The 115,343-nt window shown below is 72.4% G+C and carries 96 protein-coding genes, 1 tRNA gene and 2 pseudogenes (2 of these 99 running past the window's edge); 60 read left to right on the top strand and 39 right to left on the bottom strand.

What is annotated here, in order from left to right; genetic code table 11:
- Positions 1-18, top strand: partial view of a bacterial proteasome activator family protein gene (locus HPT28_RS04800; protein WP_219089561.1) — the end only. The gene continues 528 nt to the left of window position 1, outside the view; only the last 18 of its 546 coding nucleotides appear in the window; its start codon lies beyond the left edge, outside the window; the stop codon is at positions 16-18.
- Positions 19-207: 189 nt separating this feature from the next.
- On the opposite strand, the gene HPT28_RS04795 is transcribed toward HPT28_RS04800, so the two are convergent.
- From HPT28_RS04795 to pdhA, 3 genes are read right to left on the bottom strand one after another with little or no spacing between them, the layout of a single operon-like run.
- A complete protein-coding gene (locus tag HPT28_RS04795; RefSeq protein WP_219089559.1) occupies positions 208-1,671 on the bottom strand; it encodes a dihydrolipoamide acetyltransferase family protein in 1,464 nt (487 codons plus the stop codon).
- Positions 1,672-1,695: 24 nt separating this feature from the next.
- Positions 1,696-2,685, bottom strand: a complete 990-nt coding sequence (locus HPT28_RS04790; RefSeq protein WP_219089557.1) for an alpha-ketoacid dehydrogenase subunit beta — start codon at positions 2,683-2,685, stop codon at positions 1,696-1,698.
- 1 nt (position 2,686) lies between these two features.
- Positions 2,687-3,907, bottom strand: a complete 1,221-nt coding sequence (pdhA, locus tag HPT28_RS04785; RefSeq protein WP_219089555.1) for a pyruvate dehydrogenase (acetyl-transferring) E1 component subunit alpha — start codon at positions 3,905-3,907, stop codon at positions 2,687-2,689.
- Between the two features lie 407 nt (positions 3,908-4,314).
- On the opposite strand from pdhA, the gene HPT28_RS04780 reads away from it, so the two are divergent.
- Positions 4,315-4,971: a response regulator transcription factor gene (locus tag HPT28_RS04780; RefSeq protein WP_308119079.1), complete on the top strand. Its 657-nt coding sequence runs from the start codon at positions 4,315-4,317 to the stop codon at positions 4,969-4,971.
- 40 nt (positions 4,972-5,011) lie between these two features.
- Here HPT28_RS04780 and HPT28_RS04775 read toward each other — a convergent pair whose 3' ends face one another.
- A complete protein-coding gene (locus tag HPT28_RS04775; protein WP_219089553.1) occupies positions 5,012-6,781 on the bottom strand; it encodes a protein kinase in 1,770 nt (589 codons plus the stop codon).
- Positions 6,782-7,086: 305 nt separating this feature from the next.
- On the opposite strand from HPT28_RS04775, the gene HPT28_RS04770 reads away from it, so the two are divergent.
- The 3 genes from HPT28_RS04770 to HPT28_RS04760 all read left to right on the top strand — a co-directional run bounded on the left by HPT28_RS04770 (position 7,087) and on the right by HPT28_RS04760 (position 10,970).
- On the top strand, positions 7,087-8,787 hold the full coding sequence (locus tag HPT28_RS04770; protein WP_219089551.1) for a protein kinase: 1,701 nt from the start codon (positions 7,087-7,089) through the stop codon (positions 8,785-8,787).
- Positions 8,788-8,928: 141 nt separating this feature from the next.
- Positions 8,929-9,651, top strand: a complete 723-nt coding sequence (locus HPT28_RS04765) for a GntR family transcriptional regulator (RefSeq protein WP_219089550.1) — start codon at positions 8,929-8,931, stop codon at positions 9,649-9,651.
- Positions 9,648-10,970 (top strand): nitrate/nitrite transporter, encoded by a 1,323-nt coding sequence (locus tag HPT28_RS04760; protein WP_219089548.1) that lies wholly within the window; start codon positions 9,648-9,650, stop codon positions 10,968-10,970. The genes HPT28_RS04765 and HPT28_RS04760 overlap by 4 nt, the downstream gene beginning before the upstream one ends.
- A gap of 80 nt (positions 10,971-11,050) precedes the next feature.
- Here the strand turns inward: HPT28_RS04760 and HPT28_RS04755 are convergent, their stop codons facing one another.
- A complete protein-coding gene (locus HPT28_RS04755; RefSeq protein WP_219089546.1) occupies positions 11,051-11,875 on the bottom strand; it encodes a maleylpyruvate isomerase family mycothiol-dependent enzyme in 825 nt (274 codons plus the stop codon).
- Positions 11,876-12,037: 162 nt separating this feature from the next.
- Here HPT28_RS04755 and HPT28_RS04750 point away from each other — a divergent pair, with 162 nt between their 5' ends.
- The 6 genes from HPT28_RS04750 (at position 12,038) to HPT28_RS04725 (ending at position 21,379) form a co-directional block, all read left to right on the top strand.
- On the top strand, positions 12,038-12,817 hold the full coding sequence (locus HPT28_RS04750; RefSeq protein ID WP_219089545.1) for a carbon-nitrogen family hydrolase: 780 nt from the start codon (positions 12,038-12,040) through the stop codon (positions 12,815-12,817).
- 79 nt (positions 12,818-12,896) lie between these two features.
- A complete protein-coding gene (locus tag HPT28_RS04745) occupies positions 12,897-13,394 on the top strand; it encodes a hypothetical protein (protein WP_219089543.1) in 498 nt (165 codons plus the stop codon).
- Between the two features lie 15 nt (positions 13,395-13,409).
- The gene (locus HPT28_RS04740) at positions 13,410-15,671 is read left to right on the top strand and encodes a DUF6571 family protein (RefSeq protein ID WP_219089541.1); all 2,262 of its coding nucleotides are present in this window, start codon (positions 13,410-13,412) and stop codon (positions 15,669-15,671) included.
- Positions 15,672-15,748: 77 nt separating this feature from the next.
- A complete protein-coding gene (locus HPT28_RS04735) occupies positions 15,749-16,771 on the top strand; it encodes a hypothetical protein (RefSeq protein WP_219089539.1) in 1,023 nt (340 codons plus the stop codon).
- Positions 16,772-16,817: 46 nt separating this feature from the next.
- Positions 16,818-18,662: an NHL domain-containing thioredoxin family protein gene (locus HPT28_RS04730; protein ID WP_219089537.1), complete on the top strand. Its 1,845-nt coding sequence runs from the start codon at positions 16,818-16,820 to the stop codon at positions 18,660-18,662.
- Between the two features lie 269 nt (positions 18,663-18,931).
- Positions 18,932-21,379, top strand: a complete 2,448-nt coding sequence (locus tag HPT28_RS04725) for a SpoIIE family protein phosphatase (RefSeq protein ID WP_219089535.1) — start codon at positions 18,932-18,934, stop codon at positions 21,377-21,379.
- Between the two features lie 87 nt (positions 21,380-21,466).
- Here HPT28_RS04725 and HPT28_RS04720 read toward each other — a convergent pair whose 3' ends face one another.
- Both HPT28_RS04720 and HPT28_RS04715 read right to left on the bottom strand, forming a co-directional pair.
- Complete coding sequence (locus HPT28_RS04720; RefSeq protein WP_219089533.1) at positions 21,467-22,756, bottom strand: M18 family aminopeptidase; 1,290 nt, start codon at positions 22,754-22,756, stop codon at positions 21,467-21,469.
- 222 nt (positions 22,757-22,978) lie between these two features.
- Positions 22,979-24,805, bottom strand: a complete 1,827-nt coding sequence (locus HPT28_RS04715; protein ID WP_219089531.1) for an acyl-CoA dehydrogenase — start codon at positions 24,803-24,805, stop codon at positions 22,979-22,981.
- 133 nt (positions 24,806-24,938) lie between these two features.
- On the opposite strand from HPT28_RS04715, the gene HPT28_RS04710 reads away from it, so the two are divergent.
- On the top strand, positions 24,939-25,478 hold the full coding sequence (locus HPT28_RS04710) for an SseB family protein (RefSeq protein WP_219089529.1): 540 nt from the start codon (positions 24,939-24,941) through the stop codon (positions 25,476-25,478).
- 650 nt (positions 25,479-26,128) lie between these two features.
- Complete coding sequence (locus HPT28_RS04705) at positions 26,129-27,085, top strand: pirin family protein (protein WP_219089527.1); 957 nt, start codon at positions 26,129-26,131, stop codon at positions 27,083-27,085.
- Between the two features lie 70 nt (positions 27,086-27,155).
- On the opposite strand, the gene HPT28_RS04700 is transcribed toward HPT28_RS04705, so the two are convergent.
- From HPT28_RS04700 to HPT28_RS04690, 3 genes are all read right to left on the bottom strand, one after another.
- Positions 27,156-27,542, bottom strand: coding sequence for a hypothetical protein (locus HPT28_RS04700; protein WP_219089525.1), 387 nt, complete (start codon positions 27,540-27,542; stop codon positions 27,156-27,158).
- A gap of 136 nt (positions 27,543-27,678) precedes the next feature.
- Entirely contained in the window at positions 27,679-27,960 is a 282-nt protein-coding gene (locus tag HPT28_RS04695; protein ID WP_219089523.1) for a hypothetical protein, read from the bottom strand.
- A complete protein-coding gene (locus HPT28_RS04690) occupies positions 27,957-28,109 on the bottom strand; it encodes a hypothetical protein (protein WP_219089522.1) in 153 nt (50 codons plus the stop codon). The genes HPT28_RS04695 and HPT28_RS04690 overlap by 4 nt, the downstream gene beginning before the upstream one ends.
- A 246-nt stretch (positions 28,110-28,355) precedes the next feature.
- On the opposite strand from HPT28_RS04690, the gene HPT28_RS04685 reads away from it, so the two are divergent.
- Both HPT28_RS04685 and HPT28_RS04680 read left to right on the top strand, forming a co-directional pair.
- Positions 28,356-29,186 carry a helix-turn-helix transcriptional regulator gene (locus tag HPT28_RS04685; protein ID WP_219089521.1) on the top strand — a complete coding sequence of 277 codons (831 nt, stop codon included), beginning with the start codon at positions 28,356-28,358 and terminating at the stop codon, positions 29,184-29,186.
- A complete protein-coding gene (locus tag HPT28_RS04680) occupies positions 29,183-29,401 on the top strand; it encodes a DUF397 domain-containing protein (RefSeq protein ID WP_219089519.1) in 219 nt (72 codons plus the stop codon). The genes HPT28_RS04685 and HPT28_RS04680 overlap by 4 nt, the downstream gene beginning before the upstream one ends.
- A 90-nt stretch (positions 29,402-29,491) precedes the next feature.
- On the opposite strand, the gene HPT28_RS04675 is transcribed toward HPT28_RS04680, so the two are convergent.
- Positions 29,492-29,911, bottom strand: coding sequence for an arsenate reductase ArsC (locus HPT28_RS04675; RefSeq protein WP_219089517.1), 420 nt, complete (start codon positions 29,909-29,911; stop codon positions 29,492-29,494).
- Positions 29,912-30,011: 100 nt separating this feature from the next.
- Here HPT28_RS04675 and HPT28_RS04670 point away from each other — a divergent pair, with 100 nt between their 5' ends.
- From HPT28_RS04670 to HPT28_RS04660, 3 genes are all read left to right on the top strand, one after another.
- Positions 30,012-30,326 carry a helix-turn-helix transcriptional regulator gene (locus HPT28_RS04670; protein ID WP_219089515.1) on the top strand — a complete coding sequence of 105 codons (315 nt, stop codon included), beginning with the start codon at positions 30,012-30,014 and terminating at the stop codon, positions 30,324-30,326.
- Between the two features lie 78 nt (positions 30,327-30,404).
- Positions 30,405-31,133 (top strand): MIP/aquaporin family protein, encoded by a 729-nt coding sequence (locus tag HPT28_RS04665; RefSeq protein WP_219089698.1) that lies wholly within the window; start codon positions 30,405-30,407, stop codon positions 31,131-31,133.
- A gap of 312 nt (positions 31,134-31,445) precedes the next feature.
- Positions 31,446-32,831 carry an FAD-dependent oxidoreductase gene (locus HPT28_RS04660; RefSeq protein ID WP_219089513.1) on the top strand — a complete coding sequence of 462 codons (1,386 nt, stop codon included), beginning with the start codon at positions 31,446-31,448 and terminating at the stop codon, positions 32,829-32,831.
- A 288-nt stretch (positions 32,832-33,119) separates the two neighbouring features.
- Here HPT28_RS04660 and HPT28_RS04655 read toward each other — a convergent pair whose 3' ends face one another.
- From HPT28_RS04655 to tnpA, 4 genes and pseudogenes are all read right to left on the bottom strand, one after another.
- Positions 33,120-34,523 carry an MFS transporter gene (locus HPT28_RS04655; protein ID WP_219089511.1) on the bottom strand — a complete coding sequence of 468 codons (1,404 nt, stop codon included), beginning with the start codon at positions 34,521-34,523 and terminating at the stop codon, positions 33,120-33,122.
- The gene (locus HPT28_RS04650) at positions 34,520-35,161 is read right to left on the bottom strand and encodes a transcriptional regulator (RefSeq protein WP_219089509.1); all 642 of its coding nucleotides are present in this window, start codon (positions 35,159-35,161) and stop codon (positions 34,520-34,522) included. The genes HPT28_RS04655 and HPT28_RS04650 overlap by 4 nt, the downstream gene beginning before the upstream one ends.
- Positions 35,162-35,225: 64 nt before the next feature.
- A complete protein-coding gene (locus HPT28_RS04645) occupies positions 35,226-35,744 on the bottom strand; it encodes an NADAR family protein (protein ID WP_219089507.1) in 519 nt (172 codons plus the stop codon).
- A gap of 32 nt (positions 35,745-35,776) precedes the next feature.
- A pseudogene (gene tnpA / locus HPT28_RS04640) lies at positions 35,777-36,141 on the bottom strand (IS200/IS605 family transposase); the annotation flags it as partial.
- Between the two features lie 66 nt (positions 36,142-36,207).
- Between tnpA and HPT28_RS04635 the strand changes: the two are divergent.
- Positions 36,208-37,431: a transposase gene (locus HPT28_RS04635; protein WP_257578055.1), complete on the top strand. Its 1,224-nt coding sequence runs from the start codon at positions 36,208-36,210 to the stop codon at positions 37,429-37,431.
- A 174-nt stretch (positions 37,432-37,605) separates the two neighbouring features.
- Here HPT28_RS04635 and HPT28_RS26615 read toward each other — a convergent pair whose 3' ends face one another.
- Complete coding sequence (locus HPT28_RS26615; RefSeq protein ID WP_257578034.1) at positions 37,606-37,764, bottom strand: hypothetical protein; 159 nt, start codon at positions 37,762-37,764, stop codon at positions 37,606-37,608.
- 78 nt (positions 37,765-37,842) lie between these two features.
- The gene (locus HPT28_RS04625) at positions 37,843-40,095 is read right to left on the bottom strand and encodes a SpoIIE family protein phosphatase (protein ID WP_219089505.1); all 2,253 of its coding nucleotides are present in this window, start codon (positions 40,093-40,095) and stop codon (positions 37,843-37,845) included.
- Positions 40,096-40,380: 285 nt separating this feature from the next.
- Here HPT28_RS04625 and aspS point away from each other — a divergent pair, with 285 nt between their 5' ends.
- Both aspS and sigJ read left to right on the top strand, forming a co-directional pair.
- Positions 40,381-42,144, top strand: coding sequence for an aspartate--tRNA ligase (gene aspS / locus HPT28_RS04620; protein ID WP_219089503.1), 1,764 nt, complete (start codon positions 40,381-40,383; stop codon positions 42,142-42,144).
- Between the two features lie 170 nt (positions 42,145-42,314).
- The gene (sigJ, locus tag HPT28_RS04615; RefSeq protein ID WP_219089501.1) at positions 42,315-43,190 is read left to right on the top strand and encodes an RNA polymerase sigma factor SigJ; all 876 of its coding nucleotides are present in this window, start codon (positions 42,315-42,317) and stop codon (positions 43,188-43,190) included.
- A gap of 151 nt (positions 43,191-43,341) precedes the next feature.
- Here the strand turns inward: sigJ and metG are convergent, their stop codons facing one another.
- Entirely contained in the window at positions 43,342-44,946 is a 1,605-nt protein-coding gene (metG, locus tag HPT28_RS04610) for a methionine--tRNA ligase (protein ID WP_219089499.1), read from the bottom strand.
- Positions 44,947-45,417: 471 nt separating this feature from the next.
- Here metG and HPT28_RS04605 point away from each other — a divergent pair, with 471 nt between their 5' ends.
- The 6 genes from HPT28_RS04605 (at position 45,418) to HPT28_RS04580 (ending at position 52,435) form a co-directional block, all read left to right on the top strand.
- Positions 45,418-47,505, top strand: coding sequence for a PhoX family phosphatase (locus HPT28_RS04605; protein WP_219089498.1), 2,088 nt, complete (start codon positions 45,418-45,420; stop codon positions 47,503-47,505).
- Between the two features lie 80 nt (positions 47,506-47,585).
- Entirely contained in the window at positions 47,586-48,623 is a 1,038-nt protein-coding gene (locus HPT28_RS04600; protein WP_219089496.1) for an ABC transporter permease, read from the top strand.
- Positions 48,624-49,340: 717 nt separating this feature from the next.
- Entirely contained in the window at positions 49,341-49,679 is a 339-nt protein-coding gene (locus HPT28_RS04595; protein ID WP_219089494.1) for a hypothetical protein, read from the top strand.
- A complete protein-coding gene (locus HPT28_RS04590; protein ID WP_219089492.1) occupies positions 49,676-50,317 on the top strand; it encodes a DUF5819 family protein in 642 nt (213 codons plus the stop codon). The genes HPT28_RS04595 and HPT28_RS04590 overlap by 4 nt, the downstream gene beginning before the upstream one ends.
- A complete protein-coding gene (locus HPT28_RS04585; protein WP_219089490.1) occupies positions 50,314-51,342 on the top strand; it encodes an HTTM domain-containing protein in 1,029 nt (342 codons plus the stop codon). The genes HPT28_RS04590 and HPT28_RS04585 overlap by 4 nt, the downstream gene beginning before the upstream one ends.
- Before the next feature lie 244 nt (positions 51,343-51,586).
- Complete coding sequence (locus HPT28_RS04580) at positions 51,587-52,435, top strand: serine hydrolase (protein ID WP_219089488.1); 849 nt, start codon at positions 51,587-51,589, stop codon at positions 52,433-52,435.
- A 102-nt stretch (positions 52,436-52,537) separates the two neighbouring features.
- Here HPT28_RS04580 and HPT28_RS26610 read toward each other — a convergent pair whose 3' ends face one another.
- Entirely contained in the window at positions 52,538-52,660 is a 123-nt protein-coding gene (locus HPT28_RS26610) for a DUF397 domain-containing protein (RefSeq protein ID WP_374226916.1), read from the bottom strand.
- Positions 52,661-52,760: 100 nt separating this feature from the next.
- Between HPT28_RS26610 and HPT28_RS27360 the strand changes: the two genes are divergently transcribed.
- Positions 52,761-54,821 (top strand): DUF4328 domain-containing protein, encoded by a 2,061-nt coding sequence (locus tag HPT28_RS27360; protein ID WP_308119078.1) that lies wholly within the window; start codon positions 52,761-52,763, stop codon positions 54,819-54,821.
- Between the two features lie 28 nt (positions 54,822-54,849).
- Here HPT28_RS27360 and HPT28_RS04565 read toward each other — a convergent pair whose 3' ends face one another.
- The 3 genes from HPT28_RS04565 to HPT28_RS04555 form a co-directional block, all read right to left on the bottom strand.
- The gene (locus HPT28_RS04565; RefSeq protein WP_219089482.1) at positions 54,850-55,908 is read right to left on the bottom strand and encodes an ion channel; all 1,059 of its coding nucleotides are present in this window, start codon (positions 55,906-55,908) and stop codon (positions 54,850-54,852) included.
- Between the two features lie 171 nt (positions 55,909-56,079).
- Positions 56,080-56,445 (bottom strand): helix-turn-helix transcriptional regulator, encoded by a 366-nt coding sequence (locus HPT28_RS04560; RefSeq protein WP_219089480.1) that lies wholly within the window; start codon positions 56,443-56,445, stop codon positions 56,080-56,082.
- Positions 56,446-56,489: 44 nt separating this feature from the next.
- Positions 56,490-56,903: a metalloregulator ArsR/SmtB family transcription factor gene (locus HPT28_RS04555; protein WP_219089478.1), complete on the bottom strand. Its 414-nt coding sequence runs from the start codon at positions 56,901-56,903 to the stop codon at positions 56,490-56,492.
- 100 nt (positions 56,904-57,003) lie between these two features.
- On the opposite strand from HPT28_RS04555, the gene HPT28_RS04550 reads away from it, so the two are divergent.
- Complete coding sequence (locus HPT28_RS04550) at positions 57,004-58,989, top strand: heavy metal translocating P-type ATPase (RefSeq protein ID WP_219089476.1); 1,986 nt, start codon at positions 57,004-57,006, stop codon at positions 58,987-58,989.
- Between the two features lie 57 nt (positions 58,990-59,046).
- Here HPT28_RS04550 and HPT28_RS04545 read toward each other — a convergent pair whose 3' ends face one another.
- Positions 59,047-61,338: a cation-translocating P-type ATPase gene (locus tag HPT28_RS04545; RefSeq protein ID WP_219089473.1), complete on the bottom strand. Its 2,292-nt coding sequence runs from the start codon at positions 61,336-61,338 to the stop codon at positions 59,047-59,049.
- Between the two features lie 298 nt (positions 61,339-61,636).
- Here HPT28_RS04545 and HPT28_RS04540 point away from each other — a divergent pair, with 298 nt between their 5' ends.
- The 3 genes from HPT28_RS04540 to HPT28_RS04530 all read left to right on the top strand — a co-directional run bounded on the left by HPT28_RS04540 (position 61,637) and on the right by HPT28_RS04530 (position 64,637).
- The gene (locus HPT28_RS04540; RefSeq protein WP_219089472.1) at positions 61,637-62,422 is read left to right on the top strand and encodes a DUF899 family protein; all 786 of its coding nucleotides are present in this window, start codon (positions 61,637-61,639) and stop codon (positions 62,420-62,422) included.
- 228 nt (positions 62,423-62,650) lie between these two features.
- Positions 62,651-63,955: a TrkH family potassium uptake protein gene (locus HPT28_RS04535; RefSeq protein ID WP_374226919.1), complete on the top strand. Its 1,305-nt coding sequence runs from the start codon at positions 62,651-62,653 to the stop codon at positions 63,953-63,955.
- Positions 63,948-64,637 (top strand): TrkA family potassium uptake protein, encoded by a 690-nt coding sequence (locus HPT28_RS04530; RefSeq protein WP_219089470.1) that lies wholly within the window; start codon positions 63,948-63,950, stop codon positions 64,635-64,637. Before HPT28_RS04535 ends, HPT28_RS04530 begins: the two co-directional genes overlap by 8 nt.
- Positions 64,638-64,688: 51 nt before the next feature.
- Here HPT28_RS04530 and HPT28_RS04525 read toward each other — a convergent pair whose 3' ends face one another.
- The 3 genes from HPT28_RS04525 to HPT28_RS04515 form a co-directional block, all read right to left on the bottom strand.
- On the bottom strand, positions 64,689-65,402 hold the full coding sequence (locus HPT28_RS04525; protein ID WP_219089469.1) for a hypothetical protein: 714 nt from the start codon (positions 65,400-65,402) through the stop codon (positions 64,689-64,691).
- A gap of 97 nt (positions 65,403-65,499) precedes the next feature.
- The gene (locus tag HPT28_RS04520) at positions 65,500-65,889 is read right to left on the bottom strand and encodes a hypothetical protein (protein WP_219089467.1); all 390 of its coding nucleotides are present in this window, start codon (positions 65,887-65,889) and stop codon (positions 65,500-65,502) included.
- A gap of 98 nt (positions 65,890-65,987) precedes the next feature.
- Entirely contained in the window at positions 65,988-66,722 is a 735-nt protein-coding gene (locus HPT28_RS04515) for a (2Fe-2S)-binding protein (RefSeq protein ID WP_219089466.1), read from the bottom strand.
- 311 nt (positions 66,723-67,033) lie between these two features.
- Between HPT28_RS04515 and HPT28_RS26595 the strand changes: the two genes are divergently transcribed.
- From HPT28_RS26595 to HPT28_RS04495, 4 genes are all read left to right on the top strand, one after another.
- Positions 67,034-69,067, top strand: coding sequence for a S8 family serine peptidase (locus HPT28_RS26595; RefSeq protein ID WP_308119076.1), 2,034 nt, complete (start codon positions 67,034-67,036; stop codon positions 69,065-69,067).
- Positions 69,068-69,256: 189 nt separating this feature from the next.
- A complete protein-coding gene (locus tag HPT28_RS04505) occupies positions 69,257-72,172 on the top strand; it encodes a LuxR family transcriptional regulator (protein ID WP_306824576.1) in 2,916 nt (971 codons plus the stop codon).
- A gap of 246 nt (positions 72,173-72,418) precedes the next feature.
- Positions 72,419-73,330, top strand: a complete 912-nt coding sequence (htpX, locus tag HPT28_RS04500) for a zinc metalloprotease HtpX (protein WP_219089462.1) — start codon at positions 72,419-72,421, stop codon at positions 73,328-73,330.
- 9 nt (positions 73,331-73,339) lie between these two features.
- A complete protein-coding gene (locus tag HPT28_RS04495) occupies positions 73,340-73,918 on the top strand; it encodes a hypothetical protein (RefSeq protein WP_219089460.1) in 579 nt (192 codons plus the stop codon).
- Positions 73,919-74,072: 154 nt separating this feature from the next.
- Here HPT28_RS04495 and HPT28_RS04490 read toward each other — a convergent pair whose 3' ends face one another.
- Positions 74,073-75,437, bottom strand: a complete 1,365-nt coding sequence (locus HPT28_RS04490; RefSeq protein WP_219089458.1) for an FAD-dependent oxidoreductase — start codon at positions 75,435-75,437, stop codon at positions 74,073-74,075.
- 151 nt (positions 75,438-75,588) lie between these two features.
- On the opposite strand from HPT28_RS04490, the gene HPT28_RS04485 reads away from it, so the two are divergent.
- On the top strand, positions 75,589-76,182 hold the full coding sequence (locus HPT28_RS04485; protein WP_219089456.1) for a Type-2Aa cytolytic delta-endotoxin: 594 nt from the start codon (positions 75,589-75,591) through the stop codon (positions 76,180-76,182).
- A 66-nt stretch (positions 76,183-76,248) separates the two neighbouring features.
- Here HPT28_RS04485 and HPT28_RS04480 read toward each other — a convergent pair whose 3' ends face one another.
- On the bottom strand, positions 76,249-77,628 hold the full coding sequence (locus HPT28_RS04480) for a glutamate decarboxylase (RefSeq protein ID WP_219089455.1): 1,380 nt from the start codon (positions 77,626-77,628) through the stop codon (positions 76,249-76,251).
- A 245-nt stretch (positions 77,629-77,873) separates the two neighbouring features.
- On the opposite strand from HPT28_RS04480, the gene HPT28_RS04475 reads away from it, so the two are divergent.
- Both HPT28_RS04475 and HPT28_RS04470 read left to right on the top strand, forming a co-directional pair.
- On the top strand, positions 77,874-78,599 hold the full coding sequence (locus HPT28_RS04475; RefSeq protein ID WP_219089453.1) for a spermidine synthase: 726 nt from the start codon (positions 77,874-77,876) through the stop codon (positions 78,597-78,599).
- Between the two features lie 187 nt (positions 78,600-78,786).
- Positions 78,787-80,385, top strand: a complete 1,599-nt coding sequence (locus HPT28_RS04470; protein WP_219089451.1) for a peptide chain release factor 3 — start codon at positions 78,787-78,789, stop codon at positions 80,383-80,385.
- Positions 80,386-80,458: 73 nt separating this feature from the next.
- Here the strand turns inward: HPT28_RS04470 and HPT28_RS04465 are convergent, their stop codons facing one another.
- Complete coding sequence (locus HPT28_RS04465) at positions 80,459-80,869, bottom strand: MerR family transcriptional regulator (RefSeq protein ID WP_219089449.1); 411 nt, start codon at positions 80,867-80,869, stop codon at positions 80,459-80,461.
- A gap of 367 nt (positions 80,870-81,236) precedes the next feature.
- Between HPT28_RS04465 and HPT28_RS04460 the strand changes: the two genes are divergently transcribed.
- The 5 genes from HPT28_RS04460 (at position 81,237) to HPT28_RS04440 (ending at position 86,442) form a co-directional block, all read left to right on the top strand.
- Positions 81,237-82,739, top strand: a complete 1,503-nt coding sequence (locus tag HPT28_RS04460; RefSeq protein WP_219089447.1) for a SulP family inorganic anion transporter — start codon at positions 81,237-81,239, stop codon at positions 82,737-82,739.
- A gap of 240 nt (positions 82,740-82,979) precedes the next feature.
- Positions 82,980-83,507, top strand: a complete 528-nt coding sequence (locus HPT28_RS04455) for a hypothetical protein (RefSeq protein ID WP_219089445.1) — start codon at positions 82,980-82,982, stop codon at positions 83,505-83,507.
- Positions 83,508-83,710: 203 nt separating this feature from the next.
- Positions 83,711-84,553, top strand: coding sequence for a DUF4097 family beta strand repeat-containing protein (locus HPT28_RS04450; RefSeq protein WP_219089444.1), 843 nt, complete (start codon positions 83,711-83,713; stop codon positions 84,551-84,553).
- Between the two features lie 96 nt (positions 84,554-84,649).
- Positions 84,650-85,642, top strand: a complete 993-nt coding sequence (locus HPT28_RS04445; protein WP_374226918.1) for an ATP-binding cassette domain-containing protein — start codon at positions 84,650-84,652, stop codon at positions 85,640-85,642.
- Entirely contained in the window at positions 85,639-86,442 is an 804-nt protein-coding gene (locus HPT28_RS04440; RefSeq protein WP_219089440.1) for an ABC transporter permease, read from the top strand. The genes HPT28_RS04445 and HPT28_RS04440 overlap by 4 nt, the downstream gene beginning before the upstream one ends.
- Before the next feature lie 79 nt (positions 86,443-86,521).
- On the opposite strand, the gene HPT28_RS04435 is transcribed toward HPT28_RS04440, so the two are convergent.
- The 3 genes from HPT28_RS04435 to HPT28_RS04425 form a co-directional block, all read right to left on the bottom strand.
- Complete coding sequence (locus tag HPT28_RS04435) at positions 86,522-87,235, bottom strand: cation transporter (protein WP_219089438.1); 714 nt, start codon at positions 87,233-87,235, stop codon at positions 86,522-86,524.
- On the bottom strand, positions 87,235-87,570 hold the full coding sequence (locus HPT28_RS04430; RefSeq protein WP_219089437.1) for a helix-turn-helix transcriptional regulator: 336 nt from the start codon (positions 87,568-87,570) through the stop codon (positions 87,235-87,237). Before HPT28_RS04430 ends, HPT28_RS04435 begins: the two co-directional genes overlap by 1 nt.
- A 73-nt stretch (positions 87,571-87,643) precedes the next feature.
- Positions 87,644-89,836: a hypothetical protein gene (locus HPT28_RS04425; RefSeq protein ID WP_219089435.1), complete on the bottom strand. Its 2,193-nt coding sequence runs from the start codon at positions 89,834-89,836 to the stop codon at positions 87,644-87,646.
- Between the two features lie 456 nt (positions 89,837-90,292).
- On the opposite strand from HPT28_RS04425, the gene HPT28_RS04420 reads away from it, so the two are divergent.
- The 6 genes from HPT28_RS04420 to HPT28_RS27345 all read left to right on the top strand — a co-directional run bounded on the left by HPT28_RS04420 (position 90,293) and on the right by HPT28_RS27345 (position 96,699).
- The gene (locus HPT28_RS04420; RefSeq protein ID WP_219089433.1) at positions 90,293-91,339 is read left to right on the top strand and encodes an FAD-binding oxidoreductase; all 1,047 of its coding nucleotides are present in this window, start codon (positions 90,293-90,295) and stop codon (positions 91,337-91,339) included.
- 22 nt (positions 91,340-91,361) lie between these two features.
- Positions 91,362-93,176, top strand: coding sequence for a carbamoyltransferase C-terminal domain-containing protein (locus HPT28_RS27580; protein ID WP_219089432.1), 1,815 nt, complete (start codon positions 91,362-91,364; stop codon positions 93,174-93,176).
- Positions 93,177-93,296: 120 nt separating this feature from the next.
- On the top strand, positions 93,297-93,776 hold the full coding sequence (locus tag HPT28_RS26590; RefSeq protein WP_308119075.1) for an SRPBCC family protein: 480 nt from the start codon (positions 93,297-93,299) through the stop codon (positions 93,774-93,776).
- A complete protein-coding gene (locus HPT28_RS04410) occupies positions 93,773-94,429 on the top strand; it encodes a histidine phosphatase family protein (protein WP_374226915.1) in 657 nt (218 codons plus the stop codon). Before HPT28_RS26590 ends, HPT28_RS04410 begins: the two co-directional genes overlap by 4 nt.
- 804 nt (positions 94,430-95,233) lie before the next feature.
- Positions 95,234-96,007 carry a hypothetical protein gene (locus tag HPT28_RS04405; RefSeq protein ID WP_219089428.1) on the top strand — a complete coding sequence of 258 codons (774 nt, stop codon included), beginning with the start codon at positions 95,234-95,236 and terminating at the stop codon, positions 96,005-96,007.
- A gap of 14 nt (positions 96,008-96,021) precedes the next feature.
- Positions 96,022-96,699 carry a sortase domain-bontaining protein gene (locus HPT28_RS27345; protein WP_219089426.1) on the top strand — a complete coding sequence of 226 codons (678 nt, stop codon included), beginning with the start codon at positions 96,022-96,024 and terminating at the stop codon, positions 96,697-96,699.
- Between the two features lie 187 nt (positions 96,700-96,886).
- On the opposite strand, the gene HPT28_RS04395 is transcribed toward HPT28_RS27345, so the two are convergent.
- Complete coding sequence (locus tag HPT28_RS04395) at positions 96,887-97,513, bottom strand: helix-turn-helix domain-containing protein (protein ID WP_308119074.1); 627 nt, start codon at positions 97,511-97,513, stop codon at positions 96,887-96,889.
- Between the two features lie 61 nt (positions 97,514-97,574).
- On the opposite strand from HPT28_RS04395, the gene HPT28_RS04390 reads away from it, so the two are divergent.
- The 4 genes from HPT28_RS04390 (at position 97,575) to HPT28_RS27575 (ending at position 101,353) form a co-directional block, all read left to right on the top strand.
- Positions 97,575-98,636, top strand: a complete 1,062-nt coding sequence (locus tag HPT28_RS04390; RefSeq protein ID WP_257578032.1) for a saccharopine dehydrogenase NADP-binding domain-containing protein — start codon at positions 97,575-97,577, stop codon at positions 98,634-98,636.
- Positions 98,637-98,766: 130 nt separating this feature from the next.
- On the top strand, positions 98,767-99,702 hold the full coding sequence (locus tag HPT28_RS04385; protein WP_219089424.1) for a LysR substrate-binding domain-containing protein: 936 nt from the start codon (positions 98,767-98,769) through the stop codon (positions 99,700-99,702).
- A gap of 59 nt (positions 99,703-99,761) precedes the next feature.
- Positions 99,762-100,481: an SDR family oxidoreductase gene (locus HPT28_RS04380; RefSeq protein ID WP_219089422.1), complete on the top strand. Its 720-nt coding sequence runs from the start codon at positions 99,762-99,764 to the stop codon at positions 100,479-100,481.
- Positions 100,478-101,353 (top strand): NAD(P)-dependent oxidoreductase, encoded by an 876-nt coding sequence (locus HPT28_RS27575; RefSeq protein WP_219089420.1) that lies wholly within the window; start codon positions 100,478-100,480, stop codon positions 101,351-101,353. The genes HPT28_RS04380 and HPT28_RS27575 overlap by 4 nt, the downstream gene beginning before the upstream one ends.
- 380 nt (positions 101,354-101,733) lie before the next feature.
- Here HPT28_RS27575 and HPT28_RS04370 read toward each other — a convergent pair whose 3' ends face one another.
- Positions 101,734-103,428 (bottom strand): acetolactate synthase large subunit, encoded by a 1,695-nt coding sequence (locus HPT28_RS04370; RefSeq protein WP_219089417.1) that lies wholly within the window; start codon positions 103,426-103,428, stop codon positions 101,734-101,736.
- A 600-nt stretch (positions 103,429-104,028) separates the two neighbouring features.
- Positions 104,029-104,985, bottom strand: a complete 957-nt coding sequence (locus HPT28_RS04365) for a GlxA family transcriptional regulator (protein ID WP_219089415.1) — start codon at positions 104,983-104,985, stop codon at positions 104,029-104,031.
- 88 nt (positions 104,986-105,073) lie between these two features.
- On the opposite strand from HPT28_RS04365, the gene HPT28_RS04360 reads away from it, so the two are divergent.
- Positions 105,074-106,027, top strand: coding sequence for an NADP-dependent oxidoreductase (locus tag HPT28_RS04360; protein ID WP_219089690.1), 954 nt, complete (start codon positions 105,074-105,076; stop codon positions 106,025-106,027).
- Positions 106,028-106,333: 306 nt separating this feature from the next.
- On the opposite strand, the gene HPT28_RS04355 is transcribed toward HPT28_RS04360, so the two are convergent.
- A tRNA-Gly gene (locus HPT28_RS04355) sits at positions 106,334-106,404 on the bottom strand.
- A 239-nt stretch (positions 106,405-106,643) separates the two neighbouring features.
- On the opposite strand from HPT28_RS04355, the gene HPT28_RS04350 reads away from it, so the two are divergent.
- From HPT28_RS04350 to HPT28_RS04330, 5 genes are all read left to right on the top strand, one after another.
- On the top strand, positions 106,644-106,811 hold the full coding sequence (locus HPT28_RS04350) for a hypothetical protein (protein WP_219089413.1): 168 nt from the start codon (positions 106,644-106,646) through the stop codon (positions 106,809-106,811).
- 95 nt (positions 106,812-106,906) lie between these two features.
- Positions 106,907-107,482, top strand: coding sequence for a dCTP deaminase (dcd, locus tag HPT28_RS04345; protein ID WP_219089411.1), 576 nt, complete (start codon positions 106,907-106,909; stop codon positions 107,480-107,482).
- Between the two features lie 133 nt (positions 107,483-107,615).
- Entirely contained in the window at positions 107,616-109,889 is a 2,274-nt protein-coding gene (locus HPT28_RS04340) for a terpene synthase family protein (protein ID WP_219089409.1), read from the top strand.
- Positions 109,890-109,944: 55 nt separating this feature from the next.
- Entirely contained in the window at positions 109,945-110,535 is a 591-nt protein-coding gene (locus HPT28_RS04335; RefSeq protein WP_219089407.1) for a GNAT family N-acetyltransferase, read from the top strand.
- A gap of 101 nt (positions 110,536-110,636) precedes the next feature.
- Positions 110,637-112,166 (top strand): ricin-type beta-trefoil lectin domain protein, encoded by a 1,530-nt coding sequence (locus HPT28_RS04330; protein WP_219089386.1) that lies wholly within the window; start codon positions 110,637-110,639, stop codon positions 112,164-112,166.
- An 88-nt stretch (positions 112,167-112,254) separates the two neighbouring features.
- Here HPT28_RS04330 and HPT28_RS04325 read toward each other — a convergent pair whose 3' ends face one another.
- From HPT28_RS04325 to HPT28_RS04315, 3 genes and pseudogenes are all read right to left on the bottom strand, one after another.
- Positions 112,255-113,289: a Yip1 family protein gene (locus HPT28_RS04325; protein WP_219089384.1), complete on the bottom strand. Its 1,035-nt coding sequence runs from the start codon at positions 113,287-113,289 to the stop codon at positions 112,255-112,257.
- Positions 113,290-113,323: 34 nt separating this feature from the next.
- The gene (locus HPT28_RS04320; protein ID WP_219089382.1) at positions 113,324-113,794 is read right to left on the bottom strand and encodes an ATP-binding protein; all 471 of its coding nucleotides are present in this window, start codon (positions 113,792-113,794) and stop codon (positions 113,324-113,326) included.
- Between the two features lie 119 nt (positions 113,795-113,913).
- A pseudogene (locus HPT28_RS04315) lies at positions 113,914-115,343 on the bottom strand ((Fe-S)-binding protein); it runs 757 nt beyond the window's last position.

Genomic DNA, 115,343 nt, shown 5'->3' with positions numbered 1-115,343 from the left:
TCGGGCCCCTACCTGTAACCGCCCAGCCCTGCGCTGGGGAGGTCTGCGCCGAAAGCGCGGGGCCGGCAGGCGCAGCCCCCGCCCCCGGGCGCCGGTACCCACCGGCGATACGGCCGACCGCGGCGGCCCCGGAAACGCGAGCGGGCCGTGGCCGGACGGAGATCCGGACACGGCCCGCCGAGCGTGGCCAGGAGCGGGCGGAGCCGCTCAGCTCCAGGTGATGAGGCGCTTGGGGCGCTCCAGAACCGCCGCCGTGTCCGCCAGCACCTTCGAGCCCAGCTCGCCGTCGACCAGACGGTGGTCGAACGACAGGGCCAGCGTGGTGACGTGACGCGGCTTCACCTTGCCCTTGTGGACCCAGGGCTGCTCCTTGATCGCGCCGACGGCGAGGATCGCGGACTCTCCCGGGTTCAGGATCGGGGTGCCGGTGTCGACGCCGAACACGCCGACGTTGGTGATCGTCACCGTGCCGCCCTGCATGTCCGCGGGCGACGTCTTGCCCTCGCGGGCCGTGGCGACCAGCTCGCCCAGGGCCTGGGACAGCTCCGGCAGGGTCTTGGCGTGCGCGTCCTTGATGTTCGGCACGATCAGACCGCGCGGGGTGGCCGCCGCGATGCCCAGGTTGACGTAGTCCTTGTAGACGATCTCCTGGTTCTCCTCGTCCCAGGACGCGTTGACGTCCGGGTTGCGGCGGATCGCCGTGAGGAGCGCCTTGGCCACGAGCAGCAGCGGGTTGACCCGCAGACCCGCCATGTCCCGGTCCTGCTTGAGCTCCTCGACGAGCCGCATCGTGCGCGTCACGTCGACGGTGACGAACTCCGTCACGTGCGGGGCCGTGAAGGCGCTGGAGACCATCGCCGCGGCCGTCGCCTTGCGGACGCCCTTGACCGGCACCCGGCGCTCGCGGATGGCCGCCATGGACTGCGGCTCGACGGCGGTGACCGAGGGGGCGGCGGGCTCCGCCGTTGCCGGGGCTTCCCCCAGACTCCGTCCGGGGGGACCCCCAGCGGGGGCGGCGGCCGGGGCGGCGGCCGCGTGGACGTCCTCGCGGGTGATGATCCCGTCCGGGCCGGTCGGGGTGACCCGGGCCAGATCCACACCGAGGTCCTTGGCCAGCTTGCGCACCGGCGGCTTGGCCAGCGGCCGGGTGGCGGCCTCCCCGGTCGGCGCGGCCGGGGCCGGGGCGCCGGGGACGGTGCCGTTCATCTCGGCCTGGAGCGCCTCGGCGGCACCGCGCTCGGGCATCGGGGCCGCCTGCTTGCGGGGCCGCCGCTTGGTGGAGGTGGCGGACACGCCGTAGCCGACGAGCACCGGCTGCCGCTTGCCCTCCTCCGGGGCCTCCGGCTCGGGCTCGGCCGCCGGGGCGGCCTCGGCGGCGGGCTCCGGGGCCGCGGGCTCGGCGCCGCCCTCGCCGGGGGCGGTGTCGACGGTGATGATCGCCGTACCGACGTCCACCGTCGTGCCCTCGTCGAAGTGGAGCTCGCTGACCGTCCCGGTGAAGGGGATCGGCAGCTCGACGGCGGCCTTGGCCGTCTCGACCTCGCACACGATCTGGCCGTCGGTCACCGAGTCACCCGGCTTGACGTGCCAGGACAGGATCTCCGCTTCGGTGAGACCCTCGCCCACGTCGGGCATCTTGAACTCGCGGAAGCGCTGCGCGTTCGCAGTCATCGTCACGACTCTCCTCGTCCCTGCTCAGTACGCCAGGGCGCGGTCGACGGCGTCGAGCACCCGGTCCAGACCCGGCAGGTACTCCTCTTCCAGGCGGGCGGGCGGGTACGGCGCGTGGAAGCCGCCGACGCGCAGCACCGGCGCCTCCAGGTGGTAGAAGCAGCGCTCGGTGATCCGGGCGGCGACCTCCGCACCGGAACCGTAGAACACCGGCGCCTCGTGGACGACCACGAGGCGGCCCGTCTTCTCGACCGACTGCTGGATGGTGTCGAAGTCGATCGGCGACATCGAGCGCAGGTCCACGACCTCGACCGAGCGGCCCTCCTCCTCGGCGGCCGCGGCGGACTCCAGACACGTCTTCACCATGGGGCCGTAGGCCGCCAGGGTGATGTCGGTGCCGGTGCGGACCACCTGGGCCCTGTGCAGCGGGGCGGGGATCGAGGAGCTGTCGACGACGCCCTTGTCCCAGTAGCGCCGCTTCGGCTCGAAGAAGATCACCGGGTCGTCGGACTCGATGGCCTGGCGCATCATCCAGTAGGCGTCGTTCGCGTTCGACGGCGAGACGCACTTGAGGCCCGCGACGTGCGCGAACAGCGCCTCGGGCGACTCGCTGTGGTGCTCGACGGCGCCGATGCCGCCGCCGTAGGGGATGCGGATGACGACCGGCAGCTTCACCTTGCCGAGCGCACGGGCGTGCATCTTGGCCAGCTGGGTGACGATCTGGTCGTAGGCGGGGAAGACGAACCCGTCGAACTGGATCTCGCAGACCGGGCGGTAGCCGCGCAGGGCCAGACCGATCGCGGTGCCGATGATGCCCGACTCGGCCAGCGGGGTGTCGATGACCCGGTCCTCGCCGAAGTCCTTCTGCAGGCCGTCGGTGACGCGGAAGACGCCGCCGAGCTTGCCGACGTCCTCTCCCATGATCAGAACCTTGGGGTCGGCCTCCAGCGAGGCGCGCAGCGACTCGTTGATCGCCTTGGCGACGGGCAGCTGGCCCGAACTCTTGGCAGCCATGTCAGTGGCCCTTTCCGGCGGTCTCGTCGGCGTCCGCGAAGGACGCGAGGTACTCGGAGAACTGGGCGCGCTCCTCGTCGATCAGCGCGTGCCCGTCGGCGTAGACGTTCTCGAAGATCGCCATGGTGTCCGGGTCGGGCATGGTGCGGATCTTCTCGCGCACGCTGACACCCAGCTCCTCGCTCTCCTTCTCGAGCTTGGCGAAGAACGCCTCGTCGGCCAGGCCCTCCTTCTCCAGGTAGGTGCGCAGCCGCAGGATCGGGTCCTTGGCCTCCCAGGCCGCCCGCTCGTCGTCCGTGCGGTAGCGGGTCGGGTCGTCGGAGGTGGTGTGGGCGCCCATGCGGTAGGTGAACGCCTCGACCAGCGTCGGGCCCTGCCCGGAGCGGGCGTGCTCCAGCGCGGCCCGCGTCACGGCCAGGACGGCCAGCACGTCGTTGCCGTCCACCCGCACGCCGGGGAAGCCGAAGCCGGCGGCGCGCTGGTAGATCGGCACCCGGGACTGCTTCTCGGTGGGCTCGGAGATCGCCCACTGGTTGTTCTGGCAGAAGAAGACCACCGGCGCGTTGTAGACCGCGGAGAAGGTGAAGGCCTCCGCGACGTCGCCCTGGCTGGAGGCACCGTCACCGAAGTACGCGATGACGGCCGAGTCGGCGCCGTCCTTCGTGATCCCCATCGCGTAGCCCGTGGCGTGCAGGGCCTGCGAGCCGATCACGATCGTGTACAGGTGGAAGTTGTTGCTGTTGGGGTCCCAGCCGCCGTTGTTCACACCGCGGAACATCCCGAGCAGGTTCGACGGGTCGACGCCGCGGCACCAGGCCACGCCGTGCTCCCGGTAGGTGGGGAAGACGTAGTCGTCGTCCCGCAGCGCACGGCCGGAGCCGATCTGCGCCGCCTCCTGGCCGAGCAGCGAGGCCCACAGGCCCAGCTCGCCCTGGCGCTGCAGCGACGTCGCCTCGGCGTCGAAACGCCGGGTGAGGACCATGTCGCGGTACAGGCCGCGCAGCTCCTCGGCGCTCAGGTCGATGCTGTACTCCGGGTGCTCGACCCGCTCACCCTCCGGGGTGAGCAGCTGTACGAGTTCCGGCTGCTCGGGTGCGGACGCGCCCTTGGCGCGGGCCGGGGCCTTCTTGGCCGCCGTCTTCTTGGCGGCCGGCTTGGCCGCCGCCGTCCGCTTTCCGCCGCTGCGCGACGTTCCGCGCGCGGCAGTGCTTTCCACGGTCACGAGTGCTCCTCCGTCTGTCCGGCCCCCGGGGTCTCCGGAAGAGCCAGTGCGGCTCGCCCGGTGTCGCTACGGCGCACGGGGTGGGTGCGGCGCGGTTGGACCGAGCGGTGACAGGTGTCCCGTTCGACGGCCCGCACAGGGCACGTTACCCAGTAACACGGCAGGGCCGCGAAACACCCCTGACCTGCGATTTTCCTTGGATTTCCAAGTAAATCGCCGGGGTCTCCACGGTGGCCGGGAGCGTCACTGGTCACAGCCTTGCAGCCTCGAAGGACTAACGCACGTTAACCCGGAGGGTGCGCCTTCGGGAAGAGCAAACGGAGGTCAATATGTGAGACTGGCATCGTGCCCGAAAGTGGACGAATCCGGGTGTTCCTCCTTGACGATCACGAGGTCGTCCGGCGGGGGTGCGCGAGCTCCTGGAGGCCGAACCCGACCTCGACGTCGTCGGCGAGGCGGCCACCGCCGCCGAGGCCCTGGCCCGCGTCCCGGCCACCCGCCCCGACGTCGCCGTCCTGGACGTCCGGCTCCCCGACGGCAGCGGCGTCGAGGTCTGCCGGGAGGTCCGCTCACGGGACGAGGGCGTCGCCTGCCTCATGCTGACGTCCTACGCGGACGACGAGGCCCTCTTCGACGCGATCATGGCCGGCGCCTCCGGCTACGTGCTCAAGGCCATCCGGGGCACCGACCTCGTCGCCGCCGTCCGGGACGTCGCCGCCGGCCGCTCCCTGCTCGACCCCGTCGCCACCGCACGCGTGCTGGCCCGGCTCCGCGGCGCCCCCGCGGCCGTGCCGGCCACGGGCGCCCCTCCGGGCACCCCGGCCGCCGCCGGCCGGGCGCCGGGCGCCGACCCGCTGCTCGCGGGCCTCACCGACCAGGAGCGGCGCATCCTCGACCTCATCGGGGAGGGCCTCACCAACCGGGCCATCGGCGACCGGCTGCACCTGGCCGAGAAGACGGTCAAGAACTACGTCTCCGCGCTCCTGGGCAAGCTCGGCATGGCCCGTCGCTCCCAGGCCGCCGCCTACGTCGCCCGCCACCACGCCCGCACCGACCGCCGCTGAGCCCCGCGGGCTCCTCGGGCTCCTCGCCGGGCCGGGCGGGTCAGGGCGCGAGGTCGTCGGGGCCACCCGTGCCGGTGCCGCCGCCCGAGTCTCCCGTGCCGCCCTCGGTCGTGCCCGGGTCCCCCGGCCCACCCTCGGTGGTGCCGCCTTCGGCTCCGTCGGTGGTGCCGTCGGTCGTCCCGTCCGTCGTGCCGTCGGTCGTCCCGTCCGTCGTGCCGTCGGTGGTGCCGTCCGTCGTGCCGTCCGTGCCGCCCTCGGTGTCACCCGTCGTGCCGCCCGTCGGGTCGTCCGGGTCCTCGGTCGGGGTGCTGGGGTCGTCCGTCGGGTCCTCGTCGGTGGGCGGCGGGGAGAAGGTGTCGTCGTGCGGGGGCTCGACGCCTCCGGTGCCGGTGTCGTCCTGCGTCGGGTCGTCCGTCGGCGTCTCGTCCGGCTTCTCGTCCGGTGTGGTCTCCTCGTCCGTCGGCGACTGGGTCGACTCGGTCGGGCCGGGCGTCTTGCCCTCGTCCTGGTTCGCGTTCTGCAAGGCGAAGAGCACGCCCGCCGCGACCGCCAGCACCGCGAAGAACGAGATCAGCGCGTACTTCAGCCCGCCGCCGCGCCGCTCCTCGTAGCCGCCGCCGTCATAGCCTCCCCCAGACTCCGTCCGGTGGGACTCCCACTCCGGGTTCGGGTGGCCGAGCAGCATCGGCGGCGCGGGCTGACCGATGGTGTCGGAGGCGCGACCGGCCGGGCCGCGGCCCATGGGGGCCGGGGAACCCATGGCGGGGGTGGCGCCGGTGGACGTCACGGGGCCGGTGTTCCACAGCCCGCCGGTGTGGCCGCCCTGCTCCTGTAGCTGGCGCAGGGCGTACTGGATGAGGCCGCGCATCTCCTCGGCCGACTGGAACCGGTCGTCCGGGTCCTTGGCGAGCGAGCGCAGCACCAGCCCGTCGAGCTCCGGGGGCACGCCGTCCGCCGCCTCGGACGGCCGCACCGGCTCGTCCTGGACGTGCTGGTAGACCACCGACAGCGGGGTCTCACCGGTGAACGGCGGCTGCCGGGTCAGCAGCTCGTAGAGCAGACAGCCGGTGGCGTAGAGGTCCGAGCGCGTGTCCACCGTCTGCCCGAGCGCCTGCTCGGGGGAGAGGTACTGGGGCGTGCCCATGACCATGCCGGTCTGCGTCATGGTCTGGGAGGCACCGTGCAGGGCCCGCGCGATGCCGAAGTCCATCACCTTCACCGCACCGGTGTCGGTGATGATCACGTTGGCCGGCTTGATGTCCCGGTGGACGATGCCGTGCTGGTGGCTGTAGGCCAGCGCCTCCAGGACTCCGGAGACGATGATCAGGGCCTGGTCCGGCGGGGGCGCGTCGGCGGCGAAGAGCAGATCGCGGATCGTGCGGCCCTCGACCAGCTCCATGACGATGTACGGCACGGTGTTGCCGTCCACCGTGTCCTCGCCCGAGTCGTAGACGGCGACGACGGCGTGGTGGTTGAGACCGGCCACGGACTGGGCCTCGCGCGTGAAGCGGGCCTTGGAGACCGGGTCCTCGGCGAGGTCGGTACGCAGCAGCTTGACGGCGACCGTGCGGCCCAGCCGCACGTCCTCGGCGGCGAAGACCTCGGCCATGCCGCCGCGGCCGAGCCGGTGCAGCAGCCGGTACCGGCCGTCACCGACCAGCCCGCCGTTGCCCCACGCCTCGGAGCCCTTGGCGGACTGCGACCCACCGGGCGGACCGGTGGGATCCGACGATCCGGAAGGGGCGCCCGACGCGCCGTCGTCGGCCTCGTCGGGGCCCTGGGAGTCTCCCGGGGAGTTCGTCTGTCCCATCAGTCCTCGCCGTGTCTGGAACCCGCCGGGTGCGGGCGCGCGTGTGGGGGAGAAGGAAGGGCCATCCAATCCGCTTCGGGATGGCGCTGGCAAGTCGCGTCCGCCCGGTGGCCGGGGTCCGCCCCGCCGTCGGCCCGGCGCCCGACCATCCGTGCATCGGATCACGGAACGGGCACGCGGCTTGACTCGCCGCACCCCTGAGGCAGACTTGGCTGGTATCCGGGGGGAAGAATCCCCGCAGTAGCAACCGTACATGCGCGAGACTGGCCCGGCCGCGGGCTGCGGCGCCGAGGGGGAGCAGCCAGATGACCGATGCCGGTGGCGGGCAGCCGACGAACTTCGAAGGCCGCACCGTCGGTAACCGCTACCAGGTGCGGGAACTCCTCGGCGCGGGTGGCATGGCCTCCGTCTACCTCGCCTACGACGGCGTGCTCGACCGTCAGGTCGCGGTCAAGACGCTGCACTCGGAACTGGGCCGCGAGGCCGCGTTCCGCGAGCGCTTCCGCCGCGAGGCGCAGGCTGTCGCGAAGCTCACGCACACCAACATCGTCTCCGTCTTCGACTCGGGCGAGGACACGATCGACGGCGCGCCGGTGCCGTTCATCGTCATGGAGTACGTCGACGGCAAGCCGCTGCGCAACGAACTCGACGAGGACATCCGCCAGTACGGCGCGATGCCTCCCGAGAAGGCGCTCCAGGTCACCGCCGACGTGCTGGCCGCTCTGGACGTCAGCCATGAGGTGGGCCTCGTCCACCGTGACATCAAGCCCGGCAACGTCATGCTCACCAAGCGTGGCGTGGTCAAGGTCATGGACTTCGGCATCGCCCGCGCCATGCAGTCCGGCGTGACATCGATGACCCAGACGGGCATGGTCGTCGGCACGCCCCAGTACCTCTCCCCGGAGCAGGCGCTCGGCCGCGGCGTGGACGCCCGCTCGGACCTCTACACCACCGGTATCATGCTCTTCGAGCTGCTGACCGGCCGGCTGCCCTTCGACGCCGACTCCCCCCTGGCCATCGCCTACGCGCACGTCCAGGAGGAGCCGGCCCCGCCGTCCTCCATCAACCAGGCGCTGCCCCCGGCGGTCGACGCGCTCGTCGCCCGCGCGCTGCGGAAGAACCCCAACGAGCGGTTCCCGAGCGCCCAGGCCATGCGCACCGAGACCCTGCGCATCAGCGGCTCCGGGGCGACGACGGGCGTGGCGCCGGTCATCGTCGCCGGCGGCCCCGGCCAGAACAGCGGCGCCGGCGTCGCCCAGTCCGTCTTCCCGCCGGTCAGCTCCACCGGCACCCCGCCGCCGCCCACCCAGCCGATGGGCCAGGGCGGCTACGCCTACCCGCCGCAGGGCTTCGGCCCCTCGACCCCGCCGCCCGGTCAGCCGCAGGGCTACCCGACGCCCGCCTACTCCATGCAGCCGGGCGGTCCCGTCGGCCCGGGGGGACCGGCCACCCCCGTCCCGGCCTCCGGCGGCGGCACGGGGGGCGGCGGCAACCGCAGCCTGCTCATCGTCGCCGTGGCGGCTGTCACCGCCGTCGTGATCATCGTCGCGCTCGTCCTCGTCGGCCAGCTGTCCGGCGGTGACGACGAGGAGCCCGAGGCGAAGACGTCCCCGTCCGCCCTGCCGGAGCCCAGCGGGAACACCCCGACGGACCCCACCTCGGAGCCCGAGCACGAGCCCGCCGACGACAAGCCGAAGTTCAAGGACGAGGACAAGTCCCGGACGATCGACGCCGAGAAGTGCACCGAGGCCCGGGACTACTCGCTCGACGACGAGGAGAGCGAGAACGCCCCGGTCTCCATGCCGGACCTCACCTTCAAGCACATCGACTCCGTGAAGGACTGCATCCGCCTGGCGGGCTGGACGCTCGACACCGACATCACCTACGAGGACGAGGCCATCTACGGCAAGAACACCGTCCTGGAGCAGAAGCCCGAGGCTTACCGGCCCTTCGACCCGGAGGAGGACAAGGTCGAGCTGACCGTCTCCACCGGCAAGGAGGGCTGAGCCTCCCGCTCTTCCCCGAAGGCGGCCCGTCGTTCATGGCGGGCCGCTTTCGCGCGTTCCCGGTCGGGCCCGGGTGTTCAGGTCGGGTCCACATCGCGGAAGCGGGCCCGCGCGGGGTGCTGTTGTATCTATGGTGTGCGCATGTCGACGTCCCGGGGTTCCGCCGCCACGCCCACCGCGCCCGCTCCCTTCCCCGGCTCGTCCCCGGGCCCGACCCCCGGCCCGACATCGGGCAAGGCGCCGCCCGCCGCAGAGCGCGTTTACGCCCACGTCAAGCAGGCCGTCCTGGACCGTCGGTACGAGGGCGGCATGCTGCTCACCGAGGGCGAGCTGGCGGAGGCCGTCGGCGTCTCCCGCACCCCCGTCCGCGAGGCCCTCCTGCGGCTGGAGGCCGAGGGGCTCCTGCGGCTCTACCCGAAGAAGGGCGCCCTCGTCCTGCCCGTCTCCGCCCAGGAGATCGGCGACGTCGTCGAGACCCGGCTGCTCGTCGAGGAGCACGCCGCCCGGCGACCCGCCACCCCCGCACTCGTCGCCGAACTGGAGGAACTGCTGGAGCGGCAGCGGGAGCTCGCGCGGGCCGGCGACCTCGCCCAGGTCGCCGTCGTCGACCGGTGCTTCCACGCCGCCATCGTCCGCGGCACCGGCAACCAGATCCTCACCCGCCTCTACGACCAGCTCCGCGACCGCCAACTCCGCATGGGCGTCGCCGTCATGCACGCCCACCCCGGCCGCATCGCCCAGAACCTCGCCGAACACACCGAGATCCTGGACGCCCTGCGCGCCGGGGACGCCGATGCCGCCGTGGCCGCCGTCCACCGGCACGTCGGCTCCGTGCGCGCCCTGCTCCGGGGCGACGTCCGATGACGGCGGGCACCCCCGCGAAGGCCCCGCCGCCCCGGCTCCCCGGCGACCCGACCGGCGGCCCCCGCGCCGTGGCCATGTGGAGCATCGGCGTCGCCGTCTACTTCCTCGCCGTCACCTACCGCACCAGCCTCGGCGTCGCGGGCATCGAGGCCGCCGAGCGCTTCGACGTCAACGCCTCCGCGCTGTCCACCTTCTCCCTCCTCCAGCTCATGGTCTACGCGGGCATGCAGATACCCGTCGGCCTTCTGGTGGACCGCTGGGGTACGCGCAAGGTGCTCAGCCTCGGCATCGTCCTGTTCACCATCGGCCAGTTCGGCTTCGCCCTCGCCGACTCCTACCCCCTGGCCCTCGGCTGCCGCGCCCTCCTCGGTTGCGGCGACGCCATGACGTTCATCAGCGTGCTGCGGCTCGGCGCCCGCTGGTTCCCCGCCCGCCGCGGCCCGCTCGTCGCCCAGCTCGCCGGGCTCATCGGCATGGCCGGCAACCTCGTCACCACGCTCGTCCTCGCCCGCGTCCTGGCCGCCTTCGGCTGGACCCCCACCTTCGCGGGCAGCGCCATCGGCGGGCTTCTCGCGCTGCTCCTCGTCCTCTCCCTGCTCCGGGACGCGCCCCCCGGGCAGCAGCCCGACCCCACGCACCACGGCCAACCCGGCTACGTGCGACGGCAGATCGCCGCCGCCTGGGCCGAGCCCGGCACCCGGCTGGGCATGTGGGTGCACTTCACCGCACAGTTCCCGGCCATGGTGTTCATGCTGCTGTGGGGGCTGCCCTTCCTCGTCGAGGCGCAGGGGCTCGACATCGGGACGGCGGGCATCCTGCTCACCGCCGTGGTGCTGTCCAACATGGTCATCGGCCTCGTCTACGGGCAGACCATCGCCCGTCACCACCGGGCCAGGACGCCACTCGCCCTGGGCACCGTCGGCGCCACCGCGCTGCTGTGGGCCGTTGTCATCGCCTGGCCGGGGCGGGCCCCGATGGAGGTCCTGGTGACGCTGTGCCTCGTCCTCGGCGCCTGCGGCCCCGCGTCCATGATCGGCTTCGACTTCGCGCGGCCCGCCAACCCGCCCGAGCGTCAGGGCACGGCCTCCGGAATCGTCAACATGGGTGGTTTCACGGCCTCCATGACGACGCTGCTCGCCGTCGGCGTGCTCCTCGACCTCACCGGCGACGACTACCGCATCGCGTTCTCCGCCGTCTTCGTCCTCCAGGCCCTCGGGGTCAGCCAGATCCTGCGGCTGCGCGGACGGGCGCACCGCAGGGAGCGGGAACGGATCGTCGCCAGCCGCGTGGAGGCCGTGCACGTCCCCGCGCAGACGTGACGCCCACGGCCGGGTACGCCGTCACGACGTCACGTCCTCCGCGCCGTCAACCCCTCCGCACCCTCACGCCGCCGGAACCCTCACGCCGTCACCGCGAAATTGGCCAGGATCGCGTCCGCGAGCCGCTGGTCGCCCTCGACCTTGACCCGCTCCGCCACCGCCTGCGGACGCACCCGGCCACACGCCAGCCGCACGTACGTCTCCCAGTCCAGCGCGAACGTCACCGCCGGGCCGAGGGAGGGGCTGCCGTCGATCGTCGCCCTGCCCTCCCGGTCCACCCGCACGGTCCGCATGAACTCCACCGGACCCGTCACGTCGAACACCACCGCCGAGTTCTTCGGCGCCGAGGCCCGCCGCGCGACGACGTCCGGCAGCGCCTCGAAGAACACGTCCCGCGCCACCTGCGCGCCCGGCGCGTCCAGGTTGCCCGGCTTCCCCAGCGCACGCCGCAGGTCCTGCTCGTGCGCCCACACGTCGAAGGCACGCTCCCGGAGCAGATCCACGAAGGCGATCTCGTGCCCCAGCGGATGCCGCAGCACCGCGTCGGGCGCGCGCTTGTCGTTCCGCAGCTGCCGGGACCGCCGGATGACCGTGTACTCGAGCTCGCTGGTCATCTCCGGCCCGGTGTGGTGCCGCCGGACGTCGACCTGCACCTCCATGCGGCGGCTCGTCTCGTCCTTGACGTGGTACAGGTCGCGGGGCAGCGTGTGGATCGGGCGCGGGTCGCCCAGCAGTTCGCACTCGAGGCCGATCACGTGCGAGACGATGTCCCGCACCGACCACCCCGGAACAGACGTGGCGCGGTTCCACTCGCCCTCGACGAGCGGCTGCACCAGCTCGGATATGGCTTCGACAGAATGAGTCCAGGCGTCGACGTAGGGTTGAAGGCTCGGGTGCTCGGTCACTGGGCCCCTCGTGGCAACGGTACGGATCTGTTCGCGGGCGGATGTCCTTCAAGTTAGTCTGCGAACGGGCACCCGGGCACCGCTTTTGCGTGACGATCGTAGGCGCTTCGACGCGTTACCCGGCGCCCGGCGTGGACCTGCGACCCAAGGGAGCACCCGACCATGCGCACCTCACTCATCCAATTCCACGTCGATCCGGACGACTCGGTCGAGGCCCGCCGCACCCAGGCCGCCGCGCTCGTCCGCGAACAGTCCGGCTCCGATCTCGTCGTCCTCCCCGAACTGTGGCCCGTCGGCGCCTTCGCCTTCCGCGCCTTCGAGGCCGCCGCCGAGCCCGCCGCCGACGGTCCCACCGCCCAGGCGATGTCCGCCGCCGCCCGCGACGCCGGCGTCTGGCTGCACGCGGGCTCCGTCATCGAGCGCGCTCCCGACGGCGCCCTCTACAACACCGCCCTCGTCTTCGCCCCCGACGGCACCCTCGCCGCCACCTACCGCAAGATCCACCGCTTCGGCTTCGACCGCGGCGAGGCCACCCTGCTCTCCGCCGGCACCGCCCCCGTCACCCTCCACGCCGCGGACACCACGCTGGGCCTGGCCACCTGCTACGACCTGCGCTTCCCCGAGCTGTTCCGGGCCCTCACCGACGCGGGTGCCCAGGTCCTCGTCCTCCCCGCCGGTTGGCCCGCCGCCCGTGGGGCCCACTGGACGCTCCTCGCCCGCGCCCGCGCCGTCGAGAACCAGTGCTACGTCCTGGCCTGCGGCACCGCCGGAACCCACGCGGGTGTCCCCCAGTTCGGCCACAGCGTCGTCTTCGACCCCTGGGGCGAGACCGTCGCCGAGCTCCCGCATGACGAGCCGGGCGTCCTCACCGCAGAGCTCGATCTCGGTCAAGTTGGCACGGTTCGCTCGGAGTTCCCCGCCCTCAAGGATCGCGTGCTGTAGTCTTCGCCGCTCCCCTGGCTATGCTCGACGCTGTGCGGTGCCACGCGCGCCGTCCTGACGCCGAACAACGGGGGTACGGATGTCTGACACCGAGGGGAACAACGGCACGCGGCTCAACCGGCTCGCCGACGGCCCCGGCCCGCTGGGGCCGGCCGGGCCCGACGTGGGGTGGTCGGTGCCGCAGCAGAAGGCCGCGGCCGAGTACGTCGAGAAGCACCTCGGCCCGGACACCAACAAGGCCGGGGTCATGGCCGACACGGACAACAACGCCATGACGGGCGATCCCAACGTGCCGAGCGCGATCAGTCCGGGCGCGCTGCGGGGCTGGGAGCTGGAAGCCGGCATCTCCCACCGCAGGGAGCAGTGGGAGACGGCCCTCCGGCAGCTCAAGGGCCGCATCGAGGCCGAGCTGCAGGGCCTGCGCAACACCGGAATCCTCTTCTCGAACAACGAGCTGGAGACGGAGTCCGCGCTCCGCGGCCTCATCACGCCGGAGCTGGAAGCCGGGGCGGCCGGCGAGAACCCCTGGACGCGGCCCGGCCCCACGCCGTTCGTCAGCCCCATCGCGGACCTGTGAGGAAGCGCCCCGGACATGCCCGTTGACTACGAGAAGATCATCAGCACCGACCTGTCCTCCCTCCACGAGGCCGCGACGGCGTGGAAGAACATGGGGAAACGGTTCGGCGAGCTGCACGACAACTACCGCGACCACGTCCACGACGCCGTATGGGCGGACAACAACCGCACCTGGACCGGCCAGGGCGCCAGCGTTTTCCTCAACCAGGCGACGATCACCCAGGGCGAGTACGCCGCCGCCCGCGACGAGGCCAAGGCCGTCGGCGGGATGCTCCAGGACGCCTACGAGATCCTCAAGCCCCTGCGGCAGGCCGTCATCGACGCCGCGGAGGACGCCGAACAGTCCTGGCTGAACGTCGGCCCCGAGGGCCGCTGCACCATCAACTTCGACAAGATCCCAGGCGAACACCAGCACCGGTACCGCCAGGACGCCACCCTGCGCACCCAGCTCGAGGACCTCTGGAACGGGAAGATAGCCAAGGCCGTCGAGGCGGTGCAGACGGCCGACGCCAACATCAAGAAGGCCCTGATGGCGGAGCCGGCCGACGGCGGGCCGATCGGCGGGTTCAACAGCTCCCTCAAGGACGACATCGGCGAGGCGCGCGCAGCCCGGGCGAGCGAGCTGTACGACAAGATCCAGGACGGCGAGAAGCTCAGCGACAAGGAGCGCGCGGAGCTCAACCGCATCATGGCGGCCAACGAGAACGACCCGGAGTTCAGCCGCACCCTCCTCACGTCGCTGGGCGGCCCCGAGGGCACGATCCGCGTGCACAACGAGCTGTCCGAGCGGGCGTACGTCGATGACCCGGGCAACAAGAAGCGCCACCTCGCTCTCGACGGCCACCTGGCCAACGTCCTGCGCACGGCCACCACCGTCGACGGCAAGGACACGGCGGCGGACAAGAAGTTCTACGAGCAGTGGCGCGAGGACCTCAAGGAGGCCGGCGTCAAGCAGTACGAGGTCGACTTCACGGACTACGACCACACCGACGCCCAGGACGTTCGCGGCTACCAGAGCATCGTCACCCTCATGCAGCAGGGCAGCGGCTACGACGACCAGTTCCTCCACGACCTCGCCGACGACATCCGCGCCGCGGAGGACGAGGACAGGGGCGGGGACAAGGGCATCTGGGACCTGAAGGGCACCTTCGCGGGCGAGCAGCAGAAGGACGGCACGTTCGACGACAGTCGCAAGGGCTGGTTCGCCAACGACCCCCTCGACGGCGTGCTCGGCATCATGAGCAAGGACCCGGCCGCCGCGACCGCCTACCTCGACCCCGGCACCGAAGCGGGCAAGGACCGCCTCCAGTACCTGGAGCACGATCGTGACTGGGAGATCGTCGACACGTCCAAGGGCTACGGAAAGACCCATGAGATCCCCGGCGGCCCCGACATCGAGGACGCCGACACCCGTACCGGCTTCGGCGCCGCGCTGGAGGCCGCGATGACCGGCAACGTCCCCGGCACCGAGGGCTCGGAGGACTTCGCCAAGCACAGCCCCGCCGAGATCCGGGTGCTGGAGCACGTCGTCACGGAATACGCCGAGGTCGCGAAGATCGACAAGGGCGCCATCCCCGAGAACATGCGCCAGAACTTCGCCAACGCCCTCGCCTTCTACCCGCAGGACGTCCACGACGTCCTCGGCGTGCGCGGCAACCTGCCCACCGAGATGAACGACATCGAGATCGACCGCTCCACGATGAACCAGTTCATCCGAGGCGTTGCCGAGGACGGCACCGCGTTCCGCACCATCCATGACTCCCAGATGGAGGTCATCGCCGGAGACGTCCACGCGCTCAGCGGGGAGGATCTCCGAACAGGCAGCGATGACGCGAGAGAAGTGGCCCGAGAGAGCGGCCAGGTCATGGGAGCCCTCGACCACATCCGCGCCGACGTGCTCGGTTCACACCGGGACGACGAGATCAGCCAGAACAACTGGAACAAGACGTACCAATACCACGCCGCCGGCGCCCTGGTGACCGGCACCCCGATCTTCGGTGACACCATCCAACGCCTCATTGACATCGGCGCCGGGCAGCACGCGGAGAACCTCAACAATGAGATCACGGACAAGACCACGGAGGATCTCATCGAGTACTACCGGAGCAAGGGCTACCCCCGCCTGGAGGAAATGTTCACGGTCCAGGCCGAGGCGCAGGGTCTGGGCAATGAGGACATGCGCGACGTGCCGTTTCAGGAGGAGATCTTGGAGAGGGCCTCCACCAACTACTCGTCGGCCATCCACGACTCCGAGGGTTCGACGGGGGACCGGGATTGAGCAACACCGGCGGGTCCCGGTGGCACCCGCTGACCCGGCTCCCCGCAATAGCCGTTGTCCTCGTATCGCTCGGCGCCGTGATCGGTGGCGCCGCCTACTGGGCCATGGGCGAGGAAGAGCCGGAACCGGAGCATTGCGAGGGCTACCTGTCCCGCGAAACGGTCGTTCTCCTGGCCGGTGGGGACCCTGGTGACTACACGCCGTCCTGGAGCGGCTACGAGGTTCCAGCGCGTGGTGCGGACGTGCCGACCGTCGACGGAACCACGAACCTGTTCCGTTGCAGTGTGAGGCTGCCCAGCGGTGACATCGCGGAGTTCATGACCTCGACGGCGTGGGAGGAAGGCCCGTATCGACCGACGCCGATCGGCGCCAACTGGTACAACGATGCCACCCCCCTCGGCTCCGGCGTCAGCGGCTGGACGGAGCGAGGGTACGGCGTGGTGCTGCTGCCCGACGCGTGCGCCGAGAAGTTCCCCTCCCAGAGCGACCCCGTTCAGGTGGTCCTCAAGCTGCGGCAGGCGTGCTGGGGCAACCTGCCCGCGCCTCCGCAGCCGGACCTGGCGAAGGCGCTCGTCTCGTACGCCTCGACCATGGCCGAGCTCAAGGGGTGCGGCACGAAGGAATTCCGGTGGTCCGGCGATGTTCCGGAGAAGCCGTCGCCGCGGCCCCTCCCGGATGGCGACCACTGTGCGCTCCCCGGATTCACCGTGCCCCGGCCTCAGGACAGCGGCCCGGCGTTGGAGCAGACGGTTGTGGGCGACGCAGGCGACAGCTGGAGCTGTGTCGTGGGGCGGGAACTCGACGGCGAGGAGGCCCAGCCCGCCGTCGCGTTCGCCCTCACCACCCACCAACAGGCCATCGACTCGTACGACCCCGCCACGCACCGCGACAACGAGAACACCCGGGCGGAGTTGCTGACCTGCTCCGGCGAGAAGTACCTGGCGATCATGGCTTTCGGAGCCGTGCGGGCCGAGGACCCGCCGCCGAGCATGGAGCGGGGCCAGAAGCTCGCCGAGACGCGGCTGAAGCCGAAGGAGGAGCTGTACCAGGACTTCCTGGCCGCCGCGAAGACGTCCCTGGGCTGTCCGGTGCCGGAGTAGTCCCCGCGCGCCCGGTGGGGGCGCGCGGGGTGGCACCCTGGGGCGTATGACGAAGCGTGCCCGTGTGCGTGCCCCGGAGCTGAGCGGCCGATCCTGGCTCAACACCGGAGGCAAGGAGCTGTCCCTCGCCGACCTGCGCGGACGGACGGTGATCCTCGATTTCTGGACCTTCTGCTGTATCAACTGCCTCCACGTGCTGGACGAGTTGCGGGAGCTGGAGGAGAAGCACCGGGACAGTGTGGTGATCGTCGGCGTGCACTCGCCGAAGTTCGCGCACGAGGCGGAGCACCAGGCGCTGGTGGACGCCGTCGAGCGGTACGAGGTGGCGCATCCGGTGCTGGACGACCCGGAGCTGGCGACGTGGAAGCAGTACGCGGTGCGGGCCTGGCCGACGCTGGTCGTCATCGACCCGGAGGGGTACGTCGTCGCGCAGCACGCCGGGGAGGGGCACGCGCACGCCATCGAGGCACTGGTGGGCGAGCTGGAGGCCGAGCACGCGGCGAAGGGGACGCTGCGGCGCGGGGACGGGCCCTACGTCCCGCCCGAGCCCGTGGCCACGGATCTGCGGTTCCCGGGCAAGGCGCTGGCGCTGCCGGGCGGCGGCTTCCTGGTCTCGGACTCCACCCGGCACGCCCTGGTGGAGCTGGAGGCGGACGGGGAGACCGTGGTCCGGCGCATCGGCACCGGGGAGCGGGGGCTGGCCGACGGTCCGGCCGACGTGGCGCGGTTCAGCGAGCCGCAGGGGCTCGCGTTCCTGCCCGGGGGCACGGTCGTCGTCGCCGACACGGTGAACCACGCGCTGCGGGAGCTGGACCTGGCCACCGGTGAGGTGCGGACGCTGGCGGGTACCGGGCGGCAGTGGTGGCAGGGCTCGGCCACCGAGGGCCCGGCGCGCGAGGTGGCGCTGTCGTCCCCGTGGGACGTGGCGTGGTTCGACGGGGTGCTGTGGATCGCGATGGCGGGTGTCCACCAGCTGTGGACGTACGACCCGGAGGGGGGCGTCGTCGCGGCGGCGGCGGGGACGACGAACGAGGGGCTGGTGGACGGCCCGGCGGCGGAGGCGTGGTTCGCGCAGCCCTCGGGGCTGGCGGCCACGGAGGAGCGGCTGTGGATCGCGGACTCGGAGACGTCGGCGCTGCGCTGGCTGGACCGGGAGCGGGTGGTGCACACCGCGGTGGGGGCCGGGCTCTTCGACTTCGGCCACCGGGACGGTCCGGCCGGGCAGGCGCTGCTCCAGCACCCGCTGGGCGTCACCGCGCTGCCGGACGGCTCGGTGGCGGTCAGCGACACCTACAACCACGCCCTGCGCCGCTACGACCCGGTGACGGACGAGGTGAGCACGGTGGCGACGGACCTGCGGGAGCCCTCGGCGGCGGTGCTGCCGGCCGGGGACGACGGCGCGGGTGAGATCGTCGTCGTCGAGTCGGCGCGGCACCGGTTGACGCGGTTGCGGCTGCCGGAGGAGGCGGTGGCGGTCGCGGCGGTGGCGCACCGGACGCGGCGGGAGGCCACGGAGGTGGCGGAGGGCGCGTTGACGCTGGACGTGGTGTTCAGCCCGCCCCCGGGGCAGAAGCTGGACACCCGGTACGGGCCGGCCAGCAGGCTGCTGGTGGGCGCGACGCCGCCGGAGCTGCTGGTGGAGGGCGCGGGGCAGGGCACCGACCTGCGCCGCGAGCTGGTGCTGGACCCGAGCGTGGGCGAGGGCGTCCTGCACGTGTCGGCGATGGCCGCGTCCTGTGACGACGATCCGGAGAATCCCTACCCGGCCTGCCACATGCACCAGCAGGACTGGGGCGTGCCCGTGCGGCAGACGGCCTCGGGCGCGGGGCGGCTGCCGCTGGTGCTGGCGGGCATGGACGAGGGCGGGGCCGACGGCGGCGCCCAGCCCTGAGCCCGCACGCCGTCCGGCTCGGCGATACACAGAGGGGCGCACCGCCAGGCGGTGCGCCCCTCTGCCCCCGTTACCCCCGTTACCCCCGTTTCCCCCGTGGGAAGTAACTCTCGTACGGGAGTTTCACGGCCGTGTCATGGGCGGGGTCCCTTCGCGTCACAGCCGACCCCGCGAAGGGGCGGACGGTTCGGACGGCGCCGATGCCGTGCGGGGTGCCGGGGCCTGGGAGACCATGGGCGTAGTCGCGTCCCCGAGCGAGGTGCACCGCGATGGCGCCTGCCGACCCTGTGTCCGCCCAGCAGTTCTCGCTGTCCAGCCTCGCCGCGGCGGTGGTGGCCGGGGGCCGCACCGTGGAGAGCTGGGGCGAGACGGCGCGTGAGCTGCTCGGCTGGACGGCGGAGGAGGTCTGTGGCAGGCCGGTGCGCGAGCTGCTCGCGGATCCGGAGGACTGGCCGCGGGTGCGGGAGCAGTGTGTGGGGGCGTCCTGGGAGGGCGAGGTCGTGCTGCGCCACGCGGACGGCCACGAGCTGCCCGTCGGCGTGCGCGTGATCCTGCTGCGGGCGGGCGCGGACGAGGCGCCGAGCCATCTGGTGCTCGCGGCCCGGGCCGAGCACCTGTCCCGCTGGCGGCAGAACTACTCGCTGGTCGAGGGCCTCTTCGCGCAGGAGCGGATCGGGCTGGCGCTGTTCGACCCGGAGCTGCGCATCGTCCGCACGAACCTTCCCCTCTTCCCGTACAGCGGGATGCCGGGGGACGTGTCCGGGCTGCGTCTCAAGGCGCTGCTCCAGCCGCCCGACGCGGCGGCGCTGGAGGAGTGGCTCCAGATCATCATGACGACGGGCGAGCCCGTCCTGGGGGCGAACCTGCGGCTGCGGACGCTGGTGGACCCGCGCGAGGGCAGGCTGCTGTCGGTGTCGGGCTTCCGGCTGCGCAGTACGAGTGGTCGGCTCATGGGCGCCGCCGCGGCCTTCACCGACGTCACCCAGCACGAGGAGGCCGGGCGGCGGCTGGATCTGCTGCACCGGGCGACGGCGGTGCTCGGCTCGGAGCTGTCGGTGACCCGGACGACGGAGGACCTGGCCGACGTGCTGGTGCCCGCCATGGCCGACTGCGTGGTGGTGGGGCTGGCCGAGGAGGTGCTGGGCGGCGACGAGCCGGTGCCGAGCCGCAACGGGGAGCTGACGCTGAGGCGTACGGCCGTGGCCGGTGACGTCGACCCGGACACGCTGCCCACGAGCGCCCTCGTCACCGTGCGCCCGCCGACGGGGGACTCGGCGGGAGGCATCATCCTCGGCGATCTGCCGCACCCGTCGGTGACGGGGCCGGAGCGGGAGACGGAGCCCCGGGCGGAGACGGCGGCCCCGCACTACTGGGCGCCGCGCGTGCCGGGTGCGCACAGCGCGCTGAGCGCGCCGCTGCGGGCCCGGGGCGCGTTCCTGGGCAACGTCACGCTGTGGCGTACGAGCAGCCCCTCGCCGTTCACGGCCGAGGAGCTGGCGCTGCTGGAGGAGATCGCCGCCCGGGCGGGGCTGGCGGTCGACAACGCCCGGCGCTACACCCGCGAGCACCGGGCCGCGGTGAGTCTGCAGCGGAGTCTGCTGCCGCCCTCGACGGCGTCGATGGCGGCGGTGGAGACGGCGAGCCTGTATCTCCCGGCGGGGGCCGGGGGCGGCGGCGTCAGTGGCGACTGGTTCGACGTCATCCCGCTGTCCTCGGCGCGGGTGGGGCTGGTGGTCGGGGACGTCGTGGGGCACGGCCTCCAGGCCACCGTCACGATGGGCCGGCTGCGCACGGCCGTGCGCACCCTCGCCGACCTCGACCTGGACCCGGAGGAGCTGCTCTCCCACCTGGACGACCTCGTCACGCAGCTCGACGTGGCCTCCAGCGACGAGGGACGGCAGCAGACGCGGGAGTCGCTGGGCGCGACCTGCCTGTACGCGGTGTACGACCCGGTCACGCGGCGCTGTGTGTGCGCCAGTGCCGGGCATCCGCCGCCCGCGCTGGTCACGGCGGACGGTGAGGTCAGCTATGTGGACGTGCAGCCGGGGCCGCCGCTGGGGGTGAGCGCGCTGCCGTTCGAGCCGGTCGAGCTGAACGTGCCGCAGGGCAGCGTGCTCGCGCTGTACACCGACGGCCTGGTGGAGCTGGCGCGCGGCGACATCGGCGAGGGCATGGCGCAGCTGGCGCGGCACCTGCGGGAAGCGGACCCGGTGCGGCAGCCCCTCGTGCGGACGGCCGAGCGCATCGTCGGCGGCCTGCCGGACGAGCCGCTCTCGGACGACGTCACCCTGCTGCTGGCGCGGACACGGGGCGTCGCCCACGAGGACACGGCCGCCTGGACGCTGGCCGCCGACCCGGCGTCCGTCCCCGAGGCCCGGGAGCTGGCGACGGCCCAGCTGGGCGCCTGGGGGCTGGACGCGCTGACGTTCACCACCGAGCTGGTGACGAGCGAGTTGATCACCAACGCCGTGCGCTACGGCGGCGGGGGCCCGGTGGAGCTGCGGCTGACCCGTGCCGACACGCTGATCTGCGAGGTCTCCGACCTGAGCAGCACGCAGCCGCGGATGCGCCGGGCCCGGGCCACGGACGAGGGCGGGCGCGGGCTGTACCTCGTCGCCCAGCTCACCCACCGCTGGGGCAGCCGGTACACGCGGCGCGGCAAGACCATCTGGACCGAGCAGCTCCTCACGCCGCCCGGCACCACCGCGTGGCTGTGAGGCCGTGCCCCGCGCTCCGCGACGGGGAGGTCTGCGCGACGGCGGGGGCCGGCCGGCTCGCCCCGGGGCAGAGGGCCGTTCTCCGCGTCAGCTCTCCAGGAACGCGGCGAGCGTGGCCGCCAGCAGGTGCGGGTCCTCAGCACCGGCCAGCTCGCGGGCCGAGTGCATGGACAGCATGGCGACGCCGATGTCCACGGTGGCGATGCCGTGCCGGGCCGCGGTGATCGGCCCGATGGTGGTGCCGCAGGGCACCGCGTTGTTGGACACGAACGTCTGCCACGGCACCCCGGCCCGCTCGCAGGCGGCGGTGAAGACGGCCCGTCCGCCCGCGTCGGTCGCGTAGCGCTGGTTGACGTTGACCTTGAGGATCGGCCCGCCGTTCGGCTTGGGGTGGTGCGTCGGGTCGTGCCGCTCGGAGTAGTTCGGGTGCACCGCGTGGCCGGTGTCGGAGGACAGGCAGACGGTGCCCGCGTAGGCGCGCGCCCGGTCCTCGTAGCCGCCGCCGCGGGCGAAGACGGAACGTTCCAGTACGTTGCCGAGCAGCGGGCCCTCGGCGCCGGTGTCCGACTGGCTGCCGTTCTCCTCGTGGTCGAAGGCCGCGAGCACCGGGATGTACGGCGGCGAGCTCTCCGCGGCGGCGGTCAGGGCCGCCGCGCCGGCGTGCACCGACAGGAGGTTGTCCATCCGGGGGGCGGCGATCAGCTCCCGGTCGCGCCCGAGGTAGGCGGGGGCCTCGACGCTGTGCAGCATCAGGTCCCAGCCGGTGATGTCCGAGCGGTCCAGCCCCGTCTCCTCGGCGAGGAACTCGAGGAGGTCGCCCTCCTGGGCCTCGCCCAGGCCCCACACGGGCGTCATGTGGCGCTGCCGGTCGAGCTTGAGCCCGTCGTTGACGCCGCGGTCGAGGTGGATGGCGAGCTGCGGGACGCGCAGGAGGGGCCGGTCGACGTTGACGAGCCGGCTGCCGCCGTCCCGCAGGGCGAGCCGTCCGGCCAGGCCGAGGTCCCGGTCGAGCCAGGTGTTGAGCAGTGTGCCGCCGTAGATCTCGACGGCGAGCTGCCGCCAGCCGTGGGCCCCGGTGTCCGGCTGGGGCTTGACGCGGAGGTTGGGCGAGTCGGTGTGGGCGCCGACAATCCGGAAGGGGGTGGCCGGTGTCGCGCCCTCCGGCACGTACCAGGCGATCAGGGCGCCGCCGCGCACGACGTACCGCCCGCCCGTCGCGCCGTCCCAGGCGTCCCTCTCGGACACGGCGCGGAAGCCCGCCTTCTCCAGGCGCTCAGCCGCGTTCGCCACCGCGTGGTAGGGGGTGGGCGAGGCGGCCAGGAAGGACAGGAGGTCGTCGGTGTGGCGACGGTCGAACCGGCCGTGGTGCTGCTGCATGCGGTCCAGCATACGGATGCGTTTCTCCCCGCCCGCTCGGCCGTGGGTCGAACGCACAGGTCGCGCGGCGTCGGACGAGGGGCGGGGAGGGGCGGCCCCGGGCCTGTGCGCCGTACGAAGGCGGCGGTCCCACACCCCCCGACCGGGTGTGGGACCGCCGCCGTCCAGGTCGCGCGTCGGCCCGGGGCGTCAGCGCGGCGCGTCAGTTCACCGACGCGGTGCTCAGAAAGCGTCCTCGTCCAGCTCCATGATGGACAGGTCGACGGCCTCGGCCATCTCGCGCTCGACGCCCACGCCCGGCAGGACGTTCGCGGCGAAGAACTTCGCCGCGGCGATCTTGCCCGTGTAGAAGGCCTTGTCCTTCGCCGGAGCGTCCGCCAGCTTCGCGGCGGCCACGGCGGCACCGCGCAGCAGCAGGTAGCCGACGACCACGTCGCCGGAGGCCATCAGGAAGCGGGTGGTGTTCAGGCCCACCTTGTAGAGCGACTTGACGTCCTTCTCGGTGGCCGCCAGGTCGGTCAGCAGGGTGCCGACCATGGCCTCCAGGTCCGCGGCCGCCTTCGCCAGGTGCTCGCGCGCCCCCGCCAGCTCCTCGCCGCCCGAGGCCTCGGCCAGGAACTTCTTGATCTCCTCGGAGAGCGCGGTCAGGGCCTGGCCCTGGTCGCGGACGATCTTGCGGAAGAAGAAGTCCTGACCCTGGATCGCCGTCGTGCCCTCGTAGAGGGTGTCGATCTTGGCGTCCCGGATGTACTGCTCGATCGGGTACTCCTGCAGGTACCCGGAGCCGCCGAAGGTCTGGAGCGACTGCGCGAGCTGCTCGTAGGACTTCTCCGAGCCGTAGCCCTTGACGATCGGCAGCAGCAGGTCGTTCAGGCGGTGCTCGGCGGAGGCGTCCTCGCCGGCGGCCTCCTTGATCAGGATCTCGTCCTGCACGGAGGCGGTGTAGAGCACCAGGGCGCGCATGCCCTCGGCGTACGCCTTCTGCGTCATCAGCGAACGGCGCACGTCCGGGTGGTGCGTGATGGTGACGCGCGGGGCCGTCTTGTCCGTGAACTGGGTCAGGTCGGCGCCCTGGACGCGCTCCTTGGCGTACTCCAGCGCGTTGAGGTAGCCGGTGGAGAGGGTGGCGATGGCCTTCGTGCCGACCATCATCCGCGCGAACTCGATGATCTTGAACATCTGGCGGATGCCGTCGTGCTTCTCGCCCAGCAGCCAGCCCTTGGCCGGGTGCTTGTCGCCGAAGGTCATCTCGCAGGTGTTGGAGGCCTTGAGGCCCATCTTGTGCTCGACGTTCGTGGCGTAGACGCCGTTGCGCTCGCCCAGCTCGCCGGTCTCCCAGTCGAACTCGTACTTCGGCACGACGAACAGGGACAGGCCCTTGGTGCCCGGGCCGGCGCCCTCGGGGCGGGCGAGCACGTAGTGGATGATGTTCTCGGACATGTCGTGCTCACCGGAGGTGATGAAGCGCTTCACGCCCTCGATGTGCCAGCTGCCGTCCTCCTGGCGGATGGCCTTCGTGCGGCCCGCGCCGACGTCCGAACCGGCGTCCGGCTCGGTGAGCACCATGGTGGAGCCCCACTGGCGGTCGACCGCGACCTGCGCGATCTTGGCCTGCTCCTCGGTGCCCTCCTCGAAGAGGATGCCCGCGAAGGCCGGGCCGGAGGAGTACATCCACACGGCCGGGTTGGCACCGAGGATCGTCTCGGCGAAGCCCCACAGGAGCGAGCGCGGGGCCGTGGTGCCGCCGATCTCCTCCGGGATGCCCAGCCGCCACCACTCGGCGTCCATGTACGCCTGGTAGCTCTTCTTGAAGGAGGCCGGGACGGGGGCGGTGTTCGTCTCGGGGTCGAAGACCGGCGGGTTGCGGTCGGCGTCCTCGAAGGAGGCGGCCAGCTCGTTCTCCGACAGGCGCGCGATCTCGGAGAGCACGCTCTTGGCGGTCTCCACGTCCATCTCGGCGAACGGCCCGTTGCCGTACACGGACTCGCGGCCGAGGACCTCGAACAGGTTGAACTCGATGTCGCGCAGATTCGACTTGTAGTGGCCCATGGGCGCAGGCTCCGTAGGGACGGGGAGGGCAGAGTCCTCCGGATGCGTACCAGTTAGTAGCCCCATCATGCTACCGGCGGGTAATAAGAAGCAACCCCAACCCGCTCAGATGTGACTCGATACGCTTCTACCCATGTACGGCTACGAGCAGAACGCGTACGGCGCGCCGCCTCCGCCGCCGGGGTACGGGGCGCCGCCCCACGGGGTGCCCCACCAGTACGGTGGGTCGCCCCCGCACACTGCTCCGCCTCCCGGCGGCCAGCCCCCGCCCGGTGCGCAGGCGCCGCCCCCGCCGCAGCACTACCCGGAGCCCTCCCCGCCCTCCCTGGCCGACGCCGTCCGCGGCTTCGCCACCGGAGCCCTCTCGCCGGAGGAGTTCCAGGGCATCTTCCACGGCGCCCGCGTCTACTGCCCGCGCGGCGAGACCCCGGGCTTCCTGGCGCTGCACAACACCCAGCAGCCCGTGATCCCCATGTTCACCTCGCTGAAGGAGTTGCGCTCGTACGCCGGCAAGGAGTCCCGCTACTTCGTGATCACCGGCGCCGAGGTGCTGGACCTCCTGCCGACCGGCTACGGATTCGTCCTCGACATGGAGGGTGACCACCGGGTCGTCTTCGACGCCAAGGCGGTCGAGGAGATGGTGGATTTCGCCATGCAGCGTATGTACTACTAGGTGCGGGTTGAGGTGGTACGGCGTCGGTGGTGCGGGTTGAGGTGGTGCGGCGTCGGTGGTGGCGGCCGGTGGGCTTCCTCGGGGGGTTCCCTTCCGTCGCCGTGGGTGGCGGTGCCTGTTCGTCTCCGGCTCCGTCTCGCTTCCGGCGGGCGCGCCCTGCCCTGTGCCGTTGAGCGGGTGCGGCGTCGGCGGTGGCGGTCGTCGTCTCCGCTCCAGGGCGGCTCTCTCCCGTCCCCGGGGGTGTCGCTCGTGAGTCTCCGTGTCCCCCGCCTCTCGTCGCCGGACGGCCTGCTGCGGTAGCGGGGGCGCCGGGGGCGTCTCGTTCTGCCAAGGCGGGGGGCGGACCGGTGGGGCGGCGTGGCGGGCGCCCGGGGGTCCGCGCCGGTCTGACGGCGCCCGTCGTCGCCCGGGCCGCCAGGGTCTCTGGGTGCCCCTGCCGTGGCCCCACGGCCGTGGGCGCCCCTGTGATCAGCCCTTGACTGCCGTGTCGGCTCGCGTCGGCTCCCTCGTCCGTCTCCTGCCCCTTCGGGCGGGGCCGGGTGCCCTTCCGCGCCTCCTGTGCCGTGCTCGTGCCGTGGCCCGGAATAGCTGACTCTTGGTTGACGTTCAATGTTCAACTACATTGGAGGCATCGACCGAGGAGGTCAGCCATGCCCGCGATCACCGCCGAGAACCCGCTCACCCTGCCGCGCGTCGCCGCGTCCCCGGACCGGGCCGCGGCCCGACCCGTGCTCGCCGTCACCACGGCACCCAGCGGCCTCGAAGGCGAGGGCTTCCCCGTGCGCCGCGCCTTCGCCGGGATCAAGTACGACTACCTCGACCCGTTCATCATGATGGACCAGATGGGAGAGGTGGACTACGAGGCGGGAGAGCCGAAGGGAACCCCCTGGCACCCCCACCGTGGCTTCGAGACCGTCACCTACATCATCGACGGCACCTTCGTGCATCAGGACTCGCACGGTGGCGGCGGGGTCATCACCGACGGCGACACCCAGTGGATGACCGCGGGGAGCGGGCTGCTTCACATCGAGTCTCCGCCCGAGGAGCTGGTGATGTCCGGTGGCCTCTTCCACGGCCTCCAGCTCTGGGTCAACCTGCCCGCCCGGGACAAGATGATCGTGCCCAAGTACCAGGACATCCGCGGCGGCACGGTGAAGCTGCTCGCCTCGCAGGACGGCGGCGCGCTGCTGCGGCTGATCGCGGGCGACCTCGGCGGCCATGCCGGGCCCGGGGCCACCCACACCCCCATCACGATGATCCACGCCTCGGTGAGCCCGGGGGCGGAGGTCACCCTGCCCTGGCGGGCGGACTTCAACGCCCTCGCCTACGGCCTCGCGGGCAGCGGCTCGGCGGGCGCGGAGCGCCGTCCGTTCCGGATGGGCCAGTCGGTCGTCTTCGGCGACGGAGCGTCGCTGACGATCCGCGCCGACGCGGCGCAGGACTCGCGGAGCGCGAACTTCGAGGTGGTCCTGCTGGGCGGGCTGCCGATCCGCGAGCCGATGGCGCACTACGGTCCCTTCGTCATGAACAGCCACGCCGAACTGGCCCAGGCCTTCGACGACTTCCAGGCGGGGCGGCTGGGCACGATCCCGGCCGACGCCGCCTGACGGCGGCCGGCGCCGTCTCCGCCCACGCGAGTGGCGGACGGGGCTCCGTCCGTGCGGGCCGCGACGTGGGCTATCCCGCCGTGGTCACGGGGGCGCGTACGCCGTGCATCACGTCGGGCCCGACGTCGACGCCCTCCAGCGCGGGCAGGAGCGCGTTCCGCCGCTCCGCCCTCACCTGGTCCAGCCACGCGGCGGACTCGGCGATGACGACGTACCACCGGACGAGGCGGGTTCCGTCCTCGACGACGGCCGGTGCGGCGCTCTCGGCCGCGTACGGACTCCGATGGGTGAAGCGGGGCCTGAGCGGCTCTTCGGCGTTCCGCCACCGGCCCAGGGGCTCACGGGCCGGGATGTGCGGCTCCCCGTGGGCCCGGCGTCGGCGGCCGGACGCGGGGAGGACGCGAGAGAGGAGGGCGCGGAGGCACGCCGCGAAGGCACGCTCGACAAGGTGGCGCACGTCGCCGGTCCTTCCACGGGGTTGCTGGTGGCCAAACCCCGGGGGTGTTCCAGCGCCCGCCGGGGTTCCCCGTCTGGTCGTGCCACGTCGAAGCCGTACGACGTCGCGCCCGTAGCCGTCCACGAAACGCGTCATCTCAGACTCCGGGGACAAGCCGATACGGGAGGCTCACCAAGAGCCGGAACGCGAGGTGTTGGGGCTCGTGCTCGTGGTGTGTCTCCACCCAGGAGGCAGCGGCCTTCTGAGCTTCGAGCGCCGCTTTCCCCTGTGCTTCCGGCGTGCGCTCCCGCGCCGCTTCGGCCGTGGGGCCGAACTGTCCGCACGCGACGCACAGCATCGTGGCCGTGATGGTTTCGGCGTCCGGCTCCTCGCCCGCGTGGACATGGAAGTCCCGGAACGCGGAGCTGTCGGGGGTCACTTCTTCCTCAGCCTTTCCAGGTGCTCCGTGATCTCTTCCGCCAGCTTCCTGAGCCGGTCGGCGAGTTCGTCCCCGGCCGACCGGCCGTTCTGTCGCTCGCCGAGCTGCTCCTGGGGCTTCCTCGGCGGTTGCGGGGACTCGGCGGTCACCGTTCCACCCCGGTGGCCTCGCCGGTCTGGAGGGCGGCGGCAAGCGCACGCGCCGACTCCGCGTCTCTGATCCACCCGGCCGCCGTCCGCCGCCTGCCTGCCGTCGTCATGTCCGCTTCTCCGTTGGTTCGACTGACATCCCTGTACAGGTTCAATTACCCTGTGTACTCGAAGCGTTGCGCTCCACGGCGCCGATGAGTAGGCGTTTATGTCCCCCGTGGTCTTCTGGGAGATCGGAGAAGGACCATGCCCGCCCGTCCGCGTGAACTGACACCCGACCGGAGCGCCCGGCACTTGTTCGGCGCGAAGATGCGCGCCCTACGGGAGCGCGCGGGTATGAGTCTTGAGGCCCTGTCAGAGGTGGTGAACATCAGCCGTAGCCACCTGTCCCGCATCGAGACGGCGGAATCGATGCCGCCACCCGACCTACCGGCCCGGCTGGACGTCGCCTTCGGTACCGACGGCATCTTCGAGGAGCTGTACCGGCTGGCCAGCAAGGAGATCCATCCCGATCAGTTCCAGCGCAGGATGGAAATCGAGGCTCGAGCGCGGCTCATCGCGGAGTACGCCGGTCAAATCGTCCCGGGGCTTGTCCAGACGAAGGACTACGCGCGAGCGCAGTTCGTGGAGTCCAATCCGAAGGCGGCCCCCGACGAGATCGAAGAGCTGTTCACGGCCCGTATGAGTCGGCAAGCTCTGCTGCTCGCGGACCCTCCGCCGGACCTGTCTCTGATTCTGGATGAAGCCGTGCTGCGACGCGCCTACGGTGGTTCTGCCGTGATGCACGAGCAGTTGGCGAAGCTCGAAGCTCTGACGCTCACACCGAACAGCGTCGTCCAGGTTCTCCCGTTCGCACACGGGGGACATGCCCTCTTGGGTGGCACGCTCACACTGATGACCTTGGACGGTGGCGCTCAGGTGGCCTACGAAGAGGCCATCACGACCGGCACCCTCATCGAGGACGTGGGAACGGTTACGGAGCGCCAGCGGGCATACGATCTGCTCAGGGCGTGCGCCCTGTCGCCGAAGGACTCGGCGGCGTTCATTCGGGCCGTGATGGAGGAACTCTTGACATGAGTACCAACCCCGATCTTTCCCAGGCAGAATGGGTCAAGTCGAGCTACAGCGGCAACGGGGGCGGCAGCTGCGTTGAGTGGGCACCGGCCTACGTCAGCGCGGGCGTTGTCCCGGTGCGCGACAGCAAGGTGCCGAGCGGCCCGGCGCTCGTCTTCGAGGCGGATGGCTGGGGCGACTTCGTGGGGGCCGTCAAGCGGGGAGAGTTGGGCGCGTAGCGGCTGCCGTTTCCGCTGTTCCAGGCGGCAGGAGGCCCCGCGACTCCAGTGGGAGTGGCGGGGCCGACCGTGTGCCGGGGCGGCTTGGGTTCAGGGCTGCTGGCGGGCGTCGATCTCGGCGACGAGGCCCTCGACGCGGGCCTTGATCGCGTCGCGGATGGGGCGCACCGCCTCGACCCCCTGGCCGGCCGGGTCGTCCAGCGCCCAGTCGAGGTACCGCTTGCCGGGGAAGACCGGGCAGGCGTCGCCGCAGCCCATGGTGATGACGTAGTCGGAGGCCTGGACGGCCTCGGTGGTCAGCACCTTCGGCCGGGCGCCGGCGATGTCGATGCCGATCTCCTTCATGGCCTCGACGGCGGCCGGGTTGACCTCGTCGGCGGGGAGGGAGCCCGCCGAGCGCACCTCGACGCGGTCGCCCGCGAGGTGCGCGAGGAATCCGGCGGCCATCTGGGAGCGCCCGGCGTTGTGGACGCAGACGAAGAGGACGGACGCGACGGGGGTGGAGGGCATCTGTTCCGTTCTTTCCTCGGGCGGGTGCCTCGGGCGGATGGGCGGCCGACAGGTCAGCGCGGGCTGGTGTCAGCTTCGGGTGATGTGACAGTATCAGCGCATGCTGACATCAGTCGAGGCTGAGGTGCTGCGGGCGCTGGCCGACCCGCTCCGGCTCCGGATCGTCCAGCTGCTCGCGCGGGAGACGCTGTGCACCACGCACCTGGTCGAGGAGACGGGCGCCCGGCAGACCAACCTCTCCAACCACCTGCGGGTGCTGCGGGAGGCCGGGGTCGTGGAGACCGAGCCCTGCGGGCGCTTCACCTACTACCGGCTCAAGCCCGAGGTGCTGGAGGCGCTCGCGGGCCGCTTCGCCGAACTGGCCGACACGGCCCGGGTCGCCGACGCCGCGGGCCGCAAGCGCGCCTGCCCCTGACCGTCCGACCCGCGCAGCGCCCGACCGCCCGACCGAGGAGTTCCGTTGAGTACCGTCGAGTCCACGTCCGTCGACCCCATGAGAGCGGTGGTCCCGGAGGCCGGGCCGCCCCCGGCGCCCCTGCTGCCCCGGCTGGCGGCGGAGTTCGTGGGGACGGCCGGCCTGGTGGCCGTCGTCGTCGGCTCCGGGATCCAGGCGACGCTGCTGACGGACGACGTCGCGCTCCAGTTGTTGGCGAACTCCCTGGCCACGGTCTTCGGGCTCGGGGTGCTGATCGCCCTGTTCGGGCCGGTCTCCGGGGCGCACTTCAACCCGGCCGTCACGCTGGCCGAGTGGTGGAGCGCCCGGCGCGGCGGCGAGGGCGTCGGGGCCCGGGACGCCGCCGCCTACGTGCCCGCACAGATCGCGGGCGGGATAGCGGGGTCGGTGCTGGCCAACGCGATGTTCGACGGGGCGCTGGTGGAGTGGTCCGGCAAGGACCGTTCCGCCGGGAATCTGCTGCTCGCCGAGGGCGTGGCCACGGCCGGGCTGGTCCTGCTCATCTTCGGTCTGGCCCGCACCGGCCGCCTGCGCTTCGCTCCCGTCGCCGTGGCCTCCTACATCGGCGCGGCGTACTGGTTCACCGCGTCCACCTCGTTCGCCAACCCGGCGGTGACGGTCGGCCGTGCCTTCTCCGACACCTTCGCGGGCATCGCCCCGGCCTCGGTGCCCGGCTTCGTCCTCGCCCAGCTCGTCGGTGCGGCCGTCGGCCTCGCGCTCGTCACCGTCATCTTCCAGCGCGCCCGCGCGGCGGCCGACACGGTCTGACCGTCTCCGCTCAGGTGGTGCGCGGGAGCCGTTCACGGTGCCGGGCCGCCCGGTGGGAATCCCGTCCGACGCCCCGCAGGGCGTTGGAGGACGGGCCGCGCTGCCACTCACGATCCCGCGGCCCGCTCGGACGCCTCCGGCACGACCGGCTTGCGCCCCCGCGCCCGCGAGGCGTGCGCCGCGGCCAGCCCGGCCTGCCCGCCGCCGGACATCGCGACCTCGACGTTCTCCGCACTTCCCTCTGATTCGATGAATGTCTATGTTGACGTTCATCGAATCAGTTGTCATGCTGGACCCGCAAGTCATCGACATATGTCGAAACAAAGGGGAACCCACGTGAACACCACCGCCGCCGAGCAGCCTTCCGTCGTCGTGATCGGAGCCGGTCCCGTCGGCCTCGCCGCCGCCGTCCACCTCCTCGAACGCGGCCTGCGGCCGCTGGTCCTGGAGGCCGGGCCCGCCGCCGGGGCGTCGGTGCGCGAGTGGTCCCACGTGCGCCTGTTCTCGTCCTGGGCCGAGCTCGTCGACCCGGCCGCGGAGAAGCTGCTGGCCCCCACCGGCTGGGCGCGCCCCGACGGCGCGGCCTACCCCAGCGGCGGTGACTGGGCCGAGCTGTACCTCCAGCCCCTCGCCGACGCCCTCGGCGAGCACGTCCGCTACGGCGCCACCGTGACCGGCGTCGCCCGCGCCGGGCGGGACCGCGTCGTCGACGCCGGCCGTGAGGGGCAGCCTTTCACCGTCCACGTCCGCACCGCGGACGGGCGCGAGGAGCGGCTCACCGCCCGCGCCGTCCTCGACGCCTCCGGCACGTGGACGACTCCGGGCCCGTTGGGCGGCGACGGGCTGCCCGCCCTCGGCGAGCGCGGCGCCGCTGACCGGATCTCCTACCGTGTCCCCGACCTCCGGGACCCGGCCGTCCGAGCCCGATACGCCGGGAAGCGCACCGCCGTCGTCGGCTCGGGCGCCTCCGCCTTCACCGCTCTCGCCGCCCTCGCGGACCTGGCCGAGGGGGAACCGGGCACGCACGCGTCGTGGATCCTGCGGCGCGGCATCTCGGGCTCCACCTTCGGCGGCGGTGAGGCGGACCAGCTCCCCGAGCGCGGCGCCCTGGGCCTGCGGGCCAAGGCCGCCGTCGAGCGGGGCCACGCCGCGGCGGTCACCGGCTTCCGCACCGAGGCCGTGGAGCGCACGCCCGACGGACGCCTCGTGCTCGTCGGCGAGGACGGCCGCCGACTGGACCCCGTGGACGAGGCCATCGTGCTCACCGGCTTCCGCCCCGAGCTGTCCTTCCTCTCCGAGATCCGCCTCGGCCTGGACGAGCGACTCCAGGCCCCGGCGCGGCTGGCACCGCTGATCGACCCGAACGTCCACTCCTGCGGCACCGTCTACCCGCACGGCGTCCGCGAACTCTCCCACCCCGAGCGGGACTTCCACCTCGTCGGCATGAAGTCCTACGGCCGCGCACCCACGTTCCTCGCCATGACCGGCTACGAGCAGGTCCGCTCCGTCGCCGCCGCCCTCGCCGGAGACCACGAGGCCGCCGAGCGGGTGGAGCTGACGCTCCCGGAGACGGGCGTCTGCGGTGGCGCCGGACTCTTCGACGAACCCGAGGCCGCACAGACCACCGAAGCCGGCGGCTGCTGCGCTGCCCCCGCCACGGTCCAGCTCGGCGCCCCGGCCGCCCCGGGAGGCTGCTGACGGCTCCGCTGGTGTCGGCCTTGGCGGACGACCTTCTCATGACCCGCTACCGCCTGCCGTTCGGCCCTGGTGGCTTTGCCGAGTGGGACGACAGAGAGGGCCTCTTCTGAGACGGCGGCCCGGCCAGCTCCCCGCCCGCGGCGCCCCGGGGCTGCGCGCCAGGCCGCCGTCGCGTGCAGAGCGCCGAGAGCGACGGCTGCTGCGCCGCCCCGCCCCCGCAGTTCGGCGCCCCCGCCGCGCCCGGACGACGACCGGGGGCGGGTGCCCGGACCCCGCGCTTCCGCGGTCTCACTCACTCCTCTCGCTCTTGGGCGTGCGTCGCCGAGCTTGCCCTGTCACCGCTTTCGGGCCCGGACGCCCCCGAAGCGTGACCGTCGGACTTTCGCCGACCGTGTCGCCCCCGGCGATGCGTCCCCGCGTGCGGTCCATCTCCCGCCACTCCCGCCGCAGCCCGGCCAGGCCCGTGGCCAGGATGTACGCGGCCCCGCCCGCGAGCAGCACCGGCACCAGCCCGAGAGACGCCACCGCCCCTCCGGCTACCAGTCCGCCGAGCGGGATGCCTGCCCAGGCCAGCGCATCGCCGAGCCCGCCCACCCGTCCCAGCATCCGGCGCGGCACCCGCTCGATCAGGACGGCGCTCAGTACCGGGTTGACGAAGCCCGCACCGAACCCGCTGACGGCGAAGACTGCCAGAACCACTCCCAGTGGGGCATCGGCGGAGAGGGCGAGGAACCTCGGGGTCCCGGACAGCAGGAACCCGGTGAAGAACACCACCCGGCGCGGCAGCCGGTGCGCGACGATGGCGGCGACAAGGCTTCCCGCCACCGCCGTGGCCCCCGTCACGGCGCCCATGAGGCCGATCGCGGCGGGCCCGCCACCGGACCGCTCGGCCCACACGGGGATGAGCACCATGGTGAGTCCGGCGTTCAGCATGTTGGTGAACCCGATCAGGACGATGACGGTGAGCATCAACGGCTGGCTCCGCAGGAAGGCGAAGCCCTCGCCGAATCGGCGCCAGTAGCCCGGCCCTGGCTCCGCGTTCGTCCCGGCCGATGCCGGAACGTCCTTCGTCGCATGTCCCACCCCGCGCGGCAGGGCCAATGCGACGATCACCGAACCGAGGGCGAAGCAGGCGGCATTGACGGCGAGGGCTGTCAGGGGGCCGAACAACGCCACGATCGAGCCACCGGCCGCGGGGCCGACGGTGGCGGCGAGCCGCTCGCTCATGCCGGACAGACCGGTGGCCCGCTCCAGCCGCACCCTGCCGCGCTCGGCGGCTTCCGGGACCATGACCTCCTTGGCCAGGTCTCCCGGCCCGCGGGCCGAACCGATCACCGCGACCAGCCCCGACAGGAGCGGAAAGGAGAGCAGGCCCAAGGCGTGGAGAAGCGGAACGGCGGCGACGGCGGTCGCGCTCGCCAGGTCCGTCGTCCAGGAGATGGTCCGGGGGCCGAGCCGGTCCACGAACGGGCCGGCAAACGCCTTGACCACGACGTAGGGCGCCATCTCGAAGAAGACGATCAGCCCGGTCAGGGTGGCGCTGCCGGTCGTGACGAGGACGAACCAGGGCAGCGCCACGGCCGAAACCCGTGTGCCCGTCACGGACACGGCCACGGCCGCCAGCACACCGGCCAGCGGCCGTAAGGACCGCCGGGCGGTTCCTCCATTGTCGCCCGAGTGATGCTCGGTCACGGTGCCTCACGTCCTGTCAGTGGCTCGTGGAAGGCGTCCAGCTCGGGCAGGAGATGCGTGATGACCCCGACCCGCTCGGCCCCGTCGGGGGCGCTCGCCGCGGCCTCGGGTGTGTCTCTCCGGTAGCGGGCGATGACGTCCCGCAGCTCCTGACGCAGGGCGACGGCCTCGTCGGGAGTCAGCCGCAGCGGCCAGTCGCTCAGGTCGACGGCGTCGCGCCACGCCCGGGGCATCGTCTGCAGTTCGTTCAGCGCCTGCTGGACACGGCGGCTGTAGGTGGCGGCGACGGAGTGCAGGAAGGCCAGCATGGCCTCGGGTTCCCGGTCGACGAGGCCCCGGTCGCTCAGTTCCGTCATCTCGTGTACCGAACGCCACCACCGTTCCCGGGCGTTGCCGCGTTCAACGTCCTCCTCCACGAACCCGGCCGCGCCGAGCTGGCGCAGGTGATAGCTGGCTGTCCCGGAGTTGACGCCGAGCCGTTCCGCGAGGCGGGTGGCCGTCGACGGGCCATGCTTCCGCAGCAGGCCGACCAGCTGCACGCGCACCGGATGCGCCAGGGCTCGCAGCCCCTTGGCATCCAGAACGATTGACTCGGCCTCTGTATCAGGGGTGTTGGGCTCCTCAAGTGCGTCAGTCATAGCGCGCACCTTAGATTGCAAAGAATTCTTCGCAAAGATCTGTTCGCGAAGAAATCTTTGTGGTCTACGCGCCGTCGTGCCCGGAGGCGAGGCGGGTGCGGGTTTCCATCAGGGCGATGCCGAGGAGGTTGTGGCCGCGCCACCGGGCGGGGTCGGTGGCGCGCTCGTCGGAGGCGGCGAGCCCGATGCCCCAGGCCCGGTCGCGCGGGCTGGCCTCGACCAGGACGCGGTTGGCGGTACCCAGGAGGTAGGCGCGCAGCGCGGGGTCTTGGGCGAACTTGGCGAGGTTGCCCTCGACGACCAGCTCGAAGCGGGCGGCCGCCCAGCGGGTCTCGTCGAAGCCCTGGACGCGGCGTCCGAGGTTCTTGGCCTCGGCCGGGGTGCGCGCGGCGAGGATCGCGGCGAGCGATGCCCCGTCACTGAAGAGGCGGGCCTTGCCCGCCATCATCCAGTGCTCGCTGGTGGCGTACTCCACGCCGTCCACGGTGAAGGGGGAGGGCCACCAGGTTCTAGCCGGGGAGTATCGGGCTTTGGCCCGGTAGGGGATGGCTTCTCTGGCTGCTGTGACCCGCGCTGTGGGCACGGGGCCGTGCTGTTGGCCTTGGCCGGATACAGCGGGCGGTGCTGGTGCTCGATGCCCTGGCGGACGGTCGTCAACGGAGCGCCCCTGGGCCGGACCCGGCGAAGTAGGAGCCGGATCAGAGCTTGTTGGTTTGCCAATAGTGCTGCACGAGGTCGGGGAAATCCTGGCGGAGTCGGCGGGAGGAGACGCCTTTGAGGCTGTTGACCAGCTTCGAGATGGCGGCCTTGGGCGGGAAGTTGGCCAGCAGATGGACATGACTGGGCTCGCCGTTGAACTCGGTCAGCTCGGTCTCGAAGTCGGCGCATACGGCCCGCGTGATCTCCTCGCACCGGGTCAGGTGCTGGTCGTTGAAGACGTCGTGCCGGTACTTCGTCAGGAAAACCAAGTGAGCGTGCATGAGGAAAACACAGTGCCCACCAGTACGAATATCCTTCTTATTAAGGCATATCCCAACTGTAGTACGATGACGGCTGTGCGGCTTCGGTACCAGTACCGCGTCTACCCGACGCCCGGTCAGCGCATCTACGCGGCGCGGGTGTTCGGGTGCAGGCGTGTGATCTGGAACGACGCCTTGGCCCGGATCAAGCCGGTCAAGGCATCCAACAAGCTGCTCGGCAACCCGAACAACCGGCTCGCCCACGGCCCGTACCAGTCGGTGCCGAAGAACCCTGACCTGGCCAAGACGCTGATCACCGAGGCGAAGAAGACTCCCGAGCGGGCATTCCTCATCGATGCGCCGGTCGGCGTACTCCAGCAGACCCTCCGGGATCTGGACGCGGCCTGGAAGGCGCACGAGGACTCCAAGACCGGCAAGCGGAAAGGACCGAAGGTCGCCCCGCCGGGATTCAAGTCACGCAAGGACCATCGGCAGGCTGCCCGGTTCACCCGCTCCGACCGCTGGTCGATCACCGAGACCGGCAAACTGAGATTGCTGAAAATCGGCGACCTCAAGGTGAAGTGGACCCGTAACCTGCCGTCCGACCCCAGCTCGGTGACGCTGGTCAAGGACCGCTCCGGCCGGTACTGGGCGAGCTTCGTCGTGGAAAGCAACCCCGCCGCCGACATCCTTGCGCCCATCGACGGCGATCAGGGCATCGACCTGGGCCTGACCCGGTTCGCCGTGCTCGCGGACGGGACGCACATCGCCTCGCCGAAGTACCTGCGCCGGGCGGAGAAGAAGCTGAAGAAGCGGCAGCGTGAGCTGTCGCGGAAGAAGAAGGGGTCGAACAACCGGGACAAGGCCCGGACCGAGGTCGCCCGCGCACACGCCGCCGTGGCCGATGCGCGCCGCAACTTCCACCACCAGTGGGCTCACAAGCTGACGAGCGAAAACCAAGCCGTCTTCACCGAGACCCTGAACGTGCGTGGACTGGCGCGTACCCGGCTGGCCAAGGGTGTGCACGACGCGGGCTGGGCACAGTTCGTGATGTTCTGCGAGTACAAGGCGATCCGGCGTGGACGCTCCTTCGCCAAAGTCGCCCGCAACTTCCCCAGCTCCCAGACATGTTCCGCCTGCGGGCACTACGACGGACCCAAACCGCTCAACGTCCGGCAGTGGACGTGCCCGAACTGCGCCACCCGGCACGACCGCGACTGGAACGCCGCACGCAACGTCAAGCACGAAGGCCGCCGCATTCTCGCGGCGGCAGCACCACCCACCCCAGGACCTGGGGCCCGGCGCCGGTAACGGCGGCGGTAAACGCCTGCGGAGCGCACGTAAGACCAGGCAACAGCCCGGCAGCGCGCACAACCCCCACCCACGCGGGGAGGAAACAGGAACCCACCCGGAGCCGGTGGTCCCCGACCTACAAGGACCACCCACAGACGGAGAATCCTCGCCCTCTAGGGCGATCGGAGGGGGTCAACACTGGCTGAGGGAACCCGGGCCGACGGAGCCGTCCCGTTGGGGCCGGTGTCCCCAGAACATCAGCCACTTCGGCCGGGCTCCGGCGGCCATGAGTGCCGCGAGCTCCTCGCGGGTGCGGGCCTGGGCGGGGTCGTTCGTGTCGGTGCTCGGCATGGTCAGGGATCCTCGCAGCCGTCGCCGACGACTGCGACGGGGTTTTCCGGACGGGGCCGAGGAGCGCCCTCCAGCCGCTCAGCCCCAGTCCATGGGCGGGGAGTCCTCGCCGACCTCGAACCAGATGGCCTTGCCCTCGCCCCTCGGGTCCACGCCCCAGTTCCCGGCGAGCAGGTCCATGAGGATCAGGCCGCGGCCGGAGGAGGCCAGCTCGCCGGGGTGGCGCCGGTGGGGGAGCTCGTCGCTCTGGTCGGCGACCTCGACGCGCAGGCGCCTGAAGCCCTGTTCGCCGGTCACCTCGGCGAGCATGAGGGCGTCGCCGTCGGTGTGGACGAGGACGTTGGTGAGCATCTCGGAGAGCATCAGGACGGCGCCGTCCACCTGGTCGGGGGCCGTCCAGTCGTAGAGCAGGTCGCGGAGCTGGCCGCGGGCGTCGGCGATGCGGGAGGCTTCCGTCTGGGCGACGCTCAGCACGGTGCGGCGCCCGGCGCCGGGGACGTGCCCGGCGACCGGGTCGCGGCTGAGCAGGAGCAGGGCGATGTCGTCGTCGCGGCGGTCGGCCAGCGGGCCGGTGAAGTGGTGGGACGGCGGGCCGTGGACGGTCTGCACAAGGGCGTCGGCCAGTTCCTCCAGGTCCGCGTCGGGGTGCTCGGCGAAGACGGAGCGGATGCGGGCCCAGCCGGTGTCGACGTCGTGCCCGCCGGTCTCGATGAGGCCGTCGGTGCACATGAGCAGCGTCTCGCCGGAGCCGAGCACGAGGCGGGTGGTGGGGTAGTCGGGGTCCGGGTCGACGCCCAGCGGCAGGCCGCCCGCCGTCGGCCGGACCATGAGGGTGCCGTCGGGGAGCCGGATCGCGGGGTCGGGATGTCCGGCGCGGACGATGTCCAGGGTGCCGGCGACGGGGTCGGCCTCGACGTAGAGGCAGGTGGCGAACCGGGGGTCGTCGGCGTCCTCGAGGTCCGGGGACGCCTCGGCGTCGTCGAGGGGGTCGCGGGTCATGCCGGCCATGAAGCGGGAGGCCCGGGAGAGCACGGCCTCCGGGCTGTGGCCCTCGGAGGCGTAGGCGCGCAGGGCGACGCGGAGCTGGGCCATGAGCCCGGCGGCGCGGACGTCGTGCCCCTGGACGTCGCCGATGACCAGCGCCGTCCGCCCGGAGTGCAGGGGGATGACGTCGTACCAGTCGCCGCCGATCTGGAGGCCGCCGCCGGTGGGGATGTAGCGGGTGGCGACGGTCATGCCCTTGACCTGCGGGGCGTGGGCGGGGCGCATGGTGCGCTGGAGCCCGGCGGACAGCTCCTGCTCGGACTCGTGGACGTGGGCCCGGGACAGGGCCTGGGCCAGCATCCGCGCGACGGTCGTCAGCACGGACCGCTCGTCGGGGGTGAAGGCGACCGGGGAGGAGAACGCCGCCATCCAGGCCCCGATGGTGCGGCCGCCCGCGATGAGCGGCAGGAAGGCCCAGGAGTGCCCGTCGAAGCGCGCGGCCAGCGGCCAGGTGACGGGGAAGCGCCGCTGGTACTCGGCGCGGTCGGCGAGGTAGATGGCGCGGCCGGTCCGGACGACCTCGGTGGCCGGGTAGGGCGTGCTCATCGGCAGGTCGGTGAAGGGGGCCTCGGCGAAGGAGCCGTTTCCGTGGTGCCCGATGACCGTCAGCCGGTCGCCCTGGACGGTGAAGACGGCCAGGCCGTCCGGGGAGAAGCCGGGCATGGAGAGCGTGGCGGCCACCCGCAGCACCTCGGCCGTGGAGCGGGCCTCGGCCAGCGCCCGTCCGGCGTCCAGCAGGAACGCCTCGCGGGCCCGCTGCCAGTCGCCGGTGACGGTGGCCGGGCCGGGGGCGGTCTCGGGGGCCTCGACGAGCGTGCCCAGCAGGAGTGAGCCGGGAGGGACGGGGGAGGCGGCCGCGTCGGCTGCGGTCGACGCGGCATCGGTGCCGTCGACGGCGGTGCCGATGCCGCCGAGCACCTCGGCGGCGGCCCGGGCGGCCGGATGGCCGGCGGGCGTGCCCGCGTCCAGGTAGCGCAGGCGGGCCCGGACCGTCCGCCGCACACGGCCGTCCTCCCCGACGACGCGGAGCCGGCCCTCGGCGATGCCGCCCTCGGCGGCGGCCAGGGTGATGATGCCGCTGAGCTCGATGAAGTCCGCCACGTGCAGCCGTGCCCGGACGACGGAGGTGGGCACCGTGGACGACTCCCGCGGCAGGCCCAGCAGCCCGGCGGCCCGCGTGTCCAGGGTCACCAGCCCGGCCTTGCGGTCCCAGCGCCACACGCCGGTGCCGGTCGCGTCGAGCACCTCGTCCACGCTCGGCCCGGCGGAGCCCTGGTCGATGCGCATGTGCCCCACTGTAGGAAGAGGCGACGCTCGGCGCCCGGCGGCTTCCGCCGCCCGGTGGCCCCGCCGGAGGGCGGGTTCGGCGTCCGCTCGTGGCCTGCGCGGGGCGGGCTGCCGTCCGCTCGTGCGGGCCCGGGGCGGGCTGCGGTCCGCCCGTGCGGGCTTGGGGCGATCCGGCGGCGGAGGGCGGCTGGACGTGGGCGGTACCCTGAAGGGCGCCGGGAGGCCCGCACCGCAGCGGCCCGCCCCGAACCCGTACGAACCCGGCTCTGACGACTTGGATGAATGATGCATCGGTACCGGTCCCACCACTGCGGCGAGCTCCGATCGCAGGACGTCGGCAAGGACGTCCGGCTGAGCGGCTGGCTGCACAATCGTCGTGACCTGGGCGGCATCCTCTTCATCGATCTGCGCGACCACTACGGGCTGGTGCAGCTCGTCGCCCGTCCGGGCACGCCGGCGAACGAGGCGCTGAGCCACCTCACCAAGGAGACCGTCGTCCGCATCGACGGCACGGTGGCCTCGCGCGGCGCGGACAACGTGAACCCGGAGCTGCCGACGGGCGAGATCGAGGTCGAGGTCTCCGACGTCGAGGTCCTCGGCGCGGCCGAGCAGATCCCGTTCACGATCAACACCGAGGACGGCGTCAACGAGGAGCGGCGGTTGGAGTACCGCTTCCTCGACCTGCGGCGCGAGCGCATGCACCGCAACATCCTGCTGCGCACCGCCGTGATCTCCGCCATCCGGCAGAAGATGACGGCGCTCGGCTTCAACGAGATGGCCACGCCCATCCTGTCGGCCACCTCGCCGGAGGGCGCGCGGGACTTCCTCGTCCCCTCCCGCCTGCACGCGGGCAAGTTCTACGCCCTCCCGCAGGCGCCGCAGCAGTTCAAGCAGCTCCTGATGATCGCCGGCTTCGACCGGTACTTCCAGATCGCGCCGTGCTTCCGGGACGAGGACGCCCGCGCGGACCGCTCGCCGGGCGAGTTCTACCAGCTCGACATGGAGATGAGCTTCGTCGAGCAGGAGGACGTCTTCCAGGTCATCGAGAAGGTGATGACCGAGCTGTTCGAGGAGTTCGGCAACGGTCGGCACGTGACGTCGCCGTTCCCGCGCGTCCCGTTCCGCGAGGCCATGCTCAAGTACGGCTCGGACAAGCCGGACCTGCGCGCCAAGCTGGAGCTCGTCGACGTCACCGACGTCTTCGCCGGCTCGGAGTTCAAGGCCTTCGCCGGAAAGCACGTGCGGGCCCTGGCCGTGCCGGACACCGCGGACCAGCCGCGGAAGTTCTTCGACCAGATGGGTGAGTTCGCCGTCGAGCAGGGCGCCAAGGGCCTCGCCTGGGTGCGCGTCGGCGAGGACTCGGCGCTGACGGGCCCGATCGCGAAGTTCCTCACCGAGGAGAACGTGAAGGCGCTGCTCGACACGCTCGGCGCCAAGCCGGGCACGGCGATCTTCTTCGGCGCCGGCGAGTTCGACGAGGTCTCCCGGATCATGGGCGCCGTGCGCGTCGAGGCCGCCCGCCGGGCCGGCCACTTCGAGGAGGACGTGTTCCGGTTCTGCTGGATCGTCGACTTCCCGATGTTCGAGCGGAACGAGGACACCGGCCAGATCGAGTTCTCGCACAACCCGTTCTCCATGCCCCAGGGCGGCCTGGAGGCGCTGCGCACCAAGGACCCGCTGGACATCCTGGCCTGGCAGTACGACATCGTCTGCAACGGCGTCGAGCTGTCCTCCGGCGCGATCCGGAACCACGAGCCGGAGATCATGTACGAGGCCTTCGAGATCGCGGGCTACTCCAAGGAGGACGTCGAGCGCGAGTTCGGCGGCATGCTGCGCGCCTTCACCTTCGGCGCCCCGCCGCACGGTGGCATCGCCCCCGGCATCGACCGCATCGTCATGCTGCTCGCGGACGAGCCGAACATCCGCGAGACCATCGCCTTCCCGCTCAACGGCAACGCCCAGGACCTGCTGATGGGCGCGCCCAGCGAGGTGGACGAGGCGCGGCTGAGGGAGCTGCACCTCTCGCTGCGCAAGCCGCCGCAGAAGTAGGGACGCAAGCCCCGCGGGGGCCGGGTCGAGCGCACCGCCCTCGACCCGGCCCCCGCGGGCGTTGTCACACTTCGCGCCGCCGCGTCGTCCCCTGGGGTGAGTACCGCGGGTCACCGCGGGTCCACCGCGGACGGACCGCGGCGGGACACCGGACGAAAGGGGAGAGCGGCGTGGCGGAGCTGGCCGTCTTCGAGCAGGAGCGCTCGCGGCTGTGGGGCGTGGCGTACCGGATCACGGGATCGGTCGCCGACGCCGACGACGTGGTGCAGGAGGCGTGGCTGCGCTGGCAGGCCGTACCGGACGGCACCGCGGAGCACCCGCGCTCGTATCTGACGACGGTGGTCAGCCGGATCTGCTACGACCACCTCGGCTCCGCCCACGCCCGGCGCGAGACCTACGTCGGGCCGTGGCTGCCGGAGCCCGTCGTCACCGAGCCGGGCGCGGACGACCGCGTGACCCTCGACGAGTCCGTCGGCATGGCCCTGCTCACCGTGCTGGAGCGGCTCAGCGCGGCCGAGCGCACCGCGTTCGTCCTGCACGACGTGTTCGCCGTCCCGTTCCCCGAGATCGCCGAGGCCGTCGGCCGCACCCCCGAGGCGGTGCGGCAGCTCGCCTCCCGGGCGCGGCGGCGGGTGCGGGCGGAGGCACCCGGGCGCCCCGTGGACCGGGCGGAGCACCGCAGGGCCGTGGAGGCCTTCCACGCGGCCGTCGCCGGTGCGGACTTCGACGCCCTGCTGCACGTTCTCGACCCGGACGTGGTGTGGACGTCGGACGGCGGCGGCAAGGTGCTCGCCGCCCGGCTGCCCATCGTCGGCCGGGAGAAGGCGGCGACGTTCGCCCGGCGGATCTCCGAGCGGTACGACAGCGGCAGCCTCGCCCTCGTGCTGCGGGAGGTCAACGGCGCGCCCGGCGTCGTCGCCGTGGAGCAGGCGACCGGGGAGCCGCGCGCCGTCATGGCGTTCACCGTGCGCGACGGCCTCGTCACCGCGATCGACGCCGTCCTCAACCCGGAGAAGCTGGCCCACGTCCGCCTCGACATCGGCTGAGGCCCACCCGGCCCGCAGCCACCCCTGGGGCATGGCGGCGCGGCACCGGAACGCTCGGGGCGTCCACCGTGGTCGGTGGACGCCCCGAGCATCGGGTCCGTGGACGTCGGCCCGTGGCCGGTCTCTCCTCGGCTGGTCGACCCGTGGCCGGTCAGCCCTTGGCCGGGTCCTCCAGCCGGGGGAACAGCACGGCGCCCTTGGTGACGGTGGCTCCGGCGGGCAGCAGGCCCCAGCGTCCGGCGTCCTGGACGTGCTGCTCGGCCAGCGGGCCGAGGTGCGGCTCGGCGCCGAGGGAGTCCCACAGCTTCTGCGAGGTCTCCGGCATGACGGCGTTGAGCAGGACCGCCGTCGCCCGCAGGGACTCGGCCGCCGTGTAGAGGATCGTGGCCAGGCGGGCCCGGGCCTCCGGGGAGTCGTCCTTGGCGACCTTCCACGGCTCCTGCTCGGTCAGGTAGCCGTTGACCAGCTTGACGAAGTCGAAGATCGCCGCGATGCCCCCGGCGAAGTCCAGCTCCTCGCCGATGCGCCGGTCGGCCTCCTCCACCGCGCGGGCGAGGCCGTCCACGATCGGCTGCTCCGCCTCACCTCGCGCCGTCGCCTCCGGCAGCGTGCCGCCGAAGTACTTGCCGATCATGGCCGCCACGCGCGAGGCCAGGTTGCCGTAGTCGTTCGCCAGCTCCGAGGTGTAGCGGGCGGAGAAGTCCTCCCAGGAGAAGCTGCCGTCGTTGCCGAAGGCGATGGCCCGCAGGAAGTACCAGCGGTAGGCGTCCACCCCGAAGTGGTCGGTCAGCTGGTGCGGGGAGATGCCCGTGAGGTTGGACTTGCTCATCTTCTCGCCGCCCACCATCAGCCAGCCGTTGGCGGCGATCTTGTGGGGGAGCGGCAGCCCGTTGGCCATCAGCATCGCGGGCCAGATGACGGCGTGGAAGCGGAGGATGTCCTTGCCGACGAGGTGGACGTTCGCCGGGAAGGTGCTCTCGAACTTCTGCTGGTCGGAGCCGTAGCCGACGGCCGTCGCGTAGTTGAGGAGGGCGTCGATCCACACGTAGATGACGTGCTTCTCGTCCCACGGGACGCGCACGCCCCAGTCGAACGTCGAGCGGGAGATCGACAGGTCCTGCAGGCCCTGCCGGACGAACTGCACGACCTCGTTGCGGGCCGACTCGGGCTGGATGAAGCCCGGGTTCCGCTCGTAGTGCTCCAGCAGCTTCGGGCCGTACTCGGAGAGCTTGAAGAAGTAGTTCTCCTCCTGGAGCATCTCCACCGGCTTCTTGTGGATGGGGCACAGCTTCGCCCCGTCCTCACCCTCCAGCAGGTCGCCGGGAGCCTTGTACTCCTCGCACCCGACGCAGTACGGGCCCTCGTAGCCGCCGCGGTAGATCTCGCCCTTGTCGTACAGGTCCTGCACGAACTCCTGCACGCGGGCCGTGTGCCGCGGCTCGGTGGTGCGGATGAAGTCGTCGTTCGCGATGTCCAGGTGCCGCCAGAGGGGCTTCCACGCCTCCTCCACCAGCTTGTCGCACCACTCCTGAGGCGATACGCCGTTCGCCTCGGCGGTGCGCATGATCTTCTGACCGTGCTCGTCCGTGCCGGTGAGGTACCACACCTTCTCGCCCCGCTGGCGATGCCAGCGGGAGAGCACGTCGCCTGCGACGGTCGTATAGGCGTGGCCCAGGTGGGGAGCGTCGTTCACGTAGTAGATCGGGGTCGAGACGTAGTACGCCTTCCCCTGCGCTTCAGTTCCAGTGGCCGCCATGGGCGAAATCCTATCGGCCCGCGGGCCCCGCCCCGCGCCCCGTGCGCGGGGCCCGCGCGGCCCCCGCCGGGGTACCCCCGCGGCGGGAGTACCCCCGCCTCCCCGTCGAGGTGCCCCCGGCCCCGGGCTCCTGCGGTGCGCGCGCTTGGGAGGTCTGCGCCGGAGGCGCAGGGCTGGCAAGCGCAGCTCTCCGGGCGCCCGGGCGGCTCCGGGTGCTGCGCTCCGGCCCGGTGCCCCCGGGCCCGGGTCCGGGGTGGGCCTGCCACCCGTCGCGGGCTGCGGGTCCGCTGTGGCTGGTCGCGCGGTTCCCCGCGCCCCTTTCGGGGCGCGGCCTGGGCGGGCGGGTGCGCCCTGCGGGGCGCGGCCCGGTGTGGCCGGTTCTGGTTCACGGCAGGTTCACCGGGAGATCGCCCGTGGGTACGTGTGAGGTCCTAGTTTCCGGCCCAGTACGGCTTGATGACGGAGGACTCCATGCGTAAGCAACTGCCGCTGCTCGACACCCACCCCGGCGGCCGGTCCGCCCTGACCTGCCACTACCGCTGTGGTGACGCCTGCTTCCAGGAGGTCCCGAACCGGAGCGACAACGCCTACTTCGGCGACGTCGTCGCGGGCATGTCGCGCCGCTCCATGCTGCGCGCGGGTGCGGTGGCGACGGTCGCCGCCGCGGCCGGGGCCGCGATGGTCGGCGGTGCGCCCGAGGCCGCAGCGCAGGGCCGCCCCGCCGCGCCGGGTGCCCACGGCCGGGGCCACGGCCGGGGCCACGGCCGGGACAGGGCGGCGAAGGGGCTGCGCTTCGAGCCCGTCGAGCCCAACACCAACGACGCCGTCACCGTGGCGCGGGGCTATGAGCAGGGCATCGTCATCGGCTGGGGAGAACCGATTCTGCCCGGCGCTCCCGCCTTCGACCCGCAGCGCCAGAGCGCCCGCGCCCAGGCCGGGCAGTTCGGCTACAACAACGACTTCCTCGCCCTGCTGCCGCTGCGCGGCGAGCCGCACCGCCAGGTGCTCTTCGCCAACCACGAGTACACCGACGAGCAGATCATGTTCTACGGGTACGACGCGGACAACCCGACCCGTGAGCAGGTCGAGATCGCCTGGGCGGCCCACGGCCTGTCCGTCGTCGTCGTGGAGGAGGAGCGGCGCAGCGGCCGGCTCACCCCCGTCCGCCGCCACCGCCTCAACCGCCGCTTCCACAACGGCACCCCCTTCGAGCTGACCGGCCCCGCCGCCGGCAGCGATCTGCTGAGGACCTCCGCCGACCCGGCCGGCCGCACCGCCTACGGCACCCTGAACAACTGCGCCGGCGGCACCACGCCCTGGGGCACGGTGCTCACCGCCGAGGAGAACTTCAACCAGTACTTCGCCAACGCCGAGTCCGTCACCGACCCGCGGGCCAGCGAGCGGCTGGCCCGCTACGGCATGCGCGGCGGCGCCACCAGCCGGAAGTGGGAGCGCTTCGACGACCGCTTCGACCTGGCCAAGGAGCCGAACGAGCCGAACCGTTTCGGCTGGATCGTCGAGGTCGACCCGTACGACCCGGAGTCCACCCCGCGCAAGCGCACCGCGCTGGGCCGCTTCAAGCACGAGGGCGCGCAGCCCCGGCTCACCGCCGACGGCCGCGTCGTCGTCTACATGGGCGACGACGAGCGCTTCGACTACATGTACAAGTTCGTCTCCAGCCAGCGGATGCGCCGCGGCAACAGCCGCTGGGCCCGTGAGCACAACATGACGCTGCTGGACGAGGGCACCCTGTACGTCGCCCGGCTCACCGGCGACAGCCCCGGCGAGATCGACGGTGAGGGCGGGCTGCCGCGCGACGGCGAGTTCGACGGCTACGGCCAGTGGATCAAGCTCGCCTCCGGTGACCGCTCCTACGTCGAGGGCATGACGGCCGAGGAGGTCTACGTCTTCACCCGGCTGGCCGCCGACCAGGTGGGCGCCACCAAGATGGACCGCCCCGAGGACGTCGAGCCCAGCCCGCGCACCGGCCGCGTCTACGTCGCGCTGACCAACAACAAGAACCGCGGCAAGGAGGGCTACCCCGCCGCCGACGAGGCCAACCCGCGCAACCTCAACAAGCACGGCCAGGTGCTGGAGCTCACCGAGCGCTGGAACCACCCCGCCGCGGAGACCTTCACCTGGCGCCTCTTCCTCGTCTGCGGCGACCCCGAGGACGAGTCGACCTACTACGGCGGCTTCCCCAAGGAGAGCGTCAGCCCGATCTCCTGCCCCGACAACCTCACCTTCGACGCCTACGGCAACCTGTGGATCTCCACCGACGGCAACAAGCTGGGCAGCCACGACGGCCTGTTCGGCGTCGCCACGTACGGCCGCAAGCGCGGTGAGGTCAAGCAGTTCCTGACCGTCCCGGCCGGCGCCGAGACCTGCGGCCCGATCGTCCAGGACCGCCGCGTCCTCGTCGCCGTCCAGCACCCGGGCGAGATCGACGGCGCCACCGCCGAGCAGCCGCTCTCGCAGTGGCCCGACGGCCCCGGCCGCCTCAACCGTCCCGCCGTCGTCGCCGTCTGGCGCGAGGACGGCGGAGCCATCGGCCGCTGACGCCCGCCACGCGGCGGCCCGGTCATCCGATCGGTCCGCCGCCGCGTGCGCCCGGCCTCCCCGGTGCGGAGGCTGGGCGCATGGCAACACTGCACGCCAGAGCGCCCGAGAGCTTCCTCAGCCAGGTCAGGAGTGCCGTCTCGCTGCGCGCGGCGGCACTCCTGCTGGGTGTGCTGGCCCTCCAGATGGGCTTCATCGCGTCCTACGTCGGCGCGTTCCACGAGCCGGGACCCGAGCGCGTGCCGGTCGCCGTCGTGGCCCCCGACGCCGCGCGGGCCGAGCTGACGGACAGCCTGGACGGACTCCCCGGCGACCCCCTCGACGTCGAGATCAGCACCGCCGACCCCGCCGAGGCGCGCGACGCCCTGGAAGACCGGGAGGTCGACGGCGTCTTCATCGCCCAGCCCGGGGAGGACGCCGACACCCTGCTGGTGGCCGGCGCCGCGGGAGGAGCGCTCGCCCAGGCGATCGAGTCGGTGTTCGAGGACGTCCAGCGCGAACGGGACCGCGGGCTGGCCGTCCGCGACGCCATCCCCGCCGCCTCCGGGGACGCCCGCGCCCTCACCTCGTTCTACCTGGTCATCGGCTGGACCGTGGGCGGCTACCTGTGCGCCGCCATCCTCGCCATGAGCTACGGCGCCCGCCCCGCCACCCCGGCCCGCGCCGTCGCCCGGCTCGGCGCCCTCGGCCTCTACGCCGTCGTGGCCGGGCTCGGCGGCGCCGCCCTCGTCGGCCCCGTCCTCGACGCCCTGCCCGGCGGCTTCTGGGCCCTCAGCGGCCTCGGCGCCCTGCTCGTCTACGCCGTCGGCGCCCTCACCTTCGCCCTCCAGGGCCTGTTCGGCGTCATCGGCATCGGGCTCGCCATCGGGCTCGTCGTCGTCATCGGCAACCCCAGCGCCGGCGGCGCCTACCCGGCCCCGCTGCTGCCGGAGTTCTGGCGCGCCGTCGGCCCCGCGTTCCCGCCCGGCGCCGGCACCTGGACGGCACGCTCGATCGCCTACTTCGACGGCGCCGCCATCACCGGCCCCCTGCTCGTCCTGGCCGCCTGGGCCGCGGCCGGCACCGTGGTCACCTTCCTCGCCGCCTTCCGCCACACCCCGGACAGCGGCCCCCGGTAGGGCGGGTACCGCCGCGAACCCACCTGATGTCTACTCGCTGTCGCTTCCGCAGGCCTTCGCCTGCTGCGTGAAGCGAGTGGCGCAGTGGCCAACATGGTGGGCTGGTCTCCAGCGGCCTGGATTTCTGCCTGGGGCGCCGGGCAGGAGTCGGTGGCCCGGGTCGATCCGGACAGACTGGCCGCAGCAGTCGGTCCACCTGCGGGTGATGCTTTCGCAGGTCACGATGTTTCCGGTGTCCTGTTGGCGGGGCTTCACCCGCCAGTGAGTCGCTGTATTTCGGTCACAGGGTAATCGGAATGTTAGATTCTGATCGCTGGGTATGTAAGTGTTGAGCCGTCCGACCGCTGTGACCAAGCGATAACGGACTATCCGCCACTCGACTGGCCTGGGGGAATTGTGATGCGGCTCTGTGTGCCTGCATGCCTATGACAACACTCGTGTGCAGAGATGACGACTGGAACCTACGCGTTCCACGTGTGGCACGTGCGCCGTTTCATTGACTGATTTTCCCCTTGTGGAAATACAAGGTGTGCATCATGTCATGTCGTCCTCGGCGATAGATATCGGCTTGCTGTGGGAAATTATCCTCACGTGACAGTGAGCCCTGCACCGGGATTGCCGGATTTATCGTGGGTGACTGTTCTACCGCAGGACTCGATTCCGCTGGTGCCAGCCCGTTTGGATGTACTACCTGTCGAAATGAGATGAGGAGTTGTGATGAAGAAGAAGTCAGCCGCTGCGGCGATCGGGGTCGCCCTGGGGGGTGCCGCCCTGCTGGTCTCCACGCAGGGGGCTGCGCAGGCCGCTCCGGCCGCGCCGGTGACGACCGTTGCGGCAGCCGCGAAGCCTACGCCGGGTATGGACAAATCTCCGCAGTGGCTCGGGAGCGTGGCGACCAAGGCCGCCAAGGCTGTGGGCAAGGCCACCGTTCACGGGAGGGCTGCGGCTGGCTCCGGTGCCAGCAGCTACCAGCTGCTCGGCAGCCTGTACGGCGCGCCGCCGTCCGGGATCTCGGAGGATGCGGCTGCTTCGGCAGAGACCGTCTTCGACCGGTGACGCATCAGCATCGCAAGGTCCAGAGGGCGGCGCTGCTCCTCGGCGCCGCCCTCTTGGGCATGCATTTCCTCATGGCCGCGCTCTCCCAGGCGCCGCTGAGCCCGGCGAAGGTGAAGTACTACGGTGTCGTCGACTCGTACCTGGGGCCGTACTTCGCGCAGAACTGGAAGCTCTTCGCCCCCGACCCGCTGTCCGACGACCGGGGAATTCTAGCCCGGGCGAAATGCGCGGACGGAACCATGACCGAGTACTTCGATGTCACCACCCCGTACGTCAAGGAAGTGCACAGCACGCGCTTTTTTCCTTCCCGTATGTCTCGTGTTGTAACAGGTACCCTCCAGCAGTTGGGCGAATCGGACGAGGCTGTGCGCCGAGTGCGTGAGAATGCCGAGAAGGACGAGTCACCCACGGTTCCCGTCCTCCCGTACGAGAGAGCGAAGCAGGATGAGTCCGTTATCTTCCTGTCGCGCTATTCGATGGATCACATGCCCGTGGTGTGCAACGGGAATCCGCAGAAGATTCAGATCAGGATGTATATCCACGAGCTGCCGCCGTGGTCGCAACGGAACAATGCGTCAGCCGAGGGCAAAGTGAAGGTTAAGGACTTCGCGTGGAAGGAGGTGACCGAACTGCGATGACAAGCCGAATCACCGCCAAGCTCGACAGGTGGGCCAGCCGACCAGTGAGCGTCTTGGGCGTCTCGGCAACCCGGGCGCTCCTCGGCTTCGTCGGGCTCATGTACTACGTGAGCCAGTACAGCGACCGCCGATATCTCTTTGGACCTGAGGGCCTGCTACCGCGTGAGGAGTTCCTCGACCAGCTCGCCCAGACGGGGACGTTCAGCCTCTACGCGTGGTCCAGCTCCACGGTCTGGTTCGAGCTGGTCTTCCACACGGGAGCGCTGACCGCGCTCGCCGTGATGCTCGGCATCGGCGGCCGCGTCGGCCTGGCTTTGAACTGGGTCTTCCTCTGGTCGATCTACCAGCGACAGATCGTGATCATCGATGGCGGAGAGAACCTCGCCTACGTTGTCATCCCGCTGCTGATGCTGACCCGCTGCTATGACCGGTTCTCCTTCTCCACCGGCACTGCCCGTCGGCTGGCCCAACGGGTGCCCGGAAGCGTCAAGGCGCTGACAACCCCTCTGCACAACCTCGGCGTCGTCGCGGTCGCCACGCAGATCTGTCTCGTGTACGTCGTCAGTGGCCTGTACAAGGTGCAAGGGCGATCCTGGCAGGACGGCACGGCGCTCTTCTACGTCCTGCGCGTTCCTGAGTTCACCTGGCCAGGAGTGTCCGAACTCGTCTACGGCAACGACCTGCTCGTCTACCTCGGCACCTACGCCACAGTTCTCTTCCTGGTCTACTTCCCCCTCGGCATTCTTGTCCCCGCACTGCGCCCCTGGGCCGCGGTGACCTCGATCGGCTTCCACCTCTCTATCGCGCTGCTGATGGGACTGACCAGCTTCGCCCTCACCATGGTGGCCTGCGACCTCATCTTCCTCAGCAAAGGGCTCGACCAGGCTCTGAGGGCCGCCCGCCGGACCTACGCGCGCTGGTCCAAACGCCCAGCGGAAGCCGCTAGCCTGATCGGCGCTGGGCCGAAGCCACCCTCAGCAGCGGCCCTACCGACGCGCCGTCAGGAAGAGGAGTCGCCTACGTGATGGTGTTAGCCGAGTTCCTTGCCCAGTTCCTCCCAGGCCAAGTCAAGACGCGACGTGCCTACCTGACGTCGTGCCTGCTCGCCGTTGTCCTGGCCGGCCTCGTTTCCGCTTCCCTCGTGCGCTTCTTCGCGCAGCCCACCACACAGGCCACTCTGTGGTGGGCTGCGAGTGCCGCCGCTTGTGTGGCCGCCGGATACCTCCTCGCGTATCCCTTGGCCAGGAAGAGGCTGGTGAAGGACGAACGGTGAAACGCAGCACGCCCACCTGCATCATCTCGAGCGCGGGGATAGCGGCATCACGCACCACAGGTGGACACGACCCGGACGCTTTTGTCGAGATCGGCTCCCTGACCAAGGTTGTCACCGGGACTGCGGCGATGCAGCTGGCCGCCAAGGGGAGACTGTCCCTGGACGATCCGTTGGACCGCTGGCTCACGCAGGCACCGGCGACCGGAGTCACCCTGCGCCATCTGCTGGACCACACCTCTGGCCTTCCCCGGCTTCCTCCCGGCACCGTGTCGCTGCGCGACCCGTACCGCTCTTTCACCGAAGAAGCGATGCACGGCCTTCTTTCCTGTCTCGATACCCTCCTCACCCACCAGCCAGGAAGCCGCCCCGAGTACTCCAACCTTGGCTATGCCCTCCTCGGGGCTGCCTTGGCCGCCGCCGACCATCAGCCTTACGAAGCCCTCGCGCGGGAGCACGTCCTGGCACCTCTGAGACTTGCCGACAGCTTTGCCGCCCACCCGCCCCCAGGCAGCCGCGTCTTGACAGCCAGAGGTTTCCTGGGACGGAGCCGCAACACGTGGACGCTGGACGGGGCCATCCTGCCCGCCGGCGGCATGTGGGCCACCCCCGCCGCCACAGCGTCTCTGCTCACCCAACTGATCGTGGACAAAGCACTCGGAGAGCCGGCACCCACGTGGCAACGAGACGACAAGCTGCTCTGGCACAACGGTGCCACCCGCCACGCCTCCGCCTTCGCCGGTGCCTTCCCCGGCGGGGAATGGATCTTCATCCACCGTCTGAGCGGATCCGCCAAGAAAACCGACCAACTCGCAGCCGCTTACGTGAAAACGGTGCATCAACCGTGAACGACAGCCTGGGCCGTGGCCGGCACCGTGGTCACCTTCCTCGCCGCCTTCCGCCACACCCCGGACAGCGGCCCCCGGTAGGGCCGCAGCGCCCGCCCGCGGTCAGACGGCTCCGAGCGCCCCGGCCTTGACGCCCGCCACGAACGCGGGGAACGCGTCGGCGGAAAGGTCCAGGACCGCGCCGTCCGGCTGCCGGGAGTCGCGGACGAGGACGACGCCCCGCACGGCGGCGGGGCGGGCGGCGTGCTGTGCGCTGGGCCGCTCCGGGCCGGGCGTACTACGCTCGCGATCACTGAACGGCGGGGATGGCAGGGGGAGATCGCACGTGTGGCCGTTGGAGCGGACGGATCCTGGTCGCATCGGGCCGTACCGGCTGCTGGCGCGGCTGGGCGAGGGTGGCATGGGGACGGTGTTCCTCGCGGAGGGCGGCCGGGGCGAGCGGGTCGCCCTGAAGTCCATCCGGCACGGCTACGCCGACGAGCCCGGGTTCCGGGCCCGGTTCGCGCGGGAGATCGAGACGGCGAGCATGGTGCGTGCCGAGGGCATTGCCCAGGTCGTGGACTCGGAGCCCGGGGAGGGCGGGCAACGGCCCTGGGTGGCCACCGAGTTCGTGCCCGGTCTGTCGGTGCAGCGGCTGGTCGCCACGCAGGGGCCGCTGCCCGCCCGGAGCGCGGGCGCCCTCGCCGCAGGGCTCGCCCGGGCCCTGCGGGCGGTGCACGCGGCCGGGCTGGTACACCGCGATGTCAAGCCGTCGAACATCCTGCTCACCGTCGAGGGGCCGCGGCTCATCGACTTCGGGGTGGCGCGGCTCGTGGACGTCTCGACCGACGGCGGGCTGACCCGCACCGGCGCGTCCGTGGGGTCTCCGGGGTACATGTCGCCGGAGCAGGTGCTGGGCCGCTCCCTCTCGGCGGCCAGTGACATCTTCGGCCTCGGCGGCGTGCTGGTCTTCGCGACCACCGGCGAACTGCCCTTTCCGGTGGAGGACACCGGCAACCACCACGCGCTGATGTTCGCCGTGGTCCAGCGGGACCCGGACCTGGGCCGCGTGCCCGCCGAGTTGCGGGACACCGTCGCGGCGTGCCTGGCCAAGGACCCCGCCGAGCGTCCGGACGCATCCGCCCTGGCCGAGCGGCTGGGCGCGTACGCCGACGGGTCGGCCGAGGGTGCCGGGCCACCGGGCGGGGACCCCTGGCTGCCCGCGCGCGCACTCGCCGAAGTGGCGCGCATATCGGGCCGTGCGATCGCCCAGGGGGAGTGGCGCCGGGAGGGCGAGGGCGGCGGTGCGGGCGCCTCCGGTGACGGGGGCAGGTCCGCGGGCGCCTTTGGTGGCGACGACCACGCGGCGGGCGCGTCCGGCGGTGACGGTGACGCCCGGAGGGCCGGAGCCGGTCCTGTCGGCCGGGCCCGGCCGCCCGCGCCCGCCGCCCCGTCTCCGCCGCCGTCTGCCGGCGGGCTCGCGCAGGCTCCGACGGTCACCGCGGCGTCGGCGTCCGCGCCGCGCGTGCCCCCGCGTCCGCCCGCACCCGGCCCCCCGCCCGGGCGGGGGCCCGCCGGACGTTCCACGGCTCCCCGACCGAGCCGTCCGCACTATGTCCGCAGGGAGCCGATACCGTCCGCGCCGCGCCGCTTCGCCGTGCCTCCGGGCGCTGCGGACGGACGGGCGGGGCAGCCCTCGTCCCCCTGGGGTGCCCACCAGGCCGCGCTGCGCTCCCCGGAGGGTCTGGCCGTCGTGCTGTACTGGCTCTACGGCTTCTACATCGTGTTCAAGTGCGTCGCGGTCGTGGTGCACCTCGGCTTCGCCGAGGAGATCGACGCCTGGGCCCAGGCGGACTTCGCGCTGTGGACCGACGTCGACCGGCTGGTGGCGGACGCCAGCACGCTGTCCACCGTGGAGGCGCTGGTGGGCCTCGCGGTGGGCGTTCCGACGCTGTGCTGGTTCTGGCGGGTGCGCTCCAACGCGGAGGTGTTCGCCCCGGGCGGGCACCGGTACCCGCCCGGGATGGCGGTGGGGAGCTGGTTCATCCCGGTCGCCGGGTGGATCATCCCGGGGAAGGTCACCTTCGACATCTGGGACGCGTCGATACCGAGCCGCGAGCGGGCCCGGCCCGGCCAACGGCAACCCGGGCACGGCCTCCTGGCCGTGTGGTGGACGTTCACCGTCGTCTGCGGCGTCGCCCTCTGCGTCCTCTTCCTGCTCCCCGGCGTGCTGGAGGGCGCCGCCGAGCGCGAGAACGGCGTCATCGACTTCGACCGGATGCTCACGGCCACCCGCTGGGGCGCCTTCCTGAACCTTCTGTGCATCCCCGGCGCCGCCTTGTTCATCGCCGTCGTCAGCCGGCTGACCGACCTCCAGGTGCGGCGGGCCGCCGACCGGCGGGCGTGACAGCCCGGCCCGGCGGCATCGGGCGGGCTCAGGCGGTGCGCTGGGCGGGGGTGGTCGGGGTGTCGGGGGCGAGCTCGGTGGCGTCGACGCGCTTCTGGGAGACGTAGTAGAGGACGGAGCCGGCGTGGACCGGCTCGGCCCAGGGCGGGCTGACGGCCATGCGGCCGTCCTGCCGGACGGCGATGACGGTGGCGGCGAACCGGCGGCCGAAGTGGGCCTGCCAGTCGCCGAAGGTACGGCCGCCCTGCCCGTCGGCCAGGCGGACGGAGTAGGTGTTGCCGCAGCCCGCGCTGTCCATCAGCTCGCTGTAGACCTCGGTGATGCCCGGGTCGAGCGCCTCCTCCTTGAGCAGGTTGGGCATGTGCCACTGCACGCACTGGGCCTTGGAGTTGACGTAGCGGAGCCGCTCGCAGTGGTCCATGTCCCGCAGGGCGACGACCAGATGGACGTCGGGCCGCAGGTGGTCGATGCTGAGCGCGAGGACGAGTGCCTCGTTGTCGTCCCGCGCGTCGACGACGACGGTGCGGGCGCGCTCGACGCCGGCCCGGCGCAGCACGTCGAGCTGGGCGAGGTCGCCCCGGACGAAGCGGACGCCGTCCCGTTCGGGCATCGGGTGCTCGGGGGTGTCCTCCCACGCGCACAGGACGAGGTCGTGGGCGTCCTCCAGGTGGAGTTGGTCCACGAGCCGTTCGGTGCGGCCGGGGGTGTAGCCGAGCAGGACGATGTGGTCGCTGAGGTCCACGTCCACCATGCCTTTCAAGCGCTTGCTCCGCAGCGACTGGATGTGCGTCGCCAGCTCCGTGAACAGGATGGTCAGGGTGACGATCCCGCCGATGATGACGTAGGTGGCGACGAGCCGCCCGAGCACGGTCTCGGGGAAGTAGTCGCCGTAGCCGACGGTCGAGGCGGTGATGAGGAAGTACCACCAGTAGGTGCCCGGGTCGGTCAGCCCGTTGGACTCGGGCTCGACGAGCCACATGGCGAGCCAGCTCGTGAGGAAGACGAACAGCGCGACGGCGAGGGCGGCCCGCCAGCCCCGCACCCGCGAGCGCAGGGTGAAGATGAGTCTGGCGATGAAGGCGGGCACCTGCACTCCTGAGCTGGGCGGCCCTCGGCGGGGCGGACACGTCGGACGGACCCGCATGCTACGGCAGGGGGACGGAGGCGGCGTGGGCCGTGTGACGTGTTTCTCGCCGCGCGGGGCGGGGGTGGCGCCGGGACGTCAGCGGGTGCCGGGGCCTCAGCGGGTGCCGGGGCCTCAGCGGGTGCCGGGAGCCAGCGTGCCGGACATGGCGGCGAGGACGGAGGGGGCCACCCGGTAGTAGACCCAGGTGCCGCGCCGCTCGGAGGTCAGCAGCCCGGCCTCGCGCAGCTTCCTGAGGTGGTGGCTGATGGTCGGCTGGGAGACGCCGACGTCGGAGATGTCGCAGACGCAGGCCTCCCCGCCCTCGTGTGAGGCGATGAGGGAGAAAAGGCGCAGCCTGACCGGGTCCCCGAGGGCCTTGAACATCGCGGCCGTCGCCTCGGCCTCCTCGGCGGTCAGTGGGCGCTCGCTCAGCGGGGGGCAGCAGGGGACGACGTCCTGGGCCGGTGCGGGGGCCGGTGCTGTCTTCGCCTTGGTCATGCGCCCATTTTGACACGTGTCGAATTCATGTGCGGCGGCCCGAGTCAGCCCCGCCCGGGCGGGTCGGGCAGGCCGAGGCGGAGGTGCTCGACGTGGTAGACGGCCTGGTCGAGGAGCGCGGCGACGTGGTTGTCGTGGAGCGCGTAGACGACCGAGCGACCGTTGCGGGTCCCGGTCACGAGGCCGAGGTTGCGTAGGAGGCGCAGCTGGTGGGAGCAGGCGGACTGCTCCATGCCGACGGCCGTCGCCAGCTCGGTCGCGGCGCAGGGGCCCTCCCGGAGGCGGGCGAGGATCAGCAGCCGGGAGGGGGTGGCGAGGGCCTGGAGCGTCTCCGCGACCTTGGCGGCGCTCTCGGCGTCCAGGCGGGCGCTCGCGGCGGCGTCCCCGGCGTTCCCGGTGTACTCGGCGCTCTCGGTGCCCTCGGCGGTGTTGGCGGGGTTGGCGACTCCATGGCCCATGCGCTCATCCTACGGAGGAGTATTCATGAATAGCTGTTCATTCGTTCCTGTAAGGTCACCTCCCGACGACTGACCCACGGGCAACCGAAGGAGCGGCCCCATGACGTCCACGCTCATCCGCCCGGCCCCCACGGCGGCGGGCCCCCGGCCCCCGCGGGCCCGGCGCACCCGCGTCCTCGCGCTGCCCGAGGTGCGCTGGGCGGCGGCCGCCCTGCTGCTGTTCCTGGCCGCGCTCCCGCTCGACCTCCTCGGCGCCCCCGCCTGGGCCTGGGGACCGCTGTACGCGCTGGTCTACGCGACCGGCGGCTGGGAGCCCGGCTGGGAGGGCCTCAAGGCGCTGCGGGAGCGCACACTCGACGTCGATCTGCTCATGGTCGTCGCCGCCCTCGGCGCGGCGGCGATCGGCCAGGTGCTCGACGGCGCGCTGCTCATCGTCATCTTCGCCACCTCCGGGGCGCTGGAGGCCGTGGCGACCGCCCGTACCGCCGACTCGGTGCGCGGCCTGCTCGACCTCGCCCCCGCGCGGGCCACCCGGCTGCGGCCGGACGGCACGGAGGAGCCGGTCCCGGTCGAGGAGCTGGCCGTGGGCGACCTCGTCCTCGTCCGCCCCGGGGAGCGCATCGGCGCCGACGGCCACGTCCTGGACGGGGAGAGCGAGGCCGACCAGGCCTCCATCACCGGGGAGCCGCTCCCCGTCGCCAAGGGGCCGGGTGACGAGGTGTTCGCGGGCACCCTCAACGGCACGGGTGCGCTGCGGGTGCGCGTCGCCCGTGACCCGGCCGACTCCGTCATCGCCCGCATCGTGGCCATGGTCGAGGAGGCCGCCGGGACCAAGGCCCCGACCCAGCTGTTCATCGAGAAGATCGAGCAGCGCTACAGCCTCGGCATGGTCGCCGCCACGCTCGCGCTGTTCGCGGTGCCGCTGGCCTTCGGGGCGGAGCTGGAGCCCACGCTGCTGCGGGCGATGACGTTCATGATCGTCGCCTCGCCCTGCGCCGTCGTGCTGGCCACCATGCCGCCGCTGTTGTCCGCCATGGCCAACGCCGGACGTCACGGGGTCCTCGTCAAGTCGGCCGTCGCCATGGAACGGCTCGCCCAGGTCGACGCCGCCGCGCTGGACAAGACCGGCACCCTCACCGAGGGCGCCCCCGTCGTGGCCGACGTGTGCCCGCTGCCCGGCGGCGCGCTGGACGAGGACGGGCTCCTGGCCCTGGCCGCCGCCGCGGAGCGGGGCAGCGAGCACCCGTTGGGCCGGGCCGTCGTCGAGGCCGCCCGCGGCCGGGGGCTCGACCTGGCCGCCGCCGAGGGCTTCGCCGCCACGCCCGGCTCCGGGGTCAGCGCGCGGGTCGACGGCGCCGAGATCGTCGTCGGCAGCCCCGCCCGCCGTCTCCCCGTCCTCGCCGGGCACCGCCAGGCCCGGGCGGTGGCGGCCGCACTCGTCGCCGGGCTGGAGCAGCGGGGCCACACGGCCGTCCTCGTCACCCGGGACGGTGAGCCCGTGGGCGTCCTCGGCGTCACCGACCGGCTCCGCCCCGACGCCGCGCCCACCGTCGCCGCGCTCACCGCCCTCACCGGCACGCCCCCGCTCCTGGTCACCGGGGACAACGCGGCCGTCGCCCGGCGGGTCGCCGCCGAGGCCGGGATCGACGACGTCCGGGCCGGGCTGCTGCCCGAGGACAAGGTCGCCGCCGTCCGGGAGCTGGAGGCGGCCGGACGCAGGGTGCTCGTGGTCGGTGACGGGGTCAACGACGCGCCCGCCCTGGCCGCCGCGCACACCGGCGTCGCCATGGGCCGCGCCGGCTCCGACCTCGCGCTGGAGACGGCCGACGCCATCGTCGTCCGCGACGAGCTCGCCGCCGTCCCCACCGCCGTCGCCCTCGCCCGCCGGGCCCGCCGGCTCGTCGTCCAGAACCTGTGGATCGCCGGGACGCTGATCGCCGTCCTGGTCGTGTGGGACCTCGCCGGGCACCTGCCGCTGCCGCTCGGCGTCGCCGGGCACGAGGGCTCCACCGTCCTCGTCGGGCTCAACGGCCTGCGGCTGCTGCGCGAGTCCGCCTGGCGGCGGGCGGCCGCCGGGACGCGCTGACGCGGAGGCGAGGGGGCGGCCGGGACACTCCCGGCCGCCCCCTCCGTGCCCCGGAACTCAGCCCGCGGCGGTGAAGGTGCGCAGGCGGAGGCTGTTGGCGACGACGGAGACGGAGGAGAAGGCCATGGCCGCCCCGGCGATCATGGGGTTGAGCAGCCCGGCGGCGGCCAGCGGCAGCGCCAGGACGTTGTAGCCGAACGCCCACACGAGGTTGGACTTGATGGTGTTCAGCGTCCGGCGCGAGAGGCGGATCGCGTCCGCGGCCACCCGCAGGTCCCCGCGGACGAGGGTGAGGTCGCCCGCCTCGATGGCGGCGTCGGTGCCGGTGCCCATGGCCAGCCCCAGGTCGGCCTGGGCCAGCGCGGCGGCGTCGTTGACCCCGTCACCCACCATGGCCACTGTGCGGCCCTCGCCCTGGAGCCGCTTGACGACGTCGACCTTGTCCTGCGGCATCACCTCGGCGATGACCTCGTCGATGCCGACCTCGGCGGCCACCGAGCGGGCGACGGCCTCGTTGTCCCCGGTCAGCAGGATCGGCGTCAGGCCGAGCGCGCGCAGCCGCCGGACGGCCTCGGCGCTGGTGGGCTTGACCGCGTCCGCCACCTCCAGGACGGCGCGGGCCGCCCCGTCCCAGGCGACCGCGATCGCGGTGCGGCCCCGGGCCTCCGCCGCCGCCTTCGCCTCGGCCAGCGGCCCGGGCAGCGTGAGGGCCCTCCCCCGCTCTCGGCCTCGCTCAACCGGGGGGACCCCCATGGCCAGCAGCTTCTCCCGGCCGACGAGCACGGCGTGTCCGTCCACGACCCCCTGGACGCCGAGGCCGGGGACGCCCGCGAAGTCCTCGGGGACGGGCAGCGTGCCCACGCGCTCGGCGGCACCGGCGGCGACGGCCTGGGCGATGGGGTGCTCGGAGGCGTGCTCCAGCGCCCCGGCCAGCCGCAGCACCCGCTCCTCGTCCTCACCCTCGGCGACGTGGACGGCCAGGAGCGTCATCGTGCCCGTGGTGACCGTGCCGGTCTTGTCCAGGACGACGGTGTCGGCCTTGCGGGTGTTCTCCAGCACCTCCGGGCCCTTGATGAGGATGCCGAGCTGGGCACCGCGCCCGGTGCCGACCATCAGGGCCGTCGGCGTGGCCAGGCCCAGGGCGCAGGGGCAGGCGATGATCAGGACGGCGACGGCGGCCGTGAACGCGGCGGTCAGCCCGGCGCCGTCGACCAGCCAGAAGCCCAGCGTGGCGAGGGCCAGGGCGATGACGACGGGCACGAAGACCGCCGAGATGCGGTCGGCCAGGCGCTGGGCCGCGGCCTTGCCGTTCTGCGCGTCCTCGACCAGCTTGGCCATCCGGGCGAGCTGGGTGTCGGCGCCCACCCGGGTGGCCTCCACCACCAGGCGCCCGCCCGCGTTGAGCGTCGCACCCGTCACGCCGTCGCCCACGCCGACCTCGACGGGCATCGACTCACCCGTCAGCATCGAGGCGTCCACGGCCGAGGAGCCCGCCACCACCGTCCCGTCGGTGGCGATCTTCTCCCCGGGCCGGACGACGAACCGGTCGCCGACGGCGAGCCGCGCCGTGGGGATGCGCTGCTCGCGGCCGTCGCGCAGGACGGTGACCTCCTTCGCGCCGAGCTCCAGCAGTGCCCGCAGAGCGGCGCCCGCGCGGCGCTTCGAGCGCGCCTCGAAGTACCGGCCCGCGAGGATGAACGTCGTCACCCCGGCGGCGGCCTCCAGATAGATGTTGCCCGCGCCGTCGGTGCGCTGGACGGACAGCTCGAAGGGGTGCGTCATGCCGGGCATTCCGGCGGTGCCGAAGAACAGCGCCCACAACGACCACAGGAACGCCGCCGAGGTGCCCAGTGAGATGAGCGTGTCCATCGTGGCGGCGCCGTGCCGGGCGTTCGCCCAGGCGGCCCGGTGGAAGGGCAGCGCGCCCCACACCACCACCGGCGAGGCCAGGGCCAGGGACAGCCACTGCCAGTACTCGAACTGCCAGGCCGGGACCATGGCCATCGCGATCACCGGTACCGACAGCAGCGCGGAGACGATCAGCCGCTGCCGCAGCGGTGCGGTCTCGTCTCCTCCCTCCGCCGCCTCCCCGGCGGCGCCGTCCTCCTCCGTGGGCTCCGGCACCGGGGGCGTGGCCGTGTAGCCGGTGGCCTCGACGGTCGCGACCAGGTCCTCGACGGCCACCGCGTCCCCGTAGGTGACCTTCGCCCTCTCGGTGGCGTAGTTGACGGTGGCCTCGACCCCGTCCATCCGGTTCAGCTTCTTCTCGATCCGGGCGGCGCACGAGGCACAGGTCATGCCGCCGATGGCGAGCTCGACCTCGGCCGTGCCGGGTGCCGTCGTTGTCATCTCTGCTCCTCGCGCTGCGTGCGGGGCTCCGGTCGTGTCACCGGCGGCCGGTGGCTGTGCTGCGGTCCGCCGACGGCGTCCACTGCCGCGCTCTCCCATGATACCTGGTGGGGGTATCAACCTCTGATTTCTTTATACCCTCTGGGGGTATCTGCTGCAAGTGTGGCGACCGACGTGGCCCGGCCGCGTCCGTGCGTTTCCCTGTCGCGATGAGTTCCGGCCTGGCGGGTGGTCTGTCCCGATAACCGTCGCAGGACGTCGTACGACGTCATCGGTACGAGAGACCACGGAGGACGCCATGACGACCATGCCGGACGACCACGAGTCCGCCACGCCAAGCGGTCGCCCGCCCATCGTCGACCTCGCCACGTGGCAGGCCGCCCGTGACGCGCTGCTGGTCCGGGAGCAGGCCCACACCCGCGAGGGCGACGCCCTCGCCGCGGCCCGCCGCCGGCTGCCGATGGTGGAGGTCGACGGGACGGTCGAGGTCGTGGGGTCCGACGGCCCGGTGCCGTTCCCGGACCTGTTCCAGGGCCGCGACGAACTCGTGGTCTACCAGCACATGTGGTTCGACGGCGCGCCGCCGCAGGGGCAGTGCGAGGGCTGCACCACCACGGCCTGGCACCTGAGGGACGCCGTCTACCCCAACGCCCGCGGCGTCTCCTTCGCCATCCTGACGACGGGCCCGTGGGACGAGGTGGCCTCCTACGTCGAGTTCATGGGCTACACGCAGCCGTGGTATTCGGTGCGCGGCGTCGAGGGGCCGATCGGCGGCGACATGGGATACCTGGCCTGCTTCCTGCGCGAGGGCGACCGCGTCTTCCTCACCTACTCGACGACGGGCCGCGGCAACGAGCGGGTGAACGGATCCCTGGGCCTGCTCGACATGACGCCCTACGGCCGCGGCGAGGCGTGGGAGGACAAGCCCGAGGGCTGGCCCGAGGGGCAGGGCCCGTGCTGGTCCTGGCGCACGGACGCGGACGGGAACGCCACCTGGGGCCCGACCAGCCGCCCCGTGCCGCAGTGGACCCGCCCCGGCGCGACCCCCGTGGAGACTCTGGGCCGCGAGGGTCACTGCCACTGACGCCCCGTCATCGGCCCCGTCCGCCTCGTCGGTCTCCTCCGCCGCTCGGCCTCGCGGGCGGTTCTCGGTGCGGGTGTGAGCCGCCGCGCGCGGCACGAGCGCGAGCCGAGGCGCGGTCATGCCGGTGTCTGGCTATCGTCGTTCGATGCGTGTTTGCGGAGAACGAGCGGTTTGCCGGAAAGCGCCGTGGTGAGGAGCCGACTGCCGAAGCCGGGGCACCCCGCCCAGGTGGTCGTCGCGGCCTTCGCCACGGCGGTCGCGGCGGGGACCGCGCTGCTCATGCTGCCCGCGGCCAAGGCGGGGCCGGGCGGCGGCGCGCCCGTGCTGGAGGCGCTGTTCACCTCCACGTCCGCGATCTGCGTGACGGGGCTGGTCGTGGTGGACACGCCCACGTACTGGTCCGGGTTCGGGCAGGCCGTGATCCTCGGGCTGATCCAGGCGGGCGGCTTCGGCATCATGACCTCCGCGTCCCTGCTGGTGATGCTGCTCTCCCACCGGCTCAACCTGCGCGCCCGGCTGACCGCCGCCTCGGAGACCAAGACGCTCGGCCTGGGAGAGGTCCGCTCCGTCGTCCTCGGCGTGGCCAAGGTGAGCCTGGTGCTGGAGGCCGCCACGGCGGCGGTGCTCATCCCGCGCTACCGGTTCGGCTACGGCGAGCCCTGGCCCGAGGCGGTGTGGCTGGGCGGCTTCCACGCCGTCTCGGCGTTCAACAACGCCGGTTTCGTGCTGTACGCGGACAGCCTGGTGGGCTTCGTCACCGACCCGTGGATCTGCCTGCCCGTCGCGCTGGCGGTCATCGCGGGCGGGCTCGGGTTCCCCGTCCTCTTCGAGCTGCGGCGGCGGTGGCGCAGGCCGCGCGGCTGGTCCCTGCACACCAAGGTCGTGCTGTGGACCTCCGGAGCCTTCCTCCTCGGCGGCACCGCGTTCGTCACCGCCGTCGAATGGAACAACCCCGCCACCCTGGGCACCCTGGACTGGAACGGCAAGCTGCTGGCCGGGTTCTTCCAGGGCGTCATGCCGCGCAGCGGCGGGTTCAGCAGTGTGGACACCGCCGAGATGAACCCGGCGAGCTGGGTGGGCATCGACGTGCTGATGTTCGTCGGAGGCGCGAGCGCGGGCACGGCCGGCGGGATCAAGGTCACCACCTTCGCCGTCCTCTTCTACGTCATCTACGCCGAGGTCCGCGGCGACACCGGGGTGAACATCCTCAACCGCCGGCTGCCGGGGGAGGTGCAGCGGCAGGCCCTGACCGTCGCCCTGCTGTCGGTGGCCGCCGTCGTCGTCTCCACGGTGGTCTTCATCGTGTTCACCGACATCAACCTCGACCAGTCGCTGTTCGAGGTCGTCTCCGCGTTCGCCACCGTCGGCCTCTCCACCGGTGTCACCGCACAACTGCCGCCCGTCGAGCAGGTGCTGCTGGTCGTGCTGATGTTCGTCGGCCGTCTCGGCCCCATCACCGTGGGCTCCGCCCTGGCCCTGCGACAGCGTGTCCGCCTGTACGAGCTTCCCGAGGAGCGACCCGTCATTGGCTAGGAAGTCCCGCCCCAGCAAGGACCGTGCTCCCGCGAGCACCTCCGTCGTCGTCATCGGGCTGGGCCGCTTCGGCCGCGCCCTGGCGCTGGAGCTGGCCGACGAGCACACCGAGGTCCTCGGCATCGACGCGGACCCCGAGGTCGTCCAGTCCGTGTCGGCGGACCTCACCCACGCCGTCCGCGCGGACTCCACCAAGGAGGACGCCCTGCGCCAGCTCGGCGTGCACGAGTTCGGCGGTGCCGTCGTCGGCATCGGCACCAACCTGGAGGCCAGCATCCTGACCGCGTCCCTGCTGGTCTCCTTCGGCATCCCGGACGTGTGGGCCAAGGCCATCAGCGAGGCGCACGGCCGCATCCTCACCCAGCTCGGCGTGCACCACGTCGTCCACCCCGAGCACGACATGGGCCAGCGCGTCGCCCACCTGGTGCGCGGCCGCATGCTCGACTACATCGAGTTCGAGGACGACTTCGCCATGGTCAAGACCAGGGCGCCCGCCGACATCGTGGGGCTCCGGCTGGCCGACAGCGCCGTGCGCTCCCGCTACGGCCTGACCGTCGTCGCCATCAAGCGCCCCGGCGAGGGCTTCACCTACGCCACCCCGGACACCGTCGTGGAGCGGGACGACACCCTCATCGTCGCCGGCCGGACCCACCAGACCGAACGCTTCAGCGAACTGGGCTGAGCCTGGCGGGCCTGCCGTACGCCCCTCCGCCCGGCCCGTGCTCGCAGCCGTTCAATGCTCGTGTCCGTCGTCCTCGTGGGGTTCCTCGGGCGTCGGCGGCGTCGACGGCGCGGGCTCTCCGTCGTCCTCCGCGCCGGTGCTGGGCTCCGTGGGGTCCGTCGGCGTCTCCGGGGCGGTGCCGTCGTCGTGGCCGTCCTCGTCGTGGTCGTCGTGCTCGTGCTCGTGTGGTCCCGACTCCTCGCCGGTGCCGTGTGCGTGGCTGTGCTCCAGCGCCGCGCGCACGGCGGGAACGGTGACCTGGGCCGTGCCGGCGGCCATCACTCCGGCCACGAGGACCGCCGTCAGGGCGGAACCGAAGCCGCGCCCGCGGCGGATCACCCAGCTGACCAGGGCGAACAGGATGACGACCTGAAGCAGCGCGGCGGTGGCGTCCGCCCGGCCGATCTCCTCGACCTGACCGGCCGCCGGTCCCATCGGCATACCGACGGTGCGGCTGGCGGCCCAGGTGCCCAGCGCCCCGACCGTGCCGATCACTCCGGTCGCGACGGTCCATCGTCCGCCGCCCCGCAGCGCCAGGACGGCCCAGGCCGCCTGGAACGCGCCGAGGGCGTAGAAGAACACGCCCGCGAGACGCCACTCCGTGAAGTGGTCGGGCCCCGCGGCGATATGTATCGCCCCCGCGCCCAGCGACGCGAACGCCGCGATGACCATCTCCGTGCCCAGCCGTCGCGACGGGCTCGTGCCGGATCTTCCTCGTGCTCCCATGACCAGTCCTCTCGTTTCCCGGGTTGGGTGAAATCGGCAGCGTGTGGCGCCGTGCGCCGCAGCCAGGGTTCGTCGGCCGCGGCTCACGGTGGCTTCGCTAGACCCGCGAAACGCAGAGCACGGTGGGAGTGGGGCGTGGCGGGGGCCGGGGCTTCGCGGCGGACCCGCGCGGCGGGAGAGGTGCGAACAGCTCGGCGGCCGTCAGGCGAGGCCCGGCGCCGACGGCCGGGTCGTCCAGCAAGGGCGGGGCACCGCCGGCGGGGAGGCCCTCGCACCCGGCCCCGTCGTGTGCGTCGTGGCCGTCCGGCCTCCCGTGGCCGCGGCTGTCGTGGCCGGACGTCTCCGTCGTGAAGGAGAACGCCACGTTCAGGGAGGCGTGGTCGTGCTGCTGGGAGGAGTGGGCGGCGCTCCCGCCGAGGCCGTGGCTCAGGGCCAGCGCGATCAGCAGGAGCGGGACGAGGGCGTACGCCGCGGCCCTGCGCTGCATCCTGCCCTCCTCGGCTCGTGGGTGGCGCGTACCCTACCCCATCCGGAAGAGCAGATTCCGGTCCTGGTCCTGCGCTCAGCCGGGCCGGGCGCCCGGCTTCACCCGAGGCTCTCGGCGGTGCCGGAACGGCGGCGCAGGACGCAGTCGCCGCAGGTCCCGGCCCCGGGGACGCGGTAGTAGAGGCAGCAGTTGTGCCGGGCGAGGGCCAGGCCGTCCGGGGCGGGGGAGACGGTGCCGGCATCGGCCAGAGGCGCGCGGCGCAGGACGTCCTCGGCCAGCGCCACGGCGGTGGCCCGGGCATCGGGCCGGGCGTCGGCCAGCACCCGCAGCCCGCCGACGAGCGCGGAGGCGGCGTTGCCGTGCAGGGTGTGCCAGGAGACGCGCGCCAGCTCGCGGACGGCGGCCCCCAGCGGCCGGAGGTTGGCCTCCAGGACGGTCGCGTGCAGCGCCTCGGCGAGCTCGGCGGGCTCGGCGGCGGGCAGGTCGCGGGGCTCGGGCAGCCAGAGCCGCAGCGGCCCGGCCGGGTTCGGGCACCACCACACCCCGGAGGGGTCGAGGTCCGGGACGCGTCCGGAAAGGGCGGCGGAGGCCAGAGCCACCGACCACAGCCGGGAGGCGAGGCCGAGGTGGGCGGTCGAGGCGGCGACCCGGGTCTGGTCGGTGCCGAGGCGCCGGGCGACGAAGGCGGTGTAGGAGGACAGCGCACGGCCTTCGCCGTACAGCTCGCGCAGTGGCCGGAACCCCTCGGGGTCGGGCCGGGGTCCAGGGTGGACGTGGAAGAACGGCCCGACCTGGCCGAGCCGGGTCAGGTGGTCTCCGGGGGGCGACACCATGCGCGACTTCCTCGCTCGCCGTCTCGGTTTCGCCCGACAGCATGGCAGAGCCGGGGCGCGGCCGGTGGTCCGGGCGGGGTGTGGAAGACAGGGGGTTTCCCCGGTTACAGCGGAGGGGCGGATTCCTAGGGTGAGCGGATCACCGGGTCCCCTCAGGCCGGAACCGGTGGCTCCGCACAAAGCGGCCGGGTCTGTCGTTCGCGACGGATTCGGCACCCTCCCCCCCCTCGTGAGGTTGTTCACCCATGGAAAGTGTCATGTCAACGTCAAGACCGCGTCGCCGTCCCCCGTCCCGCCTCCGTCGTACCGCCGTGGGGACGCTGCTCGCCTCCGCGCTGGCCGTCGGCTCCATGTCCTCCTTCGCCCTCGCCCCCGCGTTCGCCCAGCCCGGGGACGGCGACCCGGGGACGATCGTCGGCGCGAACGCCCCCGACCGCGTCCAGGACAGCTACCTCGTCACGCTCAAGGACGGCCGCTTGGCCGCCAAGGCGGCCAAGCGGCTGGCCCGGCAGCACAACGGCAAGGTCAAGCACCTCTACGGCAAGACCGTGAACGGCTTCTCCGTCACCATGACCGAGAAGGCCGCCCGCGCCCTGGCCAAGCACCCCGACGTCGAGCGCGTCGAGGCAGACCGCGAGGTCCGGATCTCCGACTCCCAGGTGAACCCGCCCTCCTGGGGCCTGGACCGCATCGACCAGGCCGCCCTGCCGCTGGACGACGCCTACGCCTACAGCGGCACGGCCTCCAACGTGCACGCCTACATCATCGACACCGGCATCCGCACCACCCACGAGGACTTCGGTGGCCGTGCCACCTGGGGCGTCAACACCACGCCCGACGGGCTCGACACCGACTGCAACGGCCACGGCACCCACGTCGCCGGGACGACCGGCGGGACGGCGTACGGCGTCGCCAAGGACGTCCAGCTCGTCGCCGTCAAGGTGCTGGAGTGCAACGGCAGCGGTACCTACTCCGGCGTCATCGCGGGCGTCGAATGGGTCACCGCCAACGCCGCCAAGCCCGCGGTGGCCAACATGAGCCTCGGCGGCCTCGCCAGCGACACCCTCGACGAAGCGATCGCCGCCTCCTCCGCCTCCGGTGTCACCTACGCCGTCGCCGCCGGGAACGAGAACAGCGACGCCTGCGGGACCTCCCCGGCCCGCGTCCCGGCCGCCATCACCGTCGGGTCCACCACGTCCGCGGACAGCCGCTCGTCGTTCTCCAACTGGGGTGGCTGCGTGGACGTCTTCGCGCCCGGCAGTCTCATCACCTCCGCCTGGACCGGCGGCGACACCGACGTCAACACCATCAGCGGCACCTCCATGGCCTCCCCGCACGTCGCGGGCAACGCCGCGCTGATCGCCTCGGCCAACCCGGCCTGGACGCCCGAGCAGATCACCGACGCCATGCTGGCCGACGCGACCGACGGCGTCGTCACCGACCCCGGGACCGGCTCGCCGAACAAGCTGCTGCGCGTCAGCGGCGAGTCGATCGCCAACGACTTCCGCATCGACCTGTCCTCGTCCTCCGGTACCGCGAAGGGCGCGGCCTCGGTCACCACCACCGTCGACACCACGCTGGTCAAGGGCGACCCGCAGACCATCACCTTCGGCACCGAGGGCCTCCCGGCCGGCACCACGGCCACCTTCAGCCCGGCCGACGTCACCACCGGTGAGAGCGCGACGCTGACGATCACCACCACCGACTCCACGCCCGGCGGCATCCACCCGATCACGGTGACCGCCACCGGCCCGGAGATCACGCACAAGGCCACCTACACGCTGTCCGTCTCCAGCGCCGCCTGCCAGACCGGTCAGCTCCTCGTCGACACCGGCTTCGAGGGCGACGGCACGAGCGAGGACGACGGAAAGACCAACAACGGGAAGGGCAAGAAGAAGACGTCGCCGGCCCCGGCGGGGTGGACGGCCCCCGAGGGCGTCATCGGCACCCACGCCGAGTGGCCCGCACACTCCGGCACGGCCAACGCCGTGCTGGGCGGTGTCGGAGAGGACGCCACGGCCTCGCTGAGCCAGCAGGTCTCGCTCCCGGCCGGCTGCGCCCGGTACAGCCTGGACTTCTGGCTCCAGATCGACACCGACGAGACCAGCGACGGCCCCTGGGACACGCTCAAGGTCCAGGTGCTGAACGCCGAGGGCACCAGCGTCCTGAAGACTCTGGAGACCTACTCCAACACCGATGGTTACGGGGCCAGCGGCTACTTCCAGCGGTCCCTGGACCTCTCCGACTTCGCGGGCCAGGACATCACCCTGCGCTTCCGCTACGCGGAGGACTGGATCTGGCAGACGACCTTCGTCCTCGACGACGTCACACTGAACGCCGTGTGACGGGGCGGACGTTGACCGCTGGTGCGGCGGGACGGCGTCCGTGAACGAAGCCCGTCCGGGCCCGGGGTGCTGCCTTCCCCGTGGCCCGGGCGGGCTTCCGCCGTCGGCGCGGCCGTGCGCACGCCGCCGGGACGGTCGTGCGCACGGCCGTTGAACGGTCGTGCGCACGGCCATTGATACCCCGTCCACCTGCGGTTATCGTGCGAGCGCACCAGCCCCGTCGGCACTGGAGGGGACATCAGCGCGCTCCACGATCCCCGCCCCACCCGACCCGCGGCACCCGCCCGCCCCCTGGTCGGCAGGGAGGCGCTGCTCGCCACCGTCCGGTCCCAGCTGGACCTCGGCAGGCCCGTGCTCCTCACCGGGCCCAGCGGGATCGGCAAGAGCGCGCTGCTCGCCGAGCTCGGCTCGGCCGCGCCGCTGCCCGAGGACCGCGTCCTGCGCGTCAGCGGCAGCGAGAGCGAGCGGTGGATCGCCTGGAGCGCCGCCGCCGACCTGCTCCGGCGGCTCCCCCCGACGCGCGCCGCGGACCTGCCGGACGCGCACCGGGCGGCCATGGACGCGATCCTGCTGCGCGACGGCGTCCCCGCCGGCTCCCCCCAGCCCGCCGCGGGACCCGGCGGCCAGATCCGGGAACCCGACCCGCACGCGGCCCGGCTGGCCCTCCACGAACTGCTCCACCGGCACCTCCGGACCGGGCCCGCCCTGCTGCTCGTGGACGACCTCCCCCGCGTCGACGCCGAGTCCGCCGCCCTCATCGCCTACGCCGTACGGCGACTGGGTGACGCCGGGCTCGGCTGCGTCTGCACGGCGCCGCCCGGCACCCGGCCGCTGCCCGGAGGCGTGGACGTCCCGGTGCCGGCGCTCTCCTCCGAGGACCTCGCCGAGCTGCTGGCCCCCTTCACCCTCCCCGCGCGCGCCGCCAACAGCGTCCACGCCGACTCCGGCGGCAATCCCTACCTGGCGCTGTCCCTCGCCGCCGCCGCCGTCACGGACCGGGCCGAGGGCACCCGGTCCGTCGGTTACCCGTGCCCGAGGCCGCTGCCCCCGGCCCTGCACGCGGTGATCGCCCAGCGGCTGGACGAGCTGCCCGAGCGGACCCGCGCCACCCTGCTCGCCGCGGCCCTGGCCGCGGCCCCCACCGTCGAGCTGCTGGAGCGCGCCGGGCACGACACCGCCGAGCGGGACGTGGCCACCGCCTCCGCCGCCGGGCTGCTCGTCCGGGCGGACGGCGGCATCCGCTTCACCCCGCCCGCCGTCGCCGCCGTCCTCGTCCACACCGCCACCGCCGAGCAGCGCGCCCGCGGCCACCGCGCCCTGGCCACCGCCGTCCCGCACGCCGCCGGGCGCGTCCGGCACGAGGCGCTGGCCTCGCCGGAACGCACCCAGGGCCGCTCGCTGGCCGCCACCGCGGAGACGGCACTGCGCAGCGGCGCCCGGGCCCTGGCCGCCGAACTCTTCCTGCTGGCCGCGGACCGGACGTCGGACGCCGAGGGCGGCGAGCGCTTCGAGTGGTGTGCCGCCGCGGCCGAGGCGGGCGCCGCCGAGTCGCTGCCGCAGATCGTGCACCGGGCCGCCGACACCGTTCTGGCCGCGGACTCCCACCGCGCCCACCGGGTGAGGGTGCGGCTCGCCCTGGCCGATCTGTCCAGCCAGGCCCTGGCCTGCATGGACGAGATGCTGGCCGGTGCGCTGGAGGACGCGCAGGGCGACCCCGGGCTCACCGCCCGGGTGCGGCTGCGGCTGGCCTGGGCGCGGATGGTCGGCGGCGACGCCCCCGGCTCGCGGGAGGAGGCCGTCGCCGCCGCCGAGCTCGCCCGCTCCGTCGCCGACCGCGGCACCGAGGCCCTGGCCCTGACCGTGCAGGCCGTCACCCACCGCGTGACGGGTCGCCCCGAGGAGGCCCGGCGCGCCCTCGCCGCCGCGCTCACCCCGCCCGCACCCGTCCCCGAGGGCCTGCTGCCGCTCTCGCCGCGCTTCTACGCCGCCCGTTTCGCCTTCTTCGACGACCGCCTCACCGCTTCGCGCACGGAGCTGCTGCGGATGCTGAGCCAGGTGGAGCGCGGCCGGGGCGACGAACTCGTCCTCGTCCTGCGCTGCCTGGCCGAGGTCTGCGTCCGCATGGGCCGCTGCCGTGACGCCCTGCACTACGCGCACCGCGCGGGCCGGGTCGCCCGCGAGTGCGGCACCAGCCCCGGGCCGACGTGGTACACCCGGGCCGTCGCCGAGCTGGCCGGCGGCAGCCTGGGCCGTGCCACCGCCTTCGCCGAGCGCGGCGTCCGCGCTTCCGAGCAGGAGCAGGACGCCATCCACCTCGGCCGCTGCCTGCACGTCCTCGGGCAGGCCCAACTGCTGGCGGGCGAACCGGCGAAGGCGGTACGCACCCTGGAGCGGGTCCGCGAGGGTGAGCGACGCGGCGGGCTGACGGCACCCCTGGTCCTGCGCTGGCACGGAGACCTGGCCCTCGGGCTGGCCCGGCTCGGCCGCGCCGCCGAGGCCGCCGGGGTGATCGCGGAGGCCCGGGCCGCGCTGGCCCGCGAGGGCCGGCCCGAGGGCGCTGTGGCGGCCCAGCTCCTGCGCGCCGAAGCGCTGGCCACGGCGGTCGAGGGCGATCCGCAGCGCGCCGTGGAGATGCTGGAGACGGCCCGATGGCGGTTCGCCGCCCTGGGGCAGCCGCTGGAGGAGGGGCAGTGCCTGCTCGTCGTCTCGCGGCTGGAACGCCGGCGTCGCCGCCGCGCCGCCGCCCAGCGGGCCGCCGAGGAGGCCCGCGAGCTGCTGGCCGCGTGCGAGGCACGGCCCTGGACGGAACAGGCCGACCGTGCCGTGCGCCGCTGTGAGACCGGCGGCGGCCGGGGCACCGCAGCGGCACCCCCCTCCGGCGCCGTCGCCGAGCTGGCGGTGCTCACCGCGGCCGAGGCCCGGATCGCCGTCCTGGTCGGTGCCGGTGCGAGCAACCGTGAGGTGGCGGCCCGGCTGTTCCTCAGCGCGAAGACGGTGGAGGGCACCCTGACCCGGATCTACCGCAAGCTCGGCGTGCGCTCCCGCACCCAGCTCTGTTCCCTCTTCAGCCGCCGCTCCGACGCCGCACCCACGCCTCCGGGCTGACGCCGAGCGTCCGCCCGGCGTCCGGCCCGCCCTTCCGGACATACCCGTGTGGGGTAGGCGTCGGCCGGAGCGCTGGCCCGAACGGACGGCGGCGAGCGAGAATGGGGGTCAGTGAGAACGCCTGGCGCGTGGCGGGCCCCGCGGAGTCCGTCACGCGGCCGGACCAGGAGGCGATGTCATGGTCATCCGGGTCATCCGGCCTTCCGAGGCGAGCCCCGCGGGCCCGCCGATTCCGGGGTGAGGGCGATGCGCAGCCGCTTCGAGCCCGACCGGCAGCTGACCGCCCGCATGGTCTTCACCATGTTCCTGCTCGGCCTGCTGTACGTGGCGTTCGTCGCCGCGCTGATCGTGCTGCTCAAGTCCGTCGTCCTGGTGATCGTCATCGCCGCGGCGCTGCTCGGCGCGCAGTACTGGTACTCGGACAAGATCGCGCTCTACGCGATGCGCGGCCGCCTCGTGACACGGGAGCAGGAGCCGCAGCTCCACGGTGCGGTCGACCGGCTGTGCGCCAGCGCCGACATGCCCAAGCCGCGGGTCGCGGTCGCCGACATGGACCTGCCCAACGCCTTCGCGACCGGCCGCAACGCCGACCACGCCGTCGTCTGCGTCACCACCGGGCTGCAACGCCGTCTGGAACCCGAGGAGCTCGAAGGCGTCCTCGCCCACGAGCTCTCCCACGTCGCGCACCGTGACGTCGCGGTGATCACCATCGCCTCGTTCCTCGGCGTGCTCGCGGGGCTCGTCGTGCGCTTCGCCTTCTACTCCCAGATCTTCGGCGGCCGGAGCCGCGACCAGAACACGGCCGTCCTCATCCTCGTCGTCATGGCCGTCTCCGCCCTCGTGTATGCGCTCAGCTTCCTGCTCATCCGCGCGCTCTCCCGCTACCGCGAGCTGGCCGCCGACCGGGCCGCGGCCCTGCTCACCGCCCGGCCCTCGGCCCTCGCCTCGGCCCTGACCAAGATCAGCGGTGATATCGCCCGCATCCCCACCCAGGACCTGCGCACCGCCCAGGCCTTCAACGCGTTCTTCTTCACCCCGGCGCTCGGCCCGGGCAGCGCGCTCGCCGGCCTGTTCTCCACCCACCCCAGCCTGGAGCGGCGGCTGGAGGGGCTCGCCGAGGTCTCCGCCCAGCTGGGCGAGGCCGGTGAGACGGAGTGAGCTGACGCCATGGGCTTCCTCGACGTCCTCTTCGGCCGCACCAAGCCGGTCAAGCCCGACCTCGACCAGCTGTTCGGCCTGCCCTCCGCGGCCATCACCCTGCAGGCGGCCGTGGGGTTCACGCCGACGGGAGCGGGCTCGGTCTGCTTCGCCTCCGTCGAGGGCGGCGCGTTCGCCCGCATGCGGAGCGACGTGCGGGCCCTGCTCGACGCGGACGCGGAGCGCGGCGGCGCGCCCGTGGAGTTCAGCCGCGACGCCTACGGCTACACCTGGCTGCTCTCCCGCCGGGCTCCGGACGCCCTCCCCGCCCTGGTCAACGACCTGCACGCGGTCAACACCACCTTGCAGGAGGACGGCTTCGGGCCCCGGCTGCTCTGCTCCCTCGTCGCCTTCCGCGACGAGAAGCAGCGGCCCCTCGCGCTCGTCTACCTGTACAAGCGCGGCACCTTCTACCCCTTCGCGCCGCTGCCCGGCGAGAAGCGCGACAACCCGCTGGAACTCCAGGTCAGGGCCGCCCTCCAGAACGATCTGCCGATCGAGAAGGACCTGACCCGCTGGTTCCCCCTCTGGGGTGCGCCCGGCCTGTGAATCCGGGCCGGTCCGTCGGACCCTGCCGGGCTCGCCGGGACCTCCTCACGCCCGCGCCGCCGTTGCCGTCACCCGCGCGCGCAGCCGTCGCCGTGCCCCGCCGGACAGCGCCCGGACGCCGGGCCCGCCTGACCGTGCGCGGGCGCGGAGCCGTCTAACGGAGCGCCGAGAGGACCTCCCGGGCGGTCAGCTCGCCCGCCCGCACCGCGCCCTCCAGCTTGCCGTTCCACGTCGGCGCGGTCTCCGCCCCGGTCCAGTGCAGCCGTCCCGCCGGAGCCCGCAGCGCCGGGCCGTACGCCGTCCAGACGCCGGGTGCGAGATAGCCGCCGTAGGCGCCCCGGGTGAAAGGATCGTCGCCCCAGGACCACTCGTGGTAGCCGGCGGGCTCGGCCGCCGCGGGGCCGAAGTAGCGCGCCAGATCCGCGAGGACGGCGGCCCGGCGCTCCTCGTGCGTCGCCGGGGCCAGCCGCCGGGCCTGGGCGCCCTCGATGAACGCCACCAGCACTCCCGGCGTGCCGGACGGGGGCGAGTTGTCCGCGGTGGCCCGGACCGCGCCCTCGTCGCTGACCACCTTGCCGGACAGGCCGTCACGGGCCCAGAAGCGCTCCGGATACACGCAGTGCGCCTTGATGACCCAGCCCATCGGCATGCGCTGGGTGAGGTGGTCGCGAGCGGCCGGAAGCGGCGGTTCGTAGCGGATGCGGGCGCTCAGCGCCGGTGCCGGGGAGATCACGGCGCGTCTCGCCCGGACTGTCGTCGCCCCCGCGGCGACCTCCACCCCGTCGGCGTCCTGACCGATGGCCGAGACGGGCGCGTCCAGTAGGACCGGCTCCGGCAGCTCCGCCGCCATACGGTCGCTGAGCTGCTGGGCCCCGCCCACGAACCGGCGCTCCGGGCCCAGGTCGCCGGTCGCGACGAGGCGGGTGATCTCGTGTGCGCCCGACCGGACGATCGCCAGCGCGGCCAGCAGCGACGTCCGGCCGGGCCCGCCGCCGAACACCCCCTCCAGCGAACGGGCCAGCGCCGCACGGGCCGCCGGGTCGTCCACCCGCTCGTCGAGCCACGCGTGGAAGGTGCGCGCGTCCCACTCCGCCGCCCTCGGGGCTTCCCAGGGACGGCCTGGCGGCAGCTCGTCGGCCAGCGCGACCAGCGCCGTCGCCGCCTCGCGCAGGGCGGCCGTGGAAGACTCGGCGTGCTCGGTGAAGAGCCCCGGGGCGACGGTGCGCCGACCGTGCTGCCAGTGGACCGTCAGGCCCGCGTCCCAGCTCGGGAAGAGCTCCACGCCGAGGGCGGCGGCCAGCTCCGGCAGCCGCTCCTGACCGGGGCTCACCCACTGGCCCCCGTGGTCCACGAAGAGACCGTCCCCGAGCGGGACGGTGTAGGTGCGCCCTCCGACGCGCCGCTGCGCCTCGACGACCAGCACCGAGACCCCGGCCGCCGCCAGCTCCCGGGCCGCCCGCAGGCCGGAGAGGCCCGCGCCGACGACCACCACGTCACCAGAGCGTTCCGCGCGTGACATGCCATCCAGAATGGGCCGCCCTCCCGGCCGCCGCCACTCGGCGGGCGGCACCGCACCGGCCCACCCGCCTCCGTCCGCACCGGCCCGCCCGCCTCCACGGGCATACTGCTACCGCAAGGGGCGCGATCACCGCCAACGCCGAGGAGCCGACATGATCGACCAGCCCGCCGCCGAGAAGACGACCTTCACGACCGTCTTCGAGGTGGACCCGGTGAACACGGACCGGGCACAGGGCATCGCGGACACGTTCCAGCACGCCATCGCTCCGGCGACCGTGAACTTCGACTTCGGGGAGATCAGCCGCGCCGCGAGCCGCATCCGGGGCGGCTCGACGGTGAAGATCGTCCGTGGCTGGGGCCTGCGGGAGACGGCCCCGGTCAGCGTCATGGTCCTCTCCCTCCGCGAGGCCGTACGCCAGGCCCTGACGGAGCCGTTCACCAACGCCCGCTTCTGGGAGCGGACCGAGAAGGCGCTCACCGGCGCCTTCGTCGGCCTCGGTGGCCAGGAGGGCACCCACCTCTCCTTCTACGAGGACACCCCGGGCCGTACGAGCTACTACTACAACCTGCTGCTCACCCTTCAGGACGAGGAGACCGGCGACGACGTGTACGCCGTCGCCCTGTGCGTCGACGTGACCGTCGGACTGGACGGTGCGAAGGCCCGGGCCCTGACCGCCGAGGACACGGCCGAGTTCGCCATCCGGCTGAACGCGATCGCCCTCCGCCAGACCCCCGAGCCGGCCTGACGCGCCCGCCCGATGTCCGAAGGCCCGGGCCACCCCCGGGCCTTCGGGGTCGGCGGGGAACGGGCGTCAGTGGTGGAAGCCCGGCTGCTCGGAGACGTGGACGGCGCCGATGGTGCCGAGCCGTTCCACGGCGGTGCGCAGGTCCCGGGCGAGCAGCGCGATCTTGTCGCGGCCGGTGCCGTGCCGGACCAGTACCCGCTGCACCACCGTCTGTTCCCGGTCCGGCGGCAGCGGATAGGCCGGCACCTGCCAGCCGCGTCGGCGCAGTTGGTCGCTGAGGTCGTACAGGGTGAACGGGGCCGCCGGGTCGCTCAGCGTCCAGGTCACGGCGGGGAGCCCGCCGTGACCGTCGTACACCGGGGTGAACGGGCCCATGGAGGCGATCTCGCCGGCCAGCCAGCGTGCCGTCTCCCGGCACGCCGTGTGCACCTTGCGGTAGCCCTCCCGGCCCAGCCGCAGCAGGTTGTAGTACTGGGCGACGATCTCGCCGCCCGGGCGGGAGAAGTTGAGCGCGAACGTGGGCATGTCCCCGCCCAGGTAGTTCACCCGGAAGACCAGGTCCTCCGGCAGCAGGTCGGCCGCGCGCCACACCACCCAGCCGACACCGAGCGGCGCCATCCCGTACTTGTGGCCGGAGGCGTTGACGGACGCCACCCGCGGCACCCGGAAGTCCCACCGGAGGCCCGGTTCGAGGAACGGGGCGATGAAACCGCCGCTGGCCGCGTCGACATGGATGGGCACGTCCAGCCCGGTCGCGTCCTGGATGGCGTCCAGCTCCCGGGAGAGCTCCGCGACCGGCTCGTAGTCGCAGGTGAACGTGACGCCGAGGATCGCGACGACGCCGATGGTGTTCTCGTCCACGTACGGCCGCAGCTGGTGGGGCCGGAGCCCGGTGGCGTCCGCCTCCAGCGGCACCTGGCGCAGTTCCACGTCGAAGTAGCGGGCGAACTTCTCCCAGCACACCTGCACCGGCCCGCACACCAAGTTCGGCCGGTCCGCGGGCTTCCCCTCGGCCCGTCGCCGCTCGCGCCACCGCCACTTCAGGGCCAGTCCGCCGAGCATGGCCGCCTCACTCGAACCGGTGGTGGAGCAGCCCATCGGCGCCTCCCCCGCGGGCGAGTGCCACAGATCGGCGAGGATGTGGACGCAGCGGTTCTCGATCTCCGCGGTCTGCGGGTACTCGTCCTTGTCGATCATGTTCTTGTCGAGGCACACGTCCATCAGCCGGTGCACCTCGGGCTCCGCCCAGGTGGTGCAGAAGGTGGCGAGGTTCTGCGAGGCGTTGCCGTCCAGGGCGAGCTCGTCCTCGATCAGCGCGCGCACGGCGCGGGCGTCGGTCGTCTGGTCCGGCATCCGGTACTTCGGCAGCGAGCGTTCGCTGATCGGCATGGTGTAGACGTCGTCGAACGGGCTGCTCGGCCCGCTCCTCACCCGGTGCAGCCCCATGGGTGCCCCTTCGCTCGCCCGGTCCTCACGCACCACTGTGCGCTGGCGCCGCCCGCTCCGACACCGGGGCGGGCCCGCACGGGGGACCACCCCGCGTGTCCGGGCCCCGGGGCGGGGCGGGGCGCGACGGCGGGCGAGGCGGCGGCGGGGCTACGGCGGCGTCGGGAGCGGCGGAACCTGACCCGGCGCGAGGGTAGGATCGCCGCCCTGGACCGGGCCGGAGGCGGGACGAGAGTGAGGGCGGCGTGAGCGCACGCTTCGAGGAGATCGACTGGCGTCCCACGCCGAAGGGCGACATCAGCCTGCGGCGCCGCCGCGATCCGGTGACGGGGCAGGACGTCCACGAGGTCAAGCTCGGCGACGAGTTTCTGATGTCGAGCCTGTTCACCGTGGGGGAGGAGGAGTTGGCGCGGCTCGGTCTCTCGCCGTTGCGGGGTCCGGGGGTGGAGCTGGACGTCGTGGTCGGCGGTCTGGGGCTGGGCTACACGGCGCGCACGGTGCTGCGGGACGACCGGGTGCGCTCCCTCCTGGTCGTGGAGGCCCTGGGCGAGGTGATCGCGTGGCACGAACGCGGTCTGGTGCCGCTGGGCGAGGAGCTGGCCGCCGATCCCCGCTGCCGCTTCGTGCACGGGGACTTCTTCGCCATGACCGAGACCGAGGGCTTCGACCCCGAGCGGCCGGACCGCCGCTTCGACGCCGTGCTCCTCGACGTCGACCATGCGCCGGACCAGGTGTTGCACCCCAGCCACGCGCCCTTCTACGAGCCCGCGGGGCTCCGGGCCCTGGCGGCCCGGCTGCGCCCCGGCGGCGTCTTCGCCCTCTGGTCCGATGACCCGCCCAGTGAGGACTTCGGCGCGGTCCTCGCCGAGGTGTTCGCGGAGTGGGCGGCCCACGTCGTCACCTTCGACAACCCGCTGCGGGGCGGCACGTCGTCCAACACCGTCTACGTCGCCCGCACGCCGGCCCACTGACCCGCCGCGGGCCCGCGCCGGTGCGGTGCGGGCCCAGGAGCCCCGGACGCCGCCGCTTGCCGACCGACCCTGACGAGAGGGTAGCTTTGTGGCCGGGGGTGTCCCGGGCGCGAACGCGCGGCTCCGGGTTTCCGGCTCGACGGCGACAGGTGGCGAGATTGCGCACGTACTGGACGGAGGCCGCGCGGTGAGCGCGGCGGCCCCGGTCGCCGCGGAGGCGGGCAGGCGGCGGACGTTCGCGGTGATCAGCCACCCGGACGCGGGCAAGTCGACGCTGACGGAGGCGCTGGCCCTGCACGCCCGGGCGATCACCTCGGCCGGGGCCGTACACGGCAAGGGCAGCCGACGCGGGGTCGCCTCGGACTGGATGGAGATGGAGCAGGCCCGCGGCATCTCGGTGACATCGGCGGTGCTGCAGTTCGCGCACCGGGGGCAGGTGCTCAACCTGCTGGACACCCCGGGGCACGCCGACTTCTCCGAGGACACCTACCGCGTCCTGGCGGCGGTGGACTGCGCGGTGATGCTGATCGACGCGGCCAAGGGCCTGGAAGAGCAGACGCGGAAGCTGTTCGCCGTCTGCCGGCACCGGGGCATCCCCGTCATCACCTTCGTCAACAAGTGGGACCGGCCCGGGCGCGAGGCGCTGGAGTTGCTCGACGAGATCGAGCGGGAGTTCCGGCTGAAGCCGACGCCGGTGACGTGGCCGGTCGGCATCGCCGGACATCTGCGCGGTCTGGTGGACGTGCGCGAGCCGGAGGCCATGCTGCGCTACACCCGCGCGCCCGGCGGCGCGAAGGCCGCCGTCGAGGACCTGCTTCCGGCCGACCGCGCCGCGCGGGAGGAGGGCGAGGACTGGGAGCAGGCGGCCGAGGAACGGCAACTGCTCCTGGCCGACGGGGCCGTGCACGACCAGGAGGCGTTTCTGGCGGGGCGCAGCACGCCGGTCTTCTTCGGGGCCGCGCTGTCGAACATCGGCGTCCGGCTGCTCCTGGACGCGATCGTGGACCTCGCACCGCCGCCCGGTGAACGGCGGTTGGAGGGTGGCGGCAGTCGTCCGGTGACGGAGGAGTTCGCCGGGCTCGTGTTCAAGGTGCAGGCCAACATGGACCGCGCCCACCGGGACCGCGTCGCCTTCGTGCGCGTGTGCTCCGGCGTCTTCGAGCGCGGCATGACGGTCACCCGGGCCGCCTCCGGGAAGCCGTTCGCCACCAAGTACGCGCACAGCGTCTTCGGCCAGGACCGCTCCGCCGTCGAGACGGCCTACCCCGGGGACGTCGTCGGGCTGGTCAACGCCTCCGCCCTGCGGGTGGGGGACACCCTCTACGCGGGCAGGCCCGCCGTCTTCCCGGGCATGCCCACCTTCGCGCCCGAGCACTTCGCCGTGGCCCGCCCGGCCGACATCAGCCGCTCCAAGCAGTTCCGGCGCGGCATCGCGCAGTTGGACGAGGAGGGCGTGGTGCAGGTGCTCGTCTCCGAGCCGCGCGGCGAGCAGGCGCCGGTGCTGGCGGCCGTCGGCCCGATGCAGTTCGACGTCGTCACCCACCGGATGGCCGGGGAGTTCGGCGCCCCGGTGCGGCTGGAGCCCCTCCCGTACCGGCTGGCCCGGGCCACCGACGCCCTCGGCGCCGAACAGCTCAACCGCTCCCGCCTGGTGAAGGGCGAGGCCATGACCCGCCTGCGGGACAAGGACGTGCTCGCCCTCTTCCCCGACCTGTGGCAGGCCAACTCCTTCGTGCGGGAGTTCCCCGACGCCCGCCTCGAACCCCTCGTCGCCGCCCACGACTGAGCCCGGTCAGGGACGGGCCGTGCGGGCCCGTCCCGTCCTGTGCCGGGCTCTGCCGCGCCGGGGTGCGGGCGGATCAGACCGGGTGGTGGTCGGCCCCGTCGAGCTGGTGGCGCAGGGTGCGGGCGAAGTCCTCGGCGGCCAGCAGCTGGGAGCGCAGCTTCTCACAGCGCGCCTGGGCCACCTCGTGGTAGCTCTCGACCCGCTCCCGGAGCCGTTCCAGCTCGGCTCCCGGCGGCGCCTCGGCCGCGTTGAGGGCGTCGGTGGCGGCCAGCAGCTCGCGCATCTCCTCCAGGGAGAAGTCCAGCGGCTTCATCCGCCGCACGACCATCAGCCGTTCGACGTCGGCCTCGTTGTAGAGGCGGAAGCCGCCCTTGCTGCGGGCGGAGGGCGTCACGAGGCCCACCTCCTCGTAGTGGCGGATGGTGCGCAGTGACAGGTCGGTCCGCTCGGCCACCTCACCGATCTGCATCTGCCGCTCCGCCATGGTCTGCCGCTCTCCCTTGACCTCGTGCCGGCGCCTTCCGCCGGGCGAACGAACCACCTCCAGGTGACATGAATCACAAGGTGAGTGGGTCTGTTTACCTGGGATTCACAGCTCCCGGAATGCTCTCTGCCCTTACGTCAGGGTAGAGTCTTGACGTGGCTCCTACCGCTGTACATCGGCGGTCGCGGCCGCCGTCGCCGTTGACGCGGCCCTGACCGGGGCGCCGCGGCGCCCACAGACTTCCGGGCAATGATGCCCGATCGGCCCCCGCGGCCGCCCGGCACGGTCCTCACCGAAGGGGACCGGCCCCGCCGAAGCACGATGCGCGCGCAACCGTTCCTGCGCGCCCCGAGCCAGAAACGGTCGCATGTCCTCGACGCTGCCCGCAGCCCGCAAGCCGCGCCTGTCCCGCCCGGATTTCCTGGCATCCCCGAAGGTGCTGCGCACCGAGGTGCTGGCCGGCCTCGTCGTCGCTCTCGCGCTCATCCCCGAGGCGATCTCCTTCTCGATCATCGCCGGGGTCGACCCGGCCGTCGGTCTGTTCGCCTCCTTCACGATGGCCGTCGTCATCTCGGTCGTGGGCGGGCGCAAGGCGATGATCTCCGCGGCTACCGGGGCGGTGGCCCTGGTCATCGCCCCACTCAACCAGGAGCACGGGCTCGGCTACCTCGTCGGTGCCGTCATCCTCGGCGGCGTCTTCCAGGTCGTCCTCGGCGCCGTCGGCGTGGCCAAGCTGATGCGGTTCGTGCCGCGTTCGGTCATGGTCGGCTTCGTCAACGCCCTGGCCATCCTGATCTTCCTCGCCCAGGTGCCCGAGCTCCAGGACGTGCCGTTCGCCGTCTACCCGCTCGTCCTCGGCGGCCTGGCGCTCATCGTGCTCTTCCCCAGGCTCACCAAGGCCGTTCCCGCCCCGCTCGTCTCGATCGCCATCCTCACCCTCATCACCGTCGGAGCCGGGATCGCCGTCCCGACCGTCGGCGACAAGGGCGAGCTGCCGTCCTCCCTGCCGGTGCCGGGCCTGCCGGACATGCCGTTCACGCTGGAGGCGCTCGGGATCATCGCGCCCTACGCCTTCGCCCTGGCGCTCGTGGGGCTGATGGAGTCGCTGATGACGGCCAAGCTGGTCGACGACATCACCGACACGCACTCCAACAAGACCCGCGAGTCCATCGGCCAGGGCGTCGCCAACATCGTCACCGGCTTCTTCGGCGGCATGGGCGGCTGCGCCATGATCGGCCAGACCATGATCAACGTGAAGGTCTCCGGCGCCCGCACCCGACTGTCCACGTTCCTGGCCGGGGCCTTCCTCCTCGTGCTCATCATCGTGACCGGCCCCGTCGTGTCCGACATGCCGATGGCCGCGCTCGTCGCCGTGATGGTCTTCGTGTCCTTCGCCACCTTCGACTGGCACTCCATCCGGCCCAAGACGCTGAGGCGGATGCCGGTCAGCGAGACCGTCGTCATGGCCGTCACCGTGACCGTCGTCGTCATCACCCACAACCTGGCCATCGGCGTGATCGTCGGCGTCATCACCGCGATGGTCGCCTTCGCCCGCCGGGTCGCCCACCTCGCCGAGGTCTCCGGTGTCGTCGACCCGGACGGCAAGCAGGCCGTCTACGCCGTCACCGGCGAGCTGTTCTTCGCCTCGTCCAACGACCTCGTCTACCAGTTCGACTACGCGAACGACCCGGACGACGTCGTCATCGACCTCTCCGACGCGCACATCTGGGACGCCTCCTCCGTCGCGGCCCTCGACGCCATCGAGACCAAGTACGCGGCACGCGGCAAGAAGGTCACCATCGTCGGGCTCAACCGCCCCAGCGCGGAGATGCACGACAAGCTCGCCGGGGAGCTCACCGGGGCCCACTGACCGGGTTTCTCCCCCGCCTCTCCCGACGCATGGCGCACCCTGTGGCGCCGGATGGTGCCACAGGGTGCCATCCGGTGCCATTTCGCGTCTCTCGGGAGTGTGTGGGTGTGCGTGGTGCCATGGTGGCGCGGGTGAGTGCTCCTGTGTTTTCGCAGGTCAGAATGGTTCCGTCGAAGGTTGCCCGGTAGCTGGTGTCCTTCGGGCTTGCAGATGGTGTCAATGTGGTGCCATTATGGCGTCATGGATCTCACTCCTTACGTCGACGCCCTTCGCCGGGAACTCGCGGTGGCCGCCGAAGCCGGCGGGGATGACGCCCGTGAACTGGCCGAGCGGCTCACAGTCCCCCTTGAGTCGGCGACCCGGCTGGCCATGCTCAACGTGCTCTCCGCCGCGATGGACGAGATCACCCGCGAGCTCGCCCCCGGCTCGGTCGACGTGCGGCTGCGCGGGCTCGACCCCGACTTCGTGGTGACGGCACCGCCCTCCGGTGCCGGGGACGGCGACGGCCACCCGGCGCCGTCCGCGCCTGTCGAGCCGCTCAGGGCCCCCGCCCCGGCCGAGGGGGACGAGGGTGGCACCGCCCGCGTCAACCTGCGTCTGCCCGCCCACCTCAAGGCCCGGGCCGAGGAGGCCGCCGGCCGCGAGGGGCTGTCGGTCAACGCCTGGCTGGTGCGGGCGGTGTCGGCCGCCGTCGAGGGGGGCGCCCTGCCGCGTGCGACGCAGAGGGTCCAGACCGTCGGGCAGCGCTTCACCGGCTGGGTCCGCTGACCGCGCCCGTCCGCGCTCCGTCTCCCGGCACCACGTCACCGCGCCACGCGACCGCGCCACGTCACCGCACCACTTCGGCTCACCACCCCAACCCGCCGCGTCAGACCCGCCGCGTCAACCCGCCGCGTCAGACCCGCCGAGTCAAACCCACTGCACGTCCCACCAGCGGGGACGTTCCGAAGACCCAAGAGGACGGGACAGCCATGCCTTCTTTCGACACCCCCGAACCGATCACGGCCGCGGCGCGCGTGGAGGCCGGATCCATCCGGTTCACCGCCGGCGACCGCCGCGACACCGTCGTCGACGTGCGACCCCGCGACCCGGAGAAGGACCAGGACCGGCGGGCGGCCGACCAGACCGACGTCGCCTACGCGGGTGGCGTGCTGACCGTCAGGACGCCGAAGTCCGGCCTGTTCAGCCGCACCGGCACGGTCGACGTGACGGTCGGACTGCCCGCGGGCTCAAGCGTCGACATGACCGGCGCCTGGACCCAGGTGCTCGGTGAGGGCCGACTCGGCGAGGTCCGCGTCAAGACCTCGTCCGGCGACGTCCGCCTCGACACCACCGGCCCGCTCAGGCTGACCGCGTCGCACGGCTCGGTCACCGTGGACCGCGTCGAGGGAGCGGCCGAGGTCACCACCAGCTCCGGCAGCCTGCGCGTCGGGCTCGTCGACGGCACCGCGGTCCTGAAGAACTCGCACGGCACCACGACCGTCGGCGCCGCGACGGGCGAGCTGCGGGTGAGTGGCGCCAACGGCGACATCGAGATCCGGCGCGCCGAGGACTCGGTCACAGCCACCACCGCGCACGGCACGCTGCGGGTGGGCGAGGTAGCCCGCGGCACGGTCCAGTTGGAGACGGCGTACGGCGCCATCGAGGTCGGCGTCCGGGAGGGCGCGGCGGCCTGGCTCGACGTCAGCTCGGGCTCGGGCCAGGTGCGTAACGCGCTCACCGCGTCCGAGGCTCCCGAGAAGACTGAGGACACGGTCACGGTCCGCGCCCGCACCCGCTACGGCAACATCGACATCCGCCGCGCCGGGGCCTGAGCGCCGCGGACCCCCCGGAGCTCCACCCTCCTGCCCCCGCCCCTCACTCCCGTCCACGTCAGCCTTCTCACGGAGGGCCCTATGAGGTCAGCTGTCATGTCCACGTCTACTGGAGAGGGTGGTCGTCCGGTGCCCGCCGCCGTCTCCACCGCCGATCTGCGCAAGTCCTACGGGGACAGGACCGTCCTCGACGGCATCGACCTGCGCATCCCGGCCGGCTCGGTCTTCGCGCTGCTGGGGCCGAACGGCGCCGGCAAGACCACCACCGTGCGGATCCTGTCCACCCTCGTCGCCGCCGACGGTGGACAGGCCCAGGTCGCGGGCCACGACGTCGCCACGTCACCGGACCGGGTGCGCGCCGCGATCGGGGTCACGGGGCAGTTCGCCGCCCTCGACGACCTGCTCACCGCCGAGGAGAACCTGCTCCTCATGGCCGACCTGCTCCGCCTCGGCAAGCGTGAAGGGCACTCCCGCACTCGGCAGTTGCTGGAGCGGTTCGACATCGCGGACGTCGCGCACAAACGGGCCGCGACGTTCTCCGGCGGCATGCGGCGTCGGCTCGACATCGCCATGACCCTGGTCGGCGACCCCCAGGTGATCTTCCTGGACGAGCCGACGACGGGGCTCGACCCGCGCAGCCGGCGCACCCTGTGGGACACGGTGCGCTCGCTCGTAGCGGGCGGCACCACCGTCTTCCTCACCACCCAGTACCTGGAGGAGGCCGACCAGTTGGCCGACCGGATCGCCGTGCTCGACGGCGGCCGGATCGTCGCCGAGGGCACCGCCGACGAGCTGAAGGCGCGCATCCCCGGCAGCCACGTACGGCTGCGGTTCACGCACACCACCGAGTACGAGCGCGCGGCCGCCGCCTTCCCCGGAGCGGGCCGCGACGAGGAGAACCTCGCCCTGCGTATGGCCGGCGACGGCGGCCTCGACGCCCTGCGGGCGCTGCTCGACCGGCTCGACGCCGCCGGAATCCGGGCCGCCGACCTCTCCGTGCACACCCCCGACCTGGACGACGTGTTCCTCGCCCTGACCGGCGACGGCACCGGCACCACCTCGCCCCACGTCAAGGAGACCCCGCGATGAGCACGTTCACGCTCACCCACGCCGTACACGACTCGACGACGATGCTGCGGCGCAACCTCAGGCACGCCATCCGCTACCCGGCCGTGGGACTCGCCAGCGCCATGACGCCGATCCTGATGCTGCTCCTGTTCGTGTACGCCTTCGGCGACTCGATCGGAAGCTCGCTCGGCGCCGGGACGGGCGGCGGCGGCCGGGACGCCTACCTGGAGTACCTGACCCCCGGCATCATCGTCATGGGCGTGGCCGCGGGCGCCATGTCGACGTCGATCGCGGTCTGCTCCGACATGACCGAGGGCATCATCAACCGCTTCCGCACCATGAACATCACGCGGTCGTCGTTCATGACGGGCCACGTGGTCGGCAGCGTCATCCAGACGATGCTGTGCCTCGTCCTGGTCGTGGCGGTCGCGCTCGCCGTCGGTTTCCGGCCGGACGCGAGCCCGCTGGAGTGGCTGGCCGCGGCCGGTCTTCTCGGGGCCATCGCGTTCGCGGTGACCTGGCTGTCGGCGGCGCTCGGGCTGGTCTCCAAGACCGTCGAGTCCGCGAGCAACAAGCCCCTGCTGGTCCAGTTCCTGCCCTTCCTGGGCTCCGCGTTCGTGCCGGCCGACTCGATGGCACCGGGCCTGCGCTGGTTCGCCGGGCACCAGCCCTTCACGCCGATGACCGAGACCCTGCGCGGCCTGCTCACCGGCTCGGAGATCGGCGCCAACGGCTGGATCTCGCTCGCCTGGTGCGCCGGAATCGGCCTGGTGGGCTACGTCTGGTCCCGCTCGCTGTTCAACAGCACCACCATGTGCTGAGCGCCCCTCGACCTCCGGCCGGGGCGACAGCCGTGGACCCCGGCACCGATGCCGGGGTCCACCTCGTGCCCGCGCGGCGTCACGCGCAGCAGGCGCAGACGGTCCGACAGGCGCGGGCCCCGGCCTCCGGCCGGTACGAGGCGGGGGCCGGGGCCGTGCAGCAGCCCTCGCCCCGCCAGGCGTCGCGGCCTTCCCTGACGGCGATGGCGGCGATGACGAGCGCGGCGATCGGGTCGGCCCAGGCCCAGCCGAGCGTCGCGTTGAGGAGCAGGCCGACCAGCAGCACGGCGGACAGGTACGTGCACAGCAGGGTCTGCTGGGAGTCGGCGACGGCGCTGGCGGAGCCGAGCTCGCGCCCCGCGCGGCGCTGCGCGGCGGACAGGAACGGCATGACGGCGAGGGAGAGGGCGGCGAGCACGATGCCGGGGACCGACCGTTCCGCTTCCCCGGTGCCGACGAGCGCGCGGACGGCATCGAGGGCGACGTACGCGGCGAGCGCGAAGAACGAGAGCGCGATGATCCGCAGCGTCCGCTGCTCCCGGGCCTCGCGCGCGGCGTGGTCGGGCGCGGAGAACTGCCAGGCGACCGCGGTGGCCGAGGAGACCTCGATGACCGAGTCCAGTCCGAAGCCGATCAGCGCGGTGGAGGAGGCGATCGTGCCGACGGTGATGGCGACGACCGCCTCGACGACGTTGTAGGCGATCGTGACGGCGACGAGCAGCCGTATCCGGCGGGTGAGCGTTTCCCGGCGGGCCGGTGAGGGGCCGTGGGGCAGCGACAGCCCGGCGGCCATCAGCAGCAGCCCTGCTCGTCCGCGTCCCGGCAGGTGCGGTCGGCGGCGACGGCCACGACGGCGGTGCGCACGTCGTCCAGGGCGTGGCCGAGGCGCTCGTCGGCGAGCTCGTAGCGGGTGCGGCGGCCGTCGGGGACGGCGACGACCATGCCGCAGTCGCGCAGGCACGCCAGGTGGTTGGACAGCCGGGTGCGGGAGACGCCGAGCGCGTCGGCGAGGTCGGCCGGGTAGGCGGGGGCGTCGCGGAGGGTGAGCAGGATGCGGCAGCGGATCGGGTCGGCCAGCGCGCGGCCGAACCGGGTCAGGGCGTCGAGCCCGGTGGCGAGGGTCAGCATGGGAGAACGATACATGTTTTCGTGAATCCACGGAATCATGAACTATTGGCCTCCGCTGTCTCCCCGCAGGACGTCAGGGGGCGGGCTGGTAGCCGGAGCCTGCGGCGAGCGCGGTGACCTCCGTGCCCGTATCGGTCCGGCAGAGCAGGAGCACGCTCTCGTGGACAGGGTCGACCAGTAGATCCCGGGTGCCGTCGCACGCGCCACGGGCCAGGTCGGTCCGGCCCGTGTGCGTGACGGTGTGCGTGTAGGTGTACTCGCGCGTGGCGGACTGCTCGTACTCGAAGGTCACCACGGTTCCCGGCGCGGTGACGCCGATGGCGCGTTCGGTTCTGGCACCCGTGCGGAGAAAGGCCACGTCCGCCAGGGCCTCGCCGTCCGGCGCCGCGTACCGCAGGCGTTCGCCGTCCGGGTCGCTCTTGGACCGGCCGAACATGGCACGCAGCTCTCCGTCTTCGAGGTACAGCACATCCGGCCCCCAGAGCGCGTTGTGCGGGAACAGGACCTCGGCGCCAGCCGGGAGCGCGATGCCGGGATCGGCAGGTTGCCCGGTGCCCGACCCGTTCACGACCAGCTTGATCAACTGCCGTCCCGGCGCCCGCTTGTTCTCCTCGCCCTCCGGTCGGCCGGTGTCCTTCCGGCACTCCCCGACGAGCCAGGCGTCGTTCTCGTTCCACAGGGCGCTGAAGATGGGCAGCTCGTACTCCTCATGGGGCGCGCCCTCGCAGCCCAGGGAGGGCACAGCCCTGTGGACGAGCGGGAGGGGGCTGCCTCCCTCGGGGAGCTGGGAGGGCTGTTCGAGCTGGAACACCCGCGGCTCGGTGCAGCCGTACTGGAGGAGGTAGGGCCACCGCTGCCTCGGCGAGTAGTCCACCAGGTAATCGCACTCCGAGGGGAGCAACCGCGGGGAGCGGGCGCTGCGGCCGGCGAGACCGGCGTCCGAACGGTAGACGGCCGCGAGCCCGGTCTGCCCGCTGAGATAGGCCACCTCGTTCAGCGCGCCAGCCCAGAGCACCCGGCTGTGGCTGCTCCCGAGGCTCAGCAGCCGCGGAGCCTCCCTGCCCGGGAGCCTCCGCGGGGCCTCGGCGACGTCGGAGGCGGTGGGGCCCGTCGCGGGGATCAGCCGCCACGGCATGTAGGACGTGGAGCGCCACTCGCGCCGGGGAACATGCCTGTCGCCGGTCGGGAGCGTGGTCATGCCCTGGACTTCGCCCGTGACGGAGTCGAGTGAGACGACGACGTCCGGATCGACGACGACCAGTACGTCGCATCGCTCACTGACGCCGACCTGCCCCAGCCGGAGATCGCCCTCGGCGTGCACGGTGTACCGCCAGCGTTCGCTTCCGTCGGCGGCGTCCAGGCCGATGACCGCGTCACCGCCGGGCACTTCCTGGACGGTGACCAGGGTGCTCTGGACCGGCCAGTCGGGGATCTCCCCGGCCGCCTTCTCCTTTCGCGCCAGTTCCCGCGCCAGTTCCCTGTCCGGGCACACGCTCAACTCGGCCGGTCCCGGCAGGCTCTCCTGCCAGGCCACCTTGCCCACCTCGATCGCGTCCGGCGCGGGGAACGCGTAACTGCCGACGTCCAGCTTTGCGGTGAACCGTTCCACGTCTGCCGACAGTGGCTCGGAGGTGGCGCTGAACGGTGGTTCCTCCTCCTCGGCGGTGGCCTCCCGGATGCCGCCCGCGCCGAGCCCTGCCGCCGCGCCGAGCAGCCCGCCGACGAGGGCACCCACCAGCGCGAACACCGTGAGCGCACGGGCTCGTCGCCGGAGCGGTTCCGGTGCGCGCGCGTGGCCGAGCCAGGGACGGCGGCGCCGGACCAGCGGCAGGCAGAACACCATCGCGAGGCCGCAGGCCAGTGCCGCCGCGAGTGGGGCCGCCGGGCGAGCGTCGTCCCCGGAGCCGGACGCCGTGAAGAAAGCCAGGGTGCCCAGCCCCGAGGCGGACGCCAGGGGGAGCAGCGCCCAGGCGGCGCTTCGACGGGTGCCGACGCCCAGGGTCAGCAGCAGGCCGGCGCCCAGCGCCGGTGCGGCGACCCACCAGGGAGTGCCGCCCACGTCCTCGACCAGTGAATCCGGCCATGGCGGGAACGCCGCGACGAGCAACAGCGCGAGGGCGCAGCCGAGCGCCGCGGGCGACCACCAGCCCGCCGGGCGGGGAGCGTCCCCCGCCGCGTCGGATGATCCGGCGGCTTTGGGGCTCTCCGGCTCTCCCAGGCCCTCGGGGCCCTCCAGGCCCTCGGGGCCGACCGGGCCCCCGGGCATCGCGCTTCCGTTCAACGATCTCTCCCCCCGCGCCTGTTCCGGTTCCGTCACCCTACTGTCGGGCGTGCGACGGGCACCGGTCCGTGGGACGGGGGCGACGCGGCGCGCGCGGCCGGCTCCGCGGCCACAGCGCCGCCGCATGACCGGCCCACCGCACTGTGGTTGTCGTAGAAACCCACGAAATGCGGCGCTCAGGCCGCGCCAGGTTCATGTTTTCAACGCCTGGCCGAATCAAGGCTGTTGGCGATCTACTCCTCAAAGAAGACAAACCGAGGAACGGGAAGAGTCTTGCCCGAGAAGCCGCCCGGCCGTCAGACCGAGACCTTCTGGCCCGACCTCGGCAGCCCGGGTCCCGCGTAGCAACCCCGCCCGCCCGGGGCGGAGTCCGCGGAGGAGCCGGCGGCGCGGCACGCGTTCCCGCCGCCCGAACCCCACACCACAGGAGTAAGGAAGACCTTGAGCGCCCTGCCCGCCCGCGCCGACGCCGTCGTCATCGGCGGGGGAGTCATCGGAACCTCCGCCGCCTACCACCTCGCCGAAGCGGGCGTGGATACCGTGCTGCTGGAGCGCGGAAGCCTCGGCGGCGGGGCGTCCGCGCACACGGCGGGCATGGTCCGCACGTACTTCCCCGGCGATCCGCGCACCGGGCACCTGGCCGTGCGCAGCCTGAACGCCTACCACGACTTCGCCCGCCACACCGCGGCCCCGCTCGCCCTGAAGCGGCTCGGGTTCCTGGTGCTGTTCACCGACGCACAGCAGATCGCCGACTTCGAGGCCGGTCATCAGGCCCAGCGGGCCGCCGGCGTCCACGTCGACCTGATCAGCGCGCGCGAGGCGGCCGCAGTCAACCCGCTGGTCAACGAGTGCGCCGTCCTGGCCGCCGCGTGGTCTCCCGAGGCGTACCACGTGGACGGCCTCGACATCGTCCGCGGCTACGCCGCCGCCGCCCGCAACCACGGCGCCCGCCTGTTCACCCACACACCCGTCACGCGTATCGACGACGACAACACCGTCCACACCCCGCAGGGCGCCGTCACCGCGGACAGCATCGTGTGCACGGCCGGTCCCTGGTCCGGCGAGGTGGCCTCCCTGGCCTCGGTCGACCTGCCGATGACGCCCCACGCGATCGAGATGCTGTTCACCGACGTCCCGCCCTCCCCGCAACGCGAGTTGCCCATGACGATGCACGCCGCCTCAGGCCTGCGCATCCGCTCCTGGAAGGACCGCATCCTCCTCGCCATGGGCGCGCCCAAGGCCGGTGAGTCCCGCGAGGACTGGCTCGGGCGCGTCGCCGGCCATCTCGGCAGCCTGTTCCCCGCCCTGGACGGCATCGGCCTGCACCGCGCGTGGACCGGCGACTTCGACGCCAGCCCCAACAACACCGCCTTCATCGGCGAACACCCCACCCGCCGCTTCCTGTACGCGGCCGGATTCACCGGCGCGGGCCTGTGCCAGGCACCCGCGGCCGGTGAGAAGCTCCGCGACCTGCTGATCGCCAAGTAGCCCCAGAACAGGAAAGAACGCCGTGATTGTTCTTGGATGTAATGGATTCACCCGGGTCTCGGAGTTCTTCTCCGAACGCCTCGGCTCGACCGGCATCAACAAGCACTACCTCCTGGGCCATGACGCCGCCGCGGCACTCCTGATCGACGGCCGCCTGGTCGCCGCCGTGGAGGAGGAACGTCTCAACCGGGAGAAGAAGACCACGGACTTCCCCACGCACGCCGTCGACTGGTGCCTCGGAGAAGCGGGAATCACCTTCGACGACGTCGACCTCTTCGCCATCCCCTGGGACTGGTCCACCCGGATCCTCGACGAGACCCTGGACGGCATCCGCGCCTCGTCGGCGCCGGAGGCGGCCAAGACCAGGCTCCTGGGCGACATGGCCGACCTCTTCGACCAGATCGTCAGCCACGAGGCGATCCTCGCGGACTTCGAGGCCCGCACCGGACACCGTCCCGACCCGTCCAAGGTCCGCTTCGTTCCCCACCACCTGGCCCACGCCACGACCGGCTACTACCTCGCCGGTCTGAAGGACGCCGCGTTCCTCGTCAGCGACGGCCGCGCCGAACGCTTCTCGACCCTGATGGGCGAGATCCGCGGCGGCCGGATCACCGTCTTCGACGAGACCGTCACCGGTGCCGAGTACTCCATGGGCACCCTGTTCTCCACCATCACCCGTTTCCTCGGCTTCGTCCCGAACAACGACGAGTACAAGGTGATGGGTCTGGCCGGCTACACCGACCCCCCGACCCCGAACCCGTTCGTCGACCGCCTCCTGCGGCTGCACGACGGCGGCCGCCACACCTTCGCCAAGCCCCTCCGGGCCAACGACCTCCACAGCCACGACGCCCTGTTCGAGGAGTACTTCGGCCCCTTCGAGGACACCCTCGAGTACAAGGCGCGCGTCGCCGCCGCGGCGCAGCAGATGCTGTACGTCGCCACCGCCCACCAGGTGCGCCACCTTCAGGGCCGGACGGATCTCGACCGGCTGCTGTTCGAGGGCGGCGTCGCCCTGAACTGCCTCAACAACACCCCGCTGTTCGAGGGTTCCCGCTTCGAGGACATGCAGGTCAGCTTCGGCGCCTCCGACACCGGCATCACCATCGGGGCCGCGGCCCACGCCTGGCTCAACCACCCCGGCACCGAGCCCGCGAACGCCCTCGCCGCCCCCGCACCCGTCAGCCCCTACCTGGGCCCGGCCTACGACGAGGCCGCGATCGAGGAGGCCCTGGAGGGCTTCACCGGCCGCGTCGTCGTCTCGCGCCTGGACGGGGACGAGGTCGTCGAGCGGGTGGCGAAGCTGCTGACGGAGAAGGTCGTCATCGGCTGGTTCGAAGGCCGGGTCGAGCACGGGCCGCGCGCGCTCGGGCACCGCAGCATCCTCGCCAACCCCGGCTTCACCGACATCAAGGACATCATCAACACCCGGGTCAAGCACCGCGAGCCGTTCCGCCCGTTCGCCCCCCTCGTCCTCGAGGAGCAGGCGCCGAAGATCTTCGACATGGGGCGCAAGACCAGCTCCCCGTACATGACGTTCGTCTTCCCCGTCCGCGACGAGTACCGCGACCGCATACCCGGTGCCGTGCACGTCGACGGAACCTCCCGCATCCAGACCCTGACGGACGAGGGCACCCCGCGGCTCACCGCGCTGCTGCGGAAGTTCACCGAGCTCACCGACACCCCGTGCCTGATCAACACCTCGTTCAACGTCGCCGGCGAGCCCATCGTCTGCACGCCGACCGACGCCCTGAACTGCTTCATGGGCACCGAGATCGACTACCTGGTCCTCGGAAACCACCTGATCGCCAAGACCGAGTCCCCGGAACCCACGCGATAACCGCCTCGGCCGCCACGCCTCGGCCGCCACGCCTCGGCCGCCACGCCTCGGCCGCCGCGGCGCGCCGCCGCGGCCGGCCCGGGCCGAACAGCCCGACAACCGACAGAAGAAGGAGCACCCGTGCCGATCCAGCGCAAGCACACCATGTACCACTCCACCATCCTCGACGCCGACCCGGACACCGTGTGGGCGACCGTCCGCGACGCCATGAAGATCCTGGAGATCGTCTCCCCGGGCGACCTGGACATCCACACCGACGTCACCTGGACGGAAGGGGGCTCGGTCGAGAAGGTCCCCGCCCGCTACGACTTCAACCTCACCCTCAACGGCGGCCTCGTCCAGCAGGAGATCGCCGCCCGCAGCGAGATCGACAAGAGCCAGTCCTACCGGGCCGTCGCCCCCACCAGCGGCGTCGAGAGCTACGAGGCCACCATCCGCGTGCGCCCCATCACCAACGACCCGGCGCGCAGCTTCTTCGAGTGGTCGCGGATCCTTCAGATCGCCGAGGACGCCGACCTGAAGGTCGTCGAGGCCATCATCGACGTCATGGAGAAGCAGACCGACGCCGTCCGAGACCACTTCGCGAAGGCCGCGCGGTGAGCGACGTGACGACGCTCGTCCTGCTGCGGCACGGCGAGACGCTGCTCACCCCCGGGCGGCGGCTCTCCGGCAGCGGGGGAACCAACCCGGGACTCTCCCCCGCCGGGCGTCGCCAGGCCCAGGCGACAGCGGACGCCCTCGCCCGCCGCGGCGACATCGAGGCGGTCGTCACGTCACCGATGCGGCGCTGCCGGGAGACCGCGCACGCCGTGGCCGAGTGCCTCGGCCTGAGCGTCCGGGCCGAGCGGGACCTGCGGGAGGCGGACTTCGGCGCCTGGGAGGGCCTGACCTTCGCCGAAGTCCGCGAACGCTACCCGGACGACCTGAGCGCATGGCTCGGCTCGCCCGAGAGTCCGCCCTCGGGCGCGGGCGAGACCATGCAGCAGGTCACCCGCCGGGTCGCCGCCGTACGAGACGGCCTCGTGGCCCGGCACGCAGGCGCCACGGTTCTGGTCGTCTCCCATGTCGGGCCGCTCAGAACCCTCATCCGCCTCGCCCTCCAGGCCCCACCGCACACGGTGTTCCGCATGGAGGTCGCGGCGGCCTCCCTGTCCGCGGTGACCTACGACGCGGACGGCACCGCCACGGTGGAGACTCTCAACGACACCCACCACCTGGCCCGAACCCCGCGGCGAGGGGCCCGGTGCGCGTGAACACGGGCCGTGCCCGCCGTGCCCGGGCCTCCGGCCCACCGCCCCGGCGGGCAGGCGGCGGCACGCCCGGGCTCTACCAGGCGCCGATGAGCGCGCGGACGGTGAGGCCGAGACCGACGAGGACGACCAGAGCCGCCGTGAGCGGGGCGCCGAGACGGCTCAGCCGGCGGACGATTGCGTTCCGGGGGAGCCGCGAACTCCACGTCGCCACCGCGTGGTCGCGGAAGCGGACGAGCAGGACTCCCGGGGCGGTGAGGGGAGCGGCGTCGCGCGGCCCAGCGGTTCGGCGAATGCCCAGGTGGTCAGGGATGTGAACGACACGTAAGCACCCGCACGGGATCACTCGTCATGAGGAACTCCGGTTGGGCCGTCCGGTGGTCCCCGGGTCTGTCACGATGTCGGGCCGACGGAACGTGCCGGGGGCCGTCGGCGCCCGGTCGCCTCGCCGTCATGGAGCCCGCGGGCCACCGTGACGCGCGCCGCGGCTCCCTCGGCCTCTCACGGGCAGCCAGGGGATCAGGACCGGCTGTCACTCGCCCGGGCGATGAGCGCACACGGCCGGGGCCGATGCCCCGGGCGACTCCGGCGGGCGCCAAGTCGGCCGAGCTTCAGGTCTCTTGGGCGTGAGTGGCCGGGGGCACGCCGCAGGCCCGCGGGCACTCGGGGTGCCACGCAGCGGTGGCGGTGGGCGACGGGGCGACACAGGCTGACGGTCGAGACACCACGGCGTGCGGACCATCCCGCGACGCGCCCTCGAGCCCCTCGCTGTCGCGCGCCGGACTCCCCTCGGTGGAAAGAGACACGATGAATCGCACGACTGCCATAGCCCTTGCCACCGCCGTCGTGGCGGCACCCGGCATCGCCCTCGCTCCGATCGCCTCCGCGGACTCCCGGGGCAAGCACGACACGCTGCACCTCCAAGCTCATCTGAACCCGGTGCCCTTCAGCAAGGTCAAGGGTTCGGGCACCGCGACCGTCACCCTCAAGGGGCACAAGGCGACCGTCAGCGTCACCGCGCACGGTCTGCTGGCCGGGGCCCCGCACGCTCAGCACTTCCACATCGCGGCGAAGGGCCAGTGCCCGCCCGCCTCCGCCGCCCGCGAGGTCAACGGGATGAAGTCCATCTTCACGACCGACGGCGTCCCCTTCTACGGGGGCGTCGGCACCTCGCTCACGACGAAGGGTGACACCAGTCCCGACTCGGCCCTGGCCGTCGACCGTTTCCCGGTCGGCCCGAAGGTCGACTACCACCGCACGATCGACGTCAGCGCGGAAGCCGCCAAGAGCCTGCGCGACGGCACGGCCGTCGTCGTCGTTCACGGCACCGACGTCAACGGCAACGGCAAGTACGACAACGTCCTCGGGCCCTCGGACCTCGACCCCGAGCTTCCGGCCGAGGCCACCAACCCCGCGCTCTGCGGCCCGCTGACGAAGGCCGCCAAGGGGCCGGTCAAGGGCGGCCTGGGCGGCAGCCAGGGCGGTGACGGCCACACGCTCGCCGTCGCCGGCGGCGCCGGCCTGCTGGCAGCCGCCGGTGGCGCGTTCTACCTGCGCCGTCGAGCCGGCCGAGCAACCTGAGGCGAGGGCTGACCGTGCCCGAACCCCCGCTCGGTGGCCGCCGCGGTGCCTGCACCGTGGCGGCCACCGCCTGCGCGGCCACCGGCGTCGCCCTCATCGCCTTCGGGCTCCCCACCGCCGGCTCCCCACCGCCCCCGCCGCCCCGGCCGGCACCGGCGGTCACCGCGCCCCGCGCCGCACCGTCGGGCCCCCCGGTACAGCCGCTGCCGCGGGCACGGCCACAGCGCGTCCGCGCACCCGCGATCGGCCTGGACGTGCGGACAGAACCGGTCGGACTGGACGACGACGGCTCGGTCGCCCTCCCGGACAACGCCGACCACGCCGGCTGGTTCACGCGCACACCAGCCCCGGGACAGAGCGGGAACGCCGTCGTCGTCGGACACGTGGACTCCGACAGCGGTCCCGCGGCCTTCTACGGCCTGGGCTCCCTGCGCCCGGGCGACCGCATCGTCGTCGACCGTGAGCGCGGGCCCGCCGCCGAGTTCACCGTCAGCGCCGCCACCGTGTACGACCGGGGGGACTTCCCCTCCAGCACGGTCTACGGGCCCACCACCGAACCGCGCCTGACTCTCGTCACCTGCGCGGACTGGGACCCGGACCGCCGCACCTACCGTGCCAACCTCGTCGTCACGGCCCGCCTGGCCCCACCCGCGGAGCCCCGGGTCAGGGAGCGTCCCCGGACGACGAGGTGAGCTCGGCGGAGACGAGGGCCTCGCCCCTGCGCCCGGCTGGCAGGAGTGCGCCGGGCACGGGGCTGACGCGGCCGCCGGGTGTGCGTCCCGACGGCGCCGCCGGGGCGGGGACCGGGCGCGCTGCCCGCCGCGGTACACGCGGAGCCGGTCACGCGCGGAGCCGGTCAGGCGGTACGCGCGGAGCCGGTCAGGGGAGCAGCTGGCGCACCAGCGCGTCCGCCGCCCACCGTTCCCAGCGGTCCGGGGTCCAGCCGCGGCCGGCGACGAGCAGGCGGAAGGTCTCCGGGCCGAGAACGGTCACAGCGATGTCGGCGGCGGACGCGGCGTCGTGACCGTCCCGCAGCGCGCCGCCGGTCTTGGCCGTCAGCGCCTCGGCGAACCGGAGCTGAACCGTGTGGCGCTGCTCCTGGTTGGTCTGCCACAGCGCGGCCACCTCCGGGTCGGCGCCCGCCGCACCGCGGACGACCTCCAGGACCGGGGCGGCGCGCTGCAGGATGCGGCGGGCGCCGGCGGCCTGGAGGGAGAGCTGGACCGCGGGGTCGGGTGCGTCGATGACCTCCCGTGCCCAGGGGCGTTCCAGGGTCGCGACGGGGTCGAAGTCCCCCGCGATCACGGTGTCGAGCAGTTCCTTGAGCACAGCGCGCTTGTTGCCGAACGTGAAGTACACGGTCTGGACACCGACTTCGGCGGTGCGGGCGATGTCCTCCACGGTCGTGCCCGCCCAGCCGCGTTCGGTGAACAGCCCGGCGGCGGCGTCGAGTATCCGCTGCCGCGTGCGGCGGGCCTTCTCGGCGCGGGTCATGGGCGCGGTCACGGTGCCTCCTCGATCCGGCGAGCGTTGACTGTAGTGAGACTACAATGTTATTCATTGGAGTATGACTACAGTGAAACCGGACGCCGCGCCCACCCGGCGCATCCTGGTCGTCGGCGGTTACGGGGCCGTCGGCACGGTCGTGACCGCCACGCTCGACCAGTGGTTCCCCGGGCGCGTCATGCCCGCCGGACGGGACGCGGCGAGAGCGCGCCGGCTCGGCGGAGTGCGGGTTGACGTCACGGACCCCGACGGGATGGGTCGGGCGCTGGACGAACTCGGCGACGTGGCCGCCGTGGTGCTGTGCGCCGAGCCCCCGGACGGCGGGGCTGCCCGGGCCTGCCTGGAACGCGGTGTCCACCTGGTCGACATCGGCGCCACCTCCCGGCTGCTCGACGCCGTGGCCGGGCTGCACGACGTCGCCGTGTCCTCCGGTGCCACCGCCGTGCTCAGCGTCGGCGTGGCACCCGGCCTGACCAACCTGCTCGCCCGCCGTGCCCACGAGGACGTCGGCGGTGCGCGGCAGCTCGACCTCACCGTGATGCTCGGCTCGGGGGAGCACCACGGCGGGGACGCGGTGCGCTGGACCGTGGAACACCTGGCCGATCCGGCGACGGCCCCCGCGCAGCGGACCGCACTCCCCGGGTACGGCACGCGCACGGCCCATCCCTTCCCCTTCTCGGACCAGCACACCCTGCCCCGCACGCTCGGCGTCCCGGCGGTCACCACGCGGCTGTGTCTGGACTCACGGCCGCTGACCGCCGCCCTCTTCGCACTGCGCCGCACCGGACTGCTGCGTGCCGCCCGCCGACCGGGCGTACGGCGGATGCTGACCGGCGCCCTCAGCCGGGTCCACCTCGGCGGTGACGGCTTCGCCCTGCGTGCCGACGCCCGGCGCGGCGACCGCCGCGCGGCCTGGGCGCTCACCGGGCACGGGCAGAGCCGGGCCACCGGCCTGGTCGCCGCGTACGTCGTCCGCGAGCTGGTCACCGGTGTACCGCCCGCGGGAGTGCACCACATCGAACAGCTGCCGGCGCTGGCCGGGCTGCCGGAGGCCCTGGCGGCCGAACACGGCGTCGTACTGCACGGACCGGACAGCGTCGCCGGCCCGCGCGTGGGCGGCTGACCCGCGGCCCGGCCGAGCGGACCGCGGGCAGGGGGCACGCATCAGGCACGCTGCTCGGGGGCCGCTGGTGCCGGGGCCGCTACGTTGTGGGGGGAGTGTCGTGCGGCGGAACGGAAGGCGGCTGGTGTAGGTGCCGGGAATCAATGACCCGGAACTCGCGGTCGATCTCGGGGATCTGAGGCTGTTCGCGGTGGTGGCCGAGGAGCTGCATTTCGGCCGGGCGGCGGCTCGGCTGCATCTGAGTCAGCCGGGGTTGAGCTACCGGGTCAAGGCGCTGGAAGAGGCGCTGGGGTATCAGGTGCTGGCGCGGAATCGCCGGGGTGTGCGGCTGACCTCCGCCGGGGAGGTCCTGCTCGCTGGTGCCCGGCGGTTGCTGGGAGAGGCGCACCGGGTGGTGGACGACGGTGGGCGGGTGGCGCGGGGGGAGTTGGCGACGGTCCGTGTCGGGTTCGTGGGCACGGCGCTGTACAGCCTGCTGCCTGCGGTCCTGCGGGCGGCGCGGGTGCGCTATCCGGCGTTGCAGGTACGGGTGGCCGAGCACAAGAGCGCCGATCAGGTACGGCTGTTGCAGCTGGGGCAGCTGGACCTGGGCCTGGTGCACCTGCCGGTGGATCCGGACAGCGGTCTGGAGACCACGCCGGTGCTCGAGGATCCGGTCGGTGTCGCTCTGCCCGACGGGCACCGGCTGGCGGGTGAGGACGCGATCGCGCTGGCCGACCTGGCGGGGGACGCGTTCGTGCTGTTTCCGCGTGAGTTGGAGCCGCGGACCTATGACCGGTACACCGAAGCCTGCGTGGCGGCCGGGTTCGCGCCTCGTGTCGCGCATGAGGCCACTGGGCTGCAGACCATCCTGGCCCTGGTGGCCGCGGGCATGGGGGTGGCGTTCGTGGCGCGGTCCGTTGCGCGCGATCTCACCCGCTCCGGGGTGGTGTTCCGGCCGCTGACCCGGACGACCGCACCGCGCCTGGTGACCGGGCCGGCCCGTCCGGCAGGCGGTGACCACCCGGGTGCGGCGCTGCTCCATGAGGTGATCCTCGATCTCACCAGCGGTGATAAACAGGGCTGATTACAGGTGCCTGAACTCGTATTGGACGGATAACCGCTGGGCTTCCTAGCGTTTCCGGCATGGATATCAACAACTCCGTTGCACTGGTGACCGGTGCGAACCGCGGGCTGGGCCGCGCCCTGGTCGATGTTCTGCTGGAGCACGGCGCGCGCCGGGTGTACGCGGCCGCTCGTGACACCGATGCGCTGGCCGAGCAGGACAGGGTGTTCCCCGTCCGTCTGGATCTCACCTCGCCCGAGGACATTCGCGCCGCCGCCGCGCAGGCGCCCGACGTCACGCTGCTGGTCAACAACGCGAGCACGGCGCACTTCGCCGGCCCGTTCGCCGCCGACCGCGACAAGCTGGCGGCGGAGATGACCACGAACTACGCGGGTACTGTCGACCTCATCCGTGCGTTCGCCCCCGTCGTCGAGAACGCGGGTGGCGGGGCCATCGTCAACGTGCTGTCGCTGCTCGCCCTGGCCAGCACGCCGCCCATGGCCGGCTACGCCGCCTCCAAGGCAGCGCTGCACTCCTTCACCCAGGCCATCCGCCCGGCCCTGCGCCCGTGCGGCATCGCCGTGCACGGCGTGTACCCGGGGGGTATCGACACCGACATGCTGGCCGGGGTCGACGGTGTGCCGAAGGCCAAGCCGCGGACGGTCGCGGAGGCCATCGTCGACGGTGTCGCCGCCGGGCACGCCGACATCTTCCCCGACCCCACCTCCACGGAGATGGCGACGCTGTGGTGGACCGACCCCAAGGGCTTCGAGCGGGCGTTCTCCGGGGCGGACCAGTGACGTCCGTACGACCCGGCGTCGCGGTGATCGGGCTGGGCGCGATGGGCAGCCGCCTGGCACGCAACCTGTGTGCCGGCGGCTATCGGGTGGTGGTGGCGAACCGGTCCCCGGAACCCGTGCGGCAGCTGGTCGCCGTGGGCGCGACCGCGGCGGCGTCCCCGGCGGACGCCGCCGCCCGTGCTGATGTCGTGCTGGTGACCGTCAGCGATGACGCCGCCTCCGAGGCCGTGTGGCTCGACCCACGCACCGGGGCGCTGGCCGGCGCGGTGGCGGGCACTCTGGCCATCGACGCCAGCACCCTGTCCCCGGGCTGGGTCCGGAGGCTGGCTGTGGCGGCCACGCGGGCCGGGCTGAGATTCCTGGAGGCACCGATGGTCGGCTCTCGCCCCCAGGCCGAGGCGCGGGCGCTCGTTCACCTGGTCGGCGGCCCGACCGAGGCGTTGGCGGACGCGCGCGGCGTGCTGGAGGAGAGCGCGGCGCGGATCCGCCACGTCGGCGACCACGGTGCCGCAGCCACCCTCAAGCTCATCGTGAACGCGTCCCTGGCCACGCAGGTAGCGGCCATGGCCGAACTGCTCGACGTCGCCCACCGCGCCGGCCTCGACCCGGCGGAAACGGCCGACGTCCTCAACGATCTGCCGGTCACCAGCCCGGCCGCCGCCCGCGCGATCGGCGCCATGACCGCCGGGGACTTCACACCGAACTTCCCCGTCCGGCTGGTGGCCAAGGACTTGCGTTACCTGACCGCGCTCGCCGAAGCCCTCGCCGGCCAGGCGCCGATGGCCCGAACCGCACTGGCCGGCTACCAACAAGCCGACGCCGCCGGACACACCGACGCCGACCTCACCGCCGTCGCGGCGACCTACCGGTGATGACTCTGCGGGGCTGCTCCGCGGCACGCGGGCCCCGGGCCCCGCAACCGGCGGGCGCCCGACTCCCTGCCCTCCGCACGGCTCGCGACGGTGCGCGTGAGGGGCGACCTGAAACAACCCCCAGGTCTGAGACCTGGGGGTTTGTCGTGGCGCGGGCGACGGGAATCGAACCCGCGCTCTGAGCTTGGGAGGCACCGGAGCTTCCGCGCCCACTAGGCCACTGACCGCTGAAACGCCCCTTCCCTCGACCGTCCGGCCTTCTGCTCATCGGGGACAGGAATGACCGCGCGGACTGCGTCCGCGCGGGTGCTCACGGATGGCGCGAGAGGAGTACGCCTTTGAGCCGCGAGGTCACGGCGACGAGCTCGCCCGGCCCTGGATCAGAAGGGGCCGTGGAGGGCTCCGAGCCGGTCGGTCAGCCGCAGGTTCTCCGCATAGTCCACGGGGCAGGCGATCACGGAGACGGCCGCGTCGTCGAGCGCGTGCTCCAGGGTCGGCAACAGCTCGCCGGGCGCGGTGATCAGGTGGCCGCGGGCGCCGAAGCTCTCGGCGAAGGTCACGAAATCCGGGTTGGTGAAGCGCGTGTGGCTGTGACGGCCCAGTTCCAGCTCCATCTTCCACGTGATCAGCCCGTATTCCTGATCCACCAGTACCAGGACCGTCGTCGGGATGCCTTCGCGCACCGCGGTCTCCAGTTCCTGGGCGTTCATCAGGAACGCACCGTCCCCCATCACCGCGAGCACGCGCCGCTCCGGGCGGGCCAGCTTCGCGGCGATCGCCCCGGGCAGGGCGAACCCCATGGTCGACAGCCCGTTGGAGAGCAGACAGGTGTTGGGCTCGTACGCCGGGTAGAGGCGGGCCATCCACATCTTCCCGGCGCCCGTGTCGGCGAGCACGATGTCCTCGCGCCCCAGCGCGGCGCGCACATCGGCGACCACGCGCTGGGGGAGCAGCGGGAACGCCTCGCTGCCGCGTCCTCGTTCCAGCTCCTCGGCGAGCAGGGTCCGGATGCGGGCACCGGTGCGTCCTTCGTCGTCGAACGCGCGCGGTGCGGCGTCCGCGAGGGCGTCCAGTGTCTGCCCGATGTCGCCCTCGACGCCGACCGTGACGGCGTAGTGCGCATCCACCTCGGCCGGGAACCGATGGAGGTGCAGAATGCGCTTGTCACCCTCGGGATTGATCTTCACCGGGTCGAACTCCTGCACCTCGTAGCCCGCGCAGATCACGACGTCCGCGGTGTCGAAGCCGAAGTTGGAGTAGTCGTGGCGCATGAATCCGACCGCCCCGAGGGCGTTGGGGTGGTCGTCGGGGAAGACGCCCTTGCCGTGGAACGTGGTCGCCACCGGCACGTTCAGACGCTCGGCGAAACGCACCAGTGCCTCGGACGCCCGCCCCCTGGCGGCGCCGTGCCCGGCGAGGACCACCGGCCGTCGCGCCGTGGCCAGGACCTCCGCGGCGCGGGCGATCTGGGACGGCGATGGCGCGTCGGCGTGGACCACGTTGAGGGGGAGCGGCTGGAGGGGTTGGCCGCACCGCTCCGCCTCGATGTCCTCGGGGACGGCGAGGAATACGGCGCCCGGGCGCTCGCTCACGGCCGTCTTGAACGCCTTCCGCACCATCTCGGGCACTGCGTCGGGGATCAGCACCTGCGCCGCCCACTGTGTGACCGGGGCGAACATCGCCACCAGGTCGATGACCTGATGGGACTCCTTGTGGACACGGTTCAGCCCGCCCTGTGCGGCCAGGGCCACCAGTGGCGTGCTGTTGGTCATGGCGTCCGCCGTGCCCAGCAGCAGGTTGATCGCGCCGGGCCCCAGGGTGGCCGAGCACACCCCGGCCCGGCCCGTCAGCCGGCCGTAGATCTCGGCCATGAACGAGGCGCCCTGCTCGTGTCGGACCAGTACATACCGGATTCCGGAACCGTTCAGGGCATCGACGAAATGAATGTTCTCCTCACCAGGGATCCCGAAGACGTACTCCACCCCCTCCGCCTCCAGACAGCGGACCAGCATGTGGGCAACGTCGTCCGTCGTCGCGTCGGAGTCTCGCGGTCCGGGGGCGGATCGAGTGTCCATGCCTTCGAAGCTAGGGACAGGATCGCGGAACGGCCACGCGGCCACTGCTGACCGGGTGACGGCCGGCCACGGCCGCCGACGGCGACCGGCAACCGCACCCTCGCCGGCGGCACCGATGACACCGACGCCACGGGATCGGTCCACCTCGCAGCCGCGAATACGACCCGGCCCTGGGCCCGTTCATGTCCCTTGACCCCATCATGGATCTGACGGACGCCCAGCAGATCCACGGCTACGCCCATGCCGACAACAACCCTCTGCCATCTCCGACCCGACCGGTCTGAACCGCCCCGGGTCTCCTGGGGAGCTCAGCTTGTTCCGTGACTCTGCCCCTGACACCGAACCGAACATTCACTCGGCCCCGGGCGGCTCGGTGCGGCCTCGGCGAGGTCGGGCTGGTGCTTGCCGTCGATGTCGGTGAGTGAGCGGACGCCCTCGACTCCAGAGCGGCGGCGAGCGCGCCAAGGAGCTGCGGTGCGCGCCAAGCGATATTGGGCGGCGGGTGCCGGAGCGATGCCCCGCGCGCCGGACGTTATGCCGCCGGGTCGGTGGGGCGTACTCGCCGGCCGCCAAGTTACCGGGGCCGACCTGGCCTGAAGCTCATGCGCTCGGACTGTTGGCACCGCGGAACGTACGCCGGTAGGCAAGCGGTGAGACGCCGATCGCAGCGTGCAGATGCTCGCGCAGCGACGTCCCCGTGGCGAAACCGACCAGGCCCGCGACATCGTCCACCGCGAGGTCGGTCGTCTCCAGGAGCTGCCGAGCGCGCGACAGCCGCTGCTGGGTCAGCCAGCGCCCGGGACTCGTCCCGACCTCCTCGGTGAACCGGCGAGCGAAGGTGCGCAGGCTCATCCGGGCGTGCCCGGCCAGGTCAGCCAGGTAGAGCGGCTCGTGCAGGTTCTCCAGGGCCCACTGGCGGGTGGCGGAGGTGCCGTTCGTGGGCCCCTCGGGCACCGGGTGCTCGATGTACTGGGCCTGGCCGCCCTCTCGCCACGGGGGCACGACACACGCCCGCGCCACGCTGTTGGCGACAGCGGTGCCGTGGTCCCGGCGTACGAGATGGAGGCAGACGTCCAGGCCGGACGCGGCCCCGGCCGAGGAGAGCACGGAACCGTCGTCGACGAACAGCACGTCCGGGTCGAGGTCCACCCGCGGGTACCAGGACCGGAACACATCCGCGAGGGACCAGTGGGTGGTGGCAGGCCGGCCGTCGAGAAGCCCGGCGGCGGCCAGGACGAAGGCCCCGGTGCAGATGGAGACGATCCGTGCGCCGGGCGGCACGACCGCGAGAGCGTCCCTGACGCCCGGCGGAAGGTCGCGGCTCAGGAGGGACGTGTCGAACGGCGGCAGGAGCACGGTGTCCGCGGCCCCCAGGGCCTCCGGGCCGTGCTCGACCGTGACCGAGAAGTCGGAGTTCGTCGTGACGGGGCCGCCGTCGACCGAGCAGGTCAGGACCTCGTACCGGCCCCCGGCCGCACCGAAGACGCGACTGGGGATGCCGAGTTCGAAGGGGTACACCCCGTCCAGGGCGAGGACGACGACTCGATGAACACCCATGGCATGATCCCGTCGAAAGATGGCATTCATGCCATGGTACTGGTGTGGATCTCCGGCCAACCTGGATCACATGACCGATCACCCCACCATGCGTGCCATCAGCCAGGACGTTCACGGAGCCCCCGAGGTCCTCAAGGAGACCGTGCTGCCGCTACCCGAGCCGGGGCCGAGCCAGATCCTCGTCGCCGTCCGCGCGGCCGGACTCAACCCGACCGACTGGAAGCACCGTTCCGCCGGCCTGTTCCTCAACCGCCTCCCGCTCGTACTCGGCTGGGACGTCTCCGGCGTCGTCGAGGCCGTCGGCTACGGCGTCACCCTGTTCAAGCCGGGCGACGAGGTCTTCGGCATGCTGCCCTACCCGCACGGCGTCGGCTCCCACGCCGAGTACGTCACCGGACCCGCCCGCGCCTTCACCCACAAGCCCGCCGGCATCGACCACGTCCAGGCCGGCGCCCTGCCCCTCGCCGCCCTCACCGCCTACCAGGCCCTCGTTGACACCGCCGAAGTCCGCGCCGGGCAGCGGGTCCTGATTCACGCCGCCGCCGGCGGGGTCGGCCACCTCGCCGTTCAGATCGCCAAGTCCCGCGGCGCGTACGTCGTCGGCACCGCCAGCGCCCCCAAGCACGACTTCGTGCGCTCCCTCGGAGCGGACGAAGTGATCGACTACCGCACCACGGACTTTCGCGACGCCGTCCAGGACGTCGACATGGTCCTCGACCCGCTCTCCGGCGACACCCGTACCCGTTCCCTCGACGTCCTCCGCTCCGGAGGCACCCTCGTCTCCCTCCTCCGGGGGACCGACCCCGACGAGGCCACGAAGGCGGCCGCGCGCGGCGTACGTGTGGAGACCCTGCTCGTCGAAGCCGACCACGCCGGCATGAATGCCATCGCCGACCTTGTCCGGTCAGGAGCCCTGCGCGCCCATATCGAGGCGGTCTTCCCCCTCCGCGAGGCCGCCGAGGCCCACGCTCTGGGCGAGACCGGCCGCACCAACGGCAAGATCGTCCTCGTCACGGATGCGGCGACACAGCACTCCACGTGACCGAAGGTCACTCCAGAGCGACTGCGGCGCGGAAAACCGTAAGGCCGGCCGAAGGGGGGTGCGTCGGGCCGACGGCGCACGCCCCCGGGACGTCGGACGGTGCTGCGCTGCCCCAGGCCAGGCCCGGCTGTCGGGAGGGGCGTGCCGGTGCAGCCGGGTGGGAGGCGTGCACGCCCGAGCCGAACCGCTGGTGCGCCAGGCCCGCCGTCCGAGTGAGCGAGTTGGGGCGCGCGGAGGGCGCGGCAGGCCCCGAGAGGCCCAGGCAACGAAGGAGCCCCAGGTCTCTGACCTGGGGCTTCATTCAAGAGCGGGCGACGGGAATCGAACCCGCGCTATAAGCTTGGGAAGCTCATGTTCTACCATTAAACTACGCCCGCGTGAAGCGGAAGCCGCCCGTCTGACGTTCATCTGGCGGCTCGCTCAACGCGGGACACTGTACCTCATCACGGACCTCCGGCGCACAGGCCGCGGGTCCGTTCGCCGTTGTGGGAGGGGTGGGGGGAGGGCGAGTTGGGGCGTACGGTGGGTTCGGTGCGGCGGTCGTCGCGCGGCCCGATTCGTCCCCTAGGGTGGCTTTCGTCCTCGCGTCGCCTACGTACTTGGGGAGAGGGAAGCGATGGAGTCCACCGTCGTGCGCTGTGCCGAAGGCCATGTGTTCAGCACCGACACGTTTCCGATGCAGCAGCTCGGCAGCGCGCGGATCGGGCCCGGGCGGCTGCTGCGGTGTCCGCGGTGTGCGCGGCTGCGGCAGGCGGTCCCGGTGAAGGCGCGGTACCGGCGCTGAGCCGACCGAGCCGGCCGAGTCGGTCGTGAGTCGGACGCGCGGGCGGGGCCGGGGGTGATTGGGCCTGGTCCCGCCCGTGCGCGTAGGCTCGGGGGGTGCTTCTCTCAGACAAGGACATCCGGGCCGAGATCGACACCGGCCGGGTGCGGATCGAGCCGTATGACGCGGAGCTCGTGCAGCCGTCGAGCATCGACGTCCGGCTGGACCGGTACTTCCGGGTGTTCGAGAATCACCGCTATCCGCACATCGACCCGGCTGTGGAGCAGTCCGATCTGACGCGGCTGGTGGAGCCGGAGGGGGACGAGCCGTTCATCCTGCACCCGGGGGAGTTCGTGCTGGCGTCCACGTTCGAGGTGGTGACGCTACCGGACGACATCGCCTCCCGGCTGGAGGGGAAGAGCTCGCTGGGGCGGCTGGGGCTGCTGACGCACTCGACGGCGGGGTTCATCGACCCGGGGTTCTCCGGGCACGTGACGCTGGAGCTGAGCAACGTGGCGACGTTGCCGATCAAGCTCTGGCCGGGGATGAAGATCGGCCAGCTGTGCATGTTCCGGCTGTCGTCGCCGGCCGAGCACCCGTACGGGTCGGAGCGGTACGGCTCGCGGTACCAGAACCAGCGGGGGCCGACGCCCTCGAGGTCGTATCTGAACTTCCACCGTACGCAGGTGTGATCGGGCGCCAACGGCGTTAACCGGTAAGGGAGTTCACCCGTACCGGTGGTTTCGGCTCCGGCACGGATGCCGAGGGGTGCGCAGGGTAGGGCTCGGCCGTCCGGCTTGCCCTGAAACCCTCGGGAGAGGTTCCGTGCCCCAGCCCTTCGTCCTGCCCGATTTCTACACGCCGTACCCCGCGCGGCTGAATCCCCACGTGGAGGAGGCCCGGGCGCACTCGTCGCGGTGGGCCAGGGAGATGGGGATGCTGGAGGGGTCGGGCATCTGGGAGCAGAGCGACCTCGACGCCCACGACTACGGCCTGCTGTGCGCCTACACCCACCCGGACTGCGACGGTCCCGCGCTGTCGCTCGTCACCGACTGGTACGTGTGGGTCTTCTTCTTCGACGACCACTTCCTGGAGTGCTTCAAGCGGACCCAGGACCGGGCAGGCGGCAAGGCGTACCTGGACCGGCTGCCCGCGTTCATGCCGATGGACCCCGCCGCCGGCACGCCGGAGCCGACGAACCCGGTCGAGGCGGGGCTGAAGGACCTGTGGGCGCGGACGGTGCCTTCGATGTCGGCGGGGTGGCGGGCCCGGTTCGCGGAGAACACGGAGCACCTGCTCAACGAGTCCCTGTGGGAGCTGTCCAACATCAACATCGGCCGGGTGCCGAACCCGGTCGAGTACGTCGAGATGCGCCGCAAGGTGGGCGGTGCGCCGTGGTCGGCGGGGCTGGTGGAGTACGCGGCCGGGGCGGAGGTGCCCGACGCCGTCGCGGACTCGCGACCGTTGCGGGTGCTGCGGGACGCGTTCTCCGACGCCGTCCACCTGCGCAACGACCTGTTCTCCTACGAGCGGGAGACGCGGGACGAGGGGGAGCTGAGCAACGGTGTGCTGGTGCTGGAGCACTTCCTGCAGTGCTCGACGCAGGACGCCGCCGAGGCCGTCAACGATCTGCTGACCTCGCGGCTCCAGCAGTTCGAGAACACCGCGCTCACCGAGCTGCCCGCGCTGTGCGTGGAGTACGGGCTGCCCCCCGAGCAGTGCGCCGCGGTGGCGGCGTACGTGAAGGGGCTGCAGGACTGGCAGTCGGGGGGCCACGAGTGGCACATGCGCTCCAGCCGGTACATGAACGGCGCGGGGGACGGCTCCGGCAGCGGGCAGCTCTTCCTCGGGTCGACGGGGCTCGGGTCGACGGCGCTCGGGTGGACAGGGCTCCGGCCGACGGGTCCGGGCACCTCGGCCGCCGACGTCCGGCTCACGACGCCGCGCGCCGAGGCGAGCCGCCGGCGGACGTTCACGCACACGCCGTTCCAGCGCGTCGGCCCGTCGCGGCTGCCCGACTTCGAGATGCCGTTCACCCCTGGGCTGAGCCCACACGTGGACGAGGCGCGGGCGCACGTCCTGGAGTGGGCCGAGCGGACGGGCATGCTCCAGCCGCAGCCCGGGGTGCCGGGCTCGGACATCTGGGACGCCGACCGGCTCGCCGGGTTCGACTTCCCGCTCTGTGCCGCGGGCCTCGACCCCGACGCCACGCCTGAGGAGCTGAACCTCGCCTCCTGCTGGCTGACCTGGGGAACGTACGGCGACGACTACTACCCGGTGGTCTTCGGCGCCCCGCGAGACCTGGCGGGGGCGAAGGTCACGACGGAGCGGCTGAAGCTGCTCATGCCGGTGGACGACGGCGCCGTCCCCGGTGAGGCGCCGCTGACCGCGTTGGAGCGTGGGCTCGCCGACCTGTGGGCCCGCACGGCGGGGCCGATGGCACAGGGGGACCGACGGGTGTTCCGCCAGGCCGTCGACACGATGATCGACAGCTGGCTGTGGGAGCTGGCCAACCAGGCCCAGAACCGCATCCCGGACCCCGTCGACTACCTGGAGATGCGCAGGTCGACGTTCGGCTCGGACATGACGATGAGCCTGTGCCGGCTGCGCAGCGGGCACAGCGTTCCCAACGAGGTGTACCGCAGCGGGACCGTGCGTGCGCTGGAGAACTCGGCGGCCGACTACGCCTGCCTGCTGAACGACTGCTTCTCCTACCAGAAGGAGATCGAGGCCGAGGGCGAGGTCCACAACGCCATCCTCGTCGTGCAGAACTTCTTCGACTGCGACTACGCGGCGGGCCTGCGCGTCGTGGACGATCTGATGCGCGGCAGGATGAGTCAGTTCCAGCACATCGTCGCGCAGGAACTACCGGTCGTCTGCGAGGACTTCGAGCTGGACGACGAGCAGCGCGCCGGCCTGGACGCGTACGTGCGGGACCTGGAGAACTGGCTGTCCGGCATCCTCGTCTGGCACCGCGACTGCCGACGCTACCGGGAGGAGGACCTGCACCGGCCGTTCGCCGTGCCGGAGCCGAGGGGCATCGGCACCTCAGCGGTGCGGCTCGCCGCCGCCGTGCGTGACGCGTACGCCGGCGTGTAGCGGCGGGGCGGTAAACCAGGTGCCACGGGGGCCGGTGGGGCGGCACGCTACGGGGATGCGTGAAGACGTCATTCTGCGGCGCCTGGACGAGGCGCTGCTGCCGGCCCTGCTCGAAGCCGCCGTAGCGGGCGCCGATCCGGTCGAGGTCATGCCGCCGGTCCCGGGGCCGCCGGGGTGGACCGCGGAGCGCCGGGCGGCGTTCCTGGGGTTCCACCGGAGCCGGAGCCGGGGGCTCGCGGCGGCCCCGGTGGAGACGACGTACGCCGTCCTGGTGGGCGGGAGGGTCGTGGGAGCGGCGCGGCTGTGCCCGGAGCCCCCGGGGCCGGTTCCCCAGGGGGCGGCTCCGGGGAGCGGGGGGCCGGGACCGACGGCTTCGGGGGCGGTGGAGGCCGGCGTGTGGCTCGGACGCTCGGCGCGGGGCGCCGGGGTGGGGCGCGCGGTCCTCGGTGGGTTGGTGGCGGAGGCGCGTGCGGCGGGTTTCGCCGAGCTCGTCGCGCACACGACGCCGGACAACACCGGCGCCCGGCGGTTGCTGGAGGGCTGCGGCGCGCGGACGAGCGTGACGGCCCGGGGTGTGGCGGCCCGCGTCGGCCTGCGGGAGGTCGGGACCCACCCGACGCCGGGAGCTGAGCCGGGCACCGGCTGATGGACAAGTGTCCAACTTCTTGTGTCCAGGGGCTTCCCGGACGGGTTACCTGACAGTACAACCTCCGGTAACCCTGTCGTCTGCATGAGCGGAGACCCCCCATGGCACGTGGCAGATCGATCAGAGCGCTGGGAGCCGGGGCGGCGGCCCTGGCCCTGCTGGGCCTCGGAACGTCGGCGGCCCCGGCGCTCGCGGCGGACGGCCCCGCCGCCGAGGAGCAGGCACAGTCCGTACCCCTACGGCCCGAGTTGGAGCGGATCCGGGCGGCGGAGGCCGTCGAGCTCTACGGCTCGCCGGAGATCCGGCCCGTCGCCGAGCGCAAGACCTCGCTGATCTCCCTGGGCGACAGCGAGATCAGCGGCGAGGGTGTCGGCACCTACGAGCCCGGCACCGACGGGCCGGACAACTGGTGCCACCGTTCCCCGGACGCGGCCATCCACCGCACCGGGATCGCCGCTGACGTCACGTACAACGTGGCCTGCTCCGGGGCCTCCAGCGTCAACATCCGCATGGGCGGCTCCCCGCAGTACGCCGACGAACTGGTGCAGAGCGACAGCCTCGCCATCAGGGCGCGGAACACCCGGCTGAAGCAGATCGTGCTCGTCGCCGGAGCCAACGACGACCTCCAGTTCGGGCCCGTGATCACGGACTGCGTCACCCGGTGGTTCCTCCTGCAGGGCCCCTGTGCCCCCGGCTACGGGCCCGGCTGGCAGGACCGGGTCGACGGGCTCGTACCCAAGGTGACGGCCACGATCGACGACCTGCGTACCGTCATGCGTGACGCCGGATACGCCCGGGACGACTACGAGTTGGTCGTGATGAGCTACCCGAGCCCCATCGGCCCCGACATCAAGGACAACCCGAACTATCCCGGCAAGCTCGTCGGCGGCTGCACCGGGTACACCTCCGACTCGCAGTGGGGCCGCGACGAGGCCGTTCCGCTCTTCCAGCAGGGCATCCGCGCGGCGGCCCGGCAGACCGGCGCCACGTACCTGGACGCCTCACGGCTGTTCCACGGCCACGAGGTGTGCATGGAGAACCCGTTCGCCCGCGGCCTGTACGTCGAGCTGTCCAACCCGTTCCCGCCGGACTCGAACTCGGTCCGCCAGTCGTTCCACCCGAACGCGCGCGGGCACGGGGCCTTCGCGTCCTGTCTGACGCAACTGGCCGCCTCGGGCCTGACCGAGGCGTCCTGCGCCGACCCGGACGGCCGGGGGCAGCCCCAGCTGTACCCGGGCGCCTGGGACGACGCCTTCGCGCCGCTGCGGAACGCCGCCACCGGAACCTGCCTGGACGCCGACGGCGCGAGCAGCCGGGACGGGACGACGGTGCGCGGCTGGAGCTGCCACGGTGAGCGCAACCAGGGCTGGTGGCACGACGCCGAAGGGCAGCGCCTCTACACCGAGTTGACGCACGACCGCTGCCTGGACGTGCCGGCCGGACGGTACGAGGCCGGGGCCGGGCTCATCCTCTGGAACTGCCACACGGGCGACAACCAGCGCTTCGTGCGCGGTGCCGGGGCGAGCATCCGTCCGGCCGCCGCCCCAGAGTTGTGCGTGACGCTCGGCGGCGCCACGGAGCAGGTCCGGCTGCAGCGGTGCGACGGTTCGGCGGCGCAGCGTTTCGCCTGACGAACCCTCGCCCGCCCGGTCCGCCCGGTCCGCCCGGTCCGACCGGGCGCGTCGGCCGGGACTCGTCGTCCCGGCCGACGCGCGGCCGTCAGAGCGTGCCGAGCTTCATCAGGAACAGCAGGGCGAGGAGCTGGATCGCGGAGGCGCCCAGCGCCTTGGGCCAGGGCAGGTCGTGGGAGCGGCTGACCAGCGAGGTGAACAGCGCCGCCGCCGCGCCCCAGGTCAGCCAGCCCAGCACCTGGACGAAGGTGGCGTCACCGCCGAGGAAGAGGGCGAACAGCAGCCGGGGCGCGTCGGTCAGCGACATGACGAGCATGGCCAGGCCGATCGTGGGCGCCCACGCGCCGTCGCCGCCGAACTGCCGGGCCAGCGTGTGCGTCACCGCACCGAGCACGAGCCCGGAGAGGACGACGGCGACACCGGTCATGAGGACGAACGGCACCGCGTTCGACAGCGTCGCGCTGAGGACCTCCTCGCGCGCCTCGTCCAACCCGAAGACGGCCAGCAGGCCGTAGAGGAAGGTGACGAGGACGGCCGGGAGCCACACCTGGTGGTCGCGCATCTGCTGGAACGTCGCGTTCGGGCGCAGCACGATGCCGGAGAGCAGTTGCTTCCAGGGCAGCCTGGGTCCGGCGGGCGCGGCGCCGCCGCCGGCGGCGTAGGTGGAGCCGTCGCCGTAGGCCTCGCCGAGTTCGTCGCCGATGCTGAACTGCCGGGTGTGGCCAGGCTGGTCGGCGGTGTACGGGTCGGCGGCGGGCGGCGCGAAGTACTCCGGTTCTCCGGCGACGGGTCCTCCTGCGTCGGGGCCTCCGGGGCCTCCGGGGCTTCCGGGGCCTCCGGGGCCGTATCCGCCGCCCTGCCCGGAACCGGGGTTCGGGGCGGCTGCGGGGCGACCCCAGCTGACGGCCTGGCCTCCCGGCGCGGTGGGCCAGCCCTGAGGTGCGTGCGGAGGCGCCTGCGGGGGCCGTCCGTGCGGGGGCATGGCCTGCCCCTGCCGTGCGTTGTGCGAGCCCCGGTCACGTCCGATCCTGAATCCAGCCACATCGTCGAACGTACCGCGTCCGGGGGACGGGCGGGGTGCCGGGCCGGGGCTGGGCGGCCTTGTGTGGCCGGGTTGGTACATCCCGTAGGGGTGCCCCCCGAGGGGCTGTGGGCGGTCAGCGCACGGCGGGGGACGTGCCGGGGGTGGGCAGGGTCACGGCCAGGGTGACGACGGTGCCCGGGTCGGCGGCGTCCGGGTCGGCGGCGGCGATGGTGAGCCGGTCCGTGGTGAGCCGGGCCAGCCACAGCCCCCGGCCGTTGGCTCGCCCGTCCAGGCCGGGCAGGAGCTCGGGGATGACGTCGGCGGTGAAGCCGGGGCCCGCGTCGGTGATCTGCGCCTCCAGCTCCTGTCCGACGCGGCGCAGCAGCAGGGTGCCGTGGCCTCCGGCGTGCTCGACGGCGTTCGTCAGGACCTCGTCCACGGCCAGGACGAAGTCGCCCCGGCGTGGCTCGGTGAGTCCGGCCGAGGCCGCGCACACCTCCACCCCGACGCGCAACTGCGGGAGTGTGCGCGCGGTGAAGCGCTGCTTGAGGAGTTGCTGTTCGGACCGGCCTGGAGTGGAGGGGGCCGCCTGGTCAACGGGCATAGGGCAGAGGCTAGGGGTGGGGGGCCGGTCCCCGACAGACCGGTGCACAGCCCGTCTTGAAACTCATACTCCCTGACCGAAAAAGACCAACTGGCGACCGGAAGTGTTCGAATCCGAGGTTATGCCGGGGGAGCTGACTCGGAGGCCGGCACTCGCTCCACGCTCACCGACTCCAGGAGGAGCTGTGCGACGTCCACGACGTGGATGGACTCCTTGGCCTGGCCTTCGTTTTTCTTGCCGTTGACGGAGTCGGTGAGCATGACGAGGCAGAAGGGGCAGGCGGTGGAGACGATGTCGGGGTTGAGGGAGAGTGCTTCGTCGACGCGTTCGTTGTTGATGCGTTTGCCGATGCGCTCTTCCATCCACATGCGGGCGCCGCCGGCGCCGCAGCAGAAGCCGCGTTCCTTGTGGCGGTGCATTTCCTCGTTGCGGAGGCCGGGGACCTTGCCGATGATCTCGCGGGGCGGGGTGTAGACCTGGTTGTGGCGGCCGAGGTAGCAGGGGTCGTGGTAGGTGATGAGGCCTTCCACGGGGGTGACGGGGATGAGTTTGCCCTCGTCGATGAGGTGCTGGAGCAGTTGGGTGTGGTGGATGACCTCGTAGTGGCCGCCGAGTTGCGGGTACTCGTTGGCGATGGTGTTGAAGCAGTGCGGGCAGGTCGCCACGATCTTCTTCTTCGCCGCGGGGAGCTTGGTCGACTCGTCCTCGTCGTCCTCGCCGAAGGCCGCGTTCAGGTTGGCGACGTTCTCCTCACCCAGCTGCTGGAAGAGGAACTCGTTGCCCAGACGCCGGGCGGAGTCGCCGGTGCACTTCTCGTCGCCGCCCATGATGGCGAAGCTGACGCCGGCGATGTGGAGGAGTTCGGCGAAGGCTTTGGTGGTCTTCTTGGCGCGGTCTTCGAGGGCGCCGGCGCAGCCGACCCAGTAGAGGTATTCGACCTCGGTGAGGTCTTCGATGGTCTTGCCGACGACGGGGACCTCGAAGTCGACTTCCTTGGTCCATTCCAGGCGCTGCTTCTTGGCCAGGCCCCAGGGGTTGCCCTTCTTCTCCAGGTTCTTGAGCATCGTTCCGGCTTCGGAGGGGAAGGCGGATTCGATCATGACCTGGTAGCGGCGCATGTCGACGATGTGGTCGACGTGCTCGATGTCGACGGGGCACTGCTCGACGCAGGCGCCGCAGGTGGTGCAGGACCACAGGACGTCGGGGTCGATGACGCCGTTCTCTTCGAGGGTCCCGATCAGCGGGCGCTCCGCCTCGGCCAGGGCAGCCGCGGGCACGNGTCTTGCCGCCGCCCGCGAGCAGATACGGCGCCTTGGCGTGGGCGTGGTCCCGCAGGGACATCATCAGGAGCTTGGGGGAGAGGGGCTTGCCGGTGTTCCAGGCGGGGCACTGGGACTGGCAGCGGCCGCACTCGGTGCAGGTGGAGAAGTCCAGCAGGCCCTTCCAGGAGAAGTGCTCGACCTGCGAGACGCCGAACTGCGTCTCCTCGCCGCCCTCGTCGTCGAAGACCGTCTCGAAGTCGATCGGCTTGCCGCCCGAGGTCATCGGC

The sequence above is a fragment of the Streptomyces sp. JJ38 genome, assembly GCF_019303475.1.
GTDB lineage: Bacteria > Actinomycetota > Actinomycetes > Streptomycetales > Streptomycetaceae > Streptomyces.
This window is presented reverse-complemented; position numbering and strand designations above follow the sequence as displayed.

Coding starts and splice junctions, on each gene's coding strand:
- HPT28_RS04795 (WP_219089559.1), bottom strand. CDS start 1,671: ATGACTGCGAACGCGCAGCGCTTCCGCGAGTTCAAGATGCCCGACGTG.
- HPT28_RS04790 (WP_219089557.1), bottom strand. CDS start 2,685: ATGGCTGCCAAGAGTTCGGGCCAGCTGCCCGTCGCCAAGGCGATCAAC.
- HPT28_RS04775 (WP_219089553.1), bottom strand. CDS start 6,781: ATGGGACAGACGAACTCCCCGGGAGACTCCCAGGGCCCCGACGAGGCC.
- HPT28_RS04770 (WP_219089551.1), top strand. CDS start 7,087: ATGACCGATGCCGGTGGCGGGCAGCCGACGAACTTCGAAGGCCGCACC.
- HPT28_RS04765 (WP_219089550.1), top strand. CDS start 8,929: ATGTCGACGTCCCGGGGTTCCGCCGCCACGCCCACCGCGCCCGCTCCC.
- HPT28_RS04760 (WP_219089548.1), top strand. CDS start 9,648: ATGACGGCGGGCACCCCCGCGAAGGCCCCGCCGCCCCGGCTCCCCGGC.
- HPT28_RS04750 (WP_219089545.1), top strand. CDS start 12,038: ATGCGCACCTCACTCATCCAATTCCACGTCGATCCGGACGACTCGGTC.
- HPT28_RS04745 (WP_219089543.1), top strand. CDS start 12,897: ATGTCTGACACCGAGGGGAACAACGGCACGCGGCTCAACCGGCTCGCC.
- HPT28_RS04740 (WP_219089541.1), top strand. CDS start 13,410: ATGCCCGTTGACTACGAGAAGATCATCAGCACCGACCTGTCCTCCCTC.
- HPT28_RS04730 (WP_219089537.1), top strand. CDS start 16,818: ATGACGAAGCGTGCCCGTGTGCGTGCCCCGGAGCTGAGCGGCCGATCC.
- HPT28_RS04725 (WP_219089535.1), top strand. CDS start 18,932: ATGGCGCCTGCCGACCCTGTGTCCGCCCAGCAGTTCTCGCTGTCCAGC.
- HPT28_RS04720 (WP_219089533.1), bottom strand. CDS start 22,756: ATGCAGCAGCACCACGGCCGGTTCGACCGTCGCCACACCGACGACCTC.
- HPT28_RS04715 (WP_219089531.1), bottom strand. CDS start 24,805: ATGGGCCACTACAAGTCGAATCTGCGCGACATCGAGTTCAACCTGTTC.
- HPT28_RS04710 (WP_219089529.1), top strand. CDS start 24,939: ATGTACGGCTACGAGCAGAACGCGTACGGCGCGCCGCCTCCGCCGCCG.
- HPT28_RS04705 (WP_219089527.1), top strand. CDS start 26,129: ATGCCCGCGATCACCGCCGAGAACCCGCTCACCCTGCCGCGCGTCGCC.
- HPT28_RS04685 (WP_219089521.1), top strand. CDS start 28,356: ATGCCCGCCCGTCCGCGTGAACTGACACCCGACCGGAGCGCCCGGCAC.
- HPT28_RS04680 (WP_219089519.1), top strand. CDS start 29,183: ATGAGTACCAACCCCGATCTTTCCCAGGCAGAATGGGTCAAGTCGAGC.
- HPT28_RS04675 (WP_219089517.1), bottom strand. CDS start 29,911: ATGCCCTCCACCCCCGTCGCGTCCGTCCTCTTCGTCTGCGTCCACAAC.
- HPT28_RS04670 (WP_219089515.1), top strand. CDS start 30,012: ATGCTGACATCAGTCGAGGCTGAGGTGCTGCGGGCGCTGGCCGACCCG.
- HPT28_RS04665 (WP_219089698.1), top strand. CDS start 30,405: ATGAGAGCGGTGGTCCCGGAGGCCGGGCCGCCCCCGGCGCCCCTGCTG.
- HPT28_RS04660 (WP_219089513.1), top strand. CDS start 31,446: ATGTCGAAACAAAGGGGAACCCACGTGAACACCACCGCCGCCGAGCAG.
- HPT28_RS04650 (WP_219089509.1), bottom strand. CDS start 35,161: ATGACTGACGCACTTGAGGAGCCCAACACCCCTGATACAGAGGCCGAG.
- HPT28_RS04635 (WP_257578055.1), top strand. CDS start 36,208: ATGACGGCTGTGCGGCTTCGGTACCAGTACCGCGTCTACCCGACGCCC.
- HPT28_RS26615 (WP_257578034.1), bottom strand. CDS start 37,764: ATGCCGAGCACCGACACGAACGACCCCGCCCAGGCCCGCACCCGCGAG.
- HPT28_RS04625 (WP_219089505.1), bottom strand. CDS start 40,095: ATGCGCATCGACCAGGGCTCCGCCGGGCCGAGCGTGGACGAGGTGCTC.
- aspS (WP_219089503.1), top strand. CDS start 40,381: ATGCATCGGTACCGGTCCCACCACTGCGGCGAGCTCCGATCGCAGGAC.
- metG (WP_219089499.1), bottom strand. CDS start 44,946: ATGGCGGCCACTGGAACTGAAGCGCAGGGGAAGGCGTACTACGTCTCG.
- HPT28_RS04605 (WP_219089498.1), top strand. CDS start 45,418: ATGCGTAAGCAACTGCCGCTGCTCGACACCCACCCCGGCGGCCGGTCC.
- HPT28_RS04600 (WP_219089496.1), top strand. CDS start 47,586: ATGGCAACACTGCACGCCAGAGCGCCCGAGAGCTTCCTCAGCCAGGTC.
- HPT28_RS04595 (WP_219089494.1), top strand. CDS start 49,341: ATGAAGAAGAAGTCAGCCGCTGCGGCGATCGGGGTCGCCCTGGGGGGT.
- HPT28_RS04585 (WP_219089490.1), top strand. CDS start 50,314: ATGACAAGCCGAATCACCGCCAAGCTCGACAGGTGGGCCAGCCGACCA.
- HPT28_RS04560 (WP_219089480.1), bottom strand. CDS start 56,445: ATGACCAAGGCGAAGACAGCACCGGCCCCCGCACCGGCCCAGGACGTC.
- HPT28_RS04555 (WP_219089478.1), bottom strand. CDS start 56,903: ATGGGCCATGGAGTCGCCAACCCCGCCAACACCGCCGAGGGCACCGAG.
- HPT28_RS04550 (WP_219089476.1), top strand. CDS start 57,004: ATGACGTCCACGCTCATCCGCCCGGCCCCCACGGCGGCGGGCCCCCGG.
- HPT28_RS04545 (WP_219089473.1), bottom strand. CDS start 61,338: ATGACAACGACGGCACCCGGCACGGCCGAGGTCGAGCTCGCCATCGGC.
- HPT28_RS04540 (WP_219089472.1), top strand. CDS start 61,637: ATGACGACCATGCCGGACGACCACGAGTCCGCCACGCCAAGCGGTCGC.
- HPT28_RS04525 (WP_219089469.1), bottom strand. CDS start 65,402: ATGGGAGCACGAGGAAGATCCGGCACGAGCCCGTCGCGACGGCTGGGC.
- HPT28_RS04520 (WP_219089467.1), bottom strand. CDS start 65,889: ATGCAGCGCAGGGCCGCGGCGTACGCCCTCGTCCCGCTCCTGCTGATC.
- HPT28_RS04515 (WP_219089466.1), bottom strand. CDS start 66,722: ATGGTGTCGCCCCCCGGAGACCACCTGACCCGGCTCGGCCAGGTCGGG.
- htpX (WP_219089462.1), top strand. CDS start 72,419: ATGCGCAGCCGCTTCGAGCCCGACCGGCAGCTGACCGCCCGCATGGTC.
- HPT28_RS04495 (WP_219089460.1), top strand. CDS start 73,340: ATGGGCTTCCTCGACGTCCTCTTCGGCCGCACCAAGCCGGTCAAGCCC.
- HPT28_RS04490 (WP_219089458.1), bottom strand. CDS start 75,437: ATGTCACGCGCGGAACGCTCTGGTGACGTGGTGGTCGTCGGCGCGGGC.
- HPT28_RS04485 (WP_219089456.1), top strand. CDS start 75,589: ATGATCGACCAGCCCGCCGCCGAGAAGACGACCTTCACGACCGTCTTC.
- HPT28_RS04480 (WP_219089455.1), bottom strand. CDS start 77,628: ATGGGGCTGCACCGGGTGAGGAGCGGGCCGAGCAGCCCGTTCGACGAC.
- HPT28_RS04465 (WP_219089449.1), bottom strand. CDS start 80,869: ATGGCGGAGCGGCAGATGCAGATCGGTGAGGTGGCCGAGCGGACCGAC.
- HPT28_RS04460 (WP_219089447.1), top strand. CDS start 81,237: ATGTCCTCGACGCTGCCCGCAGCCCGCAAGCCGCGCCTGTCCCGCCCG.
- HPT28_RS04455 (WP_219089445.1), top strand. CDS start 82,980: ATGGATCTCACTCCTTACGTCGACGCCCTTCGCCGGGAACTCGCGGTG.
- HPT28_RS04450 (WP_219089444.1), top strand. CDS start 83,711: ATGCCTTCTTTCGACACCCCCGAACCGATCACGGCCGCGGCGCGCGTG.
- HPT28_RS04445 (WP_374226918.1), top strand. CDS start 84,650: ATGTCCACGTCTACTGGAGAGGGTGGTCGTCCGGTGCCCGCCGCCGTC.
- HPT28_RS04440 (WP_219089440.1), top strand. CDS start 85,639: ATGAGCACGTTCACGCTCACCCACGCCGTACACGACTCGACGACGATG.
- HPT28_RS04435 (WP_219089438.1), bottom strand. CDS start 87,235: ATGGCCGCCGGGCTGTCGCTGCCCCACGGCCCCTCACCGGCCCGCCGG.
- HPT28_RS04430 (WP_219089437.1), bottom strand. CDS start 87,570: ATGCTGACCCTCGCCACCGGGCTCGACGCCCTGACCCGGTTCGGCCGC.
- HPT28_RS04425 (WP_219089435.1), bottom strand. CDS start 89,836: ATGCCCGGGGGCCCGGTCGGCCCCGAGGGCCTGGAGGGCCCCGAGGGC.
- HPT28_RS04405 (WP_219089428.1), top strand. CDS start 95,234: ATGAATCGCACGACTGCCATAGCCCTTGCCACCGCCGTCGTGGCGGCA.
- HPT28_RS04390 (WP_257578032.1), top strand. CDS start 97,575: ATGACTACAGTGAAACCGGACGCCGCGCCCACCCGGCGCATCCTGGTC.
- HPT28_RS04380 (WP_219089422.1), top strand. CDS start 99,762: ATGGATATCAACAACTCCGTTGCACTGGTGACCGGTGCGAACCGCGGG.
- HPT28_RS04370 (WP_219089417.1), bottom strand. CDS start 103,428: ATGGACACTCGATCCGCCCCCGGACCGCGAGACTCCGACGCGACGACG.
- HPT28_RS04365 (WP_219089415.1), bottom strand. CDS start 104,985: ATGGGTGTTCATCGAGTCGTCGTCCTCGCCCTGGACGGGGTGTACCCC.
- HPT28_RS04360 (WP_219089690.1), top strand. CDS start 105,074: ATGCGTGCCATCAGCCAGGACGTTCACGGAGCCCCCGAGGTCCTCAAG.
- HPT28_RS04350 (WP_219089413.1), top strand. CDS start 106,644: ATGGAGTCCACCGTCGTGCGCTGTGCCGAAGGCCATGTGTTCAGCACC.
- HPT28_RS04335 (WP_219089407.1), top strand. CDS start 109,945: ATGCGTGAAGACGTCATTCTGCGGCGCCTGGACGAGGCGCTGCTGCCG.
- HPT28_RS04330 (WP_219089386.1), top strand. CDS start 110,637: ATGGCACGTGGCAGATCGATCAGAGCGCTGGGAGCCGGGGCGGCGGCC.
- HPT28_RS04325 (WP_219089384.1), bottom strand. CDS start 113,289: ATGTACCAACCCGGCCACACAAGGCCGCCCAGCCCCGGCCCGGCACCC.
- HPT28_RS04320 (WP_219089382.1), bottom strand. CDS start 113,794: ATGCCCGTTGACCAGGCGGCCCCCTCCACTCCAGGCCGGTCCGAACAG.